An 89,882-nucleotide genomic window follows, 5' to 3' on the forward strand; every position below is an offset into this window, starting at 1 on the left:
GGCCGAGCGGCGCTCGGCCCCGACCGCTCGGCTCGCAATGACAAGCGGGAAGCGGCGCTTCACTCCACAGCGCAAGACCAGCCATAGGGCGCTATGACGATACCGTTACGCTCGCCGGTTACGGCCTAATCCGGTGCAGCAGCGCCGTCAACCGGTCATAATCCTCTTTGAGCAGCCGGGCCAATTCACGGCCCACCCGCACCAGATAGGCCGGGCCGTCACGGCGGGCCAATGCGATCGCGCGGACGGACGCGGCCAACAGTTCATCCGACGGCACGCCGGGAGCGAGCAAAACGGTGCGCAGAAAATCGAGTTGCTCGCCGAACTGCGCCAATTCGGGTGGCTCGCAGGGGTAGACCGAATAATGCACCGGCGGCGGCTGGGGCGGCAGGCGCTGGAGCAAGCGGCCATCAAGCGCGTAACCGACGGTTAGTGCGGCAAACTCGGTTTGCAATACCTCGCCGAGATCGGGATGTTCGCGGTAGATTTGGTCGTCGTACAGATTGCGCCCGCTGTAGGTACGGCCGCGCACAATCGCCCGCCCGCCCGGCTCGCGGCTGCCGGTGTGAATATTAAATACCAGCCCATAAACCGCCAACGCCTGATCGCGGGTCGTGGCCCGCACCAACGCGCCAAACGGCGGCGCAGCCAACAATTCGTAGCTAGCGGCGACAAAATATGTCGTTGACGACTCAATAATCTCGCCAATCCGGCCATTTTGCGGCAACGTCATACGTATCATCCCTGCACAAACTGCTTGCTCTCGCGCTTGGCCGAAACGCCAGCCGGCGCTTCGGCGCGCTGAAGCGCGCCAGAGACCATCTGCTCGAACACACGCCGCTCGGCGCTGCGAATCACCGCCTGCTCGTGGGCGCGTTGCAAGGCGATCGGGTAGCCCTGCCCGCGCGCCGCTTGATCGTAAACCAGCGCATGCACCTGATCGACCCATTCCGGCTGGTCAGCCACCCAACCGGGCAGCTCGACGCGGGCTAGCTCGCGCCCGACCCGCAAGAAAAAGAAGTGAATCTGGTGATGCTCGTACCCTTCAACGCTGATCCGGCTGAGCGAGCGAAAGATCGGGCCACGCTGGCCTTCACCCAAGCGCGCAGCAAAGATATCGGCATCGATCAGGTCTTGGCAGATCATGCACGATGGCGGTTTGCCATTCTTAGCATCGCTGCACTGGGCGCAATTGGCGCCGCGCTGCGCCGTTACATTCACATCGGGGCAGAACATCAAGCGTACCAACCCCACCACTTCCGGCGACCGGCTGCGGCTAATGTACGACGCCACTGGGATCGCGTGTTGGCGCATCCGTTCGAGGTAGGCCAGATATTGCCGCAAAAAGTGATCGCGCACGTTGGCATCAGCATTCGCCAGCGCCCACCGGATCAGGGTGCCGTCTTGCAAGGCCAACCGCGGGATGGCCGGATCGGTCAGCGCGCCGATGGCCAACTCGCCTAACGCCACCCCCTCTTCGACATCGCGCCGCACGCTGAGCAACGCGCCCTCGATCGGAATGCGGCGGGTATCATCGTGAAAAAACAGATCTGCTTCGGCAAAATAGAGCTTTGGAGACGACTCGAGCCGCGCTTCCGGCTGCGCGCCGTAGCGAATATAGACCTTCCCAATGTTGATCAGATAACAACTTACCTCGCCGTGGCGATCGACATCGATATGCGAGCCATCGGTCGCAGCGATGGCGTAATCGGTGGGGATGGGAGGCAGATCACACACTGTCGCAAACGGCTCAACCGGCGCCGCCAGCAGCCAGTTGGTCGATGACTCACTGTATTTGACGGCTGCAGCCCAATGCTCCTCATGGCCAGCCTCAAGCAGATAGCGCGCACGCACCTCGGCGACCCGCGCATCGCGTTGGCGCACCTCCCGCGCCACGGTCTGGCTCATCGTGCGCACCTGCTCACCTAGCGCCGCGAGATTAAGACTCATGCCTGCTCCTTCGCTCACCTGTTCGCATTGTGTAGCATAGAGGATTCGGTGCGGTCTGTCAATGTGGGGGAAGACGGGAAAGCTGTCGCGATCGCGACAGCTTTCCCGGAACACCCTGACAGAGTGAAAAGTAGCCCTCACATCAAGGTTGGCAGTTCGTACATAAACGTTGCGATGATTGCGCCAGTCTCGGCGCTATGAATTCTCGCTTAATGGCAGACATCAGCGCCGGCCCCGATAGCTTGAAATCCGCACAGTATGCAGTCAACGCGAATGCACACTCGTGATTCTGAGCAGACCAGCGCTCTTCACCGAATGCGCGGGCAGCGCTGACCACTTCCGACGCCATCGCCGCCGAACACGCACACCATGTCCGCGTAGCACGATCACCAAGACAATACCTGCATGCCAACTGAGATCAAGCATCGCCTAGATATCTTACTTTTGCGACATTGGCAGCAGCGCTACGCTTGCTATGATACGGCTAAGAAGCGCTTGATAAGCACTCATTCCTTCTACCATCTCCCCACGTGCTTAGCAGATCGCTTGTACGGCCGCAACCTGCCAGCTAGAAGGTTCGTTTCGCCAACTACGAACAGGAGGGGAGCTATGCAGCCGAGCAAGACAGAACCTGCTCTTACCCGGCTACCGTTTGGGATGGTCGTGTTCGTGGTGATGAGTATTATCGTAGCCCTCGTTTCCATCAGCTTTCCGATCAAGCCGGTCATTGCTTCACCGCCCCTTGATCCGGCGTTAGAACAAGCGGTGAGCGCGGCAATCAGAACCCAGCAGCCAAACGCGGCGACCGACCATATCATTGTTTCACCAATTTCGCGTGTCAAAGCGTGGGTCTTTGGCTCCGCCGCCGTCATTCCCCAATCCTCATCTGATGGCGTAACAGATGAAGAAACTGCGCCGCAAATCTTGCTCTTCTTTGCCGAGCAACGAGACGGCGGATGGCAAGTTGCGCTAGAACACACCCCTGCATTTACCCAAGCGCTCACCCAGATCCCCCAACATCTGTTGACGCCAGAACAATGGTCGACCATGCCGACGACGGCTCAATTGAGCGGCGACGGTTCAATGCAGCTCAACTTACCATGGGCAGTGAGAGAGACATGGTATCTCACTGGTGGTCCACACAAAACCTTTCCGCGTGAAACCACGAGATCGGGGCTTGATTTTGCGGTCAACGGCGGTCGTGTGCGAGCGGCCCGAGAAGGGGTAGCCTATACCCCGTGCGGTCAAAATTCGGATCTAGTTCGGATCGATCACCCCGGTGGCTTTAGCACGAACTACTACCATCTCGCTGGGATTGCGGTCACGAATGGGAGTCGGGTCGAACGGTACACGTATCTCGGTATGATCGGCACCGGTACCAGTTGTCTCGGTGGCTCTCAGAGCGGCGCGCATGTCCATTTTTGGATCTCGCGCGGTGGAACTCCAATATCGATTGACGGCATTGATATTGGCGGCTGGACAGTCAGCGCACTTCCCAACGAATATGAAGGTTGTATGACCCGGATTCGCGACGGGTATCGCCAATGCGCTGTTGGCAGGATTACGAACGAGGGCAACTTTCCGCCCAATCCACCCTACCTGATCAGTCCCGACAACGGTGCTATCATCAAGATGGCTACCGTTACCTTGCAAGTGGCCGATGCCGGCGACCCGGATAACTGGCCACGCCCTATCCGCAACTACCTCTTCAGGATTACGAAATCTGACAACTCGTGGAGCGCGAGTTCGGACTGGACCGACAGCACAAGTTGGACTGTGACCCTCCCCAGTGAGGGCAGCTATTCGTGGATCGTGTATGCTGGTGATTGGGAGCTACCGAGCGCAGCGGCTGGCCCGCGCACGCTTACTTACATTCCCAACCGCCCGCCCAACCCGCCACACCTAATCAGCCCGGATAACAACGCTATCATCAAGACAGCCACCGTCACCTTGCAAGTGGCCGATGCTGGCGACCCGGATAACTGGCCGAACCCAACCCGCAACTTCCGCTTCACGATTACGAAAGCTGACAACTCGTGGAGCGCGAGTTCGGACTGGATCGATAGCACAAGCTGGACCGTGACCCTCCCTAGTGAGGGTACTTATTCGTGGATCGTATATGCTGGGGACTGGGAGTTACCGAGCGCGGCGGCTGGCCCGCGCACGTTTACTTACATCCCCAACCGCCCGCCCAACCCGCCACACCTAATCAGCCCGGATAACAACGCTATCATCAAGACAGCCACCGTCACCTTGCAAGTGGCCGATGCTGGCGACCCGGATAACTGGCCGAACCCAACCCGCAACTTCCGCTTCACGATTACGAAAGCTGACAACTCGTGGAGCGCGAGTTCGGACTGGATCGACAGCACAAGTTGGACTGTGACCCTCCCCAGTGAGGGCAGCTATTCGTGGATCGTGTATGCTGGGGACTGGGAGTTACCGAGCGCGGCGGCTGGCCCGCGCACGTTTACTTACATCCCCAACCGCTTCACAACATTCATCCCGCTGACCATCCGCTAAGCACGCCCTCACAATACCCCTGCGCCTAGAGCCGTTGAGAGACAACGGCTCTAGGCGTATGTTTGCGCTTTTATTCCCACTCTTGCCCGGCAATGGTATCATACACCAACGGCGTTCACCCGTCGCGTATCAGCGCTCGCCGGCGCTACGCGGCTTGCGATGAGAGTTTGCTATGCCTATTACCACCTACCAAGCGGCGCTCGACTACATCTACAGTTTTATCGACCCCACCCGGCAGGGTTCGCCTGACCCAGCGATCGCCGCGCACGCGCTGGCCCGGATTACAGCATTGTTGGATGCAGCGGGCAATCCGCACCAGCATTTGCGCGCGGTGGTGGTGGCCGGCACGAAAGGCAAAGGCAGCACCTGTGCGATGATCGAAGCGATGGCCCGCGCGGCTGGGTTGAAGGTGGGATTGTGGACGTCGCCGCACCTCAGTTCGTACCGTGAACGGATCCAGATCGACCGCGAGCCGATCAGCCAGCAGACGCTGATTGAGCTGGTCAATGCGGTGCAACCGCTGGTTGAGGGGTTTGATGTAGCGACCTATGGCCGGCCTAGCACGTTCGATATTGGCTTTGTGATGGCGATGCGCCATTTTGTCGCGGCGCAGGTTGATCTGGCTGTGGTGGAGGTCGGGTTGGGCGGACGCTACGATGCCGCGGCGACGATCACGCCGCTGGTCGCGGTGATTTCGTCGATCAGCTATGACCACATGGCGATACTGGGGCCGACGTTGCGCGATATTGCCTACAACAAGGCCGGTATTATCCGCGCCGGCCAACCGGCGATCACGGTACCGCAGCGCGCTGAAGCGGCAGCGGTCTTCGCCGCCGAAGCGCAGACGGTCGGTGCGCCGCTCTGGCTGGCCGCCGAAGCAGCGGTTGAGCCGTGGCTGGCAGCCGGGCAGCCGTTGGCGTATCCGGCGCCGCCGCAGCCGGGCAAGTTGCACGGCACGTTCCAACGCGAAAACGCGCGGTTGGCGATGGGAGCGGCGCTGCTGCTGCGCGGGCAAGGGTTCACGATTGACGACGCAGCGATCCGGCGCGGGTTGGCCGAAGCGTGGTGGCCGGGCCGGTTTGAGTTGATCGACGGCCCGCCGCGCATCTTGATCGACGGCGCCCACAACGGTGACTCGGCAGAAAAGCTTTGGCAGGCGATTGCCCAAGAGCTGCCGCACCGCCGGATGATCCTTGTCCTCGGCACTTCGCGCGACAAAGACATCGCCGCGATCGCCGCCGCCCTCGCGCCCCACGCCGCGCAGATCATCATCACGCGCGCCAGTCACCCCAAAGCCATGGATCTCGACCGCATCGCCGCCGAGGTGGAGCCGTTTAGTAACACCCCATTACAGATCGTACCGATAGTGGCCGAAGCACTCGCCGTTGCCCGCGCCTTGGCCGGCCCTGACGACCTGATCTGTGTCACCGGTTCGTTGTTTGTTGCCGGCGCGGCGCGCGAGGCATTGGGGTTGGCGGTGGCCGATTAACTTGCTCGACCATCTGGAGCCGGACAGCCGTCCGGCTTTACTGCGCCGTTGCGTCACGACGACGCACTGGTATACGAACGCAACCCGACCCGCCAAAACGCCCGCGCCGCCAGCAGCAACACCCCGGCAATCACCGGCGCTAGCGCGAGATAGAGCGGATCGAGCAGACCGATCAGCGCTGCCGCCGGGAAGGTGGTGAGAAAGGCGATCGGAATGATAAAGGTGAGCACCAGCCGGATCGCCGGGCTATAGGCTGTGACCGGAAAACGCCCCGTCTCATAGATGGCGGTGAGCAGCTCGGTGACATTCTCGACTTGCACCAGCCAGAAGGCAGTTGTCACCAGCAACATCCAAATCGCGTAAGCCATCACGATCCCGCAGGCGAGCAGGAAGGCGAAGGCGAGCAGTTGCAGCGGCGTCGGCCACATCCGCCCCACCCAGAGACCGTAACCGATCAAGCCAAACCCAACCAGTAAATCAGGCAGCACGAGCAGATTAATCTGGCGCAGCGACGCCATAAACTGGCTATCAACCGGCTTGACCAGCACAAAATCGAGCGTCCCTTTTTGAATATGCTCGACGATGCGGGTGATATTCGGGCGCATAATGCCGTCGATCAAGCCCTCGAAGATGCGAAAGAGACCGACGACCAGCAACGCCTGCGGCAACGTCCAGCCGCCGAGCGTGCCGCTAAACTGGAAGAAGACCAGCGTGCCGAGCACACCCCACAGCAGCCACAGGCTGCTCTGGAGGAGCGAGGTGAGGAAGTTGACGCGGTATTCAAGCGCGATTTGCAGGCTATTGTGGGCAAAGAGTGCGAACAGGCGCAGATAGCGGAGCATAGGCTTGAAGCATGATGTAAAAAGACGAAGCGGCAGCCTGACCAGCGATGTCTCAACACTATACACGATCGAGAACGTACTAACAACATCACGTGGCGGCTTGCATGCGCACACGCACTGCACGCGCTGAAGCAGGAGATTGCTTCGCCGCGCTTCGCACGGCTCGCAAGGACAGGCACGTATGTCATTGCGAGGGCGCACAGCGCCCGAAGCAATCCCCCGCTTTCGCGGTGACGACACCTCAACGCGATGCTGCCATCGCCCGCTCTTGCGCTTCCCCGCCAGCCAATGCACGCGCTGAAGCAGGAGATTGCTTCGCCGCGCTTCGCGCGGCTCGCAATGACAGACGGGGGGCGGGGCATCATCTTCTGTCATTGCGAGGGAGTGGCGGCAGCCAGCTACGCTGGGTGCCGCCCGACCGAAGCAATCCCCCGCTTCGGCGGAATACATGCCTGAACGGGTGGCTGCCGTGCGCGCGGGAGATTGCTTCGCCGCGCTTCGCGCGGCTCGCAATGACAGATGGGGACGCGGCGCATGACTCAGCGGATAACTGCCGTGCTCACGGCGACGTCTCCTCAACGCGATGCGGCCATCGCCCGCTCTTGCGCTGCCCTACCAGCCAGCGCCGGCGCTGAAGCAGGACTTGCTTCGCCGCTTCGCGCCTCGCAAGGACCGGCCCGTATGTCATTGCGAGGGAGGTGCGGCAGCCAGCGTCGCTGGCTGCCGCCCGACCGAAGCAATCCCCCGCTTCAGCGGAATGAGTGTCTGAGGGGGTGGCTACCGTGCTCGCAGGAGATTGCTTCGCCGCGCTTCGCGCGGCTCGCAAGGGCAGACGGGAGGGAACGGCAAGAATAGCAGCAGCAACCATACAAACGGCTTGTTCAGCCTACCACGAGGCACCTGCTGCCAGCAAGATGCACGCACGCCGCCCCTCGCCCGCTTACCGCTGCACTAACGGCACGAAGAGACGCGCCGTGCTGCTCACGCCGCCCCAGAAGCCTCCCGTCAGCGTATAACCGCCGCCACTAAGCACACCGCCATCAGGTTGGCCAATCGTGCCGCCGAGCGCATAACTGCCACCGGTGCTAAGGGTAGCGCCTCCACTGTCGATGGTACTCCACGACACATCGTACCCCCCGCCAGATTGGGCCTGCGCCACCGGTGTCACGCTTGCCGCCGGCACTCCGGCCAGCACAGCCAGCACGAAGATGATCAGGATCGCGCGCATGCTCCCCTCCTAATCAACCGAAACTTCAACCGTCCGCACGGTCGCTACCCATGCGGTAAAGGTGGCGCTAGTCGTCACCACAAACCGCAGCGAGTCGCTCGGATCATCCGCCAGCACAATCACCGTCCACGAACTAGCCGCCGGAGTGCTGCCCAAGCTTTCGAGCGGGGTGACGCCGAGCAAACTCGTGGTGCCGTTGATATTGGCAATCACGCCGCTCAAGCGGAAGCCTGCCGAGGCGCCATCCGGCCGCTGGCCAACGATCAAGGCTTCAAAGACCACCGTGCGATCGTCGGAAATAGCGATGCGCTGTGCGCTGCCGTCGAGAAATAACTCAACCGCTGTAGTCGAACCATCCGTCAAATTGCGCAAGACGTAGGTTGAGGTTTGGGCATCGCCGGGAGAAAAGAATGAGCCTGACGCATACGCCATCTGGCCGAAATTGGCCGCTGCGGCCCCTGCGCCGCCGGGAACGGTGGCAAAGATGCCGCTGGCAATGTTCTGATAGCCCCCGCTAACCGTCGATTGCCGGCCACTGGCTTGGTTCGTGTTGCCGCCGCCAACCGTAGCCTCGACCTCACTAGCCGTATTCTGATTGCCGCCGCCAATCACAGTATAAGCGCCGCTAGCCGTATTCTGATTGCCGCCGCCAACCGTGGCATAAGAGCCGCTAGCATTGTTGCCAATCCCTCCGCCAATAGTTGCGAATGAACCCGTGGCATTATTGCCATTACCACCGCCAATCGCTGTACCGATGGCATTGGCGATATTGTAGCCGCCACCACCAATTGTTGCGCCTTCGCCGCTCGCCGTGTTGCCCACGCCGCCACCCACCGTTGCGTATGGCCGATCGCTGGTCGTGCCGGCATTATCGCCGGCTTGATTGTTGTAGCCGCCGCTCACGACGCTGTAATCATCGGTCACGCGGTTGGGGAAGACGTTGCCGCCGCCACCGCCAATCGCTGAGCCAACGACGCCGTTGGTGATACTATTGCCGCTGAAACCGCCGATCAGGTTTGGACTCGTCGCGTTCGGCTGCGTCCGCAACCCCGGCAACGCGAGCGCATACGGCGCCGGCGTGAGCGGTTGGCGCGGGCTGAGCGCGGTGTAGCTGCCGCTGCCCGCCGGGCAACGCACGCTGATCGCCAGCCAGCGCGCATCGCCGTTAAAGGCGGTAGCGCCAAAATCGAGCGCGACGGTGAACACGCCATTCGTCACCGTCACGTTGGTCTTGGTCTGGGTGCTGCCGATCTGGGTACCGGCAGTGGCGTCATCAAATAGGCGAAACTCAACATCGCAGGTTCCGTTTACCGGCCCGCTGCTTTGCGTCAAGCGACCCTGATAGGTGAACGCCGTTCCCAACGCCGCCTGCAACCCCGGCGCCCCGCTCTGCGCCGCCGTGCGCGAGAGGCCCAACCCCATCACCGACAACACGATCACGGCGAGGATAGCAGCCGTGCGCTTCATGCGAATGCTCCTTTAGGCTACGAAATGGTTAAGCATCACAGCAAACCAGCGACGTTGGCAACGATAACGGCAGGCGTTATTGACCCATCGCGGTCTGCTGTGATGCCATCGTAGCAAACGAGCGTCCTCAAAACGTCCTTGGCAACAAAAAACAGGGGCGCAGCTACGCTGCGCCCCCGCCGCAGTTCAAGCGTTACGCGCGGGCAAAACGGGTAAATTGGGCGGCCAACGCCGGCGGCAACCGGCCAACAATATGCGCGCCGTCGCTGCTGAATTCTTCGACCTCAATCACACCGCGCTGCCGCCAGAGGGCCACGAGATCGTTGCGCTGATATGGGATCAACGCATCAACCCGCACCATCCGCTTGGCCAGCGTCTCGACGATCCGCTCGCCGAGCGTCTGCAACCCCCAGCCCTGCTGGGCCGAGACGGCCACAATATCGCCGGGCAATCCCATTTCCGCCGCAATTTGCCCGATACCCTCGGCAGTCGCCCCTTCGAGCAGATCGATCTTGTTGAGCACGGTCAGAATCGGCTTCTGATCCACCCCTAGCTCGCGCAGAGTTTGCTCAACGGTTTGGGCATGCTCTTGGGCGTTGCGGTGGGTGACATCCACCACGTGCAACAGCAAGTCAGCCTCTTCGATCTCCTCGAGCGTAGCGCGGAAGGCGGCGACCAGCTTGGGAGGCAGCTTCTGGATAAAACCGACCGTGTCGGTCATCAGCGCGACAATATTGCCGGACAACAACACCTGCCGGGTGGTCGGGTCGAGAGTGGCAAACAGCTTATCCTCGGCCAACACCTCAGCGCCAGTCATCGCATTAAGCAACGTGCTCTTGCCGGCATTGGTATAGCCAACCAGCGCGATCACCGGCACCCCGCTCTGGCGGCGGCGCTGGCGATACAGCTCGCGGTGACGATGCACATCAGCCAACTGCTCTTTCAGCCACGCAATCCGGCGCTCGATCAAGCGGCGGTCAATTTCAAGCTGCGTCTCACCGGGACCGCGCAGACCAACCACGCCACCCGCCGAAGTACCGCCGCCGGTGCCGGCCTGCCGTTCAAGGTGCGTCCATTGCCGGCGCAGACGCGGCAACAAGTACTGGTACTGGGCCAGTTCGACCTGCAAACGCCCCTCGTGAGTGCGGGCATGGCTGGCGAAGATATCGAGGATCAGACCGGTGCGGTCAATCACCTGCGTCTGCAACTCCTCTTCAAGATTACGGGTCTGGGCCGGGCTCAGTTCATCATCGAACACGATCAGATCGGCCTGCGTCTGTTCACGCAGCGCCGCAACTTCCTTGACCTTGCCGGGACCGATAAAGAACTTGGGCAGCGGTTCGGGCAGGCGCTGAAAAATACGGCCTACCACCTCAAGATCAGCCGTCTTGGCGAGGAGGGCTAATTCATCAAGCGAATCTTCGACTGGCCATGGGCTGCGCGCGCTGGCAATCTCAGCGCCGACTAACAGAGCGCGCCGGCGCGGCGTCGCAGTCGGATAAAGCCGTTTACCGTCGTGAGTACGAATCTCGTTAATAGGAGTCTCCTTTGACTGAAGAACCATTTGCTTCACCATTGATCTCATTGTAGCACTGTCGCCGGGTCGCTTCAAGCTGTTGGCAGGAATGAGGATGACATTGCGCCAACGACCACGAATGGTCTCAACCGCCATCTACGGCAACGAGCGGTTCAGACGCACTTCGCTAGCACAGTAGTAAAGCGACAACCGGTAGTGATTGTTATTTTTCGCACAATCACTAGTGTTCATTATACACTACGATCGATGTGTGGCGAAGGTTGCATATTCGTTGCCATCCGGCGCGAGACAGCGTCGTCGTAGCGTCGCTCAACGATAGAGGAGGTTGGTTATGTATGGCACGTGGCTCGAGTTGACGGCTGCCGAGGTGCATCAGCGCGATCTCATCCGCGATGCCGAACACGAACGGCTGGTGCGCGAAGCGCGTCGCCTCCGCCGCGAACAATCGTGGTGGTACCGGTTGTGGAAGCTGTTGCTGAATGCCCAACTGGTCAGTAAATAGAACTGCGTCGCAGGGCAAGCCGCTAGACGCGCGGGCAGATGTTCGGTAAACGGGCAGCGCTTCGGCTGCCCGTTTGCATTTCTATGGAGTGCGGCAGTCTCACTGCCGCACACATCTCTTTGTCATTGCGAGCCACGCTCCGCGCGGCGAAGCAACCTCCCGCGAGCACGGAATCAACCCGCCCGCTGCACCTACCTGACGGCGGAAGCGGGGGAGCCGCTGTAGGCAGACGAGGCAGTGCGAGAGCGAAACGCAGCAGCGCCCCTCTCCCACTGACGTGGGAGAGGGGCTGGGGGTGAGGGCCACCCCTCTCCCAGCGGGGGAGGGGTTGGGGGTGGGGGCAACAAGGTACATCGCCGCGTCGCTATGGCGTGCGGCAGGATAACCGCCGCCGGTTGCTAACACCCCTCTCCTCGTGCTGCGATTGCGGGCCAGCGGCCCGCGCTCCCCGTTGTCATTGCGAGCCACGCTCTGCGCGCCCGCAGCAACCTCCCGCGAGCACGGAATCAACCCGCTACCAACGCTGCCAAGCGCCGTTGGGTACGCAGCGCGGCCACCGGCCCGCCGGGAGGTTCGATCCAGCGGGCTAAGGCGGAGAGCGAAGCGGTGCGGCGGGCCTGAATAATCCGGCGTTGCTGTTGCAAGACCGGCCATTCGGCCAGCGCCATCAGGCGACCGGCAACCATGTCCGCCTGCCGGCGCAATGCGGCATACGCCAGCGCCATGCCGTCGTAGGCCAGTATTGCCGGCAAGCAGGCGACCAGCAATGGCGTTGGCAAGCAACGGATCAGCATGCGAATCCGGTTGCGGCCGAGCAGACGCTGCTTGAACGGACTGAACATGCCGGCAGTGGCCGAATAGACGTGGCGAGCGCGGGCACGCGGAGCCAGCACGCACTCCCAGCCACGCAATTGGGCCCGCCACGCCAGATCGGCGTCTTCGAGATAACTGAAAAAGTCGGCAAAGAAGCCGATGTCGTCGAGCATCGCGCGCCGCAGCAGCGCCAAACCGCCACTAGCGCCAAAGACCAACTGGGGCTGGGCCGGCAGATCAGACACCGGCAGCCCCAGCGCCCGATCGGTGGCAATGCCGTCAGCCTGAAAGCGAATCCCGGCCCCAGCTACCACCTGCGGGTGGCGGCTGAAGGTCAAGACCCCAGCGGCCCAACCCGCCGCCGGCTGATCGCGCAGCGCCTCCCACAACGCATCCACGCAACCCGGCTCGGCCAGCGCGTCGTCGTTGATCAGCCAGATCAACTCGCCGCGCGCCACTGCGATGCCAGCATTCACGCCGCCGGCAAAACCGGTGTTGTAGGGCAGCTCGATCACCCGTACCGCCGGCAGATGGGTGCGCACCCACGCGCCGGCCCGGTCGCGCGAGCGGTTATCGACCAGCACAATTTCGTCATACGGGCGCAACTGCGCCTGCACCGCGCCGAGGCAGGCCGGCAGGTAGCGCAGGGCGTGGTAAGTGGGGATGACCACCGAGATGGGTGGGCGGGCAGTAGCCATACAATGCTCACGATAATAACGACACCACGCGCGTGATTGTAGCGCATGTAGGGGGGTGAGGGTCAATGACCAAGACGCAAAGCGAGCTAAGGCGCAGAGATGCTCAACGCAAAGACGCCAAGCACGCAGAGGACGCAAAGGGGTTCGGGGAAGAGTCACCAAGAGATGCCAAGAGACACCAACCATCAACCTCATGGTTTTGTGCCTTTTGCGTATCTTTGTGGCTCTTTGGCTCAGTACCCTCCCCCACTGCACGGAAGCGGAGCGCTGCGGCGTTCCGCTCTCAGCACCGCCGTACCCGCTACGCAGCGGGTGGCATAGCCACAAAAAGACACAAGAGGCACAAAAACGTACAATATTTGTGCCTTTTGCGTATCTTTGTGGCTATTTGGCTCAGTACCCTCACCCCCACCCCCGCTCCCACTGCACGGAAAGCGGAGCGCTGCGGCGTTCCGCTCTCAGCACAGCTTCCTCATTCCCACGGTTGATCTGCCCCCACCCCTAGCCCCTCCCCCGCTGGGGGAGGGGTTGGCGCCTCCTCCCGCTGGGGGGAGGAGGCGAGGAGGGTGGCTGCACGAGAAGAGCGAGACGGGGCCGGGGGTTAACGCAAAGACGCAAAGGGAGCAAAGGCGCAGAGGATTTACACGCAAAGACGCAGAGGGTTGGGAATGGGAAGGAGGAAGCTAGCTGTATATGGAGCCGCACAGCCGTGCGGCGCTACAGGGTGCTTGACACCTCTACCGTCCTCTGGTATATTGTATACAATCTTTCCAAGGCATAACTAATATAACAATTCAGCATAATTGCGTTTTGATACGCCTTTATAACGCTAATCGTACGCCGCTTTACCGTGCTTGCATGCGCTCTACCAGCTACTACAGCGAATTGTAATGACTAAATTGTATACATCAGATGAATCTTCTGCAGATCAGGTGTACCAGCGCCTGCGCCGGTTGCTGATCGAAGGCCATTACCCGCCCGGCTCCCGGTTGGTCGAAGAGCGGTTGGCTAGCGATCTCGGCGTGAGCCGCACCCCAGTGCGGCAGGCACTGGTGCGCGCCGCCGCCGAGGGGTTGGTACAGATCTTCCCTAACCGCGGCGCAGTCGCGCGCAGTTTTACGATTGATGACCTGCTCGAGATGTATGACTTGCGCGCCTTGCTCGAAGGCCATGCCGCATTTCTGGCCGCCCAACGCATTACACCGGATCAGTTGGCCCGTATGGAAGCCGCCGCCGCGGCGCTGGAAGATTCGCTGAACCACACCTTTGCTCGCCGCGAAGACGAAGTGCATTTTCTGGTTGAGCAGAATGCGGTCTTTCACCAGACGATCGCCGAGGCCGCCGGCAATCAACGCCTGATTGCAATGCTCAACCAGATTGTTGCGGTGCCGTTGCAGTTTCGCTCGTTCTATTGGTATCGCAAAGAAGAGCGCCAAATTTCTAATTTTTTTCACCGCAGTATTCTCAATGCGCTCACCCTTGGCGATGGCGATCGCGCCCGCGCTATGATGCGCGAGCATATTTTCTATGGTCGAGATGTGTTGTTGCAGAGCCGGCGCGCGGAATCGGCTGCTGTCGCGTCCGGCGAGGAGAATGAACTGTGAGCCGCCAACGTCCGCCGCGACCGCTCGATGATATCCGGGTGCTCGAATTGGGCGCGTTTTTGGCCGGGCCGTTTTGCGGCCAGTTGCTGGCCGATTTCGGCGCCGAGGTGATTAAGGTCGAACCTCCCGGCAAGGGGGATCCGATGCGTGAGTGGGGCCGCCATCGCTATCAGGGCCGCACGCTGTGGTGGCCGGTTTTGGCCCGCAATAAGAAGTCGATCACGATTGATTTGCGCACTCCCGAAGGGCAGGCGCTGGTCAAGCGGATCGTGCCCCACGTGGATATGGTGCTGGAGAATTTTCGGCCCGGTACGCTTGAAGAGTGGGGGTTGGGTTGGGAAGAGTTGAGCGCGCTGAATCCCGGTTTGATCATGATCCGGGTGAGCGGGTTTGGCCAGACTGGCCCGTACCGCGATAAGGCCGGCTTTGGGTCGATCGGCGAGGCAATGGGTGGCATTCGCGCAATTACCGGCTTCCCCGACCGCCCGCCCACTCGCATCGGCATCAGCATCGGCGATTCGCTCGCGGCGACGTTTGCGACGATCGGCGCGCTTGTCGCGCTCCATCAACGCCAGCGCAACGGGCAGGGGCAGGTGGTGGACATCGGGATTTACGAGGGGGTGCTCGCCCTTATGGAGAGCATGATCCCCGAATATCAGTTGACCGGCCATATCCGTGAGCGCACCGGCAATGTCTTGCCCAATGTCGCCCCCTCGAATATTTACCCCACTGCTGATGGCGGTTGGTTTGTGATCGGGGCCAATGCCGATACGATTTTTACCCGTCTGGCCCAAGCGATGGGCCAACCCGAATTGGCCCGCGACCCGCGTTTCGCCACGCACCACGCGCGCGGCGAACACCAAGCCGAACTCGATGACCTGATTGCGGCGTGGACGATCAATTACACCGCTGATCAACTCCAAGCCATGATGGACGAGTATGGCGTCCCGGCGGGCAAGATCTATACCGCTAAGGAGATGTTGAGCGATCCGCATTTTCTCGCTCGCCAGTCAATTGTCGGCGTGCCTGACCCTGATTTGGGCGAGATCAAGATGCAGAATGTCGTGCCCCGGCTTTCGGCTACTCCCGGCGGAATTGATTGGACGGGGCCGGCCCTCGGCCAGCATAACCGCGAGGTGTTTGTCGATCTGCTCGGCTTGAGCGAAGACGAGGTAGCGGCGTTGCAAGCGAAGCGGGTGATTTGATGGAAGCGGTGACGATCATTGATGTCGCGCCTCGCGATGGCTTGCAGAATGAGCCTGAGGTGCTAGAGGTCACAACACGGGTTGAGCTGATCGAGCGCCTGCTTGCGGCTGGCGTGCCGCGAGTGGAGATCGGTTCGTTTGTCAATCCGCGGCAAGTGCCACAGATGGCCGGCGCCGGCGAGATTGCGCGCCTGCTCGCCGAACGCGGTCACAATCTGGCCGCTCGCGCCAGCAACGACACATTTCGCTTTACGGCGCTCGCCCCCAACCAACGTGGCTACGAATTGGCCGCCGCCGCCGGCTTGCGCCACGTCCGCTTGGTGCTGGCGGCCAGCGATGGCCTCAATCAGGCCAATTTCAAGCGCACCACCGCCGATTCGCTGGCTGAGTTCAGCCAATTGGCGCTACGTATTCACCACGACGGCATTGCGTTCGGGGTTGCGATCGGCGCGTCGTTCGGCTGCCCCTTCGATGGCTATGTCTCGCCCGAACGGGTGCTCTCGATTGCTGAACATGCCGCCGATATGGGAGCGAACGAGATCGTCTTCGCTGACACCACCGGTATGGCGGTGCCGACACAGGTGGCTGCGTTGTGCGCGATGGCCGTGCGCCGATTGCCGCACGTCACCCTCACGATCCATCTCCACAATACGCGCAATACCGGCTATGCCAACGCCTTCGCCGCATGGCAAGCCGGTATCCGTTCATTCGATGCGGCTTTGGGCGGGATCGGCGGCTGCCCCTTTGCCCCTCGCGCCGTCGGCAATATCGCCAGCGAGGATCTGGTTCACATGTTCAACGGCATTGGCGCACCGACCGGGATCGACCTGCCAGCCTTGCTGGCCGCATCCGATTGGCTGAGCGCAACGCTGGGCCGGCCCTTGCCGGCGCTGACCGGCAAGGCTGGGCCGGTCTATGCGCAGGTGGCGACACCGGCAAACCACCGGTCATAAAGCGGGCCATACGCGAGTCATACCGTCTCCCCCTTCTCGCAGCGGGTGGCGCAAGGGCGGGGGGATGAGGGCAGAAATAGCTGTTTCAACGGGAGGAATGGAGCATGAGTTACCGTATCGGAGTCGACGTCGGCGGTACCTTCACCGACCTTATGCTCTTCGATGAGGAGAGCGGGCGCTATTGGCGCCACAAGACCCCCTCCACACCCCACGATCCGTCAGAGGCGGTGCTGGCCGGGATCGCGGCCATCTGCCGGCAAGCCGGGATTGCCCCATCACAAGTCGCCCAGATCATGCACGGCACCACCGTCGCCACCAACGTCATTCTCGAAGGCAAAGGCGCGCGTGTCGGTCTGATCACGACCGAAGGCTTTAAGCAGATTTTGCATCTTGCCCGCTCGCAGACGCCGGGGCCGTTGGCAGGCTGGATGATTATGATCAAGCCGGAACCGCCGGCGACGCTAGCCGATACCCGCGAGGTGTCCGAGCGCATGAGCGCGCGCGGTGAGGTGGTGCGCCCGCTCGACGAGACTCAAGCCGAGGCGGTTATGCGCGAGCTGGTCGATTCGGGGATCGAGTCGCTGACGATTTCGCTGATCAATTCCTATGCCAACCCCGACCACGAGCGCCGCCTCAAGACGATTGCCCAGCGCATTGCCCCCCACCTGCCGGTGACCATCTCGTATGACGTGCTGCCGGAGTTTCGCGAGTATGAGCGCACGCTCACCGCAACCATGAACGCTTATGTCAAGCCAAAGGTCAAGACCTACGTTCACAACCTCGATCAGCACTTGCGCCAGCAAGGGGTGCAAGCCAAGCTCAACATTCTCCGCTCTGACGCCGGCCTGATGACCGCCGAGACGACCGAGGAGAACCCGGTCTACACGCTGCTTTCCGGCCCATCGGGTGGCGTGGCCGGCGCATTGCACATCGCCATCCGCGCTGGGTATCCCAATATCTTGACCTTCGATATGGGTGGCACGTCGACCGACGTCTCGCTCTGTATGGGTGAGCCGAACATTGCCCGCGAGACGGTGCTCGGCTATTTCCCGGTGAAGGTGCCCTCGGTCGATGTGCGCTCGGTTGGCGCCGGCGGCGGCTCTATTGCCCACGTGCCTACCCTCACCCGCGCGCTGCGCGTTGGCCCGCAGAGCGCCGGCGCGGTGCCCGGCCCGGCCTGCTACGGCAAAGGCGGCACTGAACCGACCGTCACCGATGCCAATCTGGTCTGCGGCTACCTGCCGCCAAGCATCCTCGGCGGCGCGATGCAGCTCGATGTGGCCGCGGCCAAAGCGGCGGTGCAGAAGATCGCCGATGCGACCGGCCTCAGCCTGATGGATGCCGCCGAAGGGATTTTGCGCATCGTCAACGAGAATATGTTCGGCGCGCTGCGGCTGGTCAGCGTGCAACGCGGCTTCGACCCGCGCCAGTTTGCCTTGATGGCCTTCGGCGGGGCCGGCCCGCTCCACGGCAATGCGCTGGCCGAATTGCTCGGCTGCTACCCGGTAATCGTGCCACCCGCTCCCGGTCTGCTCTGCGCGCTCGGCGACCTCAGCGCCGACTATCGCGACGAGTTCGCCCGCACCTACATCCGCACCGTCGATCGGGTTGAGCAAGAGGAGATGGTCGGTATGCTGCGCGAGCTGGGCCGCGAAGCTCGCACCATGCTCGCTGCCGAAGCCATCCCACCCGCCCGCCAAGAGATTCGCTACTTCGTCGATATGCGCTACTACCGCCAAGGCTACGAAATGCCGATTGCGGTCAGCGAGGCCGAATTCGAGCAAGACCTGATCCCGCTGCTGGTGCAGCGCTTCAACGACCTGCACGATCGCACCTATGGCTTCATGCTCGACAGCAACGTCGAGATCGTCAATCTGCGCGCTGTCGGCATTGGCCGGGTGACGAAGGTGGAGTTGCCCGAAGCCGAGCCGGGTGATGCCGATGCCAGCAGCGCCTACACCGGCGACCACCAGATCTACCGCCACGGCGAATGGATCACGGCCAAGCTCTACGACCGCAACAAACTGCGCCCCGGCATGCAGGTCGAAGGCCCGGCCATTATCACCGAAGTCGATAGCACGACGGTGGTGCTGCCTCACCACACCGCAACCGTTGATCGCTACTTCAACCTGTTGATCAATCGCAGCTAACCGCCGGTGCGGTCTTGCGCCAAGCCGAATAGCGAGGAACAACGATGGCAACCAATCTCAAAATCGCGTCGATTCCCCAGATTGAGATCGATCCGGTCACGCTCGATATTATCGAAAACGCGCTCAAGAACACCCGCTACGAGATGGACGCTGTGCTCTACCGCACAGCGATGAGTCCGGTGATCCGCGAGCAGCACGACCAGTTTCCGATGATTACCGATCCGCACGGGCGGATGATCGTCGGCCAGTTCGGTTCGTACATCGCCGGCCTGCTCGACCATTGGGATCAGACGATCGAACCCGGCGATGTGATTTTGCTCTCGGATCCCTACCTCTGCGGCGGTGCGATCAGCCACATCAACGACTTGCTGGTAATGCTGCCGATCTTCTATGGCAAGGGTGAGGATCGCGAACTGATCGGCTGGGCCAGTATGTTCGGCCATGCCCAAGACGTGGGCGGGCCGCTGCCCGGCTCGCTGCCTACCAACGCCACCACCATCTTCGGCGAAGGGTTGCGGCTGCCGCCGGTCAAGATCTACGAACGCGGCAAACTCAACCGGGCCGTGCTCGACATTATGCTGAATAACGTCCGCCAGCCAGAAATGAACCGCGCCGACCTGATGGCAATTATCGCCAGTTGCCGCACCGCCGAAAAGCGGGTGATCGAGCTGTGCGACCGCTTCGGCAAAGATGTCTATCTGGCCGCCACCCAAGCCCTGCTCGACCGCACCTATCGGGCGATGAAGGAGCTGATCCTGCGCAACCTGCCCGAAGAGCCGCAGTCGTTTGAAGATTATGTTGATGACGACGGGTTGGGCAACGGGCCGTTCAAGATGAAGCTGACGATCTGGCGGCAAGGCCACGAAGCCTACTTCGACTGGACGGGCACCGACCCGCAGGCGATGGGGCCGATCAACTTCTACCTCAACGAGTCGATGTTCAAGATGTTCATCGGCGTCTACCTGATCATGGTCTTCGACCCGCAAATCTTGTTCAACGACGGCTTCTACCCGCTGCTGCACGTCACTATGCCCAAGGGCAGCCTCATCCAACCCGAATTTCCGGCGGCGCTGGGATGCCGCACCCATGCCCTCACCCGCCTGTTCGACGTGCTCGGCGGGGCGTTGGCCAAGCGCGCGCCAGAGTTTACCACCGCCGCCGGTTATGGCACTTCGCCCTACCTGCTCTATTCCGGCTACGACAAAGACGGCGAATTCTTCTATCTCATGGAGATCAACTACGGCGGCATCCCCGGCCGCCCGATCGGCGATGGAATGGACGGGCATTCGTGGTGGCCGCTCTTCACCAACATCCCCACCGAATACCTAGAGAGCTACTACCCGATCCGGATCGAGCGCTACACCAGCATCATGGATTCAGGCGGCGCCGGTTTTCACCGCGGCGGCAACGGCATCGAGAAGATCTACACCTTCCTCGAACCGGGAGAAATCTCGATCCACGACGACCGCTGGCTGACGCCGCCGTGGGGCAACGTCGGCGGCAAGCCGGGCAGCCGGTCGAGCAAGCTGCTGGTGCGTACCGATGGCAGCCGGCAGGTACTGCCGAGCAAATGCGACCAAATCGCTGTCGAACCGGGTGATCAACTGATCTACCGCACTGCCGGCGGCGGCGGTTGGAAAGACCCGCTCACCCGTCCGGCAGAGGCGGTGCAGCGTGATGTGCGCTATGGGTTGGTCAGCCGGGAAAAGGCGCTCAACGACTACGGCGTGGTGCTAACCGAGACGCTTGAGATTGATGCAGCCGCCACCGAAGCCAAACGCGCCGAGCTGGCCGCCGCGCGCGGCGAAATCAAAGGCTTCGACTTCGGCCCGCCGCTCGAAGAGCTGCTCGCCAACGCCGAAGCCGAGACCGGCCTGCCCGCGCCGCGCAAACCGCAACCAGTGCGGTGGGCTATGGCCCGCGCCGCCCGGCGCGAACGCATGGCCCAACCCGCCGAGCAACGCGCGGTCACAGCGGACTAGCAGGGACGCGGCATGCCTCGCCCCACCCATCCACCAAAATGGACGGGCGAGGCATACCTCGCCCCACCCATCCACCAAAATGGACGGGCGAGGCATACCTCGCCCCTCACACCCACCAAAATGGACGGGCGAGGCATGCCTCGCCCCACACACCCACCAAAATGGACGGGTGAGGCATGCCTCGCCCCGCACCCTATCCAACGAGGCTCTATGACCACCTTCGACCATCTTGCCGACGACTACCGCCAGCACGGCCTCGCCGGACGGATCGGCTTCGGCGAACGCCCGGCGCTGTTAGTGATCGACTTCATCAAAGCCTACACCACCCCCGGCTCGCCGCTGTATGCCGCTCCCGGCGTACCGGATGCAGTGCGCGCCAGCCAACCGGTGTTAGCCGCGGCCCGCGCCGCCGGCATCCCGATCATCTACACCACCGTCGCCTACGCACCCGATGGCCGCGACGGCGGCATCTTCGTGCAAAAAGTGCCGGCGCTGCGCCAGCTCACCCACGACTCGCCGCTGGTGGCAATCGTTGACGAGCTGCGCCCGCAAGCCGGCGAACTGGTGATCGAAAAGAAATACGCCAGCGCCTTCTTCGGCACCCACCTCGCCGCCACCCTCACCGCACTGCGGGTTGACACCCTGATCATGGTTGGCTGCTCCACCAGCGGCTGCATCCGGGCCAGCGCCGTCGATGGCATGCAACACGGCTTTCGCGTGATTGTACCCCGCGAATGCGTCGGCGACCGCGCCCCTGAACCGCACCTTGCCAACTTATTCGACATCAACGGCAAATACGGTGACGTGGTTGCGGTTGAGGAGGTATTAGCGTATTTACGTCTATCAAGGCCATGAAACCGTTACATTGTAACGATGAACGATCATTACAACCATCGTAGAACCTGAACCCTCAAACAGATCACTCCAAGAGCACGATATTCGGTGGATACTACCAAATTCACGTAAAATATTTCTTCTTGACTTCGTGTCAAGATGGTATTATTATGATACATACGGCATCTACTCTGATGCCGGCGTTTTGCGTTTCTTATAGAAAGTGTACGGTCTTAAGCGATGAGCCACCGCTATCGCTGGGTCTTTCTGGCAGGTGTGGTCGTCGCGCTCAGTGGTTGTCTGTCGACCCTACCCACAACTGTAGATGTGAACGGGCCATTGCCGGCTACCTTACCGCCACTAGCGCAAACCTTGCGCGCCACGATAGCGCCGACAAATCTTGTCCCGGCGCAGGAAACTGCTGTGCCGACAAGCACGATGACTACGACCGCGGCGATTATTGTTGCGACACCGCCGCCAGCCACCGTAGCGCCGCCGACACCTACCTTAGCCCCAGCGCCAACCCTCGTCTTGCCAACGTTGCCGGTCTTGTCGAACGAAGAACGTTGGCGATTGCAACAGATCGATCGCCAAATCTTTCCAGAACCCCGTTTATATACCACGAAACAGAGTGAGTTATACTGGTACGATCCAGTTAACCAGCAATCTGTATTAATCGGCATTATAAATGGTGAATTTATGGCACAAGCCACATTCATTTTCCGCGAAAATAATCAACCATCACTTGAAGTGCCATACCACGTCAACCATTCTTATGGAATTTCTGCCCTTTCTCCCGCTGTAATCGAACGTATTCACGCCGCAGGATATGATGAGTGGATTGAGACGTTCGTTTTTCTGACCCCTGATGTGCAACCGAAAGGCTAGGTTTACCAGTTACCGGGTTACAAGCTGGTTAGGAAACGGTTGTATAATCATTTTGGTCTGGTCAATTTTAGATAGTTCTGCAGCTATAGTTTAGTAAGGAAGAAGGAACCGCCGTGAGCAGTCGCTATCTCGAAATGGTGCGTGGACAACGCCGAAGAGGCGGGTGGCAGTTCACATCGAAGTCATTGCTCGCCATCCTTGCGTTCATCGCCATGATTGGCTCTGCGGTCTATTGGTGGGGTGTCCAGAGTCAATTAACCGGCAATTGGATTATCGCTGCGGCATACACTGCCATTCTAGTGTTGGCGCCGCCGAGCCTGATGTCATTCCTCATCCCATGGTCGCCGGGTGGGATGCTCTTGCAAAAAATTAACGCCAAGACATGGGGTTATGCCGTGGTGATAGCCGCCACGATCTACCTTGTGTATTATTCCTTTGAAATTCAATGGACATGGTGGGCATCGCAGCCAGTGGTTCAAAGCACCGGGTTAGTCATCCAACAGGTCTTGATTGGCATCATCGGCTTTATCATTATCCCTGCGCTCTTATGGACACCAGTGACCTCTGAGGAGCTGGTTGAGCAGGTGCGCCAAGCCCATTTGGTGCGTCGCTACGAGCTGCAAACACAGGCTGACATTGCTATTCTGCGCGCTACCCTGCTGCGCGCGCAAGAGAAGGCGTTGATCGGGTTTGCCAACCTCACCGTGCAGGAGCGCGAGGAATTGGCCGCCGTGATGCGTGGCTTGGTCAAAGGTATTGACGCAACCCTACGCGATATTGGCGAAAGCGTGAGGACGGTGAGCGGGGCGACGGTGCCGTTCAATAGCCTCGAAGACAATGAGGATATCCAGAAGTACCTTGATTTTGTCGCCGAAACGCTGACCGACAATGCGCTCTTGCCCCGCCGCTCATCGGCCACGGGCCAGCATGAAGCGGCAACTCGCCAGCTCTCATCGCGTGAAGAGGAAGAATATTACGAAGATGACCGGCGTACGCGCGCGTTGCGACAACGCTAGCTAGGTAGGAATATGCGCGGCTATCGTTTCACCACAGATGACCGCCTGCCCGAACGCGATTTGCAAGAGCTGGCCGATGAACTGGCGATCCAGTTGCATTATGCGCTCGGCGAGCGCGTGTTTCTGTTGCCGCGCGCCGATGTGGCAGAGTTGATCTGGCCGTATATCGAAGACCTCCATCCCGATGACCAGAATGATGTCGTCTGGCTTGTGTGGCATCTGTTCCAAGAAGCGCATGAGCTGAACGACGAGTAACCCGCCCTTATCATGACGACTGTTCGCCGGTTGGGGATTTATGGAGGGACGTTCGATCCGATCCACTTCGGCCATCTCGCCATTGTCGAAGAGGCGCGCTGGTTTTGCCGTCTCGACCAAGTGCTGATCGTCCCCGCCGCAGCCCAACCGCTGAAGGAAGGCCATCTCGCCGCAGCCCATCACCGGCTTGAGATGGTGCGGTTAGCGTGTGCCGGCAACGACGCACTGATCCCATCGTCGCTCGAACTCGATCGCCCGCCGCCATCGTATACGGTCGATACCTTGCGCGTATGCCGGGAACGGTATGGGCCGGAAGTTGAGCTATTCCTGATCATTGGCGCTGATGCCGCCGCTGATCTGCCCCGCTGGCGCGAACCCGACCAGATCGCACATCTTGCCCGCCTTGTTGTGGTTGAACGGCCCGGTTATCCGTTTGACCCCGCATCGCTCGTTGCAGCAGTGCCGGCAGTGCGCGATCGGATGATTGTCCTCACCGGGCCGCAGCTCGCCATTTCTAGCACCGATCTGCGCCAGCGCCTCGCCACCGGTCGCCCGGTGCGTTACCAGTTGCCTGATGCTGTGCTTGCTTATGTGAATCATCACCGGTTATATCAAGTTGAGGAATAACGCTCCATGGCTGACGATGCCGAGCGCCTCTTGAGCGAGACCGCCGCCGCGTGGGGGCTTGCGCTCAACGAGCGCCAACTTGCCCAATTTCACCGCTATCTCGACGAGCTGATCGTTTGGAACGACCGCTTCAACCTGACCGCAGTGCGCGACCGCGCAGCCATGGTGCGTCGCCACTTGCTCGATTCGCTGTGGCTGGCCCGTGACTGGCCTGCGCAACCGGCCAACCTGATCGATATTGGCAGCGGGGCCGGCTTTCCGGCGCTGCCGCTCAAAATCCTCTACCCAGATCTCCCGGTCACACTGGTCGAAGCTACCGGCAAGAAGGCCGAGTTCTTGCGCCACATCATTGATTGTCTCGAATTAACCGGCGCGCGCGTGCTGAACGAACGGATCGAAACCGTGGGCCGCCATCCCGCCGAACGCGAGCAGTACGACATTGTGACTGCCCGCGCCGTCGCCGAGCTGCGCGTGCTGGTGGAATACGCCTTGCCGCTGTTGCGCATCGGGGGACGTCTACTTGCGCCGAAAGGCCGCGACCCCGAGGCTGAGATTGTCGCGGCGCGCAACGCGCTGGCCCTGCTCGGCGGCGAAATCAGCCTCTGCCAACCGGTTGACATTCCCGGCGAAGAACGGCGCAGCCTTGTGATCGTCACCAAAATCGCCCCCACTCCCGTCCGCTTCCCGCGCGCGGTTGGCGTACCGGCCCACCGCCCGTTGTGATGCCAACTATGGAGTGCAGCAGTCAAACTGCCGCACTCCATAACCCTTTCAGCGGATGGTGAAACTTTTTGGCACAGCCAAACGTACAGATCAACGGTTGTGGATGCACGATCGGCGTGCTACAATGCAGGTAGTGTTCCCGTCGCAACCATTCCGCAGCCTTGATGGTGTGCATAAGCATCCAAAGGAGGAGCGTCCATGTCCATTCTCGGTCGTATCAAGGATCTGATCAGCGCCAACATCAACGCGATGCTAGATAAGGCGGAAGACCCGGAGAAGATGGCGAACGAATACCTGCGCCAACTGACCAACGAGCTGTACGAGGCCCGCACCGGCGTGGCCCAAGCGATGGCCGACGAGACCCGGCTTGAGCAGCGCCGGATCGCTGCCGAGGGAGAGGCTGAACAGTGGCAGATCAAAGCCGAGCGAGCGTTGCGCGCCGGCGATGAGGCACTGGCGAAGGCGGCGCTGGCCCGCAAGGTGCAGGCCCAGAAGCTGGCTGAGCAGTACCGCGCCCAAGAGAAGGCGCAAGAAGAGCAGGTAGAAGCGTTGCAGCAGGCCCTGATCGATCTCGAAACCCGGATCGCCGAGGTGAAGGCGCGCAAGGAGCTGATCATCGCCAAGAAAAACCGCGCCCAAACCCAAGAGGCGCTCCAGCGCACCGCCGCGTCGATTGGTCGCGTCAGCGCCCTCGATAAGCTCGATCAACTGGAAGAGAAGGTCGATGACCGGCTGGCCCGCGCCGAGGCGATGGCCAAGCTCGAAGGCGACTCGCTGGAGGCCCGGTTCCGCAACCTCGAGAAGGAGACCGAGGTTGATAGCGAGCTGGCCGAGCTGAAGCGCAAGCTGGGATTGAGCTGATCGGATAGGGGGAAGGGCGGGGTTGAAACCCGCCCTTACCCTGTCCCGCCCCTACACTGCCGGCTCATAGCAGGCGCGGCAGCGCGCCTCGTACATATCAAGACCGCCGACAACAATCGTCGGCGCATTGGCCGGGGCGGGTTTACCGTCGATCAACCGCTGCGAGCGGGTGGCATACGCGCCGCACTTGACGCAAATCGCATACAGTTTATCAACTTGCTCGGCCAACGCCAGCAAGTGCATCATTGCCGGAAACGGCTCGGCCCGGTAGTTGAGATCGAGACCGGCCACAATTACCCGCGCGCCGCGGTCGGCGAGCCATTGGCAGCCGCGCACCATCTCGGCTGGATCGTCATCGAACAGATGCAATTCATCGATCGCGACCACATGCGCATCTTGGGCATGGGCCAAAATCTCGCGCATCGTCGCCACGGTAATCGCCTCTAGCCGGCTGCCGCTATGGCTGGCTACCTGCCCCTCGGCATAGCGCGTATCCATCCGCGGCGTAAAGATCCGGTACGATTGGCGGGCAATCCGCACCTGCCGCATGCGCCGGATCAACTCTTCGGTCTTACCACTGTACATGCAGCCGCAAATCACCTCGATACGGCCGCCATCGCTCGGACGGGTCATCACTCCTCCTGAAATGGTACTATGCTAGTCTAAGTAGGGTACACTGTACATACGCCATCGGTAAGGGAGTCATCATGCACCCTTACCATCTCGCTCTTGCGGTCGCCTTACCCGGCTGCCGTTAACTTGCGGAGTATACCATATATGTCACGCCAGACAGAAGACGAACGCCTGCTACGCACCGATCCGTACCGGCAACCGCACGATTTTACCCATACCGACACGTGGCGCGTGTTGCGGATTATGGGTGAATTTGTGGAAGGATTCGAGAACATGGCCGGGCTTGGCCCCGCCGTCTCGATCTTTGGTTCGGCCCGGATTCCACCAACCTCGCCCATCTATCTGGCCGCGAGTGAAACGGCCCGCTTACTCGCGCAGGCCGGCTTTACCATCATCACCGGCGGCGGCCCCGGCCTGATGGAAGCGGCCAACAAAGGCGCACGCGCCGGCGGCGGGCGCTCGGTTGGCTGTACGATTGAATTGCCGTTTGAAGCGGGATCGAACCCATTTCTCGATCTCGAGGTGCGATTTCGCTACTTCTTTATCCGCAAAATCATGTTCGTCAAATATGCCCATGCCTTTGTGATCTTCCCCGGCGGCTTTGGCACGCTTGATGAACTCTTTGAAGCGTTGACGCTCATTCAAACCGGCAAAATTCACGACTTTCCCATTGTGCTGTACGGCTCGGAGTTCTGGCAAGGCATGATCGATTGGGCGCGCCATACGCTGCTCGCGACTGGCACGATTGCCCAAGCTGACCTCGACCGGTTGCAAGTGTGCGATGACCCGCAACAGATCTGCGATCTCATCGTCCAAGCCCATCAGCACCGGCAGAAAGGCGGCGATCCGTGGACGCGCTAACGTGGCCGGCGGATGACGAATTGTGTGCGTTGTTGCGCCGCTACTATCAGGGTGACGCGGGCCTATGGCCTGAGATCATAGCCCGCGTCGAACAAGAATTGCGCATGCGGCAGTTGCCGCCCCTCCCGCGCCATGTGCGGTTCCGGCGCATTGGCGATGGCTATGTGGTGGTCGTGACGCCGGCGGGGGCGTAGGCGAACCGCAGGTGCCTTACGTCGCCGCCGGATACCCGCCGCGTTCGAGGTATTGCCGGCGGTAATATTCCATGTACTCGCCCGATTTAATCGGTCGCCACCACGCCTCGTTTTCGACAAACCAGCGCACGGTCTTTTCCAACGCTTCATCAAAGGTATGGCGCGAACGCCATCCCAATGCGCGCAGCTTCGAGCAATCGAGCGCGTAGCGCCGGTCGTGGCCGGCCCGGTCGGCGACATGCTGGATCAGGCTGTGCGGCTTGCCGAGAATGTCGAGAATTTTGCGCGCCATCTCGATATTCGGCGTCTCGACCTCGGTGCCGACGTTATACACCTCGCCGATTTGGCCTTTGTGCAGCACCACGTCGATCGCTTCGCAGTGATCGAGCACGTACTGATAATCGCGCACCTGCAAGCCGTCACCATAGATCGGCAGAGGCAGATTGTCGATCGCATTGGTGGTAAAGAGCGGCACCGCTTTTTCAGGATAGTGGTACGGGCCGATGTTATTCGAGCCGCGAGTGGTGGTCACCGGCACGCCATAGGTAATGTAATACGCATAGACAAGATGCTCGGCCCCGGCCTTGCTGGCCGAATAGGGACTGCGCGGTTCGAGCGGATCGCCCTCGCGTGAGCGGTACGGCGCCGGGATCGCGCCGTACACCTCGTCGGTGCTGATCTGGTGGAAGCGTTCGAGCTTCAGTTCGCGCGCTACCTCCAGTAACGCCCATGTGCCGTTGACATTGGTGCGCACCACCGCATCAGGCGCCATAATCGAGCGATCAACGTGGGTCTCGGCGGCAAAATTGACGATGGTATCAATGTCGTAGGTGCGCACCGCTTCACGCACCGCATCAATATCACAAATATCACCGCGCACAAACGCAAAGCGCGGATCGTTAGCAACCGGCGCCAAATTCGCTAAATTGCCGGCGTAGGTCAGTTTGTCGTAGACCACGATGCGATAATCGGCATACTTGCCCAGCATATAGTGAACAAAGTTGCTGCCGATAAAACCGGCCCCGCCGGTCACGAGCAGATTTCTCATAGGAGAGTCAATCCCTTTCACTGCATAACGTTCGCGCACCCAACGATAGCATCTCGCGGCAATGGCTATCGTGATCTGAAGGCTGAAGGTCTGCACCAACCAGCTTTTGCCACCGTGCGGCGGCAATGATCGCCGCTTGCGGACGACGGTACCGACAATAACACACGAGAATGAACACGCAACCGGTCTGGCCCGCCACAGAGATTACGCTTCTGTAAAGATGCGGTTTTTGGCCCGCGACTCGGCTGCCATGCGCTCTTTGTAGGCTTGCACTTGCGCCAACAAGGCCGGATCGGCGCTCGCCAGTATCTGTACGGCGAGCAAACCGGCGTTGCGGCCATTACCGATGGCAACCGTGGCCACCGGCACCCCCGCCGGCATCTGCACAATCGAGAGCAGCGAGTCGAGGCCGTTGAGCGCTTTGCTCGGCACTGGCACACCGATCACCGGCAACGGCGAATGGGCGGCGATCATGCCGGGCAAGTGGGCCGCGCCGCCGGCCCCGGCAATGATGACCCGGATGCCGCGCTGGTGCGCGGTGATACCGTATTCGGCCATATCAAGCGGGGTGCGGTGCGCTGAGACGACCCGCGCTTCGTAGGGAATGCCAAACTCGCGACAGACATCGATCGCGCCTTGCATGGTCGGCAAGTCGCTGTCACTGCCCATGATGATACCCACGAGAGGATGATCGGACATAGCGCTTCCTCGTCTCGACGAATCACGATGGCATCGCCACCAGCGCAGCGGCGCGGCGGGCAATCGCTTCAGCTTCAGCCAAGGTATCGGCCAGCGCGGTAATATGGCCCATCTTGCGCCCGACACGCTCTTCGCGCTTGCCGTAAAAGTGCATGTGCGCGCCGGGCACCGCGAGCGCCGCAGTGATTGCGCTGGTGTCGATAGGGCCGTTACGCTGGCCGAGCAGATTAACCATCACCGCTGCCGGCGCGCGCATCGTGGTCGGGCCAAGCGGCCAGCCTAACACGGCCCGCAGGTGCTGCTCAAACTGCGAGGTGACGCAGGCTTCAATCGTGTAGTGGCCGGAATTGTGCGGGCGAGGGGCTAACTCGTTGATCAGCACCCGGCCATCGGCCAGCGCAAACAACTCGACGCCAAAGATCCCCACCCCTTCAACCGCCTCGATTGCAGCCACGGCCAGTTCAGTCGCCAACGCGGCCATCGCCGGTTCAACCGGCGCCGGTGCGTACACCACATGGCAGATATGATTCTGCTGCACCGTCTCGACTACCGGGTATACCGCCGTCGCGCCATCACGCCGGCGCGCAACCATCACCGCCAATTCGCGGCTAAACGGCACCCATGCCTCAACCAGCAACGGGCTGCCGCCGCGAGTGAGCCGTTCCCACGCCGGCACGACATCAGCCGGGCCGCGCAGGGTGGCATTGCCGTAGCCATCATAGCCATTGCGGCGCGCTTTGAGCACTAGCGGCCAGCCGAACTCTTGGGCAACCGCCAAGACTTCATCTGGCCCAGCGACCGGCCGGAACGGCGGCACCGCCAACCCCGCCGCCGCTAACCGCTCTTTTTGCCACAACTTATCTTGCACCACGGCGACCGTCGCCGGCGTAGGCCAAACCGGCGCACCCAAGGCCACGACCCGCTCGAGCAAGCCGGCATCGATAAACTCATTTTCTAACGTCACCAGATCGCACTGGCGGGCAAACCCAGCGAGCACCGCTTCATCTTCCCACGGCCCCACCACCGCATGCTGGGTATAGCGCGCCGCCGGACTATCCGGCGTCCGCTCGCAAATCACTACTTCAACACCGAGGCTGATGGCCGCCTGCACCAACATTTGGGCTAATTGGCCGCCACCGAAAATCCCTACCCGCATACCTCTTCCCACCACGAACTGAATAAACCACGCTGGGTATAGTACCGTTAGAGGACGGGATGCGCAAGCGGGTGCTTGGCCCGCACGGGTCGATCGCTCCGCACCACCGTCCCGTTCCATTGTTTAAGGGCGGACAGAACGTATGAGCATAGCTGTGGTTGATGGCTTTGCGGTGCGCTGGTTTGCCCTCACCCCCGGCCCCGCGCCCACTGGTGCGGGTTCAAGGGCGGACAGAACATCTATCCAGAACCCGGCCCTGAAGGGCCGGGCTAGGGATACGAAGCCCGCTGCGCGGGCTACTGGCCCTCACCCCTAGCCCCGCTCCCACTGGCGCGGGTTCAAGGGCGGACAGAACATCTATCCAGAACCCGGCCCTGAAGGGCCGGGCTAGGGGTACGAAGCCCGCTGCGCGGGCCACTTACGGCCCTCACCCCTAGCCCCGCTCCCACTGGCGCGGGAGAGGGGAGCGCAGAACCGGCCTTTGAGGCATCGCACAGCGATCAACCGTTGCAATTAATCAAATGTTCTGTCTGTACCTCAACTAGCGCGGGAGAGGGGAGCAGAGCTACGCTTTGAGGCATTGCACAGCGATCAACGATTACACTCGTCCAAACGTTCTAGCCACCCGCAACATTCCACAGCACGGGGTGAGCGAAACGCTCCTCCCAACACGCACTCTAGCCAATCCGGTGCGCAGGCCGGACACAAACTTCCGCTATAATACAACTGGTGACAACAACCTTCGCAAGGAGTATGGCCGTATGTCGATGTCTTCGCGCAGCAATCGCCGCCGTTCCAATCAACGATCGAGCCCGGTGCGCCGCCCGGTGGCCCGGACGGTCGAACCGCCTGACTACAGCCGCGAATATGCGTATGTCCGCCAAGATCTGATCTGGATCACGATCTGGGGCGGGTTGCTCACGATTGGGATGATTGCGGCTTCGTTCGTATTGTAACAAGTCAGATAACCGCCGCAAAGCAGGCCAACAGCATCGTTGCCGCCCTTTGCGGCGATACTGTATACAGCACTGACTATGACGAGCGCCGAAAACCGGTTGCGCAGCAAGGCCGCGCGCTTGCGCAGCCTTGAACATAAGCTGTACAATGCGCCGCCCAACGGCTATAGCGTGATCGAACTCGCCAAACTGTGCGGCGTCAACCGGCGCACCATCTACCGCGATCTCGATACGCTGAGCGAAGCGGGTGTACCGATTTGGGAACACAACGGCAAGTACGGCCTCGACCGCAGCAAATACCTCGCCACTATCCGGCTGAACCTCAATGAAGCGATCGCGCTCTTTTTTGCGGCGCGGTTGCTCAGCCACCACAGCGACGAACACAATCCGCACATCGTTTCGGCGCTCGCCCAGCTTGCCGCCGGCCTGCCCGACCAAACGATCGCCAGCCACATTGCCCGCTTGGCCGAGATTGTACGCCAGCGCCCGCCTAATCCACATTTCGTCGCGATTCTCGAACTGCTTACCCGCGCATGGGCCGACCGGCGCATGGTGCGCATCCGCTACCGCGCCCCCAACCGGCCGCTCACCGAGCGCGACATTGCGCCCTACTTTCTCGAAGTAGTGCGTACAACGCCGGGAGTGTACGTGATCGGCTATGACCGGCTGCGCAACGATTTGCGGACCTTCAAAGTGGAACGGATCGAGCATGCCGAACTGCTTGACGAGCAGTTCAGCATTCCAACTGACTTTGACCCGTATGCCCACTTGGCGCGGTCGTGGGAAGTAATGAACGAGGCGGAAGTGACAATTCACCTACGCTTCAGCCCGCAAGCCGCGCCGCGCATCCGCGAGAATCGCTGGCACCATAGCCAAGAATTGATCGACAACGCCGATGGCAGTTGCGACTTATACCTGACTGTCGCCGGCATTCGCGAAATCTTAGGTTGGGTGTTGAGTTGGGGAACCGAGGTAGCGGTGATCGAACCGGCGGAACTACGGGCCGAGGTCATGAACCAAGCTCGCCGCATCTTAGAGAAGTACAAATAGGAAAGGGCGACGTGCGCGCGTCGCCCCACCTATTTCTGGGAAACCAACGGCTATTCTGCCTCTTCGCCGTAAATCTCTTTGAGCAAGCTCTTCTTCTTTTCGGGTTGGCGGCCAGCACGGCGCGCTTCGCGCTCGGTCTGCCGCTCTTGGGCGATATTCAACCGGCGCATAAAGCGATCAACTTGGCCGGCGGTATCGACGATGCGCTGTTCGCCGGTATAGAACGGATGGCAGTTCGAGCAAATTTCCACCCGCAGATTCGGGCGGGTCGAACCGATCTTCCACACCGTCCCGCAGGTTGTGCAGACGATGCCATCGGTATAGTACTTGGGATGAATACCCTGTTTCACCGTCGTATCCTCTCTAATTGGCAGTGGCTTCGGCAGACGCAACTGGAATCACGCTGACCATCTTCTGGGAGCGCGAATAGTGGCCGAACTGCACCACGCCATCAACAAGGGCGTAGAGCGTCCAGTCGCGACCAACGCCGACATTCTCACCCGGCTTGATTTTGGTGCCGCACTGGCGCACGATAATATTGCCGGCCCGAACCAGCTCGCCGCCGAAGCGCTTGACACCGCGCATTTTCGGATTGCTGTCGCGCCCGTTGCGCGAGCTGCCTACACCTTTTTTGTGTGCCATTGTTCAAGCTCCTCTAGGCGACGATCTCGCTAATGCGAACTTTGGTATAGCGCTGGCGATGGCCGGTGCGGCGGCGATAGCGCGTCTTGTTGCGGTAGCGGAACACGACGATTTTGTCGCCCTTCTGCTCGCCTAACACCTCTGCCCGCACCACAGCGCCCTCGACCAGCGGCGAGCCGACCTTTACCTGCTCCGCGTCGCCCACCAACAGCACTTCACCCAGCTCGATCTGGCTACCCGGCTCGGCGCTGATCAGGTCGATGGTCAGGACTTGGCCCGGCTCGACACGGTATTGCATGCCACGGTCACGAATAATCGCATACACGGTCTTCTTCTCCTTGGGGCGACGCACGCACTGCGTCGAGACAACATGAAAACAGAGCGGTTGCACCGCCCTTTGCCTTGCGTAGTATAGCAAAGGGTTGGCGTGGTGTCAAACGCTATTCGCTACTCGCTGCGCGCGATCCGGGCCATTTCCTCGCACGCGCGCAAGGCGGCAATCCGCGCCCAACCGAGTGATGCGTTGGCGCCAATCGCCAGCAACAAGATCAGGTCATCAACCGACGCCATAATGATGTTTTGATCTTGGCCCTCGTGAATGACTAAATGGCCGGGACGTTGCTGGCCCAAATGGCGGCCAATCTCGGCCAGCGCCAGTGTGTTGCCGGCAGCCAGCGCCGCCACGACCGTAACGTTAATATCGCGCCGCCGGCTCCAATGGCTGAGCACCAACCCACTCATATCGGCCAAAATGGCGCACTGCACATCGGGCGCCAGCGCCAAATCCTTCAACGCCTGCCGCATGCGTTCGAGCTGGGCTTCCGAATAACTGCGCCCGCTCCGGCCGGGCTGGTTGGGTGTCAGCCGCATCGCCACCGCCGAATTCACCGCCGGCGCCGGCGGCGGTGACTGGCGTGTGCGCAGGGCAGCCAGCCGCTGGCTAAACCGGCTGCCGCTGGCCGGTTCGGCTGGTTGCGTTTCGGGACGGCTAGCGCCCGCCGGCTTGATCGGATCAAGCAAGGTGGTCGCCGCTAACCGCAATTGCTCGGCAGTGGCAGGCTTGGTCAAGACGTAGTCAATCTGCAATTCGGCTTTGAGTTGTGGCGATAAGTCTTCGGGGCTAATCGTAAACACCACCACCGCTGTGCCCGGATCGAGCTGGCGCACCCGCTGGATCAACTCGATCCCATTCATCCCCGGCATGCGCAGATCGGTGAATAACAGATCGACTGGCTGGCGCGAAATGTGCAACAGCGCAGCCTCCGCCGAAGAGACATCGCTCACTTCGTACGGCGTATCATCGGTGAGCGCCAACGCCACCAACCGGCGAATGTTCGGATCATCATCGACAATTAAAATGCGCTTGGGCATACCTGCTCCGGCGAACGCAACGCCGCGCCGAGATAGGCGCGGCGGCGGCATGGACGTCGTGCATCTTATAGTATAGCTTTTCTGCGCGAACTTGTCGCCGGGTCAGAAGTACTACTTTTTTTCGCAGCCACCGTAGCTAGCAAGTTTTGAGATCGGCAGAAACCACTCTTGCTGCTACGGGGGCGCGCCGGATCATTATTCCTCGACGATCCGGATATGCAGCTCCTTCAACTGGCGCTCATCCACCGGCGACGGCGCGTTGGTCATCAGATCGACTGCCTGCTGCGTCTTGGGGAAGGCCATCACTTCACGGATGGTCGGCTCGCCGGCCAAGATCATCACCAGCCGATCGATGCCGGGAGCGATCCCGCCGTGGGGTGGCGCACCATATTCAAACGCTTCCAGCATATGGCCAAACTGGGCCTGCGCCTGCGCTTCGCTGATGCCGAGCAGCGAAAAGATCTGCTGCTGCACATCGCGGCGATGGATACGGATGCTGCCACCGCCTGCCTCGTAGCCATTGAGGATCAGGTCGTAAGCCTTGGCGCGCACCTTGCCCGGATCGGTCGCCAGCAGATGCAGGTCTTCGTCTTTGGGTGCGGTAAAGGGATGGTGAACGGCGTCCCAGCGCTGCTCGTCCTCGTTCCATTCCACCAGCGGAAAATCAACCACCCACGCAAAGCAGAGCGTGTCGGGATCAGCAAGGTTGAGCCGGTCGGCCAGATTGCGGCGCAGCTTGTCGAGCGAGGCGGCGACTACCGCCGGCTGATCGGCGACGATCAACAACAGATCGCCGGGTTGCGCCGCCATGCGTTGGGCAATCGCGTCAAACTCGCCGGGAGCGAGGTTCTTGGCGAAGCTTGAGCGGACTTCACTGCCATCAGCCGGCAACACGGCCCACGCCAACCCCTTCGCGCCGCCAGCACGCGCCACTTCAGCCAGTTCGTCGATCTGCTTGCGCGAGAAGGTTGCGCACCCCGGCGCCCGGATCCCTTTCACCTGACCGCCGGCAGCCAACGCACCGCGGAACACTTGGAACGGTGTCTCGGCTAACAGATCACTGAGATTGACCAATTCGAGGTCATAGCGCAGATCGGGCTTATCGGAACCGTAGCGCTCCATCGCTTCGGCATACGTAAGGCGGCGGAACGGCGTCGGCAGATGCTTGTGCGGCGTCACCGTGCGGCACAGCGCGGTAAAGAGCCGTTCGATCAGATTGAGCACGTCTTCCTGATCGACGAAGCTCATCTCCATATCGAGCTGGGTAAACTCAGGCTGGCGATCGGCGCGCTGATCTTCATCGCGGAAGCAGCGGGCAATCTGGAAATACTTATCATAGCCGGCTACCATCAGCAACTGCTTGAGTTGCTGCGGGCTTTGCGGCAGGGCATAGAACTTGCCCGGATGCAAGCGTGAGGGCACCAGATAGTCACGCGCCCCTTCCGGGGTGGATTTGATCAAGATCGGGGTCTCGATCTCAAGAAAGCCCTCGTTGTCAAGAAAGTCGCGGATAAACTTGACCACACGATGGCGCAAGATCAGGTTGCGCTGCATTCGCTCGCGGCGCAGGTCAAGGTAGCGATACTTGAGACGCACCGCTTCCTCTTCACCGCCCTCTTTGGCAATATAGATCGGCGTCGTGCGGGCCGGGTTCAGCACCTGCGCCTCGATCGCAGCCACTTCGATTTCGCCGGTGGCAATGTCAGGATTGACGGCTTCGACAGGGCGAATGCGCACCCGCCCGCGCACCTGAACGACATATTCCGAGCGCACGGTCTCGGCCACTTCATGCGCTGCCGGGTTGGCGCTGTCAAACACGACCTGCGTGATACCGTAGCGATCGCGCAGGTCAATAAAAATCAGATCGCCATGGTCGCGCCGGCGATGCACCCAGCCGGCCAGCGTCACTTCTTGGCCAGCGTGAGCGGGGCGCAACTCACCACAGGTATGTGAACGGTACATAGCCTCTCCTGCCGGATTGAAAGCGGCAACGAACGGTTAGCCGTCGCATTATAACATAGGCGCTCGCGCTGCTCAGCCGCCAATCTGATCGATCAGCGCCGCTAGCCATGGAGTGGTCGCGCCAACCGGCAATTGGGCCAACGCCTGCCGGGCCGCAGCCTGTTGTTCAACCAGAACTGCTCGCGCTGCCGGCAAGCCATCGCGCCGGATGATCGGCAACGCGGCTGCGATCGTCTCCGGTGACGGGTGAGCAAAGAGCGCCTGCAACGCTGGCGCCGGCGAATCACTGGCGGCCAATACCAAGGCCAGCGGTACATGCCCGGCTTGCAGCCATGCGCCATCAGCCTCAATATCTCGTATCTCTTTGGCGAGCTGCCGGGCTAAGCCAAGATGCAGACCAAATTGCGCCGCCGGCTCAAGCAACGAGTCTGCCAACCCGCCGCACAATACCCCGGCCTGCGCCGCCGCCGCCAACAAGGCCCCGGCCAACGCTTCCGCCCGCTGCCAATACACCGCCAGCGCCGCTTCGGGCGGCGTCAGGCTGCTCACCGTCGTTAACTGGCCTTCGCAGATCCGCATCACCGCCTGCGAATACAGACCAATAATGCGCGGATCAGGGCTGCGCGCCATTTCGCCGGCAGCCAGCGCAAAGAGGTAATCACCCACCATGAGCGCCACGCCGTGATCCCACGCACCGTTAGCCACCCGGCCAGTGCGACGGGCCTGCTCGTCAATCAGATCATCGTGCGCCCGCGTCGCTGCTTCGATCAGTTCCACCGCCGCAGCGGCATGCGCCACCTGTTCGCCAGCACCATTCCCCAAGCGGGCAATGGCCAGTACGATCAACGCCCGCAACCGATCAGATGGATCGTTCATCAAATGGGGGCCGACCATGGAAATGACAGCTAGCCGCGCCCGCGTGCGTTCACGCAAGAGCTGCTCGACGAACAAGAAATCGTGATGTAATTCCGGCGGAACAGACCAGCTCATGGTTCGTTACTTTGACTGCGCGTGTGATTCACCTTTTGGAAAGATACGCCATCCGTTCGTCACTGTCAACCGCGCCGGTAGATATGGTCGCACACTGCCGCCTTGCCCGCTCCAAGGGCGGATAGAACATATAAGAGCAGATACGATTGATAGCTTTGAGATTTGCTATTTCGCCCTCACCCACCGGCCCCTCGCTCAAGGGCGGCCAGACCATCTCAACCGGCACCCGGCCCTGAAGGGCCGGGCTAGGCTTACGAAGCCCGCTGCGCGGGCTGCTGGCCCTCACCCACCGGCCCCTCGCTCAAGGGCGGCCAGACCATCTCAACCGGCACCCGGCCCTGAAGGGCCGGGCTAGGCTTACGAAGCCCGCTGCGCGGGCTGCTGGCCCTCACCCACCGGCCCCTCGCTCAAGGGCGGCCAGACCATCTCAACCGGCACCCGGCCCTGAAGGGCCGGGCTAGGCTTACAAAGCCCGCTACGCGGACTGCTGGCCCTCACCCACCGGCCCCTCGCTCAAGGGCGGCCAGACCATCTCAACCGGCACCCGGCCCTGAAGGGCCGGGCTAGGCTTACAAAGCCCGCTACGCGGACTGTTAGCCCTCACCCCCAACCCCTCTCCCACTGGCGCGGGAGAGGGGAGTGTAGCGCCGGGCGTTGAGGAATTGCACAGCGATCAACGGTTGTACTCAATCACATGTTCTGCCCGACTCTCAACTTGCCCGCTCATTCACCAGATGAGCAGTTGACACTTTCAGCGGTGCGGTTGACAATACAAGTGTCACCATTCTCAGTCTGAAACGGAGGTGGAGCGTGACCTTCAACCCCTCTCGCCTCGGACGGGCCATCGGCATTACCGTTGGCGCGGTCGCCGCCCTTGCTGGCGTCGGTGCCATCGCTGCCCTGCGCCGTCCCTTGCCGCGCATCAACGGGCGGGCCAAGCTGCCCGGTCTGCGCGCAGCCGTCGAAGTGCGCCGCGATCGCTGGGGTGTTCCGCATATCTATGCGGAAAATAACGAAGACCTCTTTTGCGCCCTTGGGTATGTACATGCCCAAGACCGGCTCTGGCAGATGGAAATGCACCGCCGGATCGGGCATGGCCGCCTCGCCGAGATCGTTGGCCCGATTGCGATCGACTCCGATCGCTTCATCCGCACTCTCGGCTTTAGCCGGATTGCCCGCCGCGAAGCTGCGTTGCTCGATGATGAGACGGCGACCTTGATGACCGCATATCTACGCGGCGTGAATGCTTGTATCGAACAGAGCGGCAGCCGGTTGCCGCTCGAGTTTACCATTCTCGGCTTCCAGCCGCAGCCATGGGAACTGGCCGATCTTTTGGTCTGGCCAAAGATGATGTCGCTCAATCTCTCGACCAACTGGATGCAAGAGTTGTTGCAGGCGCAGATTGTGGCGACTGTCGGCATCGAGCGGGCCGTTGCGCTTCGCCCGCGCTACCCCGAAGACGGCCCTTTGACGGTGCCTTCCGGCGCGCACTACACCGCCGATCTCGGCGCCGCCGCGCTGCAACTGGCCAGTGATGCCGCACTCTTTACCGGCGAAACCGAGACGCCGCAAGGCTCCAATGCGTGGGTGGCAGCCGGCAAACGTACCACCAGCGGGAGACCCTTGCTGGCGAATGACCCCCATCTCAATGTGGCCTTGCCCAACCTCTGGTACCAAGTGCATCTCGAAGGCGGCGATTTTCACGTCGCCGGCGCCACTATTCCAGCCACCTGCGGCGTGATTATCGGCCATAACCAGCGCATTGCGTGGGGCGTGACCAATGCGCGCACCGATAACCAAGACCTCTTCATCGAGCAGTTCGATGCCGCTGACCCGCTGCGCTACCGCTGGCGCGATGAGTGGCTGACCGCCGAAGTCGTGACCGAGACGATTGCGGTCAAAGGCCAAGCCGAGCCGGTGGTGATCGATGTGCGCATTACCCGCCACGGCCCGATCATCGATCCGGTGGCCGGCACGCTGCGCGGCGAACCAACCACGACCGGCGCCGAGACCACGGCGCTGGCGCTGCGCTGGACGGCGCTCGATCCCTCGCCGACCTTAATGCGTTCGGTGCTGAAACTCAACCGGGCCCAAAACTGGAACGAGTTCCGCGCCGCCTTGGCCGATTGGGATACGCCGCCGCAGAATTTTGTCTATGCCGACATCGACGGCCATATCGGCTATTGCTTGGCTGGACGGCTGCCGATCCGCCGGCACGGTGACGGCATGTTGCCGGTGCCCGGCTGGAGCGGCGAGTACGAGTGGGAGGGCATGATCCCCTTTGAAGAATTGCCCAGCCAGCTCGATCCGCCGAGCGGCACGATTGTCACCGCCAATCACCGGATTACCGGCGGCGAACAGCGCAACGCTCCCATCCATGGCTTCTGGCTCAATCCGTATCGCGCCCAACGCATCCAAGAGCTGCTCGATGCCGCCAAACAGCACGATGTGCGCAGCTTTGCCCGCATCCAGAATGATCTCCTGTCGGTGCCCGGCAAACAACTGGTCGAGCAGGTGGCGCGCCTAAGCCTCGAACCGGGGAGCGAGCAGCGAATCCGGGACATCCTTGTGGAGTGGGATGGCCAGCTTCACGCCGAGAGCGTTGCCGGCGCGATTTACGACGGATTGCGCTACCATCTGCTCCGCATCGTCTACCAAGAACTCGCTGACCTGTTCCACGCGCCGGCGGCGCTCGGATCGTTTAGCGTGCTGCCGGCGAACATCTATCTGGAATGCGCGTTGCCGATGGTACTGGAACGGATGGCATCCCAACCGCTCGACCAACCCGATGAGTGGTTAGGCAATGGCCGCACGTGGGGCGGCGTGTTGCGCGCAGCGCTGGCCCGCACTGCCGCCGAGCTGTCTGAACGGCTGGGCAAAGATCCGGCCCGCTGGCAGTACGGGAAGATCCACAGCCTGACCCTGCGCCATCCGCTGGGGAGCGTGCCGGCGCTGACCCCGCTCTTTAACCGCGGTCCATGGCCGATGGGAGGTGATCTCGACACCGTGAACCATTGCTATATTCCACGCGATATTGCCGGCATGACGATCTACAATGCGCCATCACTGCGCTTTATCCTCGATCTGAGTGACTGGGACGCTTCCCGCGCCATTTTGCCCGCCGGCCAGAGCGGCCATCCGGCGAGCCCGCACTATGCCGACATGACCGATGCGTGGCGGGCCGGCGCGTATCACCCTCTGTTGTGGACGCGACCCGCCGTGGAGCGTTATACTGATGGGGTGTTGACCTTAACTAGTGAAGGATAACTGCATCCTGCGGACGCCGGTGAACCTCGTGCTTTAGAGCATGCACAGGGAGCCAGCAATACTGGCTCCCTGCCACTTCACGGATCATCACGCGGATTACGTCGTACAAAAGAGGGTATGTGCTTCCGCCAAGCATTGTACGTCTCTGTCACCGGTACGCAGTTCTTTACGCCGCGCGCTTGAATGACTGTTGAACCTCATCATGAACAGCATCTTCCAATTGATTGCTGATCTGGCTGATCAGCCGGTGTGGCTGGCTGGCGGCGCAGTGCGCGCGCTGCTGAGCGGACAAACGCCGGTCGATCTCGATCTGGCCACCACCGGCAGCGGCTTGGCGCTCGCCAAAGCGATTGCTGATGCCGGCGGCGGCGCGTTTGTCGCGCTCGATCGCGAACGTGACACCGGACGCGCCGTGTTGCCCGGCGGGATCACGATCGATTGCGCGGCGCTTCGCGCGGCTGATATCGAGGGTGATTTGCGATTGCGCGACTTTACCATCAACGCGCTCGCTTTGCCGCTCGCGGCAGTGCTGGCCGGCGACTGGAGCGCGCTGATCGATCCGCTGGGAGGGCGTGACGATCTCGCCGCCGGTCGTCTGCGCCTCTGCGCACCAACCAGCTTGCGCGACGACCCGTTGCGCGTGGTGCGAGCCGGGAGGTTCCGCGCCACCCACCGGCTGCATCCTGATCCCGACCTCATCGCGGCGGCGCGCGCAGCGGCGCCGTTGCTCGTGAACGTGGCCGTCGAGCGCATCCGCGACGAGCTGCTCAAAACGTGTGATGGGCCGGCTGCCGCCGCCGGTCTGCGCCTGCTCGACGAGGTTGGCGCGTTGACGATCATCTTCCCCGAACTCGAACCGGCCCGCGCCTGCGATCAGCCGCGGGTGCATTTTTTACCAGTGCTGGCTCACATGCTCGAAACGGTCGCCGCGCTCGACTGGCTGATCGATGACGGTGATCCACCGGTGGCAGTGCAGACGTATCCGCAGCTCAGCCGCGATCTTCCCTTTCCCGACCAATATCACGAGGTGCTCAACCAGCGCCGCGGCATCGTGCGGCGTGCCGCGTTGCTCAAGCTAGCGGCGCTCTTGCACGACAACGCCAAACCGCAAACGAAGGTCAGCCACCCCGACGGCACCGTGACCTTCTACGGCCATCAGAGCTTAGGCGCAGAAACAGTCGCGCAAATCGGGAAGCGGCTCCGCCTGAGCCGCGCTGATACCAGCTATCTGGTCAGCGTCGTGCATGAACACATGCGTCCGGGGCAAATGCGTGACAGCGAACAGTTGAGCGAGCGCGGGATCAATCGCTTCTTCCGCGACACCGGCGATACCGGCCCCGACATTCTGCTGCACGAGCTGGCCGACCATCTGGCGACGCGCGGGCCATGGCTCGACCCGGTGGCTTGGCAACGGCATCTGGCGTGGCTGGGAGCGATGCTGGATCGATATTGGAACCCGCCGGCGCCGCCGGCGCCGCCGCTGATTCGCGGCGACGAACTGATGGCGGCATTACAGATCGGGCCGGGGCCGGAAGTGGGGCGCTTGCTGAAGTTGATCCATGAAGCGCAATTAGCGGGTGATATTCACAGCGCGGAAGAGGCGCTAGCCTTAGCCCGCACGCTCCGTATGGCAGAGCACTAGCAGGCGGGATCATTGGGGCCGGCGCGGCAGCCGGATCCGATCGGTCTGCTGGCGCTCGGCGGAAGGAGCGCGCTCATCTTCCAGCAATGGCAGCAATGCTAGGGTCAGCGCAATCATCACAACGAGGATGATCGAGGGCAGCAACGACAGCCAATCAGACATCACATGCCTCCGGTTACGATGGCGACAGCAACAATAGGCGCCCTCATCGTAACGGGAGAACTGGCGCGCGAGAATGAAAATGATCTGATGTTATGCTGACAGACTACTTGCGCAACACATCGCGCACAATCTGCTCGAGGCGATCGAGCGGGAAGGGTTTAGGCAAATAGTAGTCGATCCGCTGTTCGCGAGCGCGCTTTTCCAGCTCAGGGGTGGCGTAGGCGGTAATCATCACCACGCTGGTATCGGGGGAAGTCTCCTTAATGGCTGCGGCCAGTTGCAGACCATTCATGCCGGGCATATTGTAATCGGTGATCACGAGCGGCACCCGGCGCAGCGCGATTTGGGCCAGCGCATCAGCACCGCTATTGACGGTAATAATATCGTAACCACCGGTCAGATCACGCATCAAGCGATGCAAGATGATGAGAATGTCAGGCTCATCTTCTACCAGAATGATGGCTGGATTGCGACCGGAAAAATCCGACATACGAGAAACTCCTTAAACCGCCAGCAATAGCTGATGCTTGCGCAAAACGCCAGATCGGGCTTTTGCAAGTAGCGGTATTGTATCACAGCCGTGCATGACGGGCAAGCATCGAAGAAATGGTATCATAGGCATAGTTATCTGCCCCGCCCTTGCCCCATTGATGGGGCGTCTGAAGAAAACACAATTTGTATGAGCCAATTGCCCGGCATCTTCCTCAACGTGCTTGCCCCTGTCTTCTTGCTCGTCTTGCTTGGCTACCTGACCGGCCCGCGGCTACAACTCGAAGCGCGCACCCTCTCACGCTTCGCATACTTTATTCTGACCCCGGCGTTCGTATTTTACGTGCTCAGCCAAACCCGGATCGAAGCTGGATTAGCCGGACGCATGATCGGCTTTATCACCGTCGTCTATATCGGCTCGATCATCATTGCCTTTCTGGTGGCCCGCTTGCTGAAGCGTAGCCCGGCTATGACGGCAGCGTATGTCATGATCGCGGCGTTTGGCAACGTCGGCAATTTCGGCTTGCCGATCATTCAATTCGCCGAAGGGCCGGCGGCGCTCGGCGTCGCGACCGTCTACTTTTTAGCCAATCTGGTGCTGGCGTTTATTGTCTGTGTCGGGGCTGCTAACTTCAGCCGCGGCTTTAGCCTCGGGATGGCCATTCAGGTCTTCCGCACCCCGGCCCTGCTGGCGCTGCCGCCGGCGCTGTTGTTCAACTGGCTTGAGATCACACTGCCGCCAGTCGTGATGCGCCCGCTCGAATTGCTCTCCGGCGCACTGATCCCGACCATGCTGATCGTGTTGGGTGCGCAACTGGCCGCTGCTGGTATCCCCCGCATTAACGCTGATTTACTTATATCAAGTGCCGTGCGCCTCATCAGCGGGCCCGTTTTGGCCTTTGGCATCGCCGGCTGGTTTGCCCTGCCGCAGCTCGAACGCAACGTCGGCATCTTGCAAGCCAGTATGCCCACCGCAGTGCTCGTCAGCATTATCGCTATGGAAAACGATCTGCTGCCTGAATTTGTTACCGCAACCGTCTTATTCTCGAATCTGGCGAGTATTGTAACGCTTGCCATCGTCCTTGTCTTCTTGTAACCACGTTTTCAGCAACAAACAACTGGTTTAGCAAATGTTTCACGATCAATAAATCAATAATTTGCACAATTTCACTAGATCGTCTATAATTAAGATACCGTTCCCTTATAGTTCAGATTGCCTAGGAGCAGAGCATGAAACGACGGGAGTTTCTTCGTGGCGCCGCCGCCGGCGTGCTTGGCGGCCTCGGTCTGACGTTGGCAGCCTGTGGCCAGCCACCGGCTGTCACTAACCAACCAACCACTGCCCCAGCCCAGCCAACGGCTGCCGGTGGCGAGCAACCCACTGCCGCAGCGCCGACGGCACAAGCCCCGGCGCAAGGCTCGTCGATGCCGGCGGTAGAGTGGCGCATGGGTACGAGCTGGCCGATCTCGCTTGACACCATCTACGGCGGCGCGACGGTGCTGGCCGAGCGGGTGGCCGAGCTGTCGAACGGCATGTTCAAGATTACCACCTTCCCCGCCGGCGAACTCTTCCCCGGCCTCGAGGTGGTGCAGAACGTGTCGCAGGGCACGGTTGAATCGGGCCACACCGCCCTCTACTACTACGTCGGTCTCGATCCGGCGTGGGCCTTCGGTACGTCGCTCCCCTTCGGTCTAACCGCGCAGCAGCAGAACTCGTGGCTGTACCACGGCGGCGGCGAAGCGGCGATCAACAAGCTCGGCCAAAACTTTAACGTGATCTCGTTCGCCGCTGGTAACACCGGCACCCAGATGGGTGGCTGGTTCCGCCGCGAGATCAACACTGTCGCCGACCTGCAGGGCCTCAAGATGCGCATCCCCGGCCTTGGCGCACAGGTGTTGAAGAATCTGGGTGTTGTGACCCAAACCCTGCCCGGCGGTGAAATCTTCCAAGCCCTTTCGACCGGCGCAATCGACGCCGCCGAGTGGGTCGGCCCCTACGACGACGAGAAGCTCGGGCTGCCCGATGCGGCTGAGTTTTACTACGCACCGGGTTGGTGGGAGCCGGGTCCTTCGCTGCACGCCGTCTTCAACCTCGATGCGTGGAACAAGCTGCCCAAGGAGTACCAGAACTTCATCCGCGTCGCAGCTTGGGAGTCGAACATGAACATGCTCGCCAAGTACGACGCGCTGAATAACGATGCGCTCGAGCGGATCGTGGCCAAGGGCAAGAAGCTGCGGGTGTACAGCGACGAGATCATGAATGCCGCCCAAAAGGCCTCCTTCGAGCTGTATGCTGGCTATGAATCGGCGGCATTCAAGGAAATCTTCCCCTCGTGGAACGCGTTCCGCCAGAAGATCCAGCGCTGGCACCAGACCAACGAGCTGCCGTTCAACGTTTTCGTCAAGAACAACCCGATCTAAGCCCGATCAGTTTGCCCAAAGCCAGCGGGTGGAGCGTAACGCTCCACCCGCTGTTTTTATATGCCGGCATTGGGTGCCGTACCCTAGCGGCCAAACGAGATTGCCGGCAGTAGAGCGCCAGTTGGGGGAAGAAGACCAGAATCACCACAAGGACCAACTGGATGGCAATAAACGGCACCACGCCGCCGTCGATATCACCGGTCGTGATGCCGGAAAGCGCCACGCCGCGCCGGCTGTACGCCAGCTCCACCACGGAAGCGTTCAAGGATAGCGTCCTCGTATGGATGCGTTCCGCTAGCAGATCCAGCGCTGGCACCAGACCAACAAACTGCTGTTCAACACCTGCGCCAAAAACAATCCGATCTAAGCCCGATCAGTTTGCCCAAAGCCAGCGGGTGGAGCGTTATGCTCCACCCGCTGTTTTGATATACCAGCATTGGGTGCCATACCCTAGCGGCCAAACGAGATTGCCGGCAGGTAGAGCGCCAGTTGGGGGAAGAAAATCAAAATCACCACAATGGTCAACTGGATGGCGATAAACGGCACCACACCGCGATAAATATCGCCGGTCGTGATGCCGGGGGGCGCCACGCCGCGCAGGTAGAAGAGAGCAAAGCCAAACGGTGGGGTGAGGAACGAGGTTTGCAGATTGGCGCCGAGCAATACGCCGAACCAGACCAGATCGAAGCCAAGCGCCTTCGCGACCGGCACGAAGAGCGGAATGACGATAAAGCAGATCTCAAAGAAGTCGATGAAGAACCCGAGGAAGAAGACGATCAGCATGCTTACAATCAGAAAGCCCCACGCCCCGCCGGGCAGATTGGCCATCAGATCGAACACAAACTTATCGCCGCTAAGCGCGCGGAAGACCAGTGCAAAGGCAGTCGAACCGATCAAAATAAAGAGCACCATTGTCGTCGCACGCATTGTCGCATCGCACACGGCAATAAAATTCTTCCATGTCAGCCGGCGATTAGCCAGCGCTAGCAGTGTTGCACCTAACGCACCCACCGCACCGGCCTCAGTCGCAGTGGCAATGCCAAAGAAGATCGAACCAAGCACAGCGACGATCAGCAAAAGCGGCGGGATCATAACCTGCACCACGCGCTTGGCCAGCGCCGCGCCGCTCATCGAACGGGCCGACAACGGCAGGGCCGGGGCCATTTCGGGCTTGAGCAGCGCCACAATCCAACAATAGAATGCTAGCGCCGCTGCCAGCAACAAGCCGGGGATCAGTGAGCCAAGGAAGAGACGGCCCACTGAAACGCCGATCTGGTCGCCGAGCACCACCAACACCACCGACGGCGGAATGATCTGGCCGAGGGTGCCGGCAGCGCAGATCACGCCGCACGCCAGCTCTTTGTTGTAGCCATAGCGCAGCATGATCGGCAGCGAAATCAGGCCCATCGCCACCACCGTTGCCGCCACCACGCCGGTGGTAGCGGCCAACAATGCGCCGACAACCACCACTGAGATCGCCAAACCACCCCGGATCGGCCCGAAGAGCACGCCCATCGTATCAAGCAGATCTTCGGCCAAACCGGATTTTTCAAGCATCGAGCCAAGGAAGATAAAGTAGGGAATGGCGAGGAGGGTATAGTTTGACATCACGTTAAAGATACGTGATGGCATCGCGCGGATGATAATCGGGTCAAAGATGCCGAGCGAGACACCGATAATACCAAAGACAATCGCCGTTGCCCCCAAGGAAAAGGCGACGGGGTAGCCGATACCAAGGATGACCAGCGCCCCGAGAAACATCGCGGGTCCGAGCCACTCGTACATGGAGCCTCCAGAGATTACAGCTTGGTCTCTTTTTCTTCGACGACGACTTGGGATGGATCGAGGACGCCGCGGAAGGCGGCAAAGTATTTGATCGCTTCAGAGATGCCTTGAATAATCAGTAAGATCGGGCTCACGATAAGGAACGTCTTAATAATATAGCGAGGCAGACCGCCGGGATCAGGCGAATTTTCGCGAATGCGCCACGACTGTTCCACATACGGCCAACCGAAGTAGATTAAGAGGCCGCAGAAGGGCAAGAGAAAGAACAGCGTCCCTAGCAAATTGACTAATGCTTTGCGCTTGGGCGAGAAATTGCTGTAGAACACATCAACCCGCACGTGTTCATTGTGTTTGAGCGCATACGCCGCGCCTAGCAGAAAGATCATCGAGAAGATATACCACTGAGCCTCGATGTAAAAGTTTGACCCCAGCGTGCGCCCGATGGCGCGACCCACATAGCGATTCGCGACATTCCAGACCCCGACGCCAACCACAACCGGCACCAAGATGTAGGCCAAGCGCCCAACCCATTCGGTGAAGGTGTCGATGATGCGTGAAAGGCGCAATAGTGCTTGCACGTCAACCCTTCCTTCCCTGATGGCAACAGGATACGAAACACAAAAGCGAAGTACAGCGGAGCAATGCGGCAGCCGCTCTCTTGAACAGCACTCCAGAGATGCTTGAACTATCAATATGGGAATTCGCAACTTTATAACCTAAATGGTACACGGAATCACACACTTTGTCAAAACAAGCGGCGTACCAGCTTTCGCCAGTACGCCGATAGATATGGCTATTGCACTGTAATCACGTTATTCGTGCGTTGCACCCCATTTCTCTGGCATGCGCCAGAGGCTCGAAAGGATAAGATCACGCACCGAGAGCAACTCTTTCGGCAAGCGGTTGTAGAGCTTGATGAACAACTCCTCGTGGAGCAAGATCTCTTGCTGCCACTCGCTTACATCACACTCCATCACCTGATCGAACTGGGCCGGGCTGAAATCAAGCCCGCGCCAGTCAAGATCTTCGTACCGCGGCACCCAGCCGATCGGCGTTTCGACACTAACTGCCTGCCCATGCGCGCGTTCGATGATCCACTTCAGTACGCGCATATTCTCGCCAAAGCCCGGCCAGATGAATTTACCGTTTTCATCCTTGCGGAACCAGTTGACGCTAAAGATGCGCGGCGGGTTCTTGAGCCGGCGGCCAAAGCTGAGCCAGTGGTTGAAGTAATCACCCATGTGATAGCCGGCGAAGGGCAGCATCGCAAATGGATCACGGCGCACCACGCCTTGCTGGCCCATCGCCGCCGCCGTCGTTTCGGACCCCATCGTAGCCGCCAGATAGACGCCGTAGGTCCAATTGAAGGCTTGGTAGACCAGCGGCACTGTGCGGCTGCGCCGCCCGCCAAAGATGAAGGCCTCGATTGGTACGCCATTCGGATTTTCCCATTCGGGGTCAATCACCGGGTTCTGATTCGCTGGCGCGGTGAAACGGGCATTGGGGTGGGCAGCCAACCGTCCGCAGCCGGGGGTCCAATCGCGCCCCTGCCAGTCAATCAGGTGAGCCGGCGGCTCATCGGTCATCCCTTCCCACCAGACATCGCCATCATCGGTCAGCGCAACATTGGTGAAGATGCTATTCGCCCGGCAGCTTTCCATCGCGTTGGGGTTGGTCTTGTACGAGGTGCCCGGCGCAACACCGAAATAGCCGGCTTCAGGATTGATAGCATACAGTTTGCCATCAGCGCCGGGTTTAATCCACGCAATATCGTCGCCAACTGTCGTTACCTCCCAACCAGCTTCCTTGAAGCTGTCCGGCGGGATGAGCATGGCAAAGTTGGTCTTACCGCATGCCGATGGGAATGCAGCCGCAACATACGTCTTGCGCCCGCTCGGCTCTTTCACGCCTAAGATGAGCATGTGCTCAGCCAGCCAACCCTCTTGGCGGGCCATCACCGACGCAATCCGCAACGCAAAGCACTTCTTGCCCAGTAGGGCATTGCCGCCGTAGCCGGAGCCAAAACTCCAGATTGACCGCTCTTCAGGGAAATGGACGATGTACTTGGTCGGGTTGCAGGGCCACGGCACGTCAGGCTGCCCCATCTCGAGCGGCGCACCGACGCTGTGCAGACAAGGAATATACTCGCCATCCTCGCCCAAGAGGTCGTAGATCTTGGTCGAGACCCGCGTCATAATGTGCATATTCACCACGACATAGGGCGAGTCGGTCAATTCGATACCGATATGGGCAATGGGCGACCCAATTGGCCCCATGCTGAAGGGGAGCACATACAGCACCCGTCCCCGCATGCTGCCTTTAAACAACTTCAACAGGATTTCCTTCATCTCTTTCGGCGCCATCCAGTTATTGGTGGGGCCGGCGTCGTCTTTCGAGACACTACAGATAAAGGTGCGGTCTTCGACGCGAGCGACATCAGAGGGATCCGAACGGGCGAGAAAGCTGTTGGGGCGAAGTTTGGGGTTGAGGCGGATGAACGTTCCCGTTTCGACCATCTGGTTGCAGAGCATATCGTATTCGGCCTGCGTACCATCACAGAAGTGAACCTGTGCCGGCTCGCAGAGGTCGACAATTTCTTTAATCCACTCGCGAAGCCGATGGTGCCGAATGTATGCGGGGAACTGCATGCGATCCTCCCTCTCTATTCAAGGCCACAACCGGGGATGATAGCTGTGACGGCTTGCACGAGTGTGATCATAGCATAGAATATGAGCTTGCGCAGATATGAAGCTGTAGACTTTCAGCAACAATTGCGCAACCAACTAACCGACACCAGAACATTACCGGATGATGAGTGCGTAGCGCACTCTAGCCAGTACGCAACCGATGATGAATAGTATGCACGGCAAACGATGCCGGATCGAGCGGCACACACCGGTTGATACTCTGTGGTATACTGATGTGCCTGCATGATGCAGCGACGAACATCGATATGAGGAGCAAGGCAGCAATGGAAACCGCTCTCTACATTGCGATTTTGGTGATTAGCGCCGTAATGAGCGTGCTGGTGATTTTGCAATCGCGCGGCGGCGGTCTCAACCGCGACACCAGCTCGATGTATCACACCCGCCGCGGCATTGAGAAAACTCTGTATCAGGCCACGATTGCCCTTAGCGTGAGCTTTTTGCTACTGGCCTTGATCACCAGTCTGCCGATTTTCAATTAAGCTATGGCGCGCCGGATTCGTTGGCAGATTGCGATTGCGCTCGCTGGGATCGGGGTTATTGTCGTCTTGTTTGGCCGCTTGGCAGCGCTGAGCGCTTCAACCGATAATCCGGCCACCGGCGGCGTCTATCGCGAGGCGGTGATCGGATCACCAGTGATGCCGATCCCGTTACTGAATGATCCCGTTGCCGATCCGGCCGGGAGGGCGCTGATTAGTCTGCTCTTCGAGGGGTTGACTCGCATTGGAGTTGATGGCTTGATCGAACCGGCCTTGGCCGAAGGGTATACGGTTGATGCCACTGGCGAAATCTATACCTTCACCTTGCGGCCGGGATTGCGCTGGCACGACGGCACGCCCCTCACCGCCGATGACGTTGTCTTTACCTTACGCACCCTCCAAGAGCTGGAGCAGGCCGGTGAACCGGCAGTCGCCAGCTTCTGGCGCACTACTCTGATCGAACGAGTCGACAACCGCACCGTCCGATTTATTCTGTCAGGGCCATTTGCACCCTTCCCGGCCTTAGCCCGCGTGCCGATTCTCCCAGCCCATCTGCTGCGCGGCATTCCACCAACCGCATGGCCTACCAGCGAGTTTGCCCGCCAGTTGATCGGCAGCGGGCCGTTCCGGTTGGCCGACTTGCGGCCTGAGTCGGCGCTGTTAACCGCCAACCCAACGTATTACAATGGCCGGCCATTTCTCGATCAGATCGAATTGCGGTTCATGGCTACACCCGAAGCAGCGATTGCGGCCCTTTCACGCGGTGAAGTGACGGGCTTTGCCGAACGCTGGGGCGCCAACCTGCTTGCAGTTGATCTTCCCGGCAATGAACAGCGTACTATCTTGCCAGTTGATGAGTATACGATCTTAACCTTTAACCTTCGCCTCCCGTTGTTTCAAGAAATCCCCCTCCGCCGAGCGCTGGCGCTCGGTCTCGACCGCGATGCGCTGATTGAAACCGCAATCAATGGGTTAGCGCAGCCAATCGACACACCGCTCTTGCCCGGCACGTGGGCCGATGATCCGGACAAGCGCCAGCCACCTACCGATCCGGCAGCAGCAGCCGACCGGTTAGCCGAAATCGACTTTGAACCGGGCAGTGATGGCATCCGCCAGCGCGGTACGCAACGGCTCAGCTTTACCCTGCTGGTTGATCAAGATGAACGCCGGCTAGCAGTGGCTCAAGCCATTGCTGCCCAATGGCGCGCAATTGGGGTCGAGGTGACGGTCGAATCGGTCGATAGTGTGGCGCTGGTCGATCGTTTGCGGCGCGGCGATTTTATGACTGCGATCCATACGTGGACCCGGATCGGCCCTGATCCCGATCCGTACAGCCTGTGGCACTCCAGTCAGGCTGCTGGCGGGCTGAATTACGCCGGTCTGAACGATAGCCGGATCGACCTGCTGCTCGAACAGGCGCGGTCTGAACCAGAGTTGGTGGCTCGCGCCGAGTTGTACCATGCGTTTCAACAACGTTGGCTGGAGCTGTCACCGGCGATTACACTCTATCAACCGATGTATATCATCGTCAGCACTGCCAATCTGCAAGGGCGGGCCTTCTTCGCTAACCCCGATTTCACCGGCCAGACCTTATTCGGCGCCGAAGATCGCTTCCGTGATGTGCAGCGTTGGTTTATCAATACCTTCCGCCGGATCGAGGGCGATTTACCGTAGATCACGCAAATCAAACACCGGCCCTTCGACACACCGCCGTTGCCAACCATTGCGGGTCTCGATTTGGCACGCCCGGCAGACGCCTACCCCGCACGGCAACGGCCCCGCCACCACCACCTGCGCCAAGCCGCGATCCCAGCGCAAGCGCGCTGCCCGCATCGCAGCGGCTGCTTGACCGAGCAAGCTCGGCGGCAGCGCAAACAGCACCTGATCAGCCCAACGGATAGGGCTAGTAGGCGCATGGGCAGCCAGCAGTTCAAACAATGCCCCATCACCAGCCGCGCTCGTCTGCACCTCAACCGTTTCCGGCAAGAGAAATGGCGGCGGGAGATACCCCTTGTCACCGGCCAACAGCAGAGCTACGCTCAGCCGGCCAGCATAGCGGCGGGCCACGAAGAGCAGCGCCGGCAACGCTATGCCTACCCCCGCCAGCAAGAGCGTATGCGTCGCCGGCGCCGGCGCAAACGGCGTGCCTAACGGTGCGCAGAGGTCGAGGGTAGCGCCCGCCGGCAGGTCAATCAGCCATGCCAGTAACGGATCACGCGGATCGATGAGCACCTCAACCTCGCCCTTCGTTGCATCGGCGCCGGCAAGAAAGATTGCCGGCCACAGCAGCGGATCGAGGCTGCGTGAAGGGCGCACGAGGGCATATTGGCCGGGTTGCGCAATGCGCGCTAACCCCGGCGCAGTGACGCTTAACCAGACTACACCCTCAAAATGATAGCGTTCATGGATAGTGGCGGTATAATAGAGCTGCATCCGAGCAATCCTTGTGTAGCCAAGCCAATGATATCATCTATACATCTTGGTTTTTGATGGACGGCCAATCATGGTAGCTTACGACGAGCCGTAAACGCAGATGTTCATAGACATGATCGCACTAGCGCTCTGTCATTAAAAATAACCTTTGGCATCATTATCGCAACATATATGAGTCTCGCAAACGCACCTGCGGCCCCTACGATCCCGTGGTTCGCTCAACCCCTCACACCATCAGGCTGGCTCAGCCATATCACCCGCGGCGAGCTGTTCCTGCTGCTCGCAAGCCTTGCCCTCTACCTCTACACCCGGCTTGCCAACCTGACGGCGTTTCCGATCTACTTCTTTTGCGATGAAGCAATCCATGGCGTGTTGGCCCGCGATCTGGTAGCCAACGGTTTTCGCGACAACAATGGCGTTTTGCTGCCACCGTACTTCCGCAACGCCGAAAAATGGAGCCTGAGCCTGAGCGTGTATCTCCATGCGCTCGGTATCATACTGTTCGGTTTTGATCAATCGGTTTGGCAGACACGCGCCACCTCAGTCTTCGCCAGCCTGCTCGCTCCGCTCGGCATTGCGGCGCTGCTCCGCTTTGGCTACCACGACCGGCGCTGGTGGCTCGGTATCCTCGTGCTCGGCGCCATGCCGGCATGGTTCATCCATGCGCGCACTGCGTTCGAGACGGTCTTGATGGTCGCGTGCTATGCCGGTTTTTTGGCAGCATACATGGCCTACCGCACGTATGATGACCGCTGGATCGTGGCGACAATCTTGCTTGGCGCCGCAACCTTCTACAGCTATGCCAACGGTCAGGGAGTGATATTGGTCAGTGGTGTGCTCTTATTCCTCAGCGACATCCGTTACCATCTCAGCCGTCCACCCCAGCGCCTCTGGCTCGCCCTTGGGGCGCTTGCGCTCGCACTGGTGCCACTGATTCGTTTCCGTTGGCTCCACCCCGATGCGACGGTGGAACATTTGCGCACACTCAATTCCTATTGGCTGAAACCGTTGCCACTCACCGAGAAGATCGAGCAATTTATTACCATCTATGCCCAAGGCCTCGATCCGCGTTACTGGTTTTGGCCTAACACGATTGACCTCGACCGCCACCGTTTTCCCGATAGCGGCCATCTCCCGCTCTTTCTGTTGCCATTTGTGCTCATTGGCTTCGCAATTTGCGTATGGCGCTGGCGCGAATCGATCTACCGCTTGCCGATCGTTGCGCTCCTCGCCGCGCCGTTCAGCAGCGCCTTGGTGGGGATTGCCGTCACCCGCACGCTGGCAATGGTCATTCCCGCAACTCTGCTGGCCGTGATTGGAGCCAGTTTCCTGATCGAACGGCTCACGCTCCGTTGGCAACGCCTCGTCACGCTGTTGTTCGGTCTCACCGTGGCGTTCAGCAGTTTGGTCATGCTACGCACCGCCGTGCTCGGCGGGTCGCTCTGGTTCCGCGACTACGGCCTGTACGGGATGCAGTACGGCGCGCAACAGCTCTTCGTCGAGACGATCCCCGATTTGCTGGCCCGCGATTCGCAAACGATTCTGCGCGTATCAACCGCATGGGCCAATAACCCGAACAGTTTTGTCGATTTTTTCCTCACCCCGGCCCAACGTCGTCGCATTGAACTGATCACCATCGATGCGTATCTGTACCAGCGCCGTGATCTTAACCAACAACGCGATCTGTTCATTATGACAGCAGCCGAATACGAGCGCGCGCAGCAAAGCGGCAAGTTCATCATCACGCCGCCCGAACAGATCATTCCTTATCCTGATGGTCGTCCGGGCTTTTACGTGGTACGGCTCGCGTATGTTGCCGACATTGACGAGATTCTTTCCGCTGAACGAGCCGCACGCGCTGCGCTGGTGGAAGAACCGCTCGTGGTTGGCGGGCAAGAGCTGATTGTCGCACATTCGCGGTTTGACATCGGCGGTATCGCCGATCTCTTCGATAGCGATCCGAACACGCTCGCGCGCGGTCTGGAAGCTAATCCGCTCGTGATCGAACTGCGCTTTCCCAATCCCCAACCGATCAACGGGATCGAACTGACGCTGGGAACCATGGATCTCGACTTAACCGTAACGGTGACCACCCCTGACGGCGAAACTCACGCCTTTCGCCAGCCCTACCGCGGAATGCCGCCGGATCCCACGGTGACGTTCGATCTCCCGCAACCGCTGCTGGCAACAACCCTCCGGCTCGACATCTTCCAACAAGGGGCAGGGGAACCAGCGCACGTGCATGTGCGTGAAGTGCGCTGGCGGTGAAGATCACCGCCTATAGTCCCTCGGCAATCGCCTTGGCCCGCCGCAGATCGGCCATCAACGCACTGGCCAGCGCCACTGCCCGCGCACCGGCATTGAGCATTGCGCGGGCATGTTCCGGCGTGGCCACACCACCCATCCCGATTACCGGCGCCGCCACCGCAGCGGCCACCGCCGCAACCAGCCGCAACGCAATCGGAAAGATCGCCGGGCCGCCAAGGCGGCCATAGACCAGACTGCCATCAGCTTGAGGCATACAGGCCGGCAACCCGCCAATGAGCGCAATCGCATCAGCGCCAGCGGCGATGCTCGCCTGCGCCACCGCCACCGGATCGGGCAGCTCACCGGGCAACCGGACAAGGAGAGGAAGCAGCGTGGCCCGGCGGACAGCCGTGACCCGCTGGGCAGCTTCGGAAGCGGTCAGCGCCGGCAGCGCCAACTCAAAGCCGGCGATACCCGGCACATCGGTGAGTTCGGCGGCAACCGCCACCGCATCAGCGCCAGCAATACTGATCAGCACCGGCACATGATAACTGGCCCAGCGGGGAGCCAACCGATCGCGCACCTGTTTGACGCCTAAACTCGCGCCGCCATGGTGATAGAGCACACCAGCGGGAGTAGCCACCACCTGCGGCTGGCCACGCCTCCCGGCAATTGTCACGGTTGGGCAAATAATCGCGCCAAGACCATGATCGGCCTCAGGTTGCGCCAGCCCCAGCCAGCGGGCCACGCTGACCACATCGCCCAGACTACCGGCAGCAGCGATCACCGGTGTAGCGATAGTCAGGGTGTGCGGGTTGTGGGGAGCGAGGTCGATCATGATACTGCAGAGCTGCGAACAAGGGGTTCAAGCGTGAACGATGGTTATTATATAACACGGTTGACTACCGCGAGAGCGGGAGATTGCTTCGCCGCGCGGAGCGCGGCTCGCAATGACAGGCAAGGAGCGCGGCGTGTTCTGATGTCATTGCGAGGGAGCGGCGGCCAGCGAAGCTGGAAGCCGCTCGACCGAAACAATCTCCCACTCTAGCGAGAGCGAACGCTGTGGGATTGCTCCCGCTCTCGTGGGGGATTGCTTCGCCTCGCTGTGCTCGGCTCGCAATGACAGCCGGGGAGCGGGAAGACGCACAGCGCCCGCACCATCTCCCGCGACAGCGGAACGAACCCTCTCCGGCATCCCTCTCGTACTCGCGGGGGATGGCTGCGCCGCGCGCAGCGCCGCGTGTTCTGATGTCATTGCGAGGGAGCGGCGGCGGCCAGCGAAGCTGGGAGCCGCCCGACCGAAGCAATCTCCTGCTCTAGCGAGAGCGAACGCTGAGGGACTGCTCCCGCCCTCACGGCGGATGGCATCACCGCATTTTGCGCGGCTCGCAAAGACTTAGCAGGAAGATGGTCAGCGCGACTCCTGTGATGACTCAGGCATCTCTACGTGGTTGCCATACCCAAGCTCGGCCAGCGCCCGTCGCGCCTCGCCCTCTTCATCCCACGGAATGGAATGATCGGCGTAGATGATACTGCCTTCGTGGCCCTTCCCCAACAGCAACACCAGATCGCCGGGCCGGGCCGCTGCTAGCGCCGCCCGAATCGCCTGCGCCCGGTCAGGAATACAGAGGTAGCCGCTGCCGGCCCGCTTGCCGGCCTGTTCAGCCCCGGCAGCGATCTGGGCAATGATCGCCTCGCGATCCTCGCCACGCGGATCTTCATCGGTCAACACCAGCAGATCGCACATCCGGCCAGCAATCTCGCCCTGAATGGCACGCTTGGCGACATCGCGCTCGCCGGCGCTGCCAAAGACGGCAATCATCCGGCCCTGCACTTGTGGCCGGAGCATCGCAAAGATCTGCTCGAACGAATCGGGGTTATGCGCATAATCCACGATCACGCCAAACGGCTGGCCGGCATTAACCGGCGCCATCCGCCCGCGCGGCGCGCGCACGCTAGCCAACGCCGCGGCTGCCGTTGCCAGCGGAATACCCTGCGTGAGCGCCACCGTCAGCGCGGCGAGCGCATTGCTAGCGTTGAAGCGGCCGGGCAACGGTACCGTGAGGTCAGCTTCGCCCCACGGCGACGACACACGCACCACGCTGCCCATCGGGCCGCTCTGGATCAACCGCCCCTGCACCTCAGCCGGTTCGTTCAGACCGTAGCGGAGGCGGGTCGCAGTAGCAGGAGCGGCGGCGAGAAAGTGGTGATGGTTGGGATCATCGGCATTGACAATCGCCCACGTTGGGCCGGCGCGTTCGGCGAGCAGGGCGAAGAGTTGCGCCTTATCGGCGCGGTACTGCTCAAACGAACCGTGATAATCAAGATGCTCGTGACCGATATTGAGCATCACCGCCACGGCGAAGGCGCAGCCGACCAAACGGCCCCAGCGTGGTGAGAGCGCATGCGAGGTCGCCTCAATCACCGCCGTATCGCAACCGGCAGCGACCATCTCGCGCAGCAGCGCCTGCACTTCCGGCGCTTCCGGCGTACTCTGGCGGGTGTCGTTCGGCCAGCGCCGCGCCCCAATCTGAAAATCGACTGTGCTCATCATTCCCACCGCTCGTCCGGCAGCAGCCAAAAGCTGCGCGGTCAGATCGGTCGTGGTACTCTTGCCTTTGGTGCCGGTAATGCCAATCGTGACCAGCGCTCGCCCCGGATAATCGTAGAACGCGGCGGCAAGCGGGGCCAGCGCCACACGGCTATCAGCCACCACCACCACCGGCACGCCGGCTGGTGCCGGCCCTTGCCAATAGCGCTGATCGACTACCAAAGCGGCAGCGCCGCGGCTGATCGCTTGGGCAAGGAACTGGTGGCCATCGCTGTGCTGGCCGCGGATCGCCACAAACAAGCTGCCCGGCTCAACCCGGCGCGAGTCATAGACGAGCGAACGGATAGGAACGGCCAGATCGCCGATCACGTGTTGAACGGCGACACCGGGCAAGAGGTCAGCAAGCGTTTTGCTCATACGGTATCTCTAGGGCTGAATCGTCAAGGACTGCAAACTATTACCCGGCCAGTTTCCGCCGGGCCAGCGGGTAAAGCGGCGGCAGCAGCACCAGATCGAATGCGGGGACGAACCGCGCCACGCGCCCGCCAAAGCCTTTCTTAAAGCGATAGACCCCAATCAGTGGATCGTGCTGCGCCTCTTGTTCGAGCGCGGTACGGGTTGATTCATCGTGAGCGAATGCGGCCCGGCCCAACGCATCGGGGATTCCCCACAGATCGTAGCCGATGCACCCCAATTCGCGCGCCCACCGCAGCGCATGCCATTCGAGCAGATGGTTCGCGCCGCTGCGCAATCCGTCTGCGGTCGCGCCACTGTAGAGATAACGGCCATAGCGGGTATCGGCAAACACCAGATGGGCCGCTACCGCTGCACCGTTCAATTCAGCGATCAACAATCGCGCGCGCGGTTGGTGCAACTGCCATGCCGCAGTGTAATAGCCGGCGCTGTGAATGCCAAAATCGGCCCGCGCTCCGGTCGCCTGCATGATAGCGTAAAACGTGGGCAAGTCAGCGGCTGATCCCACCCGCACCGTCACACCAAGCCGTTCGGCGCGGCGAATATCGGCGCGGTGGCCTTTCGAGCAGGCAGCAAACAGAGCTTCTTCATCCGGTCGCAGATCAACCAGAATCGTGCTGCGCGGTTGGATCGTCTCTGCCATCGGCAACCGCTGCCGGCTCAGCCATGCCATCAGCGCGCCAGCCTCCGGCGCATCTTCCAACACATTCGGCTCCAGCCGGATCAGCACCGCCGCCATCTGCCAACCCAGCCGGCGCAGCGCGCGCAGCAACAGATCATCAATCGCCGGATCGCCGGTCAAGAGCGGCCCGCGCGGGACATAGCCAAACGCCAAGCCGTAATAGCGCCGGAAGAGGATCTGCGCGCCGGCGACCATCGTGCCCGCCCGATCAGAGACCACCAGCCGCCGGTACTGCCAGCCAAACCGGGCCTTCAGCGCCCCCCATGGGCTGGCTTGGAGCAAATTGCCTTGGGGATGGGCCGCAACAAACGCATCCCACTGGGCCGGAGAGGGTTCCGCAACCAGCCACTGCCTACTCATAGCCGCACCCACAGCCGCTCGGCGTAACGCAGCGGCGGCGACGCCACCTGCTCGGCATAGGCTATCACCGCCGCCGGCATCGCCGCAGCACCGCCGAAGAGCACCCCCAACTGGCTGGCATACGCGGCAATCGCAGCAATCTTAGCTGAAAGTGCCGGCTCATCAAGCGGGATAGAATGAGGCGCATAGCGCTCTTGCCCAATCATCGCCAGCCGCTGCGCAACCGCGCCAGCGGTGCGCGCATAGGGAAAATCTTCGTAGTAAAAGCAGGCAGCGCCGCGCGCAAGCAGCGCAGCCGTAGCCGCGGCAAAGACCAACTGGTGATCGACGTGCATCCCCACCGCCAACGGCAGATAGAAAGCGGCGGCTGGATAACGCTGCGCCAGCATCGCCACAAGGTCGGCGACATCTGCGGCAAGCGGATCGTCGCCTGCGGGGACGGCAAACAAGCTCGTCTCATCGAAGTAGGCATCAGGCTGGCGATAGATCGCATCAAGCGCCGGCCACAGCAGCGCATCCGCGCCGAGAATGCGCAGTGCTGCAGCATCTTCGACCCGGCGCTGGGCCACCACCGTGGCCGGCGGCAACCCCCAGCGTTCGTGCAACGATTGGGCAAAGGGACTAAACGGCGCGTCTGGCGGCGGACTGCCGCTACAGACATTCACCACCAGCACCGGCTCGCCGGCGGCGGTCGCGCGCGCAATCAAGCCGCCACAGGAAAGCGCCGCATCATCGAGATGCGGCGACAGCACGACATGGCGATAGCCGCCGGGCAAGGCCGCGGCGTGTTCGGTAACGAGCGGCATACAGCCTCAGAGGGTGTCAAGATCGAGTTCAGCGAGAGCGTCTTGCGCCGCCTGCGCGCGGGTCTCGTCACGCGAGCGGGCAATCCGCTTGAGAATCCGGCGCGCATCAGGGCCGCCGACTTGGCCAAGCGCCCAGATCGCAGCCAGCGCAATCTCGGTATCATCATCGTCAACCAGCGGCAAGAGCGAAGGCAACAACTCGCGGCCATCTTCGCCAATCTCGCCGACGGCCCGCGCCGCTTCGTAGCGCAGCGCCGGCGAGGGGCTTTTCAACTCGCGCTCGATATAGGGGAACCAGCTCGGTCGCATCGAACGGCCCATCGCTAGAACTGCGCTCTCGCGCATCAGGATATCGTCCATGCTATAGGCCCGCCCGATCGCAGCCTGCGCCTCCCGCGAGCCAGCAAAATACCCCAGCGCCTCAATCGCCCGCCGCCGCACCTCAAGCGGCTGCTCAGGATCATCGGCAGCGTCGAGCAACGCCGTGTGCAGCCGCTCGCAGGCCTCAAGGGCCAGCTCGCCAATTTCGGCGCGGTAAGCAAAGCGGGCAAGGCTGAGCAACGCCGCAGCGCGCACCTCGCCGGCTGGGTCGTGAATCATCCGGATCAGCCGATCCATCATCTGCTCGTGGTCATCTTCCCACAAGCCTTCGATCGCCAGCACCCGAATCTCAGGGTCTTGGTCAGCCAAACAGGCGCGAAACACTGGCCGATAATCAAGCCGAACCTGTTCTTCGGCTAATTCGGCCAACAAGCGCATAATATGCCGTCGCCGGTCAAGGCCAAACCGCTGCCACTGCTCCCAGAAGATATACACACTCTCTGGGCCAAGATTCGCAAGCAGCTTCAGATCGAGACGGGTCGGAGCGTGTTCAGTGGCATCAAGTTGGGCAACCCGCTCGGCAAAACTTGGGGTCATCATATACCTGACAGGGATGAAGAGACGTTGCCGGGCAACGTCTCTTCATCGTTACATAGGCTTGGATACGGTAACGATACGCAGCAACGTCGCTTACTCATCTTCCTCGATATAGCGACCGCTGCGGCGGCGCAAGGCCGGCTGGATGGGCAAATCCTCGTCCTCCTCAACGGCCTCGGCCTCATCAGTTTCCTCTGGCGGCGGCGTGAAGAGGTAGACACCTTCAGCCGCAGGATCGGCGGCAATTGCCGGATGGTTCGCCAGCAGCGCCAGCAAGAAGGAACGCGAGGCTGGGCGCAGCACATTGTAGGCCATGAAGATGTCAGCGAAACTCACCCGGTAGACTGGCTGCTCGCGGCTGCCGCCGCGCTCACCCATTGTCTCGCAAACGTGTTCAAGGATCATCTCGGCCTTCCGCCGCTCACCCATGGGGAACGCCTTCAGATTGCGCAGCTTGCCGTAACGATTCTGCTCTGGCAGCAGATCATCATCGACGGCGCAATAGAAGGTCATATTCGCAAACGCGAACTTATTCTTCTTTTCATCGAGCGTCAACAGGCGGCCAGTCGTCTCGCTCGCCTCTTCATACGTAATGGTGAAGACGTTAACGGCCTCACCGCGGCTAATCGTAATCAGCGCACCGGGGACAAGGTGCTCGCGGAAGAAATCTTCCAGACCTTGCAGCCAGCCGCCGCGGTTGCCGGTCGGATAACGCACTTCCACCAGATAGGTGCCAAAATGCTGCGGCGACTCGAAGCGGAGCACTGCGCTGCGCTGGTCGGGGAAGACCGGCTTCGGCAACAGCGCCGTCAGCGCCGCATCGAGCGGCAGAACGCCAAACTCCCACTCGAAGAAGGTCAAGAGGCGAGTCACACTGCCGCTGGCCGCAATCGACTCGGCGCTCTGCTCAGCAAGGCTATCATCAAAGCCTTCGATGAGGTACGACGTCAACTGGCCCATCTCCGCCGCTTTCACCCGCTTCGAGCCAATCGCCGGCAACCCCTTGGTAGACCAGATATTAGCCCCTTCCACGCCGACGAACTCAAAATCCTTCTCGCGTGACAACCGGTAGTTGAGCGAGAAGCGGAAGCCTTCATAATCAGACTGGCGAGGATTGTGATAGTACAGATCAGCGACAATCTCGGTATCGAGCAAGGGCTCGTTGCGTTCGAGAATGTAATCGCGGATCTTGCGCAGATCATTCTTGCCGAAGCTCGTCAGTTTATCTTCCGGATAATGCATCCGGCCAAAGCTGACGATCCGGCGGAGCGGATCTTGTTCGAGCCGCTCGGCTAGAATCCGTTCGAGGGCCGGGCCATATTCCGCCACAATCTCGGCTGGCGAGCGGCTCAGATCGATAGCCATGCCATCAACCACCAAGATTGTGCTGCGTTCAGCAGGCACAGCCGGCGGCGGGGCCGGCTCAGCCGGAACCGGCTCAGCCGCAACAACCGGCTCAACAGGCGCCGCTACGGTTTCGGCAATAATCGGCGCTGCTGACGGCGGTTCGACCGCTACCGGCGTTGCCGGCGCTGCGACAGGCTGCTCGGCGACCTCCGGTGCAACCTCTGAAGCTGGCTCAACCGGCGCTGGCGGCTCGACAACCGGTTCGTGCTCGGCAGCTTTGGCCGTCACCAACCGGGCCTGCTCGATCCAGTAATCGGAAATGTACACTGGCTCGACCGTCGTAATCGCCGGGCGAGAGGTTGAAACCACGACGCTCAAATCATCGATCGGCAGCGGCTTCTCCGGTTCATAGAGCCGTTGCTTGAAGGTATGGATATCGGTCGTATCACGGGGAACGTAACGCCCTTGCCGGGAGGTCACAAAAATCACTTGGCCATTGACCTCCTCGCGGGTAAAGCGCTCATCAGCCGCCAGTGCCGCTTCGAGTTCGGCGCGCACCTGCGCAGGATCGCGCTGCCACCGCGCGGCAAAAAACTCGACCAGATTCTGCAACGTCTGGCGGATAGGGGCATCAACGGCGAAGAGGATTCCTTGCGCGGTCATCAGCCGCCATACTTCATCGGCCAACGTTCCTGTCGTGGCGGTCATTCGCTCTCCTCCATCACCAGCTTGCTTAAGATTTCAAGGTATTGCACCAACAACTCGCGCACATCTTTCGGCTCGCCGCTCGCTCGTAGCCACTGGAGCAAGCGATCAACAGCCGTGTCGCCAAAGACGATCATCTTCGCGTCCATGCAGCCCCCATGACACTTACAGACAACAGGAAACAGAGAGGCTTCATTTGCCTCCCTGCTATCCGTAGGGTGTACGATATAGCTTCCCGTATTGTAGCATTGCTCGGCGCTGCGCGCAAATCACGGCGGGCATCAGGCGTGACGGAAGATTGCAGTTGTCACCGGCGGACAGTGGCAAGCGCAGCAGTGGCAATCAGCAAGCAGCAGGCATACGGCTGTGCAGCCGATATTGCCGCATTGGCAGCCAACCCCGCCAACCTTGCTGGCGCTTAATCCGACAAACTATCGAGCGCCATGGCCACTGCGCCGATGGCAACGCTATCGGGGCCGAGCACTGAAGCCACCACTGGCACCGGACGCGCAAACTGCGGCGCGATGAAATCATTGACCCGAGCGGCGATCGACTCAACAAACGACTCGCCGCCGATCCGCACCACGATACCACCCAGCACAACCATTTCGGGATCGAGCAACGCAATGACCTGCGCGATCCGGGTCGCCATCAGATCAATCGTATGCTGCACCACCCGGCGCGCCACCGGATGATCGCTAAAAATGTCTTCGAGCCGTTCGGCGGCCATCCCGGCGGCATTTGCGCGCCGCAACAAACCGCTGATCGAAACCAATTCCTCGAGCGTCTCTGGCCGGCCATCGCCATCCCAGCCGTGGCCCACGACCGCATGGCCAATCTCACCGGCCATCGAATGGGCGCCGTGGTAGAGCCGGCCATTCAACACTGCCCCACCACCCACACCGGTGCTCAGGTGAAAGTAGAAGAGGTGCTGGCACCCTTTGCCAACCCCAAACGTCGCCTCACCGAGCGCGATCAGATTGGCATCATTATCGATCAGCGTCACCGCATCAAACGCCTGCTCAAACCGCTCTTGCAACGGATAATTTTCCCAGCCGGGCCGTCGCGGCGCCAGCCGCACCGTCCCATGGCGTAGATCAACCGGCCCGCTGAAGCCAATCCCCACTCGCACCAACCGATCGACCGTTACCCCTTCCTGCGCCATCAAGTCCTGTACCAGTGCAATGACCTTCGTCACCGTGGTTTCAGGGTCTTCGTGATCAACTGCTTCAATGGCAGCGTTATGATAGGTATGGTGCTGCAGATCGACCAGCGCCGCGCGCAAGCCGTAACTGCCGAGGTCGATGCCAAGGATATAGCCTTGATTACCGAGAACTCCCCACAGGTTCTGCGTTAACCGTTCACTGATGAGGGTAGGCAGATCTTTCATAGGGGGTTCCTCTCTGAACTATCGCTTCAGCGGATGGCGGCACCAGTGTTGTGAGATTATAGCATATCCTGATCGCGTTGTGCCGCCTTTGCCGGTGTTGGTTCGGCAACAAACAGCAGTAAGGCGATAACACCTAACGCTGCTGCCGCCATCCGTGACCATGGCCACGCCGGTTGCGCGCAATCGGCACAGTCCGTTTCCGCCGTGGGCAAGCGGGTTGGCGTTGGGAGCGGAAGCGTGGCGCTCAAGTAGGCGGCTGCTGGCGACCGTGGCAAGAGCGAAGCCGGTCGAGGTTCGGCTAGCGGTTGGGGTGCCACCGGCGTGAGCACGAGGCCGGTTGCCGCCACTACAAGCGAAGGCGGATCAGCGCCGGGTTGCGCACTACTCGGCAGACTCGCCGCTGCATCTGATCGACGCCAAATGATCTGCCCGACTGTTGCGGCTGTATACGTGAAGGTATCGATCACCGTCCCTGACGGATCGTGCAACGTGACCGTATCGCCGCCGTTATTGAGCAAGGCGCGCGTCATCAGAATGCGCACCGTCTCCCCCGGCGCCAATTCCTGCTCGGCCAATGACCGGCGCTGACCGCTCGCATCGCTCAAAAACCAGTCGCGTAGATTGATCGGCGAGGCATAATAACTGGTTACTTCAACCCATTCACTCTCACCGGTCACCGGCGCTGGCAGCAGCGCGCTGATCACGATGCTCCCCACCGGCCACGGCGTTGGCAAAGCGCTCGGCAGTACAGCCGGCGTCTTAGTGACCGTGGGAGTTTTCGTTACCGTTGGCACGCGAGTAGCCGTTGGTATTTTGGTCGCGGTCGGTGTGCGGGTGACGGTCGGTGTACGGGTCGCTGTGGGCGTCCGCGTCTCGGTCGGTGTACGGGTCGCTGTGGGCGTCCGCGTCTCGGTCGGTGTACGAGTGGCGGTCGGCGTCCGCGTCTCGGTCGGTGTACGGGTCGCTGTGGGCGTCCGCGTCTCGGTCGGTGTACGGGTCGCTGTGGGCATCGCCAGTGCCGCCGGTTCCGGGATCGGATTCGGCTCACCCGGCGTTGGCTCGGTGCTGACGGCCCATGTGGCTGCGCCATCTCCCACTCGGGCATAAACAGTGGCTGCCGTCAGCGCCGGGTATTCTACCGGTGCGCTCATCGCCGTCTGCCCCCAGAACAGGGTCAGGCGCGCACCGCTGTCGGGTAAACTCCCTTTCGCCACCTCAATCAGGGCATAATCGCCGGGTAGGATCGTCATGGACGTCAGATAACGCCGCACGACGCTGCCACTCACCCGCTCGATCATCCAACCCGTGAGATCAACCGGCGTAGTGCCGCGATTGTACAACTCGACCCACTCATGCTCGCCAGCCGCCGCGATTTCGTTGATGATGACCTGATCAAACGCCGCGACAGGGGTCGGAGTGGGTGTCGCCGTCATATGTTCACCCTCCCCCAGCGGGGAAGGGCTGCCCTCTGCCGGGAGAGGGCTAGGACTGGAAACGGTCGCTGAAGGCGCGCGCGTGGCAGATGGTAATGTTAATGCTGTGCTCGTTGCGGTCACGGTGGCTGCCGGCTCTGGGATCGGGTTCGGCTCACCCGGCGTTGGCGCAGTAGTGATAAACCACACTGACGCCGCGTCTCCCTGCCGGGCATAGACCGTTGCCGCCGTCAGCGCCGGGTACTCAACTGGCGCACTCATCGCTGTCTGACCCCAGAACAGGGTCAGGCGCGCGCCGCTATCGGGCAAACTCCCTTTCGCCACCTCAACCACCAGATAGGCATCGGGTTGGATCGTGATCGCCGGCAGCACGCGGCGCACCATACTCCCGCTCGCACTTACCCGCTCCACCACCCACCCGCTGAGGTCTACCGCGGTTAGACCACGGTTGTAGACCTCGACCCACTCATGCTCGCCAGCCGCCGCGATTTCGTTGATGATGACCTGATCGAATGCCGCCACCGGAGTCGCCGTGCTCGTTGCGGTCGCCGTGCTCGTTGCGGTCGCGGTGCTCGTTGCGGTCGCCGTGCTCGTTGCGGTCGCGGTGCTCGTTGCGGTCGCCGTGCTCGTTGCGGTCGCGGTCGCCATCACATCTTCACCCTCCCCCAGCGGGGGAGGGCTGGGGTGGGGGCCATTGTCCTCCTCAGGAGGCTGACTGGGATGGGGGGTTGCCACTGTCGCTGTCTGGGCAGGCGCAGGTGGTTCCCCGCTATTCCACGCTCCCGGCGTCGGTGCGCCAACCTGCCAGTCGGCACTGCCATCAGGCTGGCGGGCAATGGTTTGATCACGCGGGACGACGGTCAAGGGGCTTTGATCAACGATCTGGCCTGCTCGATTACTCAACTGCGCCTGATCAGGATCGCCGTTGTTGAGAATGGCGCTCGTTAATATCACCACCACCAAGCCACCGGGCGGGATGACCATTCCTTCGGCAATCAGGGTATGCGGGCCGCCAATCATCACGTCATCAATCCGCCAGCCGCTCAGATCGACCGGCAACGGGCCGGGATTATACAGCTCAACCCACTCTGGGCCGGCACCCGGATTGTGCATCACTTCGTTGATCAGCACCAACGGCGGCTGCGCCTGAAGCGGCTGGAGCCACATTCCGGCCAGCACGAGCAAGATTGTGATCATTGCCCACCAACGCACAGCAGTTTCTCCGTAGTTTGATCGCTCTACTAAAGAAACCGCGCGAAGTGGGCAAAAGATGCGCGGAAATTGTCGCCAATTTGTACGTGCTTAGCTCAAACGAGCGGCAATTGGCCGTGGGAAGCTAATCGGTGGGCGAAACGAGTGGTCTCGGGCAGGCGAAAGCGCGTGGTACAGGCCATCACCAGCTCAGGGGCGCGATCGAGACTGACGCGATGGCCGGGTGAGACAAAGACCGGTTGGGCATCGGCGCGCGTGCGGAGCACCCAACCGATCTGTTCATGACCGTCGAAAAGCGGACTACGCGCGCCGCGTTCAGGCGCGGGCGGGGTAAAGCGGCCAACGAGCCGTTGCTTGGCGCACCCAATCGTTGGGAGATCGAGCAACACCCCGATATGGCAAGCAATCCCGCACCGGCGCGGGTGAGCAATGCCATGCCCATCGCAGATCACGAGATCGGGTGTTTCGCGCAACCGGTCGAGCGCGGCCATGATCGCCGGCGCTTCGCGAAAAGCGAGCAGACCCGGCACATACGGAAACGTCACCGGCTGGCGCACCAGCGCATAATCGACCGGCGCCAGCTCAGGAAAACGCAACACCACCACCGCGGCGCGAATAACAGCGCCATCTTGCTCGAAACCGGCATCAACCCCGGCCACTAAGCGCAATTCGCCAAACACATCACGCGACACAACGCGCTGGCGCAGCGCCTGCTGCTCGGCAATCGCCGCCGCAATCCGCTCATCGTGGTCGTCAATCGTCAGCATACCGCTCTTCTCGCCACGGATCGGCGTTGTTGCTGTAGCCGTAGCGTTCCCAGAAACCAAGCCGATCGTGATCAAGGAACTCTAAGCCGCGCAGCCATTTGGCGCTCTTCCAGAAGTACTTTTTCGGCACCAACAAGCGCAGCGGGTAGCCATGCTCCGGCGTTAGCTCTTGCCCATCATACTTATAGGCCAGCAGCACATCATCATCGAGCAACACGTCGAGCGGTAGATTGGCGGTATAGCCCTGCTCGCTGTGGGCAATCACAAACCGAGCCGATGGCTTGAGTGGCGGAATATGGCGCAAAAACTCGCGGAAGCTAACACCTTCCCACACGGTATCGAGCTTGCTCCAGCGCGTCACACAGTGAATGTCCGTCTTGATGGTCACGGTCGGCAAGGCGCGAAACTCGCGGAAGCTAAACCGCGCCGGTTCAGCCAATTCACCCCAGCAGCGCAGATCCCATTGTTCGTCAACATTGGTATACTGAGGGACAGTTCCATAGTGCAGCACCGGAAACTTCTCGGTAACGTATTGTCCCGGCGGGACGCGACCTTCCGGTTCGGATTGCGTCTGATCCTTCCGCTTGAACGGGTTGAACATTCGTCCCTCCTTCGCCACTGGATAATCGATAGCAGTTCCTTTTCAAATGGCATTATATCGCATGTGAAAGGATTTGGGTATGGCCACCTTTGTGCGCGCTTCGCTTGATCGTCCGGCGTACACCTTGCCCGGTTTCTACTTCACCTCGGCGGACGTGTTTGCCCACGAACAAGAGCGCATCTTTGCCCGCCAGTGGGTCTGCGCCGGACGCAGCGCCGATGTACCGGCTGCCGGTGACTACCGTCTCATTGAGGTCGCTGGCGAAAACCTGATCTTGCTCCGCGATCAGAGCGGCCAACTCCGCGCTTATTATAACGTCTGCCGTCACCGCGGAGCGCGGCTCTGCACCGAGGCGCATGGCCAGCTCGGCGAGAGCATTATTTGCCCCTACCATGCTTGGACGTACCGGCTCGATGGTTCGCTGGCGACGGCCCGATATATGCAAGATGCACCCGATTTTCGGCGTGAAGACTGGCCCCTGATCAGTGTGGCCGTCGCCGAATGGGACGGGTTTGTGTTTGTGTCGCTGGCCGATCAGCCAACCCCGTTTGCCCAAGCCTTCGCGCCGTTGATCGGCAAGTTTCAGGCATGGGAAGTGGCCCGCCTCCAACGCGGCGCTCAGATCGTCTACGAAGTGGCAGCCAATTGGAAGCTGATCGTCGCGAACTATTCAGAATGTTACCACTGCCCGCTGATCCACCCCGAACTGGTGGCTGTCTCGCCGTGGCAGAGCGGGCGCAATGACTTGACTAGCGGCCCCTTCTTGGGCGGCTATATGGAACTGACCCACGAAAGCATGACTCTCGACGGCCACACCCGCCGCCCGCCCCTGCCCGGTCTCGCCGCGGCTGATCAACGGCGTGTCTACTACTACTCCATTTTCCCCAATCTATTGCTCAGTCTGCACCCCGACTACGTGATGGCGCACCGGCTCATTCCGCGCCGGCCCGACACAACCACCGTCATCTGCGAATGGTACTTTGCGCCGGAAGTGATGGCTACCGCCGATTTTGACCCCGCCGACGCGGTGGCATTCTGGGATCGCACCAACCGGCAAGATTGGCACGTCTGCGAACTCTCGCAGCAAGGAGTTAGCTCGCGCGCGTACCGGCCCGGCCCATACGCCCAATCGGAAGGGTTGCTCTGGCAATTTGACCAAGAGTATCTGCGGGTGATGGAAGCGGAGTGAGCGATCAGCTATGCGCGTGTTAATGCTCACCTACGGCAGCCGTGGCGATGTCCAGCCCTTTGTCGCGCTGGGAGCGGCACTGCGCGCTGCCGGCCACCAGCCGATCTTGGCCGCACCAGAGCGTTTTGACCAGCTTGCCGCCGAACACCAGATCGCATTCGTACCCCTGCCGGGAGACATCGAACAACTTGCGCGCCAGATTGCCGATGAAGCGCGTGGCCGGCCATTGCACCTGATTAGCATCATCTACCGGTTCGCCTTGCCGCTAGGGGTGGAGGTTGCGCGCCGGATTCAACAGGCCGCCAAATCCGCTGATCTAATCGTCCATACCTTTTTGACCGTCGCGCTCGGCCATCTGTACGCGCAGCACTACAACATCGCCGAATGCGCGGTCGATCTGTTTCCCTTCTTCGATCCGCCAGCCGAGATTGCCAACCTGATGTGGCCAACCACCCAGATGGATTTTCGCTGGCGGCGGTTGAGTCACGTCTTTGCCCACCTTGTCTTCCGCACCAGTCAAAGTGTGGCCTATCGCATCTTGCGCCAGCGCCACCCCGACATCGGCCCGCCGCGCTTGCCATGGGCCGCGCCGGGCCGCGCCATTCCGCTCTTGCTGGCCTACAGCAAGGTGCTAGTACCGCCGGGAACAGCGCCCTTGAGCATCCAAACCGGCACGTGGCGCCTCCATCAGCCACACTGGCAACCGCCGCCCGATCTGGCCACCTTTCTCGCCGGCGGGCCGCCGCCGGTGGTGGTCAGTTTCGGCAGCATGGCGAGCCGCGAGGCAACCCGGATTGCGACCATCGTAATCGAGACCCTCCGGCGCACCGGCCAGCGCGGGATTGTGCAGCGCGGTTGGGGCAATGTGCTGCCGCAACAGATGCCCGATCACATCTACCTCGCCGGCGACATTCCCCACGACTGGCTGCTACCCCAAGCCGCCGCGATGATCCACCACGGCGGAGCGGGCACCACCGCCGCCGCCCTCCGTGCTGGTCTGCCGGCGGTGATCGTGCCATTTGCCGCCGACCAGCCGTTTTGGGCATGGCGCGCGCATCTCACCGGCGCCAATCCAGCCCCGCTGCCAGTGGGCGAACTCACGGTTGAACGGCTCAGCGTGGCATTACAGCAGGCGCTATCGCCCCCCCACCGCGCGCGCGCCGAAGATATCGCCAACCAGATGCGGTTGGAAGGCGGGGTCATGGCTGCGGTAGAACAGCTTGAGCGGTTGGCAACCAGACACCCCGATGCTGCGAGAGGGTAATGATTCGTAGGGGATAGTGAGGGCACGCAATGACAGATAACCCGTTGTCATTGCGAGGGCGCGGCGGCACCCAGCAGAGCGGGGTGCCGCGCGACCGAAGCAATCTCCTGCTCTAGCGACAGGAAGCCCGCTCAGGGCATCCCTCCCGCTCTCGCGGGGGATTGCTTCGCCGCCTCCGGCGGCTCGCAATGACAGATGACCCGTCTGTCATTGCGAGGGAGCAGCGGCACCCAGCGGAGCGGGGTGCCGCGCGACCGAAGCAATCTCCTGCTCTAGCGACAGGAAGCCCGCTCAGGGCATCCCTCCCGCTCTCGCGGGGGATTGCTTCGCCGCGTGCGGGCAGAGCATCGCGCTGACCCTCCGCGCGGCGCCAAGATGCTTGCGCCGTTCCAACCCGCGTCACTTCACCGGCGTCAAATCAAACAACAAAATCCCCTCATCGCGGGTGCTGACCGCCAATTGCGAACCACTGGGCGCAATCGCCATCGCCAACACTGCACCGGCAGCAAGATCGATTTCGCGCAGCAGTGTGCCGTCACTAAAGCGGTAGAATGCCAAATGACCGCTGATCGTGCCGGCAATGAGCAAGTTGCCATCAGACGTCACTGCTAGACTGCTCACCCAACCGCGATCGGCGGGCAAGCTCATCTGCAACACTTCCGCATTATTGCGCGCCACGTCGCGCACCCGCAACGAACCGTCACTGCTAGCGCTGAGCAGCAAGGTATTGTGAAAAACGATGCTCGTGATCGGGCCATTGTGGCCGCGCACGATCTGCGGATTCCCGCCGCGGGCCATCTCCCAGACCGCAATCTGCGGCGCGTCAGCGGGTTGATTAGTGGCCGCCGCTAGATAGGCGCCGTTCCCGCTAAAGGCAAGGGTATAGATCGGCCCGCCCAACCCGCTCAGCCGGCGGAGATACTGGCGACTCGCGGTCTCCCAGATGTATACTTCTCCGCGCTCGTTGCCGACGGCGATTAGGCTTCGATCAGGGCTGACCGCCAAATTGAGCGGAAACCCGTTCATGCCGCTCAATTGCTCGTTAGGCCGGCGATTCGTGAGATCGATTGTCACAATCTCGCCAGCTTCGCTGATCGCCACCACTTCGGTATCGCTAATAAACTCGATATAGCGCGTCGTCGCCGCCCCGCCGTCAAGACTGATGGTTCGCCCGCTCTCAAACACATGCACTCGCACCGCGCCATTAGCGCCGCTTGCCGCCAGTAAGCTGCCGTCTGGCCCATAACTCACCCCAGTCACGACCCCCTGCGTGACCTGAAAGCTCTGGATGACTTCGGTGGTATCGGCATTCCAAACCACCAAATTGCCACCCATATCGCTTGAGGCGAGAATCCGTTTGCCATCTGGATTCCAGCTCAACCCCAGCAGCCGCAAACCACGCTGGCGCAACACCCCACGCTCGGCGCCGTTGGCCGGGTTCCACAACCGCACGCTGCCGTCGAGGCTAGCACTAGCCAACAAGCGACCATCGGGACTATAGGCGACGCCGCGAATGACCACCCAGCCGTCGTGACCGCGCAACTCGCGTTGAACATCGCCGGTCGCAGCGTCGAGCAGGTAGACGTTGCCGTTGATCGAACCAACCGCAAGCTGGCGTCCATCAGGTGAAAAGGCGATCCCGGTCAACCAGAAGGGCGTATTGCTCTGCGGGTCAACCGGCGCATTGAAGCGGAAGGCATCGATCTGCCGCCCGCTAGCCACATCCCACAAACGCGCTGTCCCGTCGCGCGAGGCCGAGGCCAAACGTTGGCCATTAGGGCTAAACGCAACATTGCCGAGTAGATCGGTATGGCCGCGCAGCACAACCAACGTCTGCCCGCTTGCCACATCCCAAATGCGCACCGTGCGATCGGCGCTGCCCGAAGCCAGCAGCCGGCCATCGGGGCTAAAGGCCAACGAGCGGATCCAATCCTCGTGGCCGCGCAATTGGGCTAGCTCACGGCCATTACGCACATCCCACAACCGCACGACCGGATCATCTTGGGCGCCGGAAGCGAGGATCGCACCGTCGGGACTAAACGCCAGCGCGCTGACATCACCGGTATGGCCATTGAGCGTCGTCTGCGACACCAACGTCTCGGCATTGCGCAGCTGCACCACCGCACCCACGGCGACCGCCGCCACTTGACCATCGGGACTGTAGGCCGCCGCCCCTAGCCCATCTTCGCGCAACTGGGCCGTTTGGGTAATCGCTTCCACCTGCTGTAACAGCTCTGCCGCCGTAGCCGCGGTCGGGGTAGGCAGGGCCGGCATCGTCGGCGACATCGCTGCTGCGCCGCCGATCCAGCCAAACAGCGAACTATTGGTCATGTAGAGACCCACCAGCACGGCAACGACGACGCAAACACCAAGTGCAATGACCGCAAGACCACCCACGATAGCCAGCAGACACGAGGTGCTAATGAAAGGACGCGACGGTGCGGCAACAGTTGCGGTCGCTCCTGCCGGAGCAGCAGCGGGTGGTGGAGCTGGCGGCAACGGCGCCGGCGTAGCCGGAGTTGGCGCAACCGGCGCTGGCGTAACCGGCGCTGGCGTGGCTGGGGCCGGCGCAACCGCGACCATCTTCTCAGCCGGAGACATCGCCCCCATCGGTCGCCCGGCCATCAGCCGCACCGTCTCAAGCGCGCTGCGCATCTCGCTCACCCGCTGATAGCGATTGGCCGGCTTCAGCTCAAGCGCCCGCAACGTAAGCTGCTCGGCCAACACCGACACCTGCGGGTTCAGCGCACGCGGCGCATTGAGCGGTATGCCGGCCTGCCGTTGATGAGCCGGCGGCGGCGGCCAACCGGTCAGCAAGTGGTAGAGCACAGCGCCAATCGCATAAATATCGCTCACCGGCGCCGGCTCAACCGAATGATCGTACAACTCCGGCGCACGGTACGGCGTGGCTTCAAAACCCACGTGACGCGCGCAAGCAAACGGAGCCAGACTCAACCCGCCTTCAGGTGACGACCAGAAATCACACGTGCGCACATCACCCAGCAAGAGCGGCGGCTGATGCGCGTGCAAGCGTTCGAGCACCTGCAGCAGCCGGTCAACGATCGCTAACGTCTCACTTTCGGGGAGCGGCGCGCCGCGCTCGCGGGCAAACCGCTCAAGGTCAGCACCGCCGGGATCATCAGCTACTAGATAGCACACCTGATCGATCGCGAAATAGTCGCGCAACGCCAGCAACCCCGGCATATAGACTTGCGCCAGCTCGCGCGCCAGCCGCAAGACATCATCTACCGCGGCCTGATTGGGCTGGGGCAAGGCGGTAATCAGCACGCGCAATGACGAGCGCTGATCGATCGCGCGGTACAACTCGGCGTCAGGATAGGCATCGAGTGCGACAGTAATGCGGTAATGACCATTGAGTAAGGTGTCGATAGCGAGCATGGCGGCCCTTTGGCAGATAGACAACCGCTAATCCGAATCCACCACCCGCCCACTGGCGGACGGGTGGCAGAGCGTGTGCTACCATCAGTATACGGGATGTCTTAATCGGCTGCGGCGAGAATTTGCGGTTGCAGCATTAGATCGCCCCGCGCTTGCGCTTCGGTAATCCGCTCGATGCAGCGATTGGCGCTAATCACTGCCCCTTCGATCGAGGCCAGAAAATGCTGGCGCGTGTAATCGCCGGCAAGGAAGAAGTTGCGCACCGGCGTCGCCTGATCAGGCCGGTACTTATCAACCCCCGGCAAGGCCTGATACACCGAGTTGGGAATGCGCACGATCGTGTGCTTGAGCAGCTTGGCTTCGCGGGCAATTGGGTGCAAGCGGACAAACTCGCTCATCACAAACTGCACCAGCTCGTCGTCGGGCAGATTGATCAATTCGGCAGCCGGCGCGACCACAAACTGCATAATGCTGCGTTCACCTTTGTGATACTCCGGCGCCACCATCGCCATATCAGCGTAGACGCTCAGATGGGTGCCGGCGCTAAACAGCAGGTTATCGACCCCAGCGATGCGCCGGTCAAAGAAGAGCTGCATCGTAATCACCGGCGAACCCTTCAGATGGCTCAGATTAGCAAAATAGGGCAGCTCGCGCAGCGCTGGCGGAATGACTTTTCGCAGATTATGCACCGGCATCGCCGAGACATACACATCGCCAGTGATCAGGCGACCATCATCGAGCCGGAAACCGCTGACCTGATTCGTCTCAGCATCATACTCAATCGCCGCCACTCGCGCATTCAGCTCAACCCGGCCACCCAGCCGCTCGATCTGCGCAATCAGAGGCCGCCAAATGTTGGTGTCAGGCGAACCTTTGACCAACGCCATGCGCGGCGCCTCTTTCTCGTGGGCAAAGTGGAGCATCGCCGTCAGGGGCAGCTTGGCCGAAACGCGATCGGCACGCTGGAAGTTGAGCGCCAGCGCCATCGTGTGCATCACTTCGTCGATCGAACGCTGGCCCATACCGTGGCGGAGATGCCACGAGGCATAAGTCTCGTTATCCTGCTCGTCAACGTACTTTTGATCGCCAAAAATCACGCGCATCAGCCCTAAGCCCATGCGCAATTTATCACCCAACGAGAGCGGCTTGAAGGCCAGCACACCAGCCAACCCGTTAAGCGGGGTCGGCAGCCACGGCACAAAGCGGATCGGAGCCAACCCGTGGCGCTCGGAGGCAAAGATCATCTCGGCTGGCTTCCAGTTAAAGGTATCACCCAAGCCGTACCGCTCAAGGAAGGCGAGAAGATTGTGGTATGCGCCGAAGAAGACGTGCAATCCGCTCTCGATCCAGTCGCCATCGGCGTCTTGCCATGCCGACACCTTACCACCGGGCACATTTCGCTTCTCAAGCACAATCACCTCGTGGCCACGCTCAACCATCGTCCGCGCGACCACCATACCGGCCGGGCCGGCGCCTGCAATCACAATCCGCATAGTGGCATGCTTCCTGTCGCTATTCAATGTGCAAAAATGAACAACCTACATCTTTATAGCACGGTTAGTATGGCCGCGCAAGGCAGATGAACAGCTCTTGCACAAGGTACTCCTTCCCGCCCCCCTTTGTCATTGCGAGCCGAGCACAGCGAGGCGAAGCACTCCCCCGCGAGCACGAAACGCACCCCCTCAGCCTCCTTCCCGCTCCCCCTTTGTCATTGCGAGCCGCCGCAGGCGGCGAAGCAATCCCCCGCGAGCACGGGAGGGATGCCCTGAACGGGCTTCCTGTCGCTAGAGCAGGAGATTGCTTCGGTCGCGCGGCCCCCCGCTCTGCTGGGTGCCGCCGCTCCCTCGCAATGACAACGGGTCATCTGTCATTGCGAGCCGTGTGGAGGGGCAGAGCGATGCTCTGCCCGCACAAGGCGAAGCAATCCCCCGCGAGCACGAAACGCACCCACTTAGGCATCTTATCCGCTGAAGCGGGAGAGTGCTTCGGTCGCGCGGCACCCCGCTCTGCTGGGTGCCGCCGCTCCCTCGCAATGACAACGGGTCATCTGTCATTGCGAGCCGTGTGGAGGGGCAGAGCGATGCTCTGCCCGCACGAGGCGAAGCAATCCCCCGCGAGAGCGGGAGCCGCCTCCTCTGCGTCCTTCCCACCCCCTCTGTCATTGCGAGCCGTGTGGAGGGGCAGAGCGATGCTCTGCCCGCACGAGGCGAAGCAATCCCCCGCGAGAGCGGGAGCCGCCTCCTCTGCGTCCTTCCCACCCCCTCTGTCATTGCGAGCCGTGTGGAGGGGCAGAGCGATGCTCTGCCCGCACGAGGCGAAGCAATCCCCCGCGAGAGCGGGAGGGATGCCCTGAGCGGGTTGCTTGGCGCTAGAGCGGGAGATTGCTTCGGTCGCGCGGCACCCCGCTCTGCTGGGTGCCGCCGCTCCCTCGCAATGACAATAGGAATGGTACAATGCGAGTGCGCATCTACGCTGCAATCGATACCGTTACAATCATCGACGCCTGCCCTATGCTTCACCGCGCATTGCTCGCTCTTACCTTGGCCGTGCTGATGAGCGGGCAATTGTTGCTTCCGCGCTTGCCCCGCCCGCTCGATCTGCCGCCGCCGCGCACGGTGATCACCACCAATCCTCTGATCGGGGTTCATACCCGCCTCACCGGGATTGGCGACGAAGGTTACATTCGCCGTACCCTTGCTCAAGTACACGACATGGGTGCGAGTTGGATCGTTGAACTCTTTCCGTGGGCCTATATCCAACCGCGTTCGCGCTACGGTTTCGATTGGGCGGGAGCCGATATGGTGATCGCCCATGCCCGTGCGCAGGGGTTACAAGTCGTGGCCCGGCTCGACATCGTGCCGGCGTGGGCCCGCCCGCCCGATACGACTGACCGCTATCTCGACCGTGATCACTTCGCCGATTTTGCCAATTTCGCCGCCGCGTTCGCTGCGCGCTACACACCGCAAGGCGTGCGCCATTTTGTGATCTGGAATGAGCCAAACCTGCGCTTCGAGTGGGGCGAACGACCGCCCGACCCCGGCGCGTATACCGATCTGCTCAAGCATGTCTATCCGGCGATCAAAGTCGCTGCCCCTGACGCCATCGTCATCGCCGGCGCCCTCTCGCCCGGCCCAAGCCTCGAAGGCGGCGCGCTGCGTATGGACGACATGCAATTCCTCGCTTCACTGGCCGATGCCGGTGCATTCCCATTCTTTGATATGTGGGCCGTGCATGCCTATGGCGGGTTAGAACCGCCCGATGCTACCCCTGACCTCGATCGAGTCAATTTTCGCCGCATCGAGCTGGTGCGCGATCTGCTTGACCGGCTTGGCGGCGCTGATAAGCGGATCATCATTACCGAAGGCGGCTATAACGACCATCCACGCTGGAGCGGCGCGGTGCGCCCCGCCGACCGGCTGCGCTGGACGATCGCGACCTACGAGCAATCGCGGCGCTATCCGTGGCTCGAAGCGACCATCCTCTGGCAATTCAGTACACCCTTCCTGACCCGTTCGTACCCCGATGCGTGGAACTTCGTCCATCCCGACGGTACGCCGCGCGCGATCTATTTGGCGGTGCAGGAATATGCCCGCTACGGGGTGATGCCAGAGGTGATGGATCCGTAATCGTCAAACTATGGAATGCGGCAATATGACTGCCGCACGCCACAACCGCGGAACCAACCCGCTTCCGCCGCTGCCCGTCGCCACCTACCCGTCGCTGCTACAGGACGGCTACGGACTATGCCATGCGGCAGTGTAACTGCCGCACTCCATACCAGCGCACCCACCCCGCTTCCGCCGCTGCCCATCACCACATGTACCCGTCTCTGGTATAATCGGGTAAATTGTACTTGCGACACTTGATGTCTGCGCGCTACCTATACCCGACCAGACAGGAGCGTTCCATGTCCGCTAACATCGAATATCGCCTTGCCCGCCGCCTCGCCGCCCTTGAAGCCTCGGCCACTGCCGCTATGACCGCCCGCGTCGCCCAGATGCGCGCCGCTGGCATTAAGGTCATCTCCTTCAGCGTCGGCGAACCCGATTTCGATACCCCCGAACCGATTAAGCAGGCTGCCATCGCTGGCATTCACGCCAACCATACCCACTACACCCCTACCGGCGGCACGCTTGAGCTGCGCAAAGCGGTGGCCGCTCGTGTGACTGCCGATCAGGGCATCACCTATGGCATCAATCAAGTGACTGTCACCACCGGCGCGAAAGAGGCCCTCTACCTCGCCTTCCAAGCCCTCTGCGACGAAGGTGATGAGGCGGTCATTCCCGCTCCCTACTGGGTAAGTTATGTCGAGCAAGCCAAACTGGCTGGCGCTACTCCCATCACCCCGCAGACGACTGAGCAGACCGGCTTCAAACTGACGCCTGACCAACTGCGCGCCAGCCTGAGCGAGCGCACCCGCATCGTGGTGCTCAATTCGCCCTCGAACCCGACCGGCGCGGTCTACAGCGCCGAGGAGCTGGCGGCGCTCGCCGAGGTGTTGCGTGATCACTCGGCGATTATCATTACCGACGAGATTTACGATGCGATTTCGTATGTGCCGTATGCCCGCCTGTTACGCATCGCGCCCGATCTGGCCGATCGCACGCTGGTGGTCAACGGCGCTGCCAAAGCCTATGCGATGACCGGCTGGCGCGTCGGCTACGTGGCCGGCCCGCAACCGATTATCGAGGCGATCAAGGCTATCCAGAGCCACACCAGCACCCACACCTCCAGCATTTCGCAAGATGCAGCCTTGGCGGCATACACGCCTAACCCTGAGATCGAGGCCACCGTCGCAGCAATGACTGCCGAGTTCCTCCGCCGGCGTGACCTCATTCTCGAACTGCTGGCCGAAATTCCCGGCGTGACCTGCACTGTGCCCGACGGCGCGTTCTACGTCTTCCCCAACGTCAGCGCGCTGCTCAACCGCCCGCTGCGCAACGGCAAGGTATGCACGACCAGCGATGAACTCAACCTCTACCTGCTCGAAGAGGCTCACATTGCCTGCGTCGGCGGCGAAGCCTTTGGCGCACCCGGCTATCTGCGCCTGTCGTATGCAACTGGCAGCGAAGAGATCCGGATCGGGATGCAACGCTTCCGCGAGGCAGTGCTTGGCGGGTAGCGCGTTGAGAGAGCCTGATAGCAAGCTAGCATTTCATCAGCTAACCCTGTCACGTCTCTCTCCCGCCTGCGGGTTGAGGGACGGACAGAACATTTGACCGAGCACAACCGTTGATCGCTGTGCGATGCCTCAAAGTCCGGTGCTGCACTCCCCTCTCCCGCTGGCGCGGGAGAGGGGCTGGGGGTGAGGGGGCCCACAGCCCGCGCAGCGGGCTTCGTAATCCTCGCCCGGCCCTTCAGGGCCGGGTGCCGGATTAGAGGTTCTGTCCGCCCTTGAACCCTAGCGGGGGAGGATGGGGGCCATTCCAAAGGTCGCAAAGATGCAAAGGGGTTGGTATTACCGATCTCCTTTTCCCTCTGCGTCCTCAGCGCCCTCTGCGGTAACAAACGTACTACCTCTCACCTGACGGCGGGCGAGAGAGTTGGGGCCGGGGTGAGGGTTCGCACCTGCACCCGCCAAGCCAGCAACCTCTCCTTGCCGCCAGTACGCCGAGATCGGGACGAAGCCGTTAGAATCATCAAACCTCAGTATGGCAGACGCTCTACCCTCCTACGATTTACCGCACCCATCCGTCCTTGCCGGACGGCGGATCGTCGTGGTCGGCGACATCACTCTTGACGAATACCTGTACGGCAAAGCCACCCGCCTTTCCCGCGAGGCGCCGATTCCCGTGCTCGAATTTTTGCGGCGGGAAACGATCCTCGGCGGCGCGGCCAATCCGGCCCGCAATGTGGTGGCGCTCGGCTCGCAGGCCAGTCTGATTGCGATTGTCGGCGACGATGAGGAAGGGGCGCATTTGCGCACTCTGTTGCACACCGCGGGAATCGACGATAGTGGCGTGATCACCGTCGCCGATCGCGTTACCACCCGCAAAACACGCATTCTGGCCGACGCCGCTCCTCGCTTGCCGCAGCAAGTCGCCCGCCTCGACCGGCTTGATCGCCGCCCGCTGACTCCTGCCGAAGAGGATCGGGTCATTGCCGCGCTCGATCAGCAATTACCGGCCGCTGACGCCGTCATCTGCTCCGATTATCAACAGGGGTTGCTCACGCCGCGGGTGGTGACCGCGATCCGCGATCACTGCCGCCAACACGGAGTCATCTTTGCCGTTGACGCGCAGGGCAATTCGCACTACTACCGCCACGCCGATCTCTTTCGCTGCAACGATGCCGAAGCAGCAGCAGCGCTCGGCATGCCCATGCTCGACGATACGGCGATGGCGAATGGCATTGCCCGTCTCTATCACGAACTCGCGGCGCGGCTGGTCATCGTCACCCGCGGCCCAGCGGGATTGGCGCTGATCGGTGACGACGAGCCGTACCAACAACTGCCGGCCCACCGGGTCAGCGAAGTCTTTGACACCACCGGCGCCGGCGACACCTTTATTGCCGTCGCCACGCTAGCGTTGGCTGCCGGCTACCGCGGACGCACAGCAGCAGCGCTGGCCAACATCGCGGCGGCGTTAGTGGTGCGGCGGTTAGGGAATGCGGTCGTTACCCCAGACGAATTAGCTGCCGCTATCGCAACCATCGAGACAACATAACCCTCTCGCGGCGGATCGCGAGAGGGTGAACAAGAGCAGCAACTATCCTCGTGCAATGAACTATTCCACTGCCCCTAGCCGCTTGAACGCGCTGAGCGCATCTTCCTCAGTCTGATAGATCTCGGCATATTGCGCCAAACCGACCATGCGAAAGATCTTTTGGAAATGCGGCGACAACCCGCTGACCGCCAACTTCTGCCCATTCTGATTCACTTCGGTGACAATCCCGATCAGAATGGCAATCCCAGCACTATTAATATAATCGTTCTGGCGAAAGTTGAGCAGAATAAACCGATCGCCCTTCGCTGTCACTTGCCGGTACGCGCCGTTGATCTTCTCTTCGGCGAATGTCGTCACATCACCGATCAGATCGATAATCGCCACGCCGTCGCGATGGCGAATATTGACGGTCAACTCGTCTTCTAACATCGATCGCTCCTCAAATCATCCACCATAATCCAGCAGGATCACGATGCGCTCACACTTTCCTCTGCCAGATTACGGTAAAACACGAGCCGCATACACGTGCCATCGTCCGGGTCAGCCACGACACTCACCTCATCGGTAAGCGTAACAATGAGCATGAGACCCATCCCTCGCAATGAAGCGCGCTGCTCAAGCGTCCACTGAACTGGCTTGTGCGGCAACATCGGCAATAATCCGCCCTCATCGTAGACATCAATCACCAAGCGCTGTTCGTCTACAGTGCAGAGCACTTGCACTTTCCGCTGCGGATCGGATCGATTGCCATGCTCGATCGCGTTCGTACACGCTTCGCACAACGCCGTCTTCACGTCTTCGACGCGCTCTGGCGAAATGCCGCAGCGGCGAGCCAATGACGCCACCGCGTCACGCGCAACCACTTCGTAGCCGAGAATGCTGGGGAGGATGATCTGCATAGTGTCCCGGCCTATTGATCACCAACCGGCGAGCGTTCCAGATGGACAACCATTCGCACCTGATTCCCGCCGCCCGGCGCTAGGGTAAATTCTACTTCATCCATTAATTCACGCATGAGCCAAATGCCCCAACCGCCCTTATCAGCGCGTTGAAAGGCATCAGCGATATGAGGCCGCGTCTTCGTCTGTTCAAGCTCCAGCGCCCGCCGCCCTTGATCTGACACACTAATAATCAACTCATCGGGGCGCACCGTGAGCACGACCACCACTTTCATCGCCGCATCGGCTTGGTTACCGTGCTCGATAGCATTGGTCACTGCTTCGCCGATGGCAGTGCGCAAGGCATCAATCCGCTCATCAGCAAACCCCATCCGCCGCGCCAGCGCCGCCGCCGTATCCATCGCGATCCGTTCATAGCCTAGCCGGCTTGGCAGGCGCAGTTCGATCACCTGTCCTGTCGCGCCCTCGACATCGCTCATGCCTGTCTTCCCACCCTGCGAGCGTTGATTGTAGAACTATTGCGGTGCAACCTGATTGGTCGTAGAGCCGTTGCCTCGCAACGGCTCTACATATTGATGCAACACATTTATGATAGCACAGGCATCAACAAGCGTGTTACCAGATCTCAAGCCGCGATCACACCAATCATAACGGAATATTGCCGTGTTTTCGCGCAGGCAGGCTCTGGCGTTTGGTACGGGCAAGGCGCAGGGCACGGATGAGGGCCGGACGGGTCTCGCGCGGCTCGATCACGGCGTCGATATAGCCGCGTTCAGCAGCGACATACGGGTTGGCAAAGCGATTTTGGTAATCTTCCACCAGCTCGGCCAGCCGCGCCGCCGGGTCATCGGCTTCAGCCAGCTCTTTGCGGAAGATGATCCGCACGGCGGCATCAACCCCCATCACCGCAATTTCAGCCGTCGGCCACGCGAAGTTGAAGTCGGCCCGAATGTGCTTGCTCGCCATCACGTCATACGCGCCGCCGTACGCTTTGCGCGTAATCACCGTCAACTTCGGCACCGTCGCCTCGCAGTAGGCGTAGAGCAACTTCGCGCCGTGGCGAATGATCCCGCCGTATTCTTGCTGAGTGCCCGGCAAGAAGCCCGGCACATCAACAAAGGTCACGAGCGGAATATTAAAGGCGTCACAGAAGCGCACGAAACGCGCTGCCTTGACCGAGCTGTCAATATCAAGCGTGCCGGCCATTTGCAGCGGCTGATTGCCGACCACGCCAACCACGTGCCCATCGAGCCGGGCAAAGCCAATCACAATATTCTTTGCCCACGCCGGCTGCACCTCAAAGAAGAAGCCATCATCAACCACCGATTCGATCACTTTGATCATGTCGTAGGCTTTGCGCGGATTGTCGGGCACAATGCTCTGCAACTCCTCGTCCATCCGCTCAGGATCATCAGTCGGCGGCTGGTAGGGCGGGTCTTCCATATTATTCGCCGGCAAGAACGACAACAGTGTTCGCAACTGGTCAAAGCACTCATCTTCGGTATCGGCGGCAAAATGGGCCACACCGCTGCGCGTGTTGTGGGTCATCGCCCCACCCAACTCTTCAAAGCCGACCTCTTCGCCGGTTACAGTCTTGATCACATCAGGCCCGGTAATGAACATTTGGCTGATGTTTTTGACCATAAAAATAAAATCGGTCATCGCCGGCGAATAGACCGCGCCGCCAGCGCAAGGGCCGGCAATAATCGAGAGTTGGGGAATGACGCCACTGCTCAGCACGTTGCGGTAGAAGATCTCGGCATAGCCGCCCAAACTCACCACACCCTCTTGAATGCGCGCACCGCCGCTGTCGTTAATCCCGATGCAGGGCACGCCCATGCGCAACGCCAGATCCATCACTTTACAAATCTTCTCGGCGAACACCTCACCAAGCGAACCGCCGAAGACGGTAAAGTCTTGGGCAAAGACACACACCGGACGGCCATCGATCGTGCCGTGACCGGTAATGACCCCGTCACCCAACGGCTTGCGCCGATCCATGCCAAACGCCGAGGTGCGATGGACGGCAAAAGCATCGAGTTCAACAAACGAACCGGGGTCAAGCAGACGCTCAATCCGCTCACGCGCGGTCAACTTGCCACGCTCATGCTGGCGGGCAATTGCCGCCGGGTCTTGATTGCGCGCTCGTTCGCGCCGCTCACGCAGCGCTGCAATCTTTTCCGCTGTGGTCTGCGCCATAGCACTCCTCGCTTCCAGCGCCGGCTCACACCGCCGGCAATACGGTTTAGGTCGCGTTTACTGAATGGATCATCACGCTCGTGACGACGAGCAATCGATCTTATTTCCCAGTTCCCTCATTTCCCATTCCCGTTGCGCTACCCCGCCGGCCCTGCCAGAGCACAGCCAGCGCAAACGCCGGCACCGCATCGATAATCCGTCGCCAGCGCGCCGGTTGTACCGCCAAGCGGAAGGCCCACTCCAACCCCAACCGGCGCATCACCTGCGGAGCGCGCGGTACCCGCCCGGCCAGATAATCAAACGTCCCGCCTACGCCCATGGCCAGCGGCACCCGCAAGAACGGCTGGTTACGCGCGATCCACAACTCTTGGCGCGGATGGCCATACGCCACCAGCAAGATATCAGGCCGCGCCGCCGCGATGATCGCGCGCTGCTGCTGATCAGCTTCCGGCGCTGGCGAACCGGCGTAACAGCCAGCAATCTGCAACCGCGGCCAGCGTCGTTGCAACACCGCCGCCGCCGCTTCCGCCACCCCCGGACCCGCCCCCAAAAAGAAGATGCGGTAGCCGCGTTCCGCCGCAAGCTGGGCCAGCCGTTGCGTCAACTCCACCCCGGTCACCCGCCCGCGCAACGGCGTCCCCAACCAACGCGCCGCGAGCAGCACGCCAAAACCATCAGGCGTATTCAAATCAGACGCCTGCAACACCGCGCGAAATGCCGGATGGCGCCGCGCCTCCATAATAAACTCCGGATTGACCGTACAAATCTGGTGCGGCCCGCCAGCCTCGATCATCGCCGCTGCCCGCGCCAACGCCTCCGGCTCGGTTACGTCGTCAATCGGTACACCCAGAATATCAATCCGGCCTGATCTCATCGCTATTCCTGCCATGACGCGGTGTATCGTCTCTCATCATACCGCATCCGGCTACAAACAAAGACAACGCCGCCCAGCAAAACCACCCCCATCCCTTAACCCCCATTCGTTGTCCCATTCGTTCATTCGTTCCCCATTCGTTGTCCCATTCGTTCATTCGTTCCCCATTCGTTGTCCCATTCGTTCATTCGTTCCCCATTCGTTGTCCCATTCGTTCATTCGTTCCCCATTCGTTGTCCCATTCGTTCATTCGTTCCCCATTCGTTGTCCCATTCGTTGTCCCATTCGTTCATTCGTTGTCCCATTCGTTGTCCCATTCGTTGTCCCATTCGTTGTCCCATTCGTTGTCCCATTCGTTCATTCGTTCCCCCATTCGTTGTCCCATTCGTTGTCCCATTCGTTCATTCGTTCCCCCATTCGTTGTCCCATTCGTTGTCCTGTTTGACAAAGCCTAGTGACAGTGCTATACTCCGATACTGCTGCGAAGAAATTGCGCAGCAGAATGTTTGCGCGCCATGCGGCCCACTTCTAAGGCGCAGTGGCATACTGCGACCAGATCTTTGGGCCAGTTATTATTTTGTCTGCAAAAGCTTGTTGATCGCAGGCCGGTTTAAAGGAGAGCATTAGATGCCGACCATTAACCAACTTGTTCGGAAGCCGCGCAAGCCGGTGGTGAAAAAGACCAAAGCCCCGGCCCTGCGCTTCACCTACAACTCGCTGAAGGGGAAGCTGACTCGCGGCCGCGGATCGCCACAGAAGCGCGGCGTCTGCACCAAGGTGACGACCATGACGCCGAAGAAGCCCAATTCGGCGCTGCGCAAGATCGCCCGCGTGCGGCTCTCCAACGGCCTTGAGGTGACGGCATACATCCCCGGCGAGGGGCACAATTTGCAAGAGCACTCGGTGGTGTTGATCCGCGGTGGCCGTGTCAAAGACTTGCCCGGCGTGCGCTATCACATCGTGCGCGGTACGCTTGATACGCAGGGTGTCAACGGTCGCAAGCAGGGTCGCAGCAAGTACGGTACGAAGAAGAATCAGCCGGTCGGCAAGGGTGCAGCCGCTGGCAAGGGCGGTAAGAAGTAGGAGAGGTGCGGTATGCCCCGTCGCGGTACGGTTGAACGGCGGCCAGTTCCGCCGGATGCGCGCTATAACAGCGTTCTTGTCCAGAAGTTTATCAATAAGGTCATGGAGCGCGGCAAGAAGAGTGTCGCCGAGCGGATCGTCTATCAGGCGCTTGATCTTGCCGCCGAACGGCTCAAGAAGCCGCAGATGGAGATTTTCGAGCAGGCGCTGCGCAATGCCAGCCCTTCGATCGAGGTGAAGCCCAAGCGCGTCGGCGGCGCTACCTATCAGGTGCCCGTCGAGGTCAAGAGCGACCGCCGCTATTCGCTCGCCATGCGCTGGCTGCTGATGTCGGCCCGCGCTCGCTCGGGCAAGCCAATGGTTGATCGCCTCGCCGCTGAATTGATTGATGCCTATAACAACACCGGCACGACGATTAAGCGGAAGGAAGATGTTCACCGCATGGCGGAAGCCAACCGCGCTTTCGCCCACTATGGCCGGCTCTAACGCCGGTCTCGGTTTAGAGGATACGGCGACTTGCGTCGCCTCACGTAGGAGTATGTGACGGGTATGCCACGTCAGATCGAACTCGACAAGGTACGCAATATCGGCATTATTGCCCATATCGACGCGGGCAAGACCACGACGACCGAGCGGATCCTGTTTTATACCGGCCGCACGTACAAGATCGGCGAGGTTCACGAGGGTACCGCAACGATGGACTGGATGCCGCAGGAGCAGGAGCGCGGGATTACCATCACCGCCGCAGCGACGACTGCCCCTTGGCGTCTTAATGGCGTTGAGTATCGGATCAATATTATCGATACTCCCGGCCACGTCGACTTTACGGTAGAGGTGGAACGATCACTGCGCGTGCTCGACGGCGGCGTCGTCGTGTTCGACGGCGTGGCTGGCGTTGAACCTCAGTCGGAAACGGTCTGGCGACAGGCCGATAAGTATAATGTGCCGCGCATCTGTTTTGTCAATAAGATGGATCGCGTCGGCGCGAGCTTTGAGCGCTGCGTGCAAATGATTAAAGATCGTCTCGGCGCGAAGCCGGCGATCGTCCAGTTGCCCATCGGCGTCGAAGATACCTTCCGCGGCACGATCGATCTCTTCTCGATGAAGGCGACGGTCTATTATGACGACCTCGGCAAGGATATCCGCGAAGAGGAGATTCCCGCCGAGCTGCGTCCCGCCGCTGAAAAGGCTCGCAATGAGCTGATCGAGATGATCGCTGAGACCGACGATGAGCTGACGCTCCTCTACCTCGAAGGCCAAGAGCTGACCGTCGAGGAATTGAAGCGCGGTCTGCGCAAGGCGACCATCGAGCGCAAGCTAGTGCCGGTGCTCTGCGGTGCGGCCCTGCGTAATAAGGGTGTTCAGAAGCTGCTCGACGCCGTCATCGAATACCTGCCTTCGCCGCTCGATCGCCCCGCGATCACCGGCACGTTGCCCGGTCAGGTGATGGGTGATGATGGTGTCGAAGTCATTACCCGCCGCGTCAGCGATGATGAGCCGTTTACCGCGCTCGTCTTTAAGATTGTCGCTGACCCGTATGTCGGGAAGTTGGCCTACTTCCGCGTCTACGCCGGCAAGATCGAGAAGGGATCGTATGTCCTCAACTCGACCCGTGGCCAGCGTGAGCGCCTTGGCCGCCTCCTCCGCATGCATGCAAATCATCGCGAAGACATTGATGAGGTGTATGCCGGCGAAATCGCGGCGATGGTCGGCCCCAAGAATTCCTATACCGGCGATACGATCTGCGATCCCGATCACCCGATCGTGCTTGAGAGCATTCGCTTCCCTGAGCCGGTGATCGAGCTGGCGATCGAGCCGAAGACCAAGGCTGACCAAGACAAGATGTCGATCGCCCTCAGCCGCTTGGCCGAGGAAGACCCGACCTTCCGCGTCTATACCGACCCTGAGACCGGCCAGACGATTATCAAGGGTATGGGTGAGCTGCACCTCGAGGTAATCGTCGATCGTATGCGCCGCGAGTATAAGGTCGAGGCGAATCAGGGCAAGCCGCAGGTTTCGTACCGCGAGACGATCACCATCCCGGTTGATCACGAGACCCGCTTCGTCCGCCAGACCGGTGGCAAGGGCCAGTATGGCCACGTCAAGATTAAGTTCGAGCCGTTGCCCCCCGGCGGTGGCTTCGAGTTCGTCAATGCGATCGTCGGCGGTGTGATTCCCAAAGAATACATCCCCGCCGTCGAGCAGGGTCTGCGCGAAGCGATGCAGACGGGCGTGATCGCCGGCTATCCGGTGGTTGATCTTAAGGCAACGCTGTACGACGGTTCATACCACGAAGTTGACTCGTCGGAAATGGCCTTTAAGATCGCAGCGTCGATGTGTCTCAAAGAAGCGGTTCGCCGCGGCAAGCCGCAGTTGCTCGAGCCGATTATGAAGGTCGAGACGGTCACGCCTGAGGAATTCCTTGGCACCGTCATCGGCGATTTCAACTCGCGCCGTGGCCGCATCGAAGGCATGGAAGCCCGCGGCAATGCGCAGGTGGTGCGCGCCTTCGTGCCGCTGGCCAATATGTTCGGCTATATGACGGATCTCCGCTCGGCCACGCAGGGCCGCGCTACCTCGTCGATGGAGTTTGACCATTACGAGCCGCTGCCTGATGCGTTGGCTAAGGAGATTATCGAGAAGCGCAGCGCCAATTAGTGAGGAAGGACGGGGACGGCCGCCCCGCGCGGTCGTCCCTTTTCTGCGAAGATGGAACTACGCCTGCTGACGCCGCCGCCTTGGTCTGATTATGAATTGATCGACTCAGGCCACGGCGCGAAATTGGAACGGTTTGGCCCGTATGTGTTGGCCCGGCCGGAGACGCAGGCGATCTGGTCGCCGCATTTGCCGGCGACCGAATGGCAGAAGGCTGATGCGACGTTTCGTCGCACGCGCGGCGATGAGGGGCCGGGTGAATGGCAACAACATCGCCCGTTGCCCGAACGGTGGCCGATCAATGCTAATGGGGTGCGCTGTTGGCTGCGCTTGACGCCGTTTCGCCATACGGGCGTGTTTCCAGAACATAGCGCCCATTGGGAATGGTTGGCCCGCCAAGTGCAACGCCGTACCCAGCCGCGCGCGTTGGTGTTGTTTGGGTATACCGGATTGAGCAGCCTGCATCTCGCTCGCTACGGTGCGCACGTGACGCACGTCGATGCTTCTAAGCCCGCCGTGCGTTGGGCGCAAGAGAATCAGGCGCTGGCCGAACTGACCGGCCGCCCAATCCGGTGGCTGATCGATGATGTCGGTAAATTTGTCGCTCGCGAATTGCGGCGGGGAAATCGCTACGATTTGATTTTGCTCGACCCGCCGGTGTTTGGGCGCGGGCCAAACGGTGAGATTTGGCGCTTGCACGAACAATTGCCACAGTTGCTGGCCCAATGCGCTGCGTTGCTCAGCCAGCAACCGTTAGGTGTGTTGGTATGCGCCTATGCGACAACCATTTCGGCGCTGACAATCGGTAATTTGCTTGCCGAAACGATGGCGCCGTTTCATGGATATGTAACCGCTGGCGAGTTGGCCATCCCAGAACAGACCACTCGCCGCTTGTTGCCCACGGCGATTTACGCCGTCTGGTCTGATCGGGAATAAGCCGCATCCGGCTGACAAGGATAAGCAGATCGCGCAAGAACGCGGAGGAACAACACAATGGCCAAGCAGAAATTCGAGCGGACGAAACCGCATATTAACGTCGGCACCATCGGCCACGTCGACCACGGCAAGAC

General features: G+C 61.0%; 77 protein-coding genes. 35 read left to right on the plus strand and 42 right to left on the minus strand.

Annotated elements, in window-relative coordinates; translation table 11 throughout:
* Nucleotides 1–118 precede the first annotated feature (118 nt).
* Together A6A03_RS05660 and A6A03_RS05665 are read right to left on the minus strand one after the other, a co-directional pair.
* Nucleotides 119–733, minus strand: a complete 615-nt coding sequence (locus tag A6A03_RS05660) for an HAS-barrel domain-containing protein (RefSeq protein ID WP_066784678.1) — start codon at nucleotides 731–733, stop codon at nucleotides 119–121.
* A 5-nt stretch (nucleotides 734–738) separates the two neighbouring features.
* Entirely contained in the window at nucleotides 739–1,950 is a 1,212-nt protein-coding gene (locus A6A03_RS05665) for a DNA double-strand break repair nuclease NurA (RefSeq protein WP_066784681.1), read from the minus strand.
* 609 nt (nucleotides 1,951–2,559) lie between these two features.
* Between A6A03_RS05665 and A6A03_RS05670 the strand changes: the two genes are divergently transcribed.
* Together A6A03_RS05670 and A6A03_RS05675 are read left to right on the plus strand one after the other, a co-directional pair.
* The gene (locus tag A6A03_RS05670) at nucleotides 2,560–4,473 is read left to right on the plus strand and encodes a M23 family metallopeptidase (protein WP_066784685.1); all 1,914 of its coding nucleotides are present in this window, start codon (nucleotides 2,560–2,562) and stop codon (nucleotides 4,471–4,473) included.
* Nucleotides 4,474–4,645: 172 nt separating this feature from the next.
* Nucleotides 4,646–5,962 carry a bifunctional folylpolyglutamate synthase/dihydrofolate synthase gene (locus tag A6A03_RS05675; RefSeq protein ID WP_066784687.1) on the plus strand — a complete coding sequence of 439 codons (1,317 nt, stop codon included), beginning with the start codon at nucleotides 4,646–4,648 and terminating at the stop codon, nucleotides 5,960–5,962.
* A 53-nt stretch (nucleotides 5,963–6,015) separates the two neighbouring features.
* Here A6A03_RS05675 and A6A03_RS05680 read toward each other — a convergent pair whose 3' ends face one another.
* From A6A03_RS05680 to hflX, 4 genes are all read right to left on the minus strand, one after another.
* Complete coding sequence (locus tag A6A03_RS05680) at nucleotides 6,016–6,804, minus strand: ABC transporter permease (RefSeq protein WP_066784690.1); 789 nt, start codon at nucleotides 6,802–6,804, stop codon at nucleotides 6,016–6,018.
* A 940-nt stretch (nucleotides 6,805–7,744) separates the two neighbouring features.
* A complete protein-coding gene (locus tag A6A03_RS05685) occupies nucleotides 7,745–8,032 on the minus strand; it encodes a hypothetical protein (RefSeq protein ID WP_066784693.1) in 288 nt (95 codons plus the stop codon).
* A 9-nt stretch (nucleotides 8,033–8,041) separates the two neighbouring features.
* Nucleotides 8,042–9,499, minus strand: a complete 1,458-nt coding sequence (locus tag A6A03_RS05690) for a hypothetical protein (protein WP_066784696.1) — start codon at nucleotides 9,497–9,499, stop codon at nucleotides 8,042–8,044.
* 193 nt (nucleotides 9,500–9,692) lie between these two features.
* Nucleotides 9,693–11,063: a GTPase HflX gene (hflX, locus tag A6A03_RS05695; protein WP_172812284.1), complete on the minus strand. Its 1,371-nt coding sequence runs from the start codon at nucleotides 11,061–11,063 to the stop codon at nucleotides 9,693–9,695.
* A gap of 304 nt (nucleotides 11,064–11,367) precedes the next feature.
* Between hflX and A6A03_RS20590 the strand changes: the two genes are divergently transcribed.
* Entirely contained in the window at nucleotides 11,368–11,538 is a 171-nt protein-coding gene (locus A6A03_RS20590; protein ID WP_172812285.1) for a hypothetical protein, read from the plus strand.
* 506 nt (nucleotides 11,539–12,044) lie between these two features.
* On the opposite strand, the gene A6A03_RS05700 is transcribed toward A6A03_RS20590, so the two are convergent.
* Nucleotides 12,045–13,049, minus strand: coding sequence for a glycosyltransferase family 2 protein (locus A6A03_RS05700; protein ID WP_066784699.1), 1,005 nt, complete (start codon nucleotides 13,047–13,049; stop codon nucleotides 12,045–12,047).
* An 890-nt stretch (nucleotides 13,050–13,939) separates the two neighbouring features.
* On the opposite strand from A6A03_RS05700, the gene A6A03_RS05705 reads away from it, so the two are divergent.
* From A6A03_RS05705 to A6A03_RS05760, 12 genes are all read left to right on the plus strand, one after another.
* Entirely contained in the window at nucleotides 13,940–14,653 is a 714-nt protein-coding gene (locus A6A03_RS05705; protein WP_066784702.1) for a GntR family transcriptional regulator, read from the plus strand.
* Nucleotides 14,650–15,858 carry a CaiB/BaiF CoA transferase family protein gene (locus A6A03_RS05710; protein WP_066784705.1) on the plus strand — a complete coding sequence of 403 codons (1,209 nt, stop codon included), beginning with the start codon at nucleotides 14,650–14,652 and terminating at the stop codon, nucleotides 15,856–15,858. The genes A6A03_RS05705 and A6A03_RS05710 overlap by 4 nt, the downstream gene beginning before the upstream one ends.
* The gene (locus A6A03_RS05715; protein ID WP_066784708.1) at nucleotides 15,858–16,811 is read left to right on the plus strand and encodes a hydroxymethylglutaryl-CoA lyase; all 954 of its coding nucleotides are present in this window, start codon (nucleotides 15,858–15,860) and stop codon (nucleotides 16,809–16,811) included. The genes A6A03_RS05710 and A6A03_RS05715 overlap by 1 nt, the downstream gene beginning before the upstream one ends.
* A 104-nt stretch (nucleotides 16,812–16,915) precedes the next feature.
* The gene (locus A6A03_RS05720) at nucleotides 16,916–18,961 is read left to right on the plus strand and encodes a hydantoinase/oxoprolinase family protein (protein ID WP_066784709.1); all 2,046 of its coding nucleotides are present in this window, start codon (nucleotides 16,916–16,918) and stop codon (nucleotides 18,959–18,961) included.
* A gap of 44 nt (nucleotides 18,962–19,005) precedes the next feature.
* Nucleotides 19,006–20,943: a hydantoinase B/oxoprolinase family protein gene (locus A6A03_RS05725; RefSeq protein ID WP_066784712.1), complete on the plus strand. Its 1,938-nt coding sequence runs from the start codon at nucleotides 19,006–19,008 to the stop codon at nucleotides 20,941–20,943.
* Between the two features lie 210 nt (nucleotides 20,944–21,153).
* Entirely contained in the window at nucleotides 21,154–21,798 is a 645-nt protein-coding gene (locus tag A6A03_RS05730) for an N-carbamoylsarcosine amidohydrolase (protein ID WP_066784715.1), read from the plus strand.
* Nucleotides 21,799–22,017: 219 nt separating this feature from the next.
* The gene (locus tag A6A03_RS05735) at nucleotides 22,018–22,665 is read left to right on the plus strand and encodes a hypothetical protein (RefSeq protein ID WP_066784718.1); all 648 of its coding nucleotides are present in this window, start codon (nucleotides 22,018–22,020) and stop codon (nucleotides 22,663–22,665) included.
* 113 nt (nucleotides 22,666–22,778) lie between these two features.
* On the plus strand, nucleotides 22,779–23,681 hold the full coding sequence (locus tag A6A03_RS05740; protein ID WP_066784721.1) for a histidine kinase: 903 nt from the start codon (nucleotides 22,779–22,781) through the stop codon (nucleotides 23,679–23,681).
* 12 nt (nucleotides 23,682–23,693) lie between these two features.
* Entirely contained in the window at nucleotides 23,694–23,936 is a 243-nt protein-coding gene (locus A6A03_RS05745) for a hypothetical protein (RefSeq protein ID WP_066784724.1), read from the plus strand.
* A gap of 12 nt (nucleotides 23,937–23,948) precedes the next feature.
* Nucleotides 23,949–24,563, plus strand: coding sequence for a nicotinate-nucleotide adenylyltransferase (nadD, locus tag A6A03_RS05750; protein WP_066784728.1), 615 nt, complete (start codon nucleotides 23,949–23,951; stop codon nucleotides 24,561–24,563).
* A gap of 6 nt (nucleotides 24,564–24,569) precedes the next feature.
* On the plus strand, nucleotides 24,570–25,286 hold the full coding sequence (gene rsmG, locus A6A03_RS05755) for a 16S rRNA (guanine(527)-N(7))-methyltransferase RsmG (protein ID WP_066784731.1): 717 nt from the start codon (nucleotides 24,570–24,572) through the stop codon (nucleotides 25,284–25,286).
* Nucleotides 25,287–25,484: 198 nt separating this feature from the next.
* Nucleotides 25,485–26,147 (plus strand): PspA/IM30 family protein, encoded by a 663-nt coding sequence (locus tag A6A03_RS05760; RefSeq protein ID WP_066784737.1) that lies wholly within the window; start codon nucleotides 25,485–25,487, stop codon nucleotides 26,145–26,147.
* 51 nt (nucleotides 26,148–26,198) lie between these two features.
* Here A6A03_RS05760 and A6A03_RS05765 read toward each other — a convergent pair whose 3' ends face one another.
* On the minus strand, nucleotides 26,199–26,780 hold the full coding sequence (locus A6A03_RS05765) for a thymidine kinase (protein WP_066784740.1): 582 nt from the start codon (nucleotides 26,778–26,780) through the stop codon (nucleotides 26,199–26,201).
* Nucleotides 26,781–26,924: 144 nt separating this feature from the next.
* Between A6A03_RS05765 and A6A03_RS05770 the strand changes: the two genes are divergently transcribed.
* On the plus strand, nucleotides 26,925–27,641 hold the full coding sequence (locus A6A03_RS05770; RefSeq protein ID WP_066784743.1) for an LOG family protein: 717 nt from the start codon (nucleotides 26,925–26,927) through the stop codon (nucleotides 27,639–27,641).
* Nucleotides 27,629–27,835: a hypothetical protein gene (locus A6A03_RS05775; protein WP_066784746.1), complete on the plus strand. Its 207-nt coding sequence runs from the start codon at nucleotides 27,629–27,631 to the stop codon at nucleotides 27,833–27,835. Before A6A03_RS05770 ends, A6A03_RS05775 begins: the two co-directional genes overlap by 13 nt.
* Nucleotides 27,836–27,851: 16 nt before the next feature.
* On the opposite strand, the gene rfbB is transcribed toward A6A03_RS05775, so the two are convergent.
* From rfbB to A6A03_RS05790, 3 genes are all read right to left on the minus strand, one after another.
* Nucleotides 27,852–28,883, minus strand: coding sequence for a dTDP-glucose 4,6-dehydratase (gene rfbB, locus A6A03_RS05780; protein ID WP_066784749.1), 1,032 nt, complete (start codon nucleotides 28,881–28,883; stop codon nucleotides 27,852–27,854).
* Nucleotides 28,884–29,087: 204 nt separating this feature from the next.
* Entirely contained in the window at nucleotides 29,088–29,582 is a 495-nt protein-coding gene (gene purE, locus A6A03_RS05785; protein WP_066784752.1) for a 5-(carboxyamino)imidazole ribonucleotide mutase, read from the minus strand.
* A gap of 22 nt (nucleotides 29,583–29,604) precedes the next feature.
* On the minus strand, nucleotides 29,605–30,738 hold the full coding sequence (locus tag A6A03_RS05790) for a 5-(carboxyamino)imidazole ribonucleotide synthase (RefSeq protein WP_066784755.1): 1,134 nt from the start codon (nucleotides 30,736–30,738) through the stop codon (nucleotides 29,605–29,607).
* Nucleotides 30,739–31,499: 761 nt separating this feature from the next.
* Between A6A03_RS05790 and A6A03_RS05795 the strand changes: the two genes are divergently transcribed.
* Nucleotides 31,500–31,694: a hypothetical protein gene (locus A6A03_RS05795; RefSeq protein WP_066784758.1), complete on the plus strand. Its 195-nt coding sequence runs from the start codon at nucleotides 31,500–31,502 to the stop codon at nucleotides 31,692–31,694.
* Nucleotides 31,695–31,772: 78 nt separating this feature from the next.
* Complete coding sequence (locus tag A6A03_RS05800; protein ID WP_066784761.1) at nucleotides 31,773–32,744, plus strand: helix-turn-helix transcriptional regulator; 972 nt, start codon at nucleotides 31,773–31,775, stop codon at nucleotides 32,742–32,744.
* A 50-nt stretch (nucleotides 32,745–32,794) separates the two neighbouring features.
* Here the strand turns inward: A6A03_RS05800 and rpmE are convergent, their stop codons facing one another.
* The 6 genes from rpmE to A6A03_RS05830 form a co-directional block, all read right to left on the minus strand.
* Complete coding sequence (gene rpmE, locus A6A03_RS05805; RefSeq protein WP_066784764.1) at nucleotides 32,795–33,094, minus strand: 50S ribosomal protein L31; 300 nt, start codon at nucleotides 33,092–33,094, stop codon at nucleotides 32,795–32,797.
* Nucleotides 33,095–33,107: 13 nt separating this feature from the next.
* A complete protein-coding gene (rpmA, locus tag A6A03_RS05810) occupies nucleotides 33,108–33,386 on the minus strand; it encodes a 50S ribosomal protein L27 (protein WP_066784767.1) in 279 nt (92 codons plus the stop codon).
* 13 nt (nucleotides 33,387–33,399) lie between these two features.
* Complete coding sequence (rplU, locus tag A6A03_RS05815; RefSeq protein WP_066784770.1) at nucleotides 33,400–33,711, minus strand: 50S ribosomal protein L21; 312 nt, start codon at nucleotides 33,709–33,711, stop codon at nucleotides 33,400–33,402.
* A 122-nt stretch (nucleotides 33,712–33,833) separates the two neighbouring features.
* Nucleotides 33,834–34,757: a response regulator gene (locus A6A03_RS05820; RefSeq protein WP_066784772.1), complete on the minus strand. Its 924-nt coding sequence runs from the start codon at nucleotides 34,755–34,757 to the stop codon at nucleotides 33,834–33,836.
* A gap of 195 nt (nucleotides 34,758–34,952) precedes the next feature.
* A complete protein-coding gene (gene aspS / locus A6A03_RS05825; RefSeq protein WP_066784775.1) occupies nucleotides 34,953–36,719 on the minus strand; it encodes an aspartate--tRNA ligase in 1,767 nt (588 codons plus the stop codon).
* A gap of 72 nt (nucleotides 36,720–36,791) precedes the next feature.
* A complete protein-coding gene (locus tag A6A03_RS05830; protein WP_066784778.1) occupies nucleotides 36,792–37,709 on the minus strand; it encodes a polyprenyl synthetase family protein in 918 nt (305 codons plus the stop codon).
* Between the two features lie 810 nt (nucleotides 37,710–38,519).
* On the opposite strand from A6A03_RS05830, the gene A6A03_RS05835 reads away from it, so the two are divergent.
* Nucleotides 38,520–40,976 carry a penicillin acylase family protein gene (locus A6A03_RS05835; protein ID WP_066784781.1) on the plus strand — a complete coding sequence of 819 codons (2,457 nt, stop codon included), beginning with the start codon at nucleotides 38,520–38,522 and terminating at the stop codon, nucleotides 40,974–40,976.
* Nucleotides 40,977–41,178: 202 nt separating this feature from the next.
* A complete protein-coding gene (locus A6A03_RS05840; protein ID WP_066784783.1) occupies nucleotides 41,179–42,618 on the plus strand; it encodes a tRNA nucleotidyltransferase/poly(A) polymerase-related protein in 1,440 nt (479 codons plus the stop codon).
* A 9-nt stretch (nucleotides 42,619–42,627) separates the two neighbouring features.
* Here A6A03_RS05840 and A6A03_RS20595 read toward each other — a convergent pair whose 3' ends face one another.
* A complete protein-coding gene (locus tag A6A03_RS20595; protein WP_172812286.1) occupies nucleotides 42,628–42,780 on the minus strand; it encodes a hypothetical protein in 153 nt (50 codons plus the stop codon).
* Nucleotides 42,781–42,883: 103 nt separating this feature from the next.
* On the minus strand, nucleotides 42,884–43,270 hold the full coding sequence (locus tag A6A03_RS05845) for a response regulator (protein WP_066784786.1): 387 nt from the start codon (nucleotides 43,268–43,270) through the stop codon (nucleotides 42,884–42,886).
* A 189-nt stretch (nucleotides 43,271–43,459) separates the two neighbouring features.
* Between A6A03_RS05845 and A6A03_RS05850 the strand changes: the two genes are divergently transcribed.
* Together A6A03_RS05850 and A6A03_RS05855 are read left to right on the plus strand one after the other, a co-directional pair.
* Nucleotides 43,460–44,365 carry an AEC family transporter gene (locus A6A03_RS05850; RefSeq protein ID WP_066784789.1) on the plus strand — a complete coding sequence of 302 codons (906 nt, stop codon included), beginning with the start codon at nucleotides 43,460–43,462 and terminating at the stop codon, nucleotides 44,363–44,365.
* A 134-nt stretch (nucleotides 44,366–44,499) separates the two neighbouring features.
* Nucleotides 44,500–45,690 (plus strand): TRAP transporter substrate-binding protein, encoded by a 1,191-nt coding sequence (locus A6A03_RS05855; RefSeq protein WP_066784791.1) that lies wholly within the window; start codon nucleotides 44,500–44,502, stop codon nucleotides 45,688–45,690.
* On the opposite strand, the gene A6A03_RS05860 is transcribed toward A6A03_RS05855, so the two are convergent.
* From A6A03_RS05860 to A6A03_RS05875, 4 genes are all read right to left on the minus strand, one after another.
* Nucleotides 45,671–45,955: a hypothetical protein gene (locus A6A03_RS05860; protein WP_156525278.1), complete on the minus strand. Its 285-nt coding sequence runs from the start codon at nucleotides 45,953–45,955 to the stop codon at nucleotides 45,671–45,673. The two genes, A6A03_RS05855 and A6A03_RS05860, sit on opposite strands and share 20 nt — an antisense overlap.
* Before the next feature lie 185 nt (nucleotides 45,956–46,140).
* Nucleotides 46,141–47,475, minus strand: a complete 1,335-nt coding sequence (locus A6A03_RS05865) for a TRAP transporter large permease (RefSeq protein ID WP_066784797.1) — start codon at nucleotides 47,473–47,475, stop codon at nucleotides 46,141–46,143.
* Nucleotides 47,476–47,489: 14 nt separating this feature from the next.
* Complete coding sequence (locus A6A03_RS05870) at nucleotides 47,490–48,053, minus strand: TRAP transporter small permease subunit (protein ID WP_066784799.1); 564 nt, start codon at nucleotides 48,051–48,053, stop codon at nucleotides 47,490–47,492.
* Between the two features lie 234 nt (nucleotides 48,054–48,287).
* Nucleotides 48,288–50,123 carry a phosphoenolpyruvate carboxykinase (GTP) gene (locus tag A6A03_RS05875; protein ID WP_066784802.1) on the minus strand — a complete coding sequence of 612 codons (1,836 nt, stop codon included), beginning with the start codon at nucleotides 50,121–50,123 and terminating at the stop codon, nucleotides 48,288–48,290.
* A gap of 323 nt (nucleotides 50,124–50,446) precedes the next feature.
* Between A6A03_RS05875 and secG the strand changes: the two genes are divergently transcribed.
* Nucleotides 50,447–50,662, plus strand: coding sequence for a preprotein translocase subunit SecG (gene secG, locus A6A03_RS05880; protein WP_066784803.1), 216 nt, complete (start codon nucleotides 50,447–50,449; stop codon nucleotides 50,660–50,662).
* A gap of 3 nt (nucleotides 50,663–50,665) precedes the next feature.
* A complete protein-coding gene (locus tag A6A03_RS05885) occupies nucleotides 50,666–52,333 on the plus strand; it encodes a peptide ABC transporter substrate-binding protein (protein ID WP_066784805.1) in 1,668 nt (555 codons plus the stop codon).
* On the opposite strand, the gene A6A03_RS05890 is transcribed toward A6A03_RS05885, so the two are convergent.
* Entirely contained in the window at nucleotides 52,325–53,092 is a 768-nt protein-coding gene (locus A6A03_RS05890) for an iron-sulfur cluster-binding protein (RefSeq protein WP_066784808.1), read from the minus strand. The genes A6A03_RS05885 and A6A03_RS05890 overlap by 9 nt on opposite strands.
* Before the next feature lie 171 nt (nucleotides 53,093–53,263).
* On the opposite strand from A6A03_RS05890, the gene A6A03_RS05895 reads away from it, so the two are divergent.
* Nucleotides 53,264–55,360 carry a hypothetical protein gene (locus A6A03_RS05895; RefSeq protein WP_245668861.1) on the plus strand — a complete coding sequence of 699 codons (2,097 nt, stop codon included), beginning with the start codon at nucleotides 53,264–53,266 and terminating at the stop codon, nucleotides 55,358–55,360.
* 10 nt (nucleotides 55,361–55,370) lie between these two features.
* Here A6A03_RS05895 and A6A03_RS05900 read toward each other — a convergent pair whose 3' ends face one another.
* The 11 genes from A6A03_RS05900 to A6A03_RS05945 form a co-directional block, all read right to left on the minus strand.
* The gene (locus A6A03_RS05900) at nucleotides 55,371–56,177 is read right to left on the minus strand and encodes a beta/alpha barrel domain-containing protein (RefSeq protein ID WP_066784811.1); all 807 of its coding nucleotides are present in this window, start codon (nucleotides 56,175–56,177) and stop codon (nucleotides 55,371–55,373) included.
* Nucleotides 56,178–56,750: 573 nt separating this feature from the next.
* Nucleotides 56,751–58,307 carry a UDP-N-acetylmuramoyl-L-alanyl-D-glutamate--2,6-diaminopimelate ligase gene (locus A6A03_RS05905; RefSeq protein WP_066784814.1) on the minus strand — a complete coding sequence of 519 codons (1,557 nt, stop codon included), beginning with the start codon at nucleotides 58,305–58,307 and terminating at the stop codon, nucleotides 56,751–56,753.
* Nucleotides 58,308–58,347: 40 nt separating this feature from the next.
* The gene (locus A6A03_RS05910) at nucleotides 58,348–59,406 is read right to left on the minus strand and encodes a lipid II:glycine glycyltransferase FemX (RefSeq protein WP_066784817.1); all 1,059 of its coding nucleotides are present in this window, start codon (nucleotides 59,404–59,406) and stop codon (nucleotides 58,348–58,350) included.
* Nucleotides 59,403–60,212, minus strand: coding sequence for a PIG-L deacetylase family protein (locus tag A6A03_RS05915; protein WP_066784819.1), 810 nt, complete (start codon nucleotides 60,210–60,212; stop codon nucleotides 59,403–59,405). Before A6A03_RS05915 ends, A6A03_RS05910 begins: the two co-directional genes overlap by 4 nt.
* 6 nt (nucleotides 60,213–60,218) lie before the next feature.
* Nucleotides 60,219–61,130: a HEAT repeat domain-containing protein gene (locus tag A6A03_RS05920; RefSeq protein ID WP_066784822.1), complete on the minus strand. Its 912-nt coding sequence runs from the start codon at nucleotides 61,128–61,130 to the stop codon at nucleotides 60,219–60,221.
* Nucleotides 61,131–61,223: 93 nt separating this feature from the next.
* Nucleotides 61,224–63,185: a hypothetical protein gene (locus A6A03_RS05925; RefSeq protein WP_066784823.1), complete on the minus strand. Its 1,962-nt coding sequence runs from the start codon at nucleotides 63,183–63,185 to the stop codon at nucleotides 61,224–61,226.
* Nucleotides 63,182–63,331 carry a hypothetical protein gene (locus A6A03_RS20300; RefSeq protein ID WP_156525279.1) on the minus strand — a complete coding sequence of 50 codons (150 nt, stop codon included), beginning with the start codon at nucleotides 63,329–63,331 and terminating at the stop codon, nucleotides 63,182–63,184. The genes A6A03_RS05925 and A6A03_RS20300 overlap by 4 nt, the downstream gene beginning before the upstream one ends.
* 269 nt (nucleotides 63,332–63,600) lie before the next feature.
* The gene (locus A6A03_RS05930) at nucleotides 63,601–64,572 is read right to left on the minus strand and encodes an ROK family protein (RefSeq protein ID WP_066784826.1); all 972 of its coding nucleotides are present in this window, start codon (nucleotides 64,570–64,572) and stop codon (nucleotides 63,601–63,603) included.
* Between the two features lie 56 nt (nucleotides 64,573–64,628).
* Nucleotides 64,629–67,217 carry a lamin tail domain-containing protein gene (locus tag A6A03_RS05935; protein WP_066784829.1) on the minus strand — a complete coding sequence of 863 codons (2,589 nt, stop codon included), beginning with the start codon at nucleotides 67,215–67,217 and terminating at the stop codon, nucleotides 64,629–64,631.
* A gap of 95 nt (nucleotides 67,218–67,312) precedes the next feature.
* Entirely contained in the window at nucleotides 67,313–67,984 is a 672-nt protein-coding gene (nfi, locus tag A6A03_RS05940; RefSeq protein ID WP_066784831.1) for a deoxyribonuclease V, read from the minus strand.
* Nucleotides 67,971–68,585, minus strand: coding sequence for a sulfite oxidase-like oxidoreductase (locus A6A03_RS05945; RefSeq protein ID WP_066784834.1), 615 nt, complete (start codon nucleotides 68,583–68,585; stop codon nucleotides 67,971–67,973). The genes nfi and A6A03_RS05945 overlap by 14 nt, the downstream gene beginning before the upstream one ends.
* 79 nt (nucleotides 68,586–68,664) lie before the next feature.
* On the opposite strand from A6A03_RS05945, the gene A6A03_RS05950 reads away from it, so the two are divergent.
* Together A6A03_RS05950 and A6A03_RS05955 are read left to right on the plus strand one after the other, a co-directional pair.
* The gene (locus A6A03_RS05950; protein WP_066784836.1) at nucleotides 68,665–69,774 is read left to right on the plus strand and encodes an aromatic ring-hydroxylating oxygenase subunit alpha; all 1,110 of its coding nucleotides are present in this window, start codon (nucleotides 68,665–68,667) and stop codon (nucleotides 69,772–69,774) included.
* A gap of 10 nt (nucleotides 69,775–69,784) precedes the next feature.
* Nucleotides 69,785–71,038 (plus strand): glycosyltransferase, encoded by a 1,254-nt coding sequence (locus A6A03_RS05955; protein WP_066784840.1) that lies wholly within the window; start codon nucleotides 69,785–69,787, stop codon nucleotides 71,036–71,038.
* A gap of 399 nt (nucleotides 71,039–71,437) precedes the next feature.
* On the opposite strand, the gene A6A03_RS05960 is transcribed toward A6A03_RS05955, so the two are convergent.
* Both A6A03_RS05960 and A6A03_RS05965 read right to left on the minus strand, forming a co-directional pair.
* Nucleotides 71,438–74,437, minus strand: a complete 3,000-nt coding sequence (locus A6A03_RS05960; protein ID WP_066784843.1) for a protein kinase family protein — start codon at nucleotides 74,435–74,437, stop codon at nucleotides 71,438–71,440.
* 101 nt (nucleotides 74,438–74,538) lie between these two features.
* On the minus strand, nucleotides 74,539–75,930 hold the full coding sequence (locus tag A6A03_RS05965; protein ID WP_066784844.1) for an FAD-dependent oxidoreductase: 1,392 nt from the start codon (nucleotides 75,928–75,930) through the stop codon (nucleotides 74,539–74,541).
* Between the two features lie 960 nt (nucleotides 75,931–76,890).
* Between A6A03_RS05965 and A6A03_RS05975 the strand changes: the two genes are divergently transcribed.
* From A6A03_RS05975 to A6A03_RS05985, 3 genes are all read left to right on the plus strand, one after another.
* A complete protein-coding gene (locus tag A6A03_RS05975) occupies nucleotides 76,891–78,063 on the plus strand; it encodes a hypothetical protein (RefSeq protein ID WP_245668862.1) in 1,173 nt (390 codons plus the stop codon).
* Between the two features lie 281 nt (nucleotides 78,064–78,344).
* Nucleotides 78,345–79,559: a pyridoxal phosphate-dependent aminotransferase gene (locus tag A6A03_RS05980; RefSeq protein WP_066784849.1), complete on the plus strand. Its 1,215-nt coding sequence runs from the start codon at nucleotides 78,345–78,347 to the stop codon at nucleotides 79,557–79,559.
* Nucleotides 79,560–80,088: 529 nt separating this feature from the next.
* On the plus strand, nucleotides 80,089–81,102 hold the full coding sequence (locus A6A03_RS05985; RefSeq protein ID WP_066784852.1) for a bifunctional ADP-heptose synthase: 1,014 nt from the start codon (nucleotides 80,089–80,091) through the stop codon (nucleotides 81,100–81,102).
* 60 nt (nucleotides 81,103–81,162) lie between these two features.
* On the opposite strand, the gene A6A03_RS05990 is transcribed toward A6A03_RS05985, so the two are convergent.
* From A6A03_RS05990 to A6A03_RS06010, 5 genes are all read right to left on the minus strand, one after another.
* On the minus strand, nucleotides 81,163–81,531 hold the full coding sequence (locus tag A6A03_RS05990) for an STAS domain-containing protein (protein ID WP_066784855.1): 369 nt from the start codon (nucleotides 81,529–81,531) through the stop codon (nucleotides 81,163–81,165).
* Nucleotides 81,532–81,569: 38 nt separating this feature from the next.
* Nucleotides 81,570–82,001, minus strand: a complete 432-nt coding sequence (locus A6A03_RS05995) for an ATP-binding protein (protein WP_066784858.1) — start codon at nucleotides 81,999–82,001, stop codon at nucleotides 81,570–81,572.
* An 11-nt stretch (nucleotides 82,002–82,012) separates the two neighbouring features.
* Nucleotides 82,013–82,480 (minus strand): ATP-binding protein, encoded by a 468-nt coding sequence (locus A6A03_RS06000; RefSeq protein WP_066784860.1) that lies wholly within the window; start codon nucleotides 82,478–82,480, stop codon nucleotides 82,013–82,015.
* 166 nt (nucleotides 82,481–82,646) lie between these two features.
* Nucleotides 82,647–84,200 carry an acyl-CoA carboxylase subunit beta gene (locus A6A03_RS06005; RefSeq protein WP_066784863.1) on the minus strand — a complete coding sequence of 518 codons (1,554 nt, stop codon included), beginning with the start codon at nucleotides 84,198–84,200 and terminating at the stop codon, nucleotides 82,647–82,649.
* A 100-nt stretch (nucleotides 84,201–84,300) separates the two neighbouring features.
* Nucleotides 84,301–85,074 (minus strand): WecB/TagA/CpsF family glycosyltransferase, encoded by a 774-nt coding sequence (locus tag A6A03_RS06010; RefSeq protein ID WP_066784866.1) that lies wholly within the window; start codon nucleotides 85,072–85,074, stop codon nucleotides 84,301–84,303.
* A gap of 627 nt (nucleotides 85,075–85,701) precedes the next feature.
* Between A6A03_RS06010 and rpsL the strand changes: the two genes are divergently transcribed.
* The 4 genes from rpsL (at nucleotide 85,702) to A6A03_RS06030 (ending at nucleotide 89,748) form a co-directional block, all read left to right on the plus strand.
* The gene (rpsL, locus tag A6A03_RS06015) at nucleotides 85,702–86,157 is read left to right on the plus strand and encodes a 30S ribosomal protein S12 (RefSeq protein ID WP_066784868.1); all 456 of its coding nucleotides are present in this window, start codon (nucleotides 85,702–85,704) and stop codon (nucleotides 86,155–86,157) included.
* A 12-nt stretch (nucleotides 86,158–86,169) separates the two neighbouring features.
* Complete coding sequence (gene rpsG, locus A6A03_RS06020) at nucleotides 86,170–86,643, plus strand: 30S ribosomal protein S7 (protein ID WP_066784871.1); 474 nt, start codon at nucleotides 86,170–86,172, stop codon at nucleotides 86,641–86,643.
* Between the two features lie 63 nt (nucleotides 86,644–86,706).
* Nucleotides 86,707–88,815, plus strand: coding sequence for an elongation factor G (gene fusA / locus A6A03_RS06025; protein ID WP_066784876.1), 2,109 nt, complete (start codon nucleotides 86,707–86,709; stop codon nucleotides 88,813–88,815).
* Nucleotides 88,816–88,866: 51 nt separating this feature from the next.
* Nucleotides 88,867–89,748 carry a class I SAM-dependent methyltransferase gene (locus tag A6A03_RS06030; RefSeq protein ID WP_066784879.1) on the plus strand — a complete coding sequence of 294 codons (882 nt, stop codon included), beginning with the start codon at nucleotides 88,867–88,869 and terminating at the stop codon, nucleotides 89,746–89,748.
* Nucleotides 89,749–89,882: the final 134 nt, after the last annotated feature.

Source organism: Chloroflexus islandicus, from assembly GCF_001650695.1.
Classification (GTDB): Bacteria; Chloroflexota; Chloroflexia; order Chloroflexales; family Chloroflexaceae; genus Chloroflexus; species Chloroflexus islandicus.

Bases quoted from the DNA above. Each gene is read 5' to 3' on its own strand.
- A6A03_RS05660 (WP_066784678.1), bottom strand. From the start codon at position 733: ATGACGTTGCCGCAAAATGGCCGGATTGGCGAGATTATTGAGTCGTCA.
- A6A03_RS05665 (WP_066784681.1), bottom strand. From the start codon at position 1,950: ATGAGTCTTAATCTCGCGGCGCTAGGTGAGCAGGTGCGCACGATGAGC.
- A6A03_RS05670 (WP_066784685.1), top strand. From the start codon at position 2,560: ATGCAGCCGAGCAAGACAGAACCTGCTCTTACCCGGCTACCGTTTGGG.
- A6A03_RS05675 (WP_066784687.1), top strand. From the start codon at position 4,646: ATGCCTATTACCACCTACCAAGCGGCGCTCGACTACATCTACAGTTTT.
- A6A03_RS05680 (WP_066784690.1), bottom strand. From the start codon at position 6,804: ATGCTCCGCTATCTGCGCCTGTTCGCACTCTTTGCCCACAATAGCCTG.
- A6A03_RS05685 (WP_066784693.1), bottom strand. From the start codon at position 8,032: ATGCGCGCGATCCTGATCATCTTCGTGCTGGCTGTGCTGGCCGGAGTG.
- A6A03_RS05690 (WP_066784696.1), bottom strand. From the start codon at position 9,499: ATGAAGCGCACGGCTGCTATCCTCGCCGTGATCGTGTTGTCGGTGATG.
- hflX (WP_172812284.1), bottom strand. From the start codon at position 11,063: ATGGTTCTTCAGTCAAAGGAGACTCCTATTAACGAGATTCGTACTCAC.
- A6A03_RS20590 (WP_172812285.1), top strand. From the start codon at position 11,368: ATGTATGGCACGTGGCTCGAGTTGACGGCTGCCGAGGTGCATCAGCGC.
- A6A03_RS05700 (WP_066784699.1), bottom strand. From the start codon at position 13,049: ATGGCTACTGCCCGCCCACCCATCTCGGTGGTCATCCCCACTTACCAC.
- A6A03_RS05705 (WP_066784702.1), top strand. From the start codon at position 13,940: ATGACTAAATTGTATACATCAGATGAATCTTCTGCAGATCAGGTGTAC.
- A6A03_RS05715 (WP_066784708.1), top strand. From the start codon at position 15,858: ATGGAAGCGGTGACGATCATTGATGTCGCGCCTCGCGATGGCTTGCAG.
- A6A03_RS05720 (WP_066784709.1), top strand. From the start codon at position 16,916: ATGAGTTACCGTATCGGAGTCGACGTCGGCGGTACCTTCACCGACCTT.
- A6A03_RS05725 (WP_066784712.1), top strand. From the start codon at position 19,006: ATGGCAACCAATCTCAAAATCGCGTCGATTCCCCAGATTGAGATCGAT.
- A6A03_RS05730 (WP_066784715.1), top strand. From the start codon at position 21,154: ATGACCACCTTCGACCATCTTGCCGACGACTACCGCCAGCACGGCCTC.
- A6A03_RS05735 (WP_066784718.1), top strand. From the start codon at position 22,018: ATGAGCCACCGCTATCGCTGGGTCTTTCTGGCAGGTGTGGTCGTCGCG.
- A6A03_RS05745 (WP_066784724.1), top strand. From the start codon at position 23,694: ATGCGCGGCTATCGTTTCACCACAGATGACCGCCTGCCCGAACGCGAT.
- nadD (WP_066784728.1), top strand. From the start codon at position 23,949: ATGACGACTGTTCGCCGGTTGGGGATTTATGGAGGGACGTTCGATCCG.
- rsmG (WP_066784731.1), top strand. From the start codon at position 24,570: ATGGCTGACGATGCCGAGCGCCTCTTGAGCGAGACCGCCGCCGCGTGG.
- A6A03_RS05760 (WP_066784737.1), top strand. From the start codon at position 25,485: ATGTCCATTCTCGGTCGTATCAAGGATCTGATCAGCGCCAACATCAAC.
- A6A03_RS05765 (WP_066784740.1), bottom strand. From the start codon at position 26,780: ATGACCCGTCCGAGCGATGGCGGCCGTATCGAGGTGATTTGCGGCTGC.
- A6A03_RS05770 (WP_066784743.1), top strand. From the start codon at position 26,925: ATGTCACGCCAGACAGAAGACGAACGCCTGCTACGCACCGATCCGTAC.
- rfbB (WP_066784749.1), bottom strand. From the start codon at position 28,883: ATGAGAAATCTGCTCGTGACCGGCGGGGCCGGTTTTATCGGCAGCAAC.
- purE (WP_066784752.1), bottom strand. From the start codon at position 29,582: ATGTCCGATCATCCTCTCGTGGGTATCATCATGGGCAGTGACAGCGAC.
- A6A03_RS05790 (WP_066784755.1), bottom strand. From the start codon at position 30,738: ATGCGGGTAGGGATTTTCGGTGGCGGCCAATTAGCCCAAATGTTGGTG.
- A6A03_RS05795 (WP_066784758.1), top strand. From the start codon at position 31,500: ATGTCGATGTCTTCGCGCAGCAATCGCCGCCGTTCCAATCAACGATCG.
- A6A03_RS05800 (WP_066784761.1), top strand. From the start codon at position 31,773: ATGACGAGCGCCGAAAACCGGTTGCGCAGCAAGGCCGCGCGCTTGCGC.
- rpmA (WP_066784767.1), bottom strand. From the start codon at position 33,386: ATGGCACACAAAAAAGGTGTAGGCAGCTCGCGCAACGGGCGCGACAGC.
- A6A03_RS05820 (WP_066784772.1), bottom strand. From the start codon at position 34,757: ATGCCCAAGCGCATTTTAATTGTCGATGATGATCCGAACATTCGCCGG.
- aspS (WP_066784775.1), bottom strand. From the start codon at position 36,719: ATGTACCGTTCACATACCTGTGGTGAGTTGCGCCCCGCTCACGCTGGC.
- A6A03_RS05830 (WP_066784778.1), bottom strand. From the start codon at position 37,709: ATGAGCTGGTCTGTTCCGCCGGAATTACATCACGATTTCTTGTTCGTC.
- A6A03_RS05840 (WP_066784783.1), top strand. From the start codon at position 41,179: ATGAACAGCATCTTCCAATTGATTGCTGATCTGGCTGATCAGCCGGTG.
- A6A03_RS20595 (WP_172812286.1), bottom strand. From the start codon at position 42,780: ATGTCTGATTGGCTGTCGTTGCTGCCCTCGATCATCCTCGTTGTGATG.
- A6A03_RS05845 (WP_066784786.1), bottom strand. From the start codon at position 43,270: ATGTCGGATTTTTCCGGTCGCAATCCAGCCATCATTCTGGTAGAAGAT.
- A6A03_RS05850 (WP_066784789.1), top strand. From the start codon at position 43,460: ATGAGCCAATTGCCCGGCATCTTCCTCAACGTGCTTGCCCCTGTCTTC.
- A6A03_RS05855 (WP_066784791.1), top strand. From the start codon at position 44,500: ATGAAACGACGGGAGTTTCTTCGTGGCGCCGCCGCCGGCGTGCTTGGC.
- A6A03_RS05865 (WP_066784797.1), bottom strand. From the start codon at position 47,475: ATGTACGAGTGGCTCGGACCCGCGATGTTTCTCGGGGCGCTGGTCATC.
- A6A03_RS05875 (WP_066784802.1), bottom strand. From the start codon at position 50,123: ATGCAGTTCCCCGCATACATTCGGCACCATCGGCTTCGCGAGTGGATT.
- secG (WP_066784803.1), top strand. From the start codon at position 50,447: ATGGAAACCGCTCTCTACATTGCGATTTTGGTGATTAGCGCCGTAATG.
- A6A03_RS05885 (WP_066784805.1), top strand. From the start codon at position 50,666: ATGGCGCGCCGGATTCGTTGGCAGATTGCGATTGCGCTCGCTGGGATC.
- A6A03_RS05890 (WP_066784808.1), bottom strand. From the start codon at position 53,092: ATGCAGCTCTATTATACCGCCACTATCCATGAACGCTATCATTTTGAG.
- A6A03_RS05895 (WP_245668861.1), top strand. From the start codon at position 53,264: ATGAGTCTCGCAAACGCACCTGCGGCCCCTACGATCCCGTGGTTCGCT.
- A6A03_RS05900 (WP_066784811.1), bottom strand. From the start codon at position 56,177: ATGATCGACCTCGCTCCCCACAACCCGCACACCCTGACTATCGCTACA.
- A6A03_RS05905 (WP_066784814.1), bottom strand. From the start codon at position 58,307: ATGAGCAAAACGCTTGCTGACCTCTTGCCCGGTGTCGCCGTTCAACAC.
- A6A03_RS05910 (WP_066784817.1), bottom strand. From the start codon at position 59,406: ATGAGTAGGCAGTGGCTGGTTGCGGAACCCTCTCCGGCCCAGTGGGAT.
- A6A03_RS05915 (WP_066784819.1), bottom strand. From the start codon at position 60,212: ATGCCGCTCGTTACCGAACACGCCGCGGCCTTGCCCGGCGGCTATCGC.
- A6A03_RS05920 (WP_066784822.1), bottom strand. From the start codon at position 61,130: ATGACCCCAAGTTTTGCCGAGCGGGTTGCCCAACTTGATGCCACTGAA.
- A6A03_RS05925 (WP_066784823.1), bottom strand. From the start codon at position 63,185: ATGACCGCCACGACAGGAACGTTGGCCGATGAAGTATGGCGGCTGATG.
- A6A03_RS20300 (WP_156525279.1), bottom strand. From the start codon at position 63,331: ATGGACGCGAAGATGATCGTCTTTGGCGACACGGCTGTTGATCGCTTG.
- A6A03_RS05930 (WP_066784826.1), bottom strand. From the start codon at position 64,572: ATGAAAGATCTGCCTACCCTCATCAGTGAACGGTTAACGCAGAACCTG.
- nfi (WP_066784831.1), bottom strand. From the start codon at position 67,984: ATGCTGACGATTGACGACCACGATGAGCGGATTGCGGCGGCGATTGCC.
- A6A03_RS05945 (WP_066784834.1), bottom strand. From the start codon at position 68,585: ATGTTCAACCCGTTCAAGCGGAAGGATCAGACGCAATCCGAACCGGAA.
- A6A03_RS05950 (WP_066784836.1), top strand. From the start codon at position 68,665: ATGGCCACCTTTGTGCGCGCTTCGCTTGATCGTCCGGCGTACACCTTG.
- A6A03_RS05955 (WP_066784840.1), top strand. From the start codon at position 69,785: ATGCGCGTGTTAATGCTCACCTACGGCAGCCGTGGCGATGTCCAGCCC.
- A6A03_RS05960 (WP_066784843.1), bottom strand. From the start codon at position 74,437: ATGCTCGCTATCGACACCTTACTCAATGGTCATTACCGCATTACTGTC.
- A6A03_RS05965 (WP_066784844.1), bottom strand. From the start codon at position 75,930: ATGCGGATTGTGATTGCAGGCGCCGGCCCGGCCGGTATGGTGGTCGCG.
- A6A03_RS05975 (WP_245668862.1), top strand. From the start codon at position 76,891: ATGCGAGTGCGCATCTACGCTGCAATCGATACCGTTACAATCATCGAC.
- A6A03_RS05980 (WP_066784849.1), top strand. From the start codon at position 78,345: ATGTCCGCTAACATCGAATATCGCCTTGCCCGCCGCCTCGCCGCCCTT.
- A6A03_RS05985 (WP_066784852.1), top strand. From the start codon at position 80,089: ATGGCAGACGCTCTACCCTCCTACGATTTACCGCACCCATCCGTCCTT.
- A6A03_RS05990 (WP_066784855.1), bottom strand. From the start codon at position 81,531: ATGTTAGAAGACGAGTTGACCGTCAATATTCGCCATCGCGACGGCGTG.
- A6A03_RS05995 (WP_066784858.1), bottom strand. From the start codon at position 82,001: ATGCAGATCATCCTCCCCAGCATTCTCGGCTACGAAGTGGTTGCGCGT.
- A6A03_RS06000 (WP_066784860.1), bottom strand. From the start codon at position 82,480: ATGAGCGATGTCGAGGGCGCGACAGGACAGGTGATCGAACTGCGCCTG.
- A6A03_RS06005 (WP_066784863.1), bottom strand. From the start codon at position 84,200: ATGGCGCAGACCACAGCGGAAAAGATTGCAGCGCTGCGTGAGCGGCGC.
- A6A03_RS06010 (WP_066784866.1), bottom strand. From the start codon at position 85,074: ATGAGATCAGGCCGGATTGATATTCTGGGTGTACCGATTGACGACGTA.
- rpsL (WP_066784868.1), top strand. From the start codon at position 85,702: ATGCCGACCATTAACCAACTTGTTCGGAAGCCGCGCAAGCCGGTGGTG.
- rpsG (WP_066784871.1), top strand. From the start codon at position 86,170: ATGCCCCGTCGCGGTACGGTTGAACGGCGGCCAGTTCCGCCGGATGCG.
- fusA (WP_066784876.1), top strand. From the start codon at position 86,707: ATGCCACGTCAGATCGAACTCGACAAGGTACGCAATATCGGCATTATT.
- A6A03_RS06030 (WP_066784879.1), top strand. From the start codon at position 88,867: ATGGAACTACGCCTGCTGACGCCGCCGCCTTGGTCTGATTATGAATTG.